Here is a 115,343-nt window from a genome sequence, read left to right as displayed (position 1 = left end):
ATGAATCATCTCCACTGTCGTATGCATATAGCGAAGTGGAAGCGAGATCAATGCCGATGGTACGCCTCCGTTAGAATATGCAAAAGCATCTGTATCGGTACCTGTGAAGCGTGATGATGCTTGTCTTTGTAATGGAATATTGTGCTCTTTGGCTACTTCGATAAGCATTTTATTCAAATTGATTTGTACTGCAGGCGCATAGGATACGACCGGGCCTTTGCCGCAAGCCAATTCACCTTGTGTAATCTTATTAATCATTGGCGTTGTGGTATCGTGGGTCACGTCGGTCACAATAGCCACATTTGGTTTGATGTAATCTGCGATCATCTCCGCACCTTTGAGACCGATTTCTTCTTGTACAGAGTTAACAATGTACAAACCAAATGGCAGTGTTTTCTTGTTCTCTTTCAACAAACGCGCAACTTCAGCGATCATAAGTCCGCCGGCACGATTATCTAGCGCACGCCCAACGTAATAACGATCGTTGAGTACCATAAACTCGTCTTCGTATGTCACCACGCTACCTACGTGAATACCTAAAGCTTCTACTTCGTCTTTCGAGGTACAGCCACAATCGAGAAATATATTTTTTAAACTCGGTGCGTCCTCTTTTTCGCCCGAGCGTGTGTGGATAGCTGGCCAACCAAATACAGCTTTGACAACACCGTTATCAGTATGGATATTGACTCTTTTTGAAGGTGCGATTTGGTGATCTGAACCACCATTGCGGATTACATAAATCAATCCATCAGAAGTGATGTAATTGACAAACCAGGAAATCTCGTCGGCATGTGCTTCGATCACCACTTTGTAGGGTGCATCTGGATTGATAATACCTACAGCAGTACCATAATTGTCGATGTACGTATCATCAACATAGGGTTTTAGGTAATCCAGCCAAAGACGTTGTCCTTTCCATTCAAAACCAGTTGGAGAGGGATTATTTATATAGCTTTCGAAAAAGGCCAATGACTTTTCATTGACCACTTCGATGTGTTTATTCTCTTTAGAATTCTTCTTACTCATAATGCTTAATTTGTGCTACGCAAAATAAGTATTTCAAATAGATATGACAAAAACTAAGCGAGTAAACCTTATCTTTACACCATAATTTGACTCCATGAAAACTACTTTGGCGCACATCGTTTGGAATATCGAACCCGAAATATTTACTATAGGATCCTTCGGTCTGCGATATTATTCGTTGTGTTGGCTGTTGGCCTTTGCCTCTTCGTATTTTTTCATGCTGAAGGTTTTTAAACGCGAAGGCAAATCACAAGAATTGCTAGACAAATTGACGATTTATATTTTTGTAGGTACGCTGTTGGGTGCGCGCTTAGGGCATTGCCTATTCTATGATTTTGCTTATTACAAAGACCATCTTTTGGAGATGTTCATTCCATTTCAGCAAGTTAATGGACAATGGCAAATGACTGGCTTTACTGGATTGGCTAGCCATGGCGGTGCCATCGGGATCTTGACGGCATTATGGTTGTTTGCTAGAAATACAAAGATAAACTTTATCTGGATTACTGATCGTCTGGTTCTTGTCGTGCCGATAGCTTGTTTTTTTATTCGCTTAGGTAACTTCTTCAATTCCGAAATGATTGGCCATCCTACCGATTTGCCATGGGCGATCATCTTTCAGCAAATAGATAATATACCAAGGCATCCGGCACAGCTTTATGAAGCGATTGCTTATTTGATTTCATTTGGAATCATGTGGTTTCTATATCAGAAAAACCAGAATCCAAAACCCGGAAAGCTGTTCGGAACGTTACTTATCCTATTATTTGGAGCGCGACTCGCTTTAGAGCATTTCAAGATCGATCAAGTAGCATTTGAGCAAGGCATGGCGCTCAATATGGGGCAGCTTCTCAGCATTCCTTTTATACTAGTAGGGTTATACTTATTACTGCGAAAAACCACACCGGTAACGCGCTAAATAAAGAAGCCCTTCAATTGCCAAGAAGGGCTTTTTACTTTTCTCTTTTTCAATACACTACCACTATATGAATTTTAATTCTCTTTCCAAGTCAAGACGTTTTGCTATCTTACTTATACTAGGACTGCTTTCTGCGATTGGGCCTTTTTCAATTGATATGTACCTACCGGCTTTCGATACGATCGCTTCGGACTTTGATTCGCCCATCGAAAAGATACAACTTTCCTTAACTGCCTTCTTTGTTGGAATTGCCATCGGGCAGATCATCTACGGGCCGCTATTAGATAAATTTGGACGCAAAAAACCACTTTTTGTTGGCCTAGTGATTTACATACTTGCATCTATCATGTGTGCCTTCACTGAAGATGCTGATCATTTGATCGTATTTCGCTTTTTGCAAGCGCTGGGAAGTTGCTCTGGTATGGTCGCATCACGTGCCATGGTTCGTGATTATTTTGATCCTCGCGAAGGAGCTAAGGTTTTCAGTATGTTGATGCTGGTCATTGGTATTTCGCCGATTATTGCTCCGAGTGTTGGTGCATTTGTCTTGTCGCATTTTGATTGGCATATTATATTTTTGATTTTGACCGCCTTGGCCACCTTAATTTTGTTAGCCGTGATTTTTATCTTGCCAGAATCTTACAAAGGCAATCGGCAGATGTCTTTGTATCCGAAAGACATTGTAGAAGGTTATTGGTCAGTATTCAAAACGCCCGTTTTTCTCCTTTATGCATTGGTAGGTGGTTTTGCCGCGAGCGGCTTGTATGCTTACCTCTCAGGATCGCCTTTCGTATTGCAATCGCTACATGGTCTCAGCGAATCACAATACGGCATCGCCTTTGCGATGGTCGCATCATGCTTAATCATCGCTACGCAACTGAATCGGATTTTGTTGAATAAGCTTACTAGTGAAGTGATTTCTAAAAGAGCTAGCTTTTTTCAAGTTAGTGCAGGTGTACTACTCGTAATCTTTGCAGCAACGGGATTATTGAACTTAATTACTTTGTTGGCTCTTATATGTCTGTACTTGTGCGCACAGGGATTTATCTTCCCGAATACGTCTGCCATGGCTTTAGCACCTTTTGACCGCTTGGCAGGTAGTGCTTCTGCGCTATTGGGTTGCATACAAATGGCGTTAGGCGCTGCTTCTTCTGCGTTGGTGAGTCATTTTCACAATGGCACGCAACTGCCGATGGTAGCAGTTATGTGCGGCGGAGCCTTAATCAGTTTTCTGATCTATATTTTACTACCGCGATTTAATAATCGCAAAATGGAAGTTTAATGTTGTCTCTTAAGATAACATTAAACTTAAAATTCCCAGGCGATAGCTATTCAAGCCGAACCCCAAAATTACTCCCTTACATTGCGCAGAAAGATACGAGTGATGTCTGAATTCTTCTCGCTGGTGCACGTTAGAAATATGCACTTCAATGACCGGAGTAGTCACAGCCGCTATCGCATCTGCGATAGCAACGGACGTGTGCGTGTACGCGCCGGCATTCAATACGACGCCGTCCCATTCAAATCCAACTCTATGAATTTCGTCGATTATTGCACCTTCGCTATTCGCTTGAAAATAGCTTAGATCCACATCCGGAAACTCATCTTTCAATTCCGAAAAGAAGGATACAAAATCCTGATCTCCATATATGCTCTTCTCTCGCACGCCCAGTAAGTTGAGATTAGGGCCGTTTAGTACTAATATTTTCTTCATAAATAATTTTATAGATAGTAATATTGAGATGCCAAATAGCAGTTCAGCAAACTTATATATCTCCGTAAAATGGTCGAAAAGTAGATCTCAGACCGATAGATACCACGCCAGTACGGATCGATGGCCTATCGGCAATGTTTTGCTGACGATGTGTGTATCCTACTTCAAAACGAAGATTATACGTCGGGTTGAGCACATAAGATGCACGTGCATCTGCAAAATATAAATCATTGCGTATGCCTTGACCAATACTGTTTCCGTGGCGATTAGGATAATTCTCATACGATTCAAAAATATCACCACCAAAGCTTGTACCATCACCCGGATCGGTACCATACAGGCTATACATACCTTGCAAAGCAAAGTGAAAACGCTTCCAAGAATAATTGGCAATAGCTACGACCTCTCGAAAATTGGCTCCGCGCGGATGCGCCAATGGCTCGGCATTATTGCTATAGTTAGAGATCGATACAAAATGCTGGTAGGTGTAAGGACGCGCAAGATTATATTCAGCAAGGAGGCTCAAGTTGCGTAGGCCAAACATATGATATCCACGAGCACCTAATTGTGCCGCCCACTTATTATGTATATAGCCATTCCCTGCAAAAAATTCTTTACCGGTGAACTCACCTAACAAAAACTGACTATACAAGGTGATGTTTTGCCAAGTTTTATATTTTGCATTCAAACCTAAAAACATCTTATCAGGAGAAGATGAATTGTTAGATTCGATTGGACGAAGGAAATTAACCGGAATCGCATAATTCCAATCAAACCCTCTACTACCAGCCTGATTTCTATTCGCCCAGATCACCGCCTGAAAAAAACCAACAGACAATCGATTAGAAATATTGTAATCCAGATATTGGAATGCACCCCATTTCTTACCATCTCCAAATTGCGCACCACTATTCAGCGAGTCAATACGATCAGTTTTGGGATCATTCATATATGCCCATACAGATGTATAGCGCACATTGCCAATCGTGCCTGTAAGCCGAAGTTGCGCATAATTAGAAGAAAAATCGGATAAAAGTACCGAGCGATAACCATCACCAATATGATTACGATCATAACCGATTGAAGCCTGAAAATAGTCGCCCACAGCATAGGTTGCATTAGCAGTCGCAAAAAGCCACGATTGGCGATCCCCATTGCTATTACGTACTAAGCCTTGCCCAGGTACGACTTCATTAGAATTGATGTAGTCGGTCAAGTAATTAGCAAATACAGCTCGATTGTCAATTAAATTACCGTAAAAAACAAACTTATCTTTGTAAGTGAAACCCGCCTGTACTCCTTTAGAGCCTAACCAAACGTTTTTTCTATCGGCGTCACGCAGATCCGAACCGATCATTAGGTCAGGTATGACATCGGCATAGAAGCGATAATTTTCATCATTTGCTTCTACTAAATGTTCATTAAAAAGTTTTCTAGCAAACCAATTATCCGAGGAAGTCCTATGCAGTGTAGTAATCGAATCATGAGCAGCAAACAGCCGCTTCTTTAACAACAAAGGTTTTACAGTAGTAAACTCACGACTATCCGCACCGTACAATACTTCTCCATACTGCTGATACAGTGAATAGGAATAAGGTAAATAATCTATTTGCGCACGCGCAGACTGTGCAAGCACCAAGCAACCTAACATCAGGATCAAACCGTGATAAATCTTCATAACCACGAAATTAGACAAAATTTTTAATGCTGGACGCAATTTTTGTACCTAAATAGCATCTTTCACGAAATGCATTTATCAAAGTGAACTAAAATAAAGTCACTCTATTGGCTAAAACGTTTTTTTGATGTTATTATACAGAAATTATGTATATTGGAGCTCACAATAATAAACTAAAACACCTATAATATACATAAGCATGAAGCGTAGAACCTTTATTCAGAACTCCGCTCTTTTGGGCGCAGGCGTGTTGGCCAGTAAGTTTTCACTAGCTGCTGACGGGTACTCCAACTTCCCAGTAGTGAGAGTCGCTGAGAAAGACAGACACTTTAAGAGTAAAGTGGTCGAGAATGTTATCAAAGAATTTCAAAGCAAGGTGGCCGACAAAGAATTAGGCTGGTTATTCCACAACTGTTTTCCGAATACGCTAGACACCACCATATATGATGAATCTACGGCTACCCAAAAATTGACGTATGTAATCACAGGCGACATTGACGCGATGTGGTTACGCGATAGTAGTGCACAAGTATGGCCGTATTTGCCATTTATGAAAAAGGATAAAAATCTACAAAATCTTATCGTCGGATTAATCAATAAGCAGGCAAAATGCATCAATATCGATCCATATGCTAATGCATTTTATAATGACCCGACCAAAGAAGGCGAATGGTTTTCCGATCATACTGAGATGAAAGCAGGTATCCATGAGCGTAAGTGGGAAATCGATTCACTATGTTATCCGGTACGTTTGGCACATGCATATTGGCAGGAAACTAACGATACCACTCCTTTTGATACGGAGTGGGTACAAGCACAGGAAAACATATATAAAACCTTTGTAGAGCAACAACGCAAAGAAAGCTTAGGGCCTTACAATTTCATGCGCACGACACCTCGTGGTACAGATACCTTACAGGTGGATGGCTGGGGATATCCTGTCAAACCAGTTGGTTTGATCTGTTCTAGTTTTCGCCCTTCGGACGACTGTACAATGTTGCCATTCCTGATCCCTTCTAACTTATTTGCGATCGTTAGTTTAAGACAATCGGCAGAAATATTAAGAAAAGTGAAAAACAATACGGATTTAGCGCAGAAAATGGAGGCTTTAGCTAATGAAGTAGAAACTGCGGTAAACCAATATGGCATTATAGATCATCCAACACACGGACGTGTTTACGCTTTTGAAGTAGACGGATATGGTAGTTATATGATGATGGATGATGCCAACGTACCCAGCCTTTTGTCGCTTCCGTACTTAGGTGCTGTCGATAAGAATGACGAGGTGTATCAGCGTACTCGTAAGTTTATACTTTCAGAAGAAAACCCGTTCTTCTTCAAAGGAACTGCGGCAGAGGGTATTGGTGGTCCACACATAGGGCGCGATATGATCTGGCCTATGGCAATTATCATGCGTGCAATGACTTCTTCTGACGATAATGAAATCAGAACTTGCATTCAAACATTAAAGAAAACACATGGTGATACTGGTTTTATGCACGAGTCATTTCACAAAGACGATCCAAAAAACTTCACCCGTCACTGGTTCGCGTGGACCAATACGCTATTTGGTGAATTACTTTGGAAAACATACCAAGAGAAACCAAGCTTATTAGTATAACAAAGAAAAGCCAATACTGTTAAGTAACAAAGAGCCCCCGAAATCCGGGGGCTCTTTGTTTTTTCATGGCAACCTACTTTACCTGTTCAAGTACCATTGAAAAATACGGCATACATACTCACCGATCATTACATCTCGTCAGGATGCTTTATAAAACAAAAGTCCTGATAGATAAATGTACCTATCAGGACTTACAATATGCATTTTTCTATATACTGAAAACTATCTTAGTACACTATTAAATTACAATTTACGTTTAACCTCAACTTGTTCGTAGGCCTCAACAATATCACCAACTTCAATATCATTAAAACGATCAATGTTCAGACCACATTCGTAACCGAATGCTACCTCTTTAACATCATCTTTAAAACGTTTCAAGGAAGCTAATTTACCTGCATGAATTACGACACCATCACGAATCACACGGATATCATGGTTTCTATTGATCTTACCTTCCAAGACCATACATCCTGCAATGGTACCGACTTTAGAGATCTTAAAGGTTTCGCGGATTTCGACGTTAGCCACGATTTTCTCTTCAAATTTCGGCGCCAACATACCTTCCATCGCAGACTTGATCTCATCGATCGCATCGTAAATGATGGAGTACAACCGAATATCGATTTGCTCTTGCTCTGCCAATCTACGTGAGCCTTGTGTAGGACGTACTTGGAAACCAATGATGATCGCATCTGATGCAGATGCTAATAACACGTCTGATTCAGAGATAGCTCCTACCGATTTGTGAATAATATTAACTTGAATCTCGTCGGTAGACAATTTCAATAATGAATCGGATAATGCCTCGATTGATCCATCCACGTCACCTTTCACGATCAAGTTAAGCTCCTTGAAGTTACCGATTGCCAAACGACGACCGATCTCATCCAAGGTAATATGCTTGGTAGCACGCATGCCTTGTTCACGTTGTAGTTGCAGACGTTTATTGGCCACTTGTCTTGCTTCAGGCTCGCTTTCCATTGCGTAGAACTTATCTCCCGCTGTAGGTGCGCCACCCATACCCAAGATTTGTACTGGCGTAGCTGGTCCTGCTTCTTTCACACGCTCGCCACGTTCGTTGGTTAAAGCCTTCACTTTACCAGAGTGTGAACCTGCTAAAATCGCATCTCCGACACGTAATGTACCGCCTTGGATCAATACGGTAGTCACAATACCGCGACCTTTATCTAATGCTGCTTCAATTACAGAACCTACTGCCCGTTTCTTAGGATCGGCTTTCAGGTCTAATAATTCAGCTTCTAATAATACTTTTTCTAACAATAAGTCGACGTTATCACCTGTTTTGGCTGAGATTTCTTGAGCTTGGTATTTTCCACCCCACTCTTCGACCAAGATATTCATGGCAGAGAGCTGCTCGCGAATTCTATCTGGGTTAGATCCTGCTTTATCTACTTTTGTGAAGGCAAAAACAATCGGTACTCCAGCCGCTTGCGCGTGGTTAATAGCCTCTTTTGTTTGTGGCATCACGGCATCATCCGCCGCGATCACGATGATAACAATATCGGTCACTTTAGCACCACGTGCACGCATTGCCGTAAAGGCTTCGTGTCCCGGTGTATCTAAGAACGTCATACGGCGGCCATCCTCCAGTTTCACAGCATAAGCACCAATGTGCTGCGTGATACCACCGGCTTCACCACTTGTTACATTTGCTTTCCGAATATAATCCAGCAATGAAGTTTTACCGTGGTCAACGTGCCCCATCACAGTTACGATAGGCGCTCTAGAAATCAGGTTCGCCTCCGAATCAACCTGTTCCAAATCACTGGTTTCTTCATCTTCTGGTTTAATAAATTCAATCTCATAACCAAATTCATCAGCAACAATCGTTAAGGTTTCAGCATCAAGCCTTTGGTTAATCGACACAAACATACCTAGACTCATACAGGTTGAAATTACCTGTGTGACCGATACATCCATTAAATTCGCTAGCTCATTCGCCGTCACAAATTCGGTAACACGAAGAATTCTAGATTGTGCTTCTTGCTCCATTGCTGCTTCTTCAGCAGACAATGCTACATCGTCTCGTTTTTGACGACGTAATTTAGCCCGTTGTGCAAACTTACCAGATTTACCAGCACCGCTCAAGCGCGCTAATGTTGCTTTGATTTGATCCTGAATATCTTTTTCAGAAGGTTCTTCCTTCGGAGTTTGTGGTCCTGTGCCTCTTCCGCGATTATCGTGGCGGCCTCTATTACCTGGATGATTACGATCTCCCGGACGACCAGGCCCTCCTGTTCTGTTACGATCGTTTGGACCGCCGCCTGGGCGATTTTGCTGATCGCCAGTATTGCCTCCAGTAGTTTGCCCAGGTTTATTAGGCGTACTAGTGCGTTTACGTTTGCGTCTATTATCATTATTCGCAGCATCTGATGAAGATGCTACAGGTTTATTAGATTTGAAAACAGGAAGATCAATCTTGCCAATAACCTTAGGCCCCGACAATGTTGTTGATCTAGCGCGGATAACATCATTGCTACCTTCTGGTGTTTTTGTTGTTTCCTCTTTCTTCTCTGCAACTTGTTCTTTCGGAGTTTCAGTAGGTTTTGCTTCCTCTTTTTTGGTATCCGCTGCTTCCACAGGTTTTTCTACTGGTTTCTGTTCCACTTTTGGCTCAGGTGCTGTTTCTTGTTTCGGAGTTTCTGCTTGAGGTTTAGTTTCTACAGGTTCTTCTTTCTTTACCTCTTCTACTACTGGTGGTGTTATCACCGGCTCAGCCTTAGGCTCCTCCTTTACAGGTTGTTCGGCTTTTGGAGCTGGCTTGCCTTTTTTCAGGCTATCCAAGTCAATTTTGCCAACTACTTTCAATGGGCTTTTTTCTTCCACACTGGTCTCTTGCTGTGTTTCAACAGCAGGCTCTGCCGGTACTTGCTTCGCAGCAGGTTCCGGAGTGGACTCTACTTTATTTTCGCGATCATCAGTAGCGTCGACAGTAGTTTCAGGCTGATTGGCAACAGGAGCTTCATCACGGCGAATCTTTCCGATTACGATTTGTTTTGCTTCGTCTTTTACTATTTTATCTCCCTGAAACTCTTTCAAAAGAACCGCATACATATCTGGTCCCAGCTTCGTATTTGGCTTCGACTCTACGTCAAACCCTTTCTTCACCAAGAAGTCTACGGCTGTACCGATTCCTATGTTTAGTTCTTTTGCTGCTTTCAGCAAATTAATGCTCTTACCTTCTGTCATCTAACTTATACTCGCTATAAAATATGATACTACAAAAATATGTTTTTTTTACACCTATTTAACATTTTAATGAAAAATAGTCTTGCCGTTTTTGTTATGCATATTATTCAAATTCTGCTTGCAGAATTCGCACAATCTCCTGGATAGTATCTTCCTCCAGGTCGTACGGCGTACCAATTCTTCTTGAGACAGTGACAATACTGATTTGGCGGTATCAAGACCGACGCGTTTTAGTTCGTCGATGATCCAGCTATCGATCTCGTCAGAGAATTCTTCGATATCCACATCCTCATCTATTTCGTCATTCTCTCTGTATACATCGATCTCATATCCTGTCAACTTTCCGGCCAACTTGATATTGTGACCTCCACGACCGATCGCCAAAGACACTTGATCTGGCTTTAAGTATACGGCTGCTGTAGCATCCTCATCACTTAATTTGATTGAGCTGATGCGTGCCGGACTCAAAGCACGGGTGATATATAATGAACTATTGGTCGTAAAATTGATCACATCAATATTTTCATTGCGCAATTCACGTACTATACCGTGAATACGTGATCCTTTCATCCCCACACATGCTCCTACTGGATCTATACGGTCATCATAAGATTCTACCGCTACCTTAGCACGTTCTCCTGGTTCGCGCACGATTTTCTTAATGGTAATCAATCCATCAAAGATTTCCGGAACTTCTAGTTCAAAAAGACGTTGTAAAAACTCGGGCGCTGTACGAGAAATAATAATTTTGGGATTATTATTCATCATATCTACCTTATGTACTACAGCACGTACGTTATCACCTTTTTTGAAATAATCGGCTGGAATCTGCTCGGTTTTTGGCATGATTAATTCATTACCATCCTCATCTAGTACTAGGATTTCTTTCTTCCAGATTTGGTAAACCTCTCCAATAACCAGCTCGCCTTCGCGATCTTTATATTTTTTAAACACTTCATCTTTCTCTAGCTCCAACACTTTGGATACTAATGTCTGACGAGCGGCCAAGATGGCTCTACGACCAAAGCTTTCTAACGTGATTTGTTCAATATAATCGTCGCCTACTTCTAAATCAGGATCGTAGGTATGCGCTTCTTTCAATTCGATCTCCAGATCATCATCTTCCGAAAAACCATCTTCCATTACCGTACGAGTACGCCAGATCTCTAAATCTCCATTATCTGGATTGACAATAACATCGACATTTTCGTCCGTGCCAAAGCGCTTACGAATCATACTACGGAATACTTCTTCCAATACGGTAATGACCGTCGGACGATCTATATTCTTGAAATCTTTAAACTCCTGAAACGAGTCAATTAAATTAATATCGCTGCTCATTTTTATTTAAATGAAATTAACACCTTAGTCTCCTTTATATCTGTAAACGGAATCTCACGCTCTTCATCTCGCGCCTTTTTCCCTTTTTCTTTCACCTTTTCTGTTAGCTGCACTGCTGTATCGGAGGCTGCCAACAAAGTCCCTTCATGTTTAGAACCATCTTGCAATGTAACTCGCACTTGGCGACCCACATTTTTATGGTATTGTCGCAATAGTTCTAAAGGATAATCAATCCCCGGAGAAGATACCTCTAAACGGTACGCTTGATCCAGCACATTCTCCTCCTCCAAATGATAACCTACGTGGCGGCTAATCTGTGCGCAATCTTCGATTGCTAAACCTTGATCTCCATCTACTAAGATAGACAAAACACCATTGCTTTGCATCTTAATCCGAACAATAAATAAGTCTTCCCGATCGGCGATTTTTTCTTCCACCAGCTCTCGTACCCGTTGCTCTACCTGCATAAATGATTCACAATTTGAATTAAAAAAAGGGGGCAAATAATGCCCCCTTCTTCTCAGATGTACAAAGATACTAATATTATTTGAAATACAAACTAATGCTATAAAGATTAGTGAAGGTGCTTACCGAAGAACCCCATCATCGCTTTATAAAATTGAATTTGATTTTCTTCTTTAGCAAAACCATGTCCCTCATCGTACTTGACCATATAGGGTACATCTACTCCTTTTTCACGTAACGCTTGAACGATCTGATCTGCCTCTGCGATCTTCACACGTGGATCATTTGCTCCTTGTACTACAAATAGCGGCGCTTTGATCTTATCTATATGGAAAATCGGGCTTACTTCTGTCGCAATTGCGGCTTCTTTTTCGTCATCCAAATTGTACCAAATCTCGTACAACATGTCTTTATATGGTTTCCAATATTCCGGAATAGAACTCATCAGGGTGAAGATATTAGATACGCCTACGTAATCCACCCCCGCTTTGTATAGCTCTGGCGTTTTGGTTAGGCCGCGTAAAACAGCATAACCACCATGGCTGCCACCATAAATTGCAATGTTGTCTTTATCTACCCAGCCTTGCTCAATCGCATATTGAATTCCATCTTCTACATCGTCCATCGCTTTGCGACCAACTTGCTTGAATCCAGCACGCAAAAATTCTTTGCCATAACCACCAGAAACTCGGAAATTCACTTGCAATGTGGCATATCCACGACTCGCAAACAATTGTGTTTCTGGATTAAAACCCCAGCTATCGCGTACGCCTTGTGGGCCACCGTGCGGGTTGACGATCAGAGGCACTTTTTGTCCATCAACTGCGGCTTTTGGAAGTGTAATATAGCCGTGAATGGTCAATCCATCTCTCGAAATGAACTGAATCGGACGAACTTCTGCCATGTCTGCTTCCTTGAGCTGCGGCATCAAATCGACTAATAGCGTAGATTTTCCAGAGGCCGTATCATAATGATAATATTTGCCATATAGCTTATCACTTTGTACGATAATCAGCAATTGATCTTCCTCATCTGTTTTGCCTACGACTCTAAATTCGTAACCCGAAAATTGCTTTTCAAGGTTGGCATATATCTTTTTAAAGGTTTCGCTGACGGGCTTGATCTCTACTTTCTCCCCTTCAAAACCGACATAATCTACCTCCCAATTGCGCTTTCTTGATAACGATATCAGATCAGCATCAAACTGATCATGTGCAAATATTTCGCGAATTTCTTTGTTCTCATTCAGGTCATACAGCACAATACGTGCACGATCTGAGGTCAGATTAGAGATTACATATGCTTCATCCTTATTATCAGATGCGTAGTTGAAGGAAACAATGCTGAAAGAATCGTCCCATCTGCCGGTATGTTTTTTGACGAAATCTTGCGCACCGGCAGCTTTATAATAATATTCAGTCTGTGTGCCATTCAGCATTTTTGCATATCCGCGCAAAGTACCTTCTTTATCAAAATCATATCCTACAATCGCATTGGCAGGATCATCATTTGTAAAGAGTTTCTCTAGCTCGCCAGTATTGATATTTACTTTGTATGGCTCAAAAACTTGTTTATTATCCTTATTCATCTGCACGATGATGAAGTCTTTTTGCTCTTTCAGCATATTCAGAATGCTGGCTTGTACACCGTCAAATGGTGTTAGGTCGATACTATTTGTACCATCAATGTTGATCGCGAACAGGTGATAGTTTTCGTTGCCACCCTCATCCATTACATAAATCAATCGATCATCGTTGACCCATCCTGTGCCACGAATCAGTTCGTCTTGCTCTTCTATTGCGCGCATCACATTGCCTGTCCCCACTTCTTTGATCATCACATGACGCTTATTAGCAGCATCTTTCTCACGGTACAACAGGTATTTCCCGTTAGGCGACAATTGGAAGCCAGAAGTGACTGGCTTAGCAAAGTAGTCTTTTACTTGATACGCGAAATCACCCTTATCCAGCGCGATTAACGCGTCGATATCTTCCGGACTAGAAACTAAAGACGGATCTCCGGGTTTGGTAATTGTGGTTTTTTCTAACACTAATGGCAAATCCATGCCACCTTGAGAGAATGTTCCACTGATCTTTCCTCCCTCCAGCGTACCAGAATATTTCATCCCGGCTTGCTCTAAAGACACGGACAAAGTGTTGTTTTCGAATGTGGCTGGAGACAGTGGCAATCCGCTTGCTCCTTGCATCGGAATGTCTAATGTGGCGGAAATACCGTCAGGTGTTTGCGAAATATGGAAAATTAGTTCTAAAACTGTGCCCTGAACGTCTAATTTCCCCTTCCAATCACCTGCGATTTGCGCAAATGTATTACTCATACCCAAAAGTACAAATACGAGTGTAAAAAGGTTTGTTTTCATCTGTAAAAATGGTTTTTATCATAATTAGTAGCTCCAAGCTGCCATTTGTTACATTTAATTACAAAAAAACTTTTTTGCCCCGCAGCGGTTTTATGATAACATAGAAAAGTTTACATCCCATGAATCAACTAACAACCTTATCCATACTACTTATCGCTTCAATAACTACAATTTTCAGTTGCCAAAGTATAGAACAGAATCGCGAAAACAATACTGCGGACAGCATAGACATCATGACGGAAAACATGCAGGCACGATCCTTACAGATGTGCCATTTGCGATCGCACATAATTATTTTGTATTGAATGATGCGAAAATACCGGAAAACCCGAAGATAACGACTCAAGTAGAATTCGACAGCGTCTTTGGTAATGCCACATCGATGGGCGAAGACGGAAAACCAACACCGATCGATTTCGACCAACAATTTGTGATCGCTATCGTGCTGGATCAATCTGATTTCGCAACAAAAATAGAGCCCATGGATTTGAGAAAATTGGATGCTGAAAACATTCAATTTCGTTATACCGTGACGGTAGGTGAGCGCCAGCAGTTCATCTCGCAACCCGCCTTGGTTTTGGTCGTTGATAGAAAACACGAAGCAAACGTGATCCTGAAACGGACGGATGACGCCCAATAAACAAGAATTGCGTGACTGTCTGCTGATTATTTGTGACACATGCCACTAAATTATTCTCATAAAATCTCCGCACATCATAGCTTCAGGCTATGATGTCCGGAGAAAGAAAACGATATTAAATACAATTATTGATTTTCTACATTTGGCGGGATCAATTTATAGATTACTGGCGTAACCACACGCGATAGCAAAGTCGAACTAATCAAACCACCGATCATCACGATAGCTAACGGCGAAATCAAGGGATTGGAAGACCATGCAATCGGCATCAATCCGCCAATAGCAGTCAATGATGTAAGAATAATCGGCAAGAAACGGATTTCTCCAGCTTTCTCAATAGCTTCATTCAAAGCCATCCCCTCTCTTCGCAATTGATTGGTAAAATCCACCAATAAGATGGTATTCTTCACTTCAATTCCAGCCAAGGCCACGATACCAATCGTCGCTACAAAAGATAGGGTGTTGCCGGTAATTAGTAAAGCTAATACTGCTCCAACAATACCAAGCGGTATCACCGATAAGACAATCAACGTACTTTTAAACGTTTTGAACTCTAATACCAACACGGCAATAAACATAAATACAGTAATGATTATAATGGTAGAAAATCCACCAAAGGCTGCTTCGCGACTTTCTACCTCACCGCCCATAAAATAACTATAGCCGTCAGGAAAATCAAAATTATCCATCTGCTGGATAACGGAAGAAATAACCGCATCATTACTATAACCTTTCTGCACAAAGGAGTTGACTGAAACTGTACGCTCTTTATTACGATGAAATATACTGGACGGAGAAGACTCGAGTTCGAAAGTGGCTAATTGGTTCAATGGAATGGATTGACCTTCGATATTTTGCACTAATACGCCTTCCAATGTATTCAAATCAGCATACGGACCACGTGGTACAGTGATCAATACTTCAAAGTCGTTTTCATCCGCATGTGGATCGGAGAAGGTGCCCGCTGGATATCCTGCTAAAGCTACGCGAACGGTTTGATCGATCGTACTGCTTGGTACGCCTAACGCCATCGCTTTCTCTCGATTTACATGTACACGAATATCGGATTTATTGCTTTTGATCGGATTGTTGACATATTCTGTACCTGCAGTATTTTTTAGCAGCGTCTCCACCTTAGCGGCCAATCTTTGCAAGGTATCTAAGTTCTCGCCTTCCAAGCGAACTTCCACAGGAGAGATGACGGGCACACCTTGTTCGAAATCGCGAACCTCTACCTTCGCCCCTAGATACGGCGACCACCGTTTGCGTAGTTGCTCGATCAATTCAATTTTGTGCTTGGATTTCACATCATCATGTAGCTGCACAAAGATTTCTGCGTAAGCGGGGTTTTCATTGGCTTGCTGCATATTGTAATATACGCGCGGATTCCCTTTACCCACATTGCTGGTGTAATATTTAACATCGGCAATTTCGCTAAGCTCTTGTTCGATCTGGCGCGTGATGCTATCGGTAGTGGCTATGTTGGCTTGCTGAGAAGCAGTCACATGCACCATGAATTGTGGTTTTTCGGACGGCGGGAACAAACTAAAGCCAACCACTGGAATGAGTGCTAATGATGCCACAAAAACGACAGCAGCGACCAACGTCGTGATCATCGGATGTTTTAAGGCTTTATCTAGGAGCTTACCGTAAGTTTGGTGAATTGCACTTTGCATTGTACGGAGAATGATATTACCGCCTTCGTGCTCATGCGGTTTTAGCAGCTTACTCGCCAAAAAAGGCACAACAAATAGTGCAACAAGCATAGAACCTACAACCGAAGCGATCACCGCAGTCGGCATGCTCCGAATGAATTCACCTGCCATTTCGGGCATGAACATTAATGGCATGAAAGCAATCACCAACGTAACGGTACAACCGACTACCGCCAAGGCAATTTGCTGCGTACCTTTAATAGCGGCATCCAATCGCGAGTAGCCATCACGCATCCAACGCTCAATATTTTCAACCACGACAATACTATCATCTACCACCAAACCGAGTGCTACTACAAAACCAACGATGCTTAGTTGATTCAAAGAATAACCCGCAACATTCATCGTGATTAAGCCTAAGCCAAGTGACAGTGGAATAGCAATCATAACGACAACCGACGCACGCGTGCCTAATGGCAATAATGTAATCAGCACTAAAGTAATCGCAATCAAAAAATCGATCCCCAGGCCACTCAGCCGCTGATTGACATTATTCCCTTGATCGAATGACAAAATCAGATCTACATTAGCAGGCAACTTTTCTTTAAAAGCAGAAAGTGTTGCTAGGTAAGCTTTTTGCGTTTGTGCAATATTTTCACCTTCTTTTTGCGCAGCATTAATCAGCAGACATTGGTATCCGTTGAGCCTCGTTATGTGCGTATTCGCGCCAAAACTAGGATACACATCGGCAATGTCTTCCAAAAACACGTTGCGCCCTTCGGCGCTAGCTACGACGGTACGCCTAATTTGGGCAATATCTTGATAACTTCCGCTAGTTGTTACGCTAAAGTGGCGTGTACCGGCATCTACGCTCCCACCCGGTATATTTTGTGTTTCGCTACGTACAATTTGTATTACACGATCCAATGGTATTTTTTGTTCGCGCATCTTGTCCATATGCAGATCAACTCTGATCTGCTGGGGAGGCAGGCCTGAAATACGTACCTCTTTTAGCGCTTTAACTTTTTCTAATTCACTTTTTAGGTTTTCCGACAAACCCTTCATGACCGTTCTTGATGCATTCTCTGACACCAGAGCCGCTTGTATAACACTTACATTGTTTGGATCCACTTTGAGGACTTGCATGCTATAAATGTTTTCCGGCAATTCGCTTCTGGCAGCATTGAGTTCGCGTACCAGCTCTTGGTATTTACTTTCGTAATCGGTCTTAAATTCATACTCTACAAAGATGAATGCCAAACCATTATTGATAGTGGTCTTTATCGTTTTAATATTGTCTAATCCATAAAAACGAGATTCCAAGGGCTTAACCACTAGGTTCTCCATATCTTTTGGACTGGTACCTGGATAGACCACTACCACAGGAAAGTTTGGCGCTTTCATCTCAGGATCTTCTGCGCGAGGCATCGTCAAGAGTGTACTGATTGCCACAACCATGACCATCACTACCATGATGATCGTGAATTGGTAGTTCTTTATTGGATATTTTATAAGACTCATAGTGATATTTTCAAAGTACGGAAAGCTATGGTTTCACACGTATTTTCGATCCTTCGGTGAGATATGGACTGCCCGCCACAATCACTCCTTGTACGTGTTCTAATCCAGACAAGACAGTCACGGAGTGCTGACCAATCTCACCTAATTGTACCGCTTGCTTAGTAGCTGTCTTACCATCGCGGGTAACGAAAACATAAGCTTGCTTGCTATGCGCATCTACCAAGGCTTCGTAGGGAATCTCCCAACTAATTTGCGGCGTTGCTGTGTTGGTTGGTTGTGCGACGGTTATACGCGATTTGCCAAAAACACCTGCCGCAAGTTTGCTATTTACGGGCGTTTTCACATCTAGATAAATACTAAAAGTTCCGGATTTAGGATCCATAGCTTCCAATTTCTTTGATACGACAGCTTGTAGTTTCTGGTCAGGAAGGGCGTCAGTCTCGATCTCGGCCAAATCTCCTTTCTGAATTCTGGCCCATTGACGATCACTTACACCTACTTTCAACATCCAGGAGTGCGTTCCAGCACCGTTCACTTGCAGCACTGGCGTGCCTGGACCGACAACTTGCCCTTGATTGGCCAATCGCGCAAGTACAAATCCCGAAACCGGCGCGATAATGTGTAATTGCTGTTGATTGTATTGGACCGCTTCTATGTCGCGCTTGGCCAATTCCCACGCAGAACGCGCATTTTGTAGCTGTTCTAAAGTAGCAACGCTATCACGATAAAGTTTTTGCGCACGCTGATAATCGCGCTCCGCTTTCTCCAGACCGATGTTAGCTTGACCGACTTTTGCATCGATTTCCGTAGCCTGCACAGAAGCTAGCCGCTGGCCTTTACGAATCGGATCGCCCTCCTTTACATAGATTTGCTGGATGACACCGCCATTTTTAAATCCCAATAGCGTTTCATCATCTGTGGTAAAAACACCAGTAGCTTCGATAGTTTCTTCCGCGTCGAGCTGCTGCAGAGACAATATCGTTACGGGAATCGTATCTTCTACCTGAATGGCTTCCTCGCGTTGAGTATGGCCGCAAGATGATATTGCAGCGATCAGGAGTAGCGATAAACTGTGGTATAATGTTTTCATGATAAGATTTAGTCTAGTATGTAACTTGCTGTTTCTCGTTCTAATTTGGCTACTGCGATCATCCACTTATACAAAGCGAGATTCTCGGCCAATTGTGCATTCGTATATTGCGTACGCGCATCAATAGTTTCGATGTAGGTGTTTACGCCTTCATTGAACCCTCGTTGTATGAGGCGCTGATAAGTACCTGCGGCTTCTAGTTGCTTTTTAGCATTTTGATAATTACGAATGGTGCTGGTCACTTCATTATTGGCGACACGAGCTGCTGTCTCTAGCTGCTGCTGCACACGAAGACGGTGTTGTTGTGCTTCTGCTACGGCTACCTGACTTTCTCGGATCTTTAGTTTGTTGCGCCCACCTTCGAAGATGGGCACAGAAAGCTGCGCACCGATCATTACATATTGCGACTCGCGGTTGAAGCGCATGTTCTCGGCTTGTGATCCGACATCCACGAATGCATTTAACTTTGGTACGAACACCTGTTTGTTCATCTTCACCATTGTTTCCTGTACATTGATTTGATTATTCAATGCTTCCAGCTCTTCCCTTCCCTCAATTAGTAAATCGGCATACTGCTGTCCTAGATCCTGCGCAGTGGTTGGCTGCTGCTTGATTGGTTGTTCTGCATCTCTATTGAGCAGCATATTGAAATAATAGCGCGCGTTGGCCATTTGTTGCTCGGCTTCTACCAACTTGGATTCTGCTTGGGCAATTTCAGCATCTGCTCGTACTACATATGCTGGCAGTCCATTACCCGCTTCTAGCAGCTTTTCGTTTACGCGTTTTCCTTCTTTTGCAAGATTTAACGCATTCTGATGAACTTTCACACCATCTTCTGCACTCCAATAATTGTAGTAGGCGATCTTAATATCTCGAACCAATTCTCGTTGATAGATTTCTACCTCATGTTCGCGCATTTGTACGGCTTGTTCGTTTATACGCTTATTGTGTTTTATATCGGTGTTGATAATCGGAATACCCGCACGTACTTTGGCATCATAGTAGTTGCGTGGCAAAAAGTTGATACGCTCATTATTGATCATCGGAAAGGCTTGTGATTGCGTAAGTTGATTGAGCGTCTGATAGACTGGATTTAAAAGATCGCCTACCGGCAACTCGATCATACGACCGCCATTGGCAGTGGAATATAGCGCGTCGAAAGATACGGTAGGCAAATACATGCTTCGTGCGATATCCAGATTCAACATGGCTTTATCTAAAGATAGATTCTTTTCCGCTATCGTTAGGTTGTTTTTCAGTCCTAGGGCAATGTAATCGTCTAGCACGGTTTGCCCACGTGCAGATTGGAAAAACAACAAGTTGGACAATACATACACAGTAATAAATACGAATCTCATGATTAACAGTGTTTATACAATTATTTAATGGTTTCCAGCATGCTGACATATAATTGAAATGTACGCTCCAAAAATTCGGCTTTTGAGGCTTCTGAAAACAATAAATTATTAAGCTTTTCAAGATGACCAGATAAAAACAAAGAGGCAATACCGTGCACTGTACTCCAAGCCTGTAAGGATAAAGTTTGTGTATCCATACCGACAAAAAAGCCTTCCTGCTGGCAATCCTTGATTGTCGCAATCAACATTTCAAAGACGCGATCTCCCTCTTCCCAAACACTACCTTCACCACGATCGGCCAAGAATTGCATAGGTTCTTTCATCACAAAAAGTAATTCGTAATACCCTGATTCATTCACCGCAAAAGACAAATACGCCTTACCAATAGCTTTCAGCCGCTCAAAAGGATGGTCAACGTGCATTAATGCTTGCATCTGTGTACGCAATAAAGAGCAGCCCTCCAAATGCAACGCATATACGATGTCCTGCTTGTCTTTATAATAGAGGTAAATGGTGGTCGGACTGATTCCAACTTCCTTTGCAATTTTACGAATCGAGGTTGCTTCGATTCCTTCTTCAACAAATAGCTTTTTTGCCGCAGAAAGTATCTTGATGCGAAAATCCTCTTTATGTTTCAATTTTTTATCTTGAACACTCATACTGCAGCAAAGATAATTAACACTGTTAATATTTTTAAATTTTCACACAAACTTACGATAGCGTGACGATCTTCAATACGGAAATTTAGGCAGACACCCCTAAGTAATCAAGACATTTTGTCTTTAATAAATAATTATAACTGACATAATTTCAGCAAGTTAACCTACAAACCGACTAGGCATACGATTTGATAAAGCATCTGTACAAAACGACACAGCTATGAATTTTAACAACTATACTATTAAAGCGCAGGAAGCCATCCAGAAAGCTTCTGAGATTGCTGTTGGAAATCAGCAGCAGGCTATAGAGCCAGCACATATATTAAAGGGGTTGATGACGGTAGATGAAAATGTGATCAGTCATTTACTCAAAAAACTACAAGTCAATATCAACCATACGACTGCTGAATTAGATCAGTACATTGCTGCTTTACCAAAAGTATCTGGAAGCAATATTTATCTAAGCAACAACAGCAACAGTGTTCTACAAAAGGCTCAAACTTATTTAAAAGAGTTTGGCGACGAGTTCATTTCGGTAGAACATCTTTTGCTGGCCTTATTGAGCAGTAGCGATAAAGCAGCCACATTATTAAAAGATCAAGGTGCAACCGAGAAAGATCTGAAATTGGCCATTAAGGAACTGCGCGGCAATAATCGGGTAACCGACCAAAATGCCGAAGCTACCTATAATGCTTTAGGAAAATATGCGCGTAACTTGAATGAATATGCAGAATCTGGCAAATTGGATCCAGTAATCGGCCGCGATGAAGAAATTCGACGTGTAATGCAAATCCTATCGCGCCGCACCAAGAACAATCCTATTTTGGTGGGCGAACCGGGCGTCGGTAAGACAGCTATTGCCGAAGGTATTGCACACCGCATCATCAAAGGTGATGTGCCTGAAAACTTAAAAACAAAAACAGTTTTTTCGTTAGATATGGGCGCTTTGATAGCGGGAGCAAAATACAAAGGCGAATTTGAGGAACGGTTAAAAGCTGTCGTCAAAGAAGTGTCGGATAGCGATGGGGAAATCATTCTGTTTATCGATGAAATCCACACCTTGGTAGGTGCTGGCGGTGGCGAAGGCGCGATGGATGCGGCAAACATATTGAAGCCAGCTTTAGCGCGTGGCGAACTGCGCGCGATCGGTGCCACGACTTTAAACGAGTTTCAAAAGTTCTTCGAGAAAGACAAAGCCTTAGAAAGACGTTTTCAAAAAGTGATGGTCGACGAACCGGATACGCAGGACGCCATATCGATTCTGCGCGGATTGAAAGAGCGCTATGAGACACACCACAAGGTGCGTATCTTGGACGAATCGATTATTGCGGCCGTAGAGCTTTCTCAGCGCTACATTACGGATCGTTTCTTGCCAGATAAAGCGATCGATCTGATCGACGAAGCCGCTTCTAAATTGCGCTTAGAGATGGATTCTGTACCCGAGGTGGTGGATGAATTGAACCGTCGAATCATGCAATTAGAGATTGAGCGTGAGGCCATTAAACGGGAACAGGATTCGCGTAAAGTCGATGAGCTTTCGGAAAGTATTGCTAACCTATCCAACGAGCGCGACTCGTTGAAAGCAGCTTGGCAGTCGGAAAAAGATTTGGTAGATCGGGTGAATCAGGAGATTCAACATATCGAAGATTACAAACTAGAAGCAGAACAAGCCGAACGCGCGGGTGATTACGGCAAAGTAGCCGAATTACGCTACGGTAAAATCAAAGAAGCGCAGGATAACACCGAGAAGCTTAAGCTGGAATTGGCTGAAAAGCAACAAAACAGCCGCATGCTGAAAGAGGAAGTTACTTCGGAAGATATTGCGGATGTGGTATCTCGGTGGACAGGTATTCCAGTGAACAAAATGGTGCAATCTGAACGCGAGAAATTACTCAACTTGGAGGAAGAATTGCATAAACGCGTGGCCGGACAAGAGGAAGCCATTGAAGCCATATCTGATGCCATCCGCCGTTCCAGAGCAGGATTGAGCGATGCCAAAAGACCGATTGGTTCTTTTATTTTCTTAGGAACTACCGGTGTGGGTAAAACAGAATTAGCCAAATCCTTGGCTGAGTTTCTATTTGATGATGAGCAAGCGTTGGTACGTATCGATATGTCTGAATATCAAGAAAGACATGCCGTTTCTCGCTTGATCGGAGCGCCTCCAGGATACGTGGGTTACGAAGAAGGCGGTCAGTTGACGGAAGCCGTACGTCGTCGTCCGTACTCGGTCGTATTATTGGATGAGATTGAAAAAGCACATCCAGATGTATTCAACATCTTGTTGCAAGTGCTGGATGATGGGCATCTGACCGACAATAAAGGTCGTGTGGTCAATTTTAAAAATACGATCATCATCATGACCTCAAATACGGGTTCACATCTGATTCAGCAGAATTTCTCAACCTTGAATGAGGAGAACAAAGAAAGCGTGGTCGCCAAAACGAAAGATGAGGTGTTTGAACTATTGCAACAAAGCATTCGTCCAGAATTTTTAAACCGTATCGATGAGATCATCATGTTTACACCACTTGGTCGCAATGAGATTGGAGATATCGTTAGGATGCAGTTCTCTCGCGTGCAGAAGCAATTGGCCGAGCAAAACATATTCATCGAAGCTACAGAAGAAGCATTAGATTGGTTGGCACAATTGGGGTACGATCCGGTGTACGGTGCTCGCCCATTGAAACGCGTCATACAGAAACGCATTCTCAACGAGCTTTCTAAAGCCATCTTAGCGGATAAAGTGAGAAAAGATTCGATCATTAAAATCGATAGCTTCGACGGACAGTTTGTCTTTGTCGAAAAGGAGGAACATCCTGCTAAATAAAAATTCTAGATTCCGAGTATCGAATGACAATCGATACTCGGATTTTTTGTTTCTAGTCCAATAGCTAATCCTTCCTGTGCGCTAGCCGTGCATTCGTACATCTCGAAAAACCTTATCTGTAACCGACCTATTAGGAAGATTTTTTGCTGGTTTTTTTGACGCAGTTCGGAACGGTTTTCCCGTCCTTCTTTTTCGTTCCTTCTTGCTTATAATCCGACCAACATGGGTCTTTTTGATCCTTCTTTTTCATCGCAGTTTCTTTTGATTAAGAAACGCTTGTTTACTCATATTGTTTATCAAACAATCTTGTGGTTTCATGGTTCATTCCATAATGATCTGCTAAAAAAATGCTAATTACTGTATAAACCACACGCTTCGTCTGCAATATGAAAATATTACTTACCGGCGCCACCGGATATATTGGCAAGCGAATGTTGCCTGTTTTACTGCAGGCTGGATATGAAGTAATTTGCCTGGTAAGAGATGCAAGCCGCATCTCATTCCCATCCAACACGAATACAAAACTATCGATTGTAGAGGCAGATCTGACAGACGCTACTACGCTAGATCAAATTCCTAAAGATATTGATGTCGCTTATTACCTTGTTCATTCTATGGGCAGTGCCGGTACCGATTTTAGTAAGACCGAACGCATATCTGCGGAAAATTTTGTGGAAGCAATTCAAAAGACTGAGACACGTCAAATCATTTACCTCGGCGGCATCGTCAATAGCCAAACACTCAGTACTCATTTGGCCAGTCGCAAATTGGTAGAAGATGTACTGCGCAATGGCGCTATTCCCGTAACTGCATTGAGAGCTGGAATTATCATTGGCTCGGGTAGCGCGTCCTTTGAAATCATACGTGATTTGGTAGAAAAACTTCCTATAATGGTTGCACCAAAATGGCTCAAAAGCAGGTGCCAACCAATAGCGATCCGTAATGTGATTGATTTCCTAATTGGTGTTTTACTGAAGGAAGAATTGTACGGCAAGCACATAGACATTTATGGGCCAGATCTTCTAACTTACCAGCAGATGTTACAAAATTTTGCCGATGTTCGGAATCTTAAACGCCAGATATTTATTGTACCGGTACTTACCCCACGGCTATCTTCTTATTGGCTTTATTTAATTACGTCTACCTCTTTTGGCCTCGCGCGCCATCTAGTAGACAGCATGCGAATTGATGTCATACCAGTAAAAAACGACTGGGCAAATCGATTGGGCATATCACTCATTCCTTACCGCGAAGCCATAAGGCTTGCATTCGGAAAAATAGAACAGAATCTGGTATCGTCGACATGGAAAGATGCAGGTAGCAGACGCGCTTTACAAAAATGGTCTACTTATATGGAAGTTCCCACATTTGGCGTATTGACAGATCGACAAGTCAGAAAAGTACAAGATCCCAACGAAACAGCGCATAGAATATTTGCCATTGGAGGGCGAACGGGTTGGTATTATGCTGATTGGCTATGGCGGTTCAGAGGCTTTCTTGATCGGCTATTTGGTGGAGTTGGACTAAGGCGTGGACGGCGAAATGCATCGGATACTTCAGCCGGTGAAGTGTTGGATTTTTGGCGTGTGCTACATGCTAGTAAACAGGAAAAACGACTATTACTATATGCGGAAATGCGAATTCCTGGCGAAGCATGGTTAGAATTTCGGATTAATGACAAAGGCGAATTAGTACAGACCGCTACTTTTCGTCCTCATGGAATTGCCGGACGACTCTATTGGTAAGCTATGCTTCCTTTTCATTATTACCTATTCAAAGGGATGATCAGAAATATTGCGCAGTAAAACAACAATAAATTTGCTCCTAACATTATTGATTTAAATCTGTTACACCTGTACAAACAGCGCATTATGTGGTTTTTATGGGCAATGCTAGCCGCTGTATCAGCAGCTTTAGTCATCGTGTTAACAAAGGCAGGCTTGAAAAATGTAGATTCAAGTTTGGCTTTTGCGATTCAATCTATTCTAATTGTAAGCATCACTTGGTCGGTCGTATTTTACCAAGGCAATTTGGATATGTTAAAGGATATCGACAAGCCAGCTTGGATATTTCTACTCGCGGCAGGTGTTTTTACCACCTTATCCACCTTATTTTCATACAAAGCATTATCGATCGGACCAGCATCATACGTCGTGACAGTAGAACGCACTTCGCTGGTGATTGCCATCGTACTTTCGGTAATTTTTCTCAAAGAAAAACTTACTTGGCAACTGATCGTTGGCGCTACAGTAATGGTGGCAGGTGCTATACTCATCGCCTTATCGGATCGTTCGGAATAGCGAATTGTCTATAAAATATCGAGTACAATTTGTGATCGTTGCTGAAAGCTAAATTCTTCGTCTATCGCCTTACCAAGTAACAACTTGCCTATAGGCGACTGTAGCGATACGACAAAAACGGTTTGATCCTCACAAACCACTTTCCCTATTCCAACAGAAAGTAAATAAAAACCGAGATCAGTCTTCACCAAACTGCCCAAGCGCACTCTTTTTTCATGCTGCGGCGGTAGCGAGGAGATGGATTGTAAGATTTGGTAATCTTTCTGCGCCTCACTAAGCTGCCGCTGTAGGCGATCAAGATCTTGTTGTATCATCTCACGAGATGTCTCGTACTTATCTCCAGCGCTACTTTTTGTATCGCTTACCAACGCATCTTGCGACAGATTAAGTGAAGTTTGGATCTGTCGGATTTTATCTTCGATGATAATAGTACATCGTGCTAAAAGCGCTTTTTGGAAAGTAAGAGTCATATATTCGCGTATAGTAAGGAGACAAATATACTGTATATTTGGCATCTTAAACTTATACGCGTTGCCTAACGCTATCGCGAGTAAGCGGGCATATTTTTAGTTAAAATATGGTATATACTATCAAATATATTTTCTACCTTTGCACTTCCGTGTATACGGAAAGGATTTAATTAACATAATATATTAAACAAATGCAACAGTACGAATCTGTCATTATTCTTACCCCGTTGCTTTCAGAAGATGTAGCGAAAGAAGTCATCGCTAAATTCAAAAACATTCTTACTGAGGGCGGAGCCGAAATTGTCGCTGAAGACAATTGGGGTTTGAGAAAATTAGCGTATCCAATCCAGAAAAAAACAACTGGATTTTATCACTTAACTGAATTCAAGGCTCCGAGTGAATTAATTCAAAAACTAGAACTTGAGTACAAACGTGATGAGCGCGTGATGCGTTTCCTTACTATCTCATTGGATAAGCATGCACTTGCTTACAACGAGAAGAAACGTAGCGGAGCATTCAACAAGAAAACGGAAACCAAAACTGAGGAGGTAGCAAACTAATGGCAAACGAAAATATCCAATACGTAACTGCCCCTAAAGTAGAGGACAACCGTAAAAAATACTGTCGTTTCAAAAAGAACGGTATCAAGTATATCGACTACAAAGATGGCAACTTCCTATTGAAGTTTGTAAACGATCAAGGTAAAATCTTACCTCGCCGTCTTACTGGAACATCATTGAAATTTCAACGTAAAGTAGCTCAAGCCGTTAAACGTGCGCGTATTATCGGACTATTGCCTTACGTAACTGATTCACTTAAATAGAGAGGGATACGATAATGGAAGTTATATTAAGACAAGATGTTAAACACCTTGGAGAGAAAGACGATGTCGTAGTAGTAAAGCCAGGTTATGGCCGTAACTACCTAATCCCGCAAGGATTTGCTGCGTTGGCAACAACATCAGCAAAGAAAGTATTGGCTGAGAACATCAAACAAGCTCAGTTCAAACAAGAGAAAATTCAGAAAGATGCAACTGCATTAGCTTCTAAATTAGAAGCTGTGAAATTGACTATCGGAGCTAAAGCTGGCGAAAGCGGCAAAATCTTCGGTAAAGTTAATAGCTTGCAAATTGCTGAAGCATTAAAAGCACAAGGTTATGAGGTGGATCGTCGCCGCATCACTTTCGAGGAAGAGCCTAAAAACTTAGGTGAATACGTTGCTAACCTTAACTTACACAAAGAAGTAAAGGTACAAGTTCCTTTCGAAGTAGTAGCTGAATAAGCATTCATACTGAAAATAATGAAAATGGGATATCGTAAGATATCCCATTTTTTTTTACATTTATCTCAAACAACCTCATAATCTTATGAATTTTAAAAGCGTTATATCGGCCATAATACTTGCAGCGGTCATTATTGTGCTATTCAATAACCGCGAAGAAGCACCTTTTTGGTTGTTTGGCACGATCTATACTTCTAAGCTGCTTATTCTAGGTATATTCTTCCTTTTAGGCATGATTGCTGGCGGTTTTTTATTCCGCAAACGAAAAAAAGTTCCAAAAGAATATACAGCGAGCAACCAGTATGACCCATCCACAACCACTCCAGAAAGTCCCCTATCTAATCTATCAGACGAAGATCGCAATTACTTACGTAATGATTAATCTAGCAAACATCGACGAAAAACAAAGTTTATCTCTTGGTCAGTAATTGTAACTGCTGAACCAACTTTGCCGTACGCTCTTGTGAGGTAAAAATCATATTCTCATTCATGCTTTGAATAGAAGTATTTAGATGTTGCACACTGGATTTTTCTACTATTTTGGCAGAACTGTGTATGCTGTAAGCGTTGGTATATTTCAGGATTTCTACAATATTATGTTCATCTACCCCTGCACCAGGCATGATTTCAATTCTACCTGCGGCTTGCGAGATCAATTCTCGAAGTAGAGCTTTGCCCTCCAAAGCTGTTTCTTGCTGACCAGAAGTCAAAATACGATCGCAGCCCAACTCAATAATTGATTCTAGTGCTTTCCTCGGCTCAGCACACAAATCAAACGCGCGGTGAAAAACGACCTGCATGGGGCGAGCTACTTGCACAAGCTTCGTCATACGTGGCATATCTACCTTGCCGTCGCGATCTAAAATTCCTACCACAACACCATCACAACCAACCTCTTTACAGAATTCAATATCTCCTATCATTTCCTGAACTTCCACATCTGAATACACAAAATTGCCCGATCGTGGCCGGATTAATACAAATATCCCGATCGATAATTGCGCTCGCGTCAGTCGGATTTGCGTAGGCGATGGTGTAATACCACCACTTTCCAAGCTTTGGCAAAGCTCTACTCTGCTCGCTCCTCCTCGTTGTGCTGCTATGGCAGAAGTTGGTGAACTACTGCAGATTTCTAATATATAATTTCCTATTTTATTTTGCGTCCCCATAATCTGTGACAAATATACAGAAAGGTGCACAAAGAGTCTTTAGCACATACTGATCTACTTGAGATCGTTTTTTATCTACAAAAAGAAAAAATCAGGCATACACATCCGTACAGCGGCTCTCGATAAAGCAGCTTTATCTCTATATTGGTTTCTAAATGAGCTTAATCGTAATTACGCCACTCCGATGTTTAGATACTTCGTAAATCATGTGATCTTTCAGCTAAAAAATAAAATGAAAGGTCTACATATCCAACATTAAGATAGAATCAGCAGGTAATATGCTAATCGCAAGGATAATGAAACATCGACATACATATAATGATAAAGGCGAAGCAATCTGCTGCGGCCATAATGACGAGTTAGTTACTAATACCCAAACAAATGCACTATTATCCACGGAATCGTTAGCAGCAAACTGGTCAAAAAAAAATCAATATACATATCCTAATGATACTAGAAATCATCATCATACTGGAGATAGCTCCTGGACCTTATTTCTGGAACCGACCTTTGCGATAATTCTGCTGCTATTAGCCATTGCCTTTGACAACAATTGGATTAAAACAGCTTGGTTCGGCGAAATCAACCGAATTATTTGGTACGCCGGGGCATATCTTATAGTTGGTGTGCCTGTTTTAAAAAATGCGATACGAGCCGTGTCGAAAGCTAAAATATGCTCCGAATCTTTTTTAGTAACTATTGCAACTATGGGAGTATTCTACCTAGGCAACTACGCGGAAGGAGTGGCTGTGATGGTTTTGTACACAATAGGCACCATATTTCATTCATCAGCAACCTCTAGAGCCAAAAGTAATATAAAAGCGATCTCGGATCAGCAACCAACGCAGGTGACAATAGTAGAACACGACAAACTGAAAAATACACAAGTAAATTTGGTTCAGATTGATGATATCATCCAATTGAAACAAGGAGAAAAACTGGAGTTGGACGGACAGCTACTATCCGATCAAGCTGCCTTCAACACCGCAGCGCTTACAGGAAAAAGTAAATCGGATATCAAAACCAAAGGCGATCGTGTATTGGCAGGAATGATAAATACCGATAAGATGGCACTAGTACGAGTAACAAGAGCCTACAAAAATAATAAGCGCGACAAAATCGTAAAGTTAGCGCAAGACAACAATTTACAAAAAACTCCAACCGAAACCTTTATCCGCAAATGGGCAAAAGTATACACATTAATTACAGTGTCACTAGCAATGACGATCATAATAGTGCCCTACTTAATGGCTGGAAACTACGAGTTTGAAACGTGGCTATATCGTGCATTGGTTTTTTTAGTGATCTCCTGTCCTTACGTTTTTATAATCTTTATCCCTTTGGGCTATTACAGCAGTATTGTAGCCGCCAGTCGTATTGGTATATACTTTAGAGGAAGCCACTTTTTAGATTTAGTAGCGAATGTAAAACACATCGCACTAGATAAGACAGGTATCCTGACAGAAGGTATATTTAAAGTGCGAAAAGTAAACTTTAATACGGAATTCGACAGAATGCACATGCTACAATTAGTAAATGCTATTGAAAGTATTAGTAAACACCCTGTAGCCAAAGCCATCCATGAATACGTGGGAACAGTAGATCCGACAATTACATTAGAAAATGTTCAAGAGATACCGGGATACGGGTTGCGGGCAATTGTAGATTCTAAAGAATTACTCGTAGGTAATTTTAAATTATTAAAAAAATTTGAGGTAGCACATCAAATTGAGGTATCTTCCAAGCTGCTCACGCTAATAGCAGTTGCATACGGCGGTAGATTTGTAGGATACATCACTATCGCAGATAGCTTGAAAGAGACTGCAGCACACAGCATACATCAGCTAGAACAATTGAATGTAAGATGTACTATGCTAAGCAGTGATCGTGAGTGTGTGATCCAGCATATTGCCAAGCAATTAAAAATACCATATGCTTGCGGTAATCTGCTGCAACAGGAAAAAATCAAAAAAGTAAATCAGCTCAAAGCAAAGAAGGAGTTGGTAGCCTTCGTTAGCAATGGTGATAATGATGCAGAAGTAGCAGCTAGTAGCGATGTGCATATAGCTATGGGCGGATTAGAAAGCGATAATGCGACCGAAAGATCTGATGTAATTATTCAGGGTGATAATCCGCTCAAAATTATCGCGGCTATTCGTATTGGCCAACAGACAAAACAAATTATTTGGCAGAATATCACTATAGCGCTCTTCGTGAAAATGATAGTTCTGATGTTGGCCGTATGTGGACTGGCAAATATGTGGGAAGCCATATTTGTAGATATCGGTATCTCTTTGATCGCAATTATGAATGCTATTAGAATACTGCGAGTCAATTACGATGTACAATAAGTATAACGAGCACGATAATAAGGAAATAACGAAAGCAGGAAGATTGTGTTGGCTCCATAACACCCCTCCTGCTCTCTTCATTAACTGCTAAACTCCCCGGTCGAACGCTATAATTGGTAAAGTTAATGTTAAACTAAAAGCTGTACCTCAAACCGAACTGCATCTGCCAACGAGACGCAAAAAAATCCCGTGAATAGTTCGTCACATCGTCTTGATTGAAGGTATACAGAGGATAAGTAGTCGCAGATCCCGCTGCAACAGGTGTGAGCCCAACACTCGATGTAGAATTAAATGTATTGGGAGAAAAATATTGAATCCCCCAATTTCTGTATAGCAAATTCGTTAAGTTGATAATATCGTACGTGAATGATATGGTTCGTGTCTTACGACCCTCACGTACGATATTAAAATCTTGTGTAAATCGAAAGTCTGCCTGGAAGTTCCAAGGAGTTCTAGCTCCATTGCGCTCCGTAAAATTGCCGCGGCGACCGCTCAAATAACTATCGCTGTCGATGTACGCGTCAAACGCAGCAGCTTGTGCTCTTCCTTCGTCCGTTGGCGCAAAAAACATGGAGGTTTCTCCCAGACGAGGTATATACGCCAATCCGATGTTTTGCGCCGTGCCGTTGATCGTACGATTTACAAATCCCAAGGTATAAGGCAATCCAGATTGTGCATTGAAAAAGATTGAAAAATTAGAAACATATTTACCCGTATGATTCCAGTCTGTGCGGTAATTCATCGTACTTACTATGCGATGCCGAATATCAAAATTAGAATAAGCAAGCTGGGGATCATTGGGGTTGAGTGCCTGATTCATCTGCCAATTAGACTCCATAGAATTACGAATACCATTCGTAATATCTTTGGACAATCCATAGGTGTAGGCAGCCATTACATCAAAACCCATTAAGAAACTTTTAGTAACCTGACCTGTAATGCTATATCGATACCCTTGGCTCGTGTTAGACAATAAATACGCATTCGTATAAAGCGGATTGATCGCTTGCGTACCTTCGCTCGGCCGATAAATCGGTTGCTGACGATCGGTATCGTATGGCATATAGATCGGATTATCCCTAAGGTTGATGTACGTAAATTGCAAATCATTAATAACTGCAGTATAAATTCCCTCAAGGGTAAACTTCCAACGATCTGCCGTTAAGTAATCAAATGCTAAATTGCTACGCCAAGCTTGTGGCATTTTAAAGTTGTTGTCAATTAAGTCAACTTGTGTAGCACCCAGTGCATTGTTAGGGTCAACACCTTGTCCTCGTACAAAACCAGCCGCTCCTTCTCCTGTCATCGAATCAAATATGGGATCAGATCCAGCAGCTGGTACGTTAGGATTTTCACCGGTGTAAGTATATCGCCGATCGAAAGCACCATAGCTATCTCCATTGTTGTAATAAGCATAGCCCAACCATGCAAACGGTATTCGACCAGTGAAAATGCCCGTCCCACCACGCATAATCAATTGCTGCGTACCCAACACGTCATAATTAAATCCTAACCTTGGCGAAACTTGGATTTGCCCAAGAAATTGATTGCGGATATCACGAGGTTGTGTATAGGTAAATGTCGTTCCATATTGTGGATCTACCGGAGATTCTAGGGTTTTAAAACTGAGTGATGGCTTATCCGGCATTTGAGCTAAATCGAATCGGATACCCGGTGATAATCTTAATCGCTGACCAATTTGCATTTCGTCTTGCGCGTACAAACTATAAAGGTTGACTCTAAATTGGGCTGGAGGATTAGCAATGATATGATCTCGGGTATTGTCAGCATAATTAAAATTAGTTCTAACGCGGTTAGGTCTGTTGTTGAGAAAATCTTCAATACTCCCATAATTAACACGGCCATTCCATGAGTTTACAAATCCATAATTGATATTGTAAAATTCATTATGAGTACCGAAGGTAAAATGATGATTATCCTTAATCCACGTAAAGTTGTTCGTCAGTTCGAAGGTGCGTTGTCTCAAATCAAAAATACTCGCTTCACGATCTGTCCCCAAAAATATGGTACCACCACCCGAAGAAATCTCAATCTGAGGCATGGCTGGGTCGGCAGACGGTCTGCGATAATCCGTTATGTTTGAATAGCCGACTAATAAACTGTTGGACATCGTACTATTAAAATGACTTTTCAGTTCTGCTACAGTGGAGTTCTGATTATTCACCTGTCTAAAATCGATGCTGCTGAATCGAAAGTTCTGTTGGTCGCGTTCCATATTTGTGGCCTGCGATAGAATGGTATTATTTCGTACGGACAAATTATGTTTTTCGTTGATAATCCAATCCAAACGATTGAAGAACTTATTAGATCGTGAAAACGTATTGTAATCGCCATATTCTCCAGCATCTAGATTGTACCGACTAGCCAAATAGTCGCTTATTTGTCGTGCCTGATCCAAATTGATGATGGGCATATCTTCCGAACCCGCACCCAAAATCACCGGATCTTGTCTTCGCGTAATCTCTTGATTGGTAAAGAAAAATAACTTATTGCGGATAATCGGAAATCCTAATCGAAATCCAGTTTGATACTCGTAAAACGAAGACGGCATTCTTGAATTATCTCCAGCCCGATTACGTCCCGTAATCGTAGCGTTTCTCCCGAACCCATAAACCGAGCCATTCACTTCATTAGATCCACTACGTGTGACAGCATTAATACTTCCACCTAAGAAATTACCAATCTTCACGTCAAAAGGCGCTAAATACACTTGAATATCTTGAATGGCATCTAAAGAAACAGGATTGGTACGTGTACTACTTCCGGGCTGACCTGACGTATTTCCTTGACCGCCCAACGAAGGGCTAAAGCCAATTGCATCGTTATTAATTGCACCGTCTAACGTTACATTGTTATAGCGAAAATTGGTTCCCATAAAAGAGTTATTTGAACTCTGCGGTGTAGTACGCGTAAAATCTTGCAAACTTCTACTAATAGATGGCATGGTTTTAATCTGTTTTTCACCGATTCGAGTACCTCCTTTTATATTTTGACTGCTACGCCCGTGTACGACGATATCTTCGATCACAGCAGATTCTTGCTGGAGTATGAAATGGTAACTTGAAAACCCTAAAATTAATTGAGCATCATCGATGATGTCGGCTGCAAAACCTATGTAAGAAGCTTGCAATGTATACGGCCCTCCAGGGTTAAGATTTGCGATTGTATATCTGCCATCTGCATTGGTGCTGGTGCTGTAGTTAGCTCCTGTACCTTTGTTTGTGATCGTAATCGTGACGTCCGATAAGGGTTTCCGATTTTGATCCGTCGCACGCCCTGATATAGTCGAACTCGTTATCTGTGCATTGCCGACGAAAAGAACACTCATACAAAGTATAGTGAAAATTAATTTAATCCTCATATTTGCTATTTTTTTTAATAGTCAAATATCAAGCTATAATATTATCTAATTGTTAACTAAATTTTAAAATATATACCTTAAGTAAATTATTATAACCATAAAGAAAGTAAATAGTTTTAGTACCAAAAAATTCAACTAATCCTTGATAAACCATGTGATCGATATTATCGATTATTTTGATATATTTGAATGGCTTTAGGGGTATTCTACGGAATTGAGACAGTCCCTTTGAACCTGATTCGGATCATACCGACGTAGGGAAAAGCGCAGCAGATCTGCTAAGATCTGTTTCCATTTTTTCCTTAGGTATTTCGTTTCATTATTTTTTTCTTGACTTCGGATATACTAAAATGAAAAAAAAGAGAGTCCCCACTATTCTAAGTATTGCTGGCTTCGATGGCAGTGGCGGCGCTGGTATACAGGCAGATACAAAAACAATTTCTGCGCTAGGTGGCTATGCGATGAACGTGCTGACAGCATTGCCAGTACAAAATACACAAGGTGTTCGTCAAATTTACAACATTCCGACGCAGGCGGTGACCGATCAGCTCAAAGCAATTTTTGACGATATATATCCCGATAGCATTAAGATCGGCATGGTGCACTCGGTCGATCTTGTTCGTAGCATTTACGCTGAATTACGTCACTATGCAGGGCGTATAGTTTTCGACCCAGTTATGGTTTCTACCAGTGGCCATCAGCTTATTCAACAAGACACGATTGCTGCTTGCGTAGAATTACTATTTCCGATAAGCACCATCATAACACCAAATATGGATGAAATGAGTGTCTTAGTTAACAAAGATGTTCAATCGGTATCGGATATGGAGCGTGCTGCCAATCAGCTGATGCATACTGGCGTACGAGCTGTGTTAGCGAAGGGCGGACATTTGAAAGGACCACAGCTTACCAGTTTGCTAATACAAAAAGATAGCAGCGTAAAGTACTACGATTCTGCACGAATAGATACCCACAATACACATGGATCCGGATGCACACTTTCTAGTGCGATCGCCACTTTTTTAGCTATGGGAGATCCGCTAGAAAGTGCGGTTTCTAAGGCACTAAATTATGTATATCAAGCGCTCCTTGGTAGTAAAGATTTACAAATCGGAAAAGGATCTGGCCCATTAAATCATTTTCACAACCCTCAAAAACTACACATTTATGCGTTGGAGCAAACAAGCATGGAGTAATATTTCCTCTTTGTACGAGCACATCATTGGTATGCCTTTTATTCAGGAATTAAAGGATGGTACATTGCCTTTAGAAAAATTTCAGTTTTACATGCAGCAAGATGCCCGTTATTTAGAGCATTTTGGGCGAGTTCTTGCGTATATTGGAAGTAAAAGTAATGCTAATGATCAGGCAATTCAATTTTTCGACTTTGGCAAAAATGCACTCATTGTTGAAAAAGCATTGCATGAAACCTATTTTAAGCAGTTTAAGGTAATAGATGCGCATGAAGATAGTGCGATGCAGCCCATTTGCCATCACTATGTTCATTACTTGAAAAGCACCGCGGCATTCGATCCCTTAGAAGTGGCTATTGCCGCAGTACTGCCTTGCTTTTGGATTTATAAGGAAGTTGGTGATTATATTTTAGCAGGTGCTAAATCAAATAATCGTTACCAAGCTTGGATAGACACTTACAGTGGCGACGATTTTGCCGAAGGCGTCGAAAAAGCCATCGGATATACTGATAAAATGGCCGATAATACGACCGAGGAAATCCGAGTTCGGATGTGGCAGGCATTCGAAAAAGCGACCCAATTAGAATATCAATTCTGGGATGCCGCTTACCATACCATACGATGGAAGGAGTAATTATAAGAAATTAATTTTCTTTAATAGAAATATTAAAGCGATATTTATCTCATCAATATCGCTCCATATGCACAAAAGATTGATCTTATTTTTAGGGTTGATGATCTGTATTTTATGCTCGTCCTGGGGATTTTTTGCACATCGTTTGATTAATGAAACAGCTGTATTCACACTTCCTACAGAGTTAGCTGGATTTTTCAAATTACACATTAAAACTATTACTGAACGAGCAATAGATCCTGATAAACGACGCTATATTGACTCTGCAGAATCTGTTCGGCATTATATTGATCTGGATCAGTACAGTGAAATACCGGATTCGATACCGATACATTGGTCGAAGGCCAAAGAGAAATATCAGGAGCGAGTGATGAATGCACGTGGCATTGTGCCTTGGCAAATTGATCGGTCTTATCGCAAGTTGGTTGCTGCATTTTCAGAAAAAGACTTTTCGGGAATAATCCGACATGCGGCAGATTTAGGACATTATATTGCTGATGCGCACGTGCCACTGCATACAACCGCAAATTATAACGGCCAATTTACAGATCAGATTGGAATCCATGCCTTTTGGGAAACCCGGCTTCCGGAAATGTTTTCGGACGAATACGATCTGCTAGTTGGGAAAGCCAACTACATTGCCGATCCGTTAGAAACGGCGTGGGACATTGTAAAATATAGCCACGAGTTGGTGGATTCTGTACTTTCGGTAGAAAAGGAACTTGCTCAAACAGTACCTGCAAACCTGCAGCGCTCCTATCTCATGCGAAATAATGTGCTTGGATTACATTATTCCGATCATTACGCTAGATCGTATCACACGGCGTTAAATGGGATGGTGGAGCGACGGCTCCGATCTTCCATTCATCTGGTTGGCTCGTACTGGTATTCAGCTTGGGTTGATGCTGGGCAGCCGGTTCTCCAAAATTTGTCAACTCGAATACCTGCTGCCCCGCAGGATACATTGCCTTTCTCTCCATCTTCAAAATCGCTAGGAAGGCAAGAATGGCATTAACTTACCTTCTGGTATATCTCAAACCGATTGTTTGCCATCGACCCGGCATCGGTACAGCTCCAGCTTCTACATACGTGACATCCCATAAGTTTTGTAAATCTGCAAATAACGTAAAGGAACCAATATGATACGCTGCGCGAAGATCCGAAATCACATAGGATGATGTCGATGCGCGTTCTATAAATCGGTTTGTAGTGGAGAAAGTCCATTCCCCCATACCTAAAGATATCGTATTATTAAGTTGGTGTTTTAGATTTTCGATGCGATATCTAGATAGTACACCATCGGTAGTCGCTTCTACTCGCGGATGCAGATAGTTATATCCAACACGTATTTTCAACTCGGCGTGCGCGCCTAAGCGTGAAATATATTCAGCAGATAAATGCAGTCCGCGCATACGATTGTTATCCACATTTGTAGCTTGGTAAGGTTCATCAATACTATTGCGCTGCCAGTCAATAAATTGAGCAACGTTCCGATAAAAATATCCCGCTTGCGCAATAAGATTACCGTCTTGAAAACGGACACTTCCCTCGGCTTGCCACGCATTCTCCGATCGCAAATTTGCATTACCAATATTTCCAGGACGCTGGTCGAGATATAGATCGGTAAAAGATGGGATACGTTGACTGGAACCAACATTGGCCGCTGCACGCCATTTCGGAAGAAAATTATAAGCTATATCGACCCCAGGAAATGCCTGCCAACCATATTGCGAATTGTAGTTTACATATGTTCCGATGTTGAGCAATACATCTTGAATATACTCGGTTCTAAACTCGGCGTAATAACCGTGATTCTGTCGTCGATGATTACCAATATTTGTACTTTCGATACGCTCCCATCGAGATTCTGCTCCTAGCCCCACATCACCAACGTTAGTGTGGTACCGCGCATTTAACTCGGCTGCCCACACATCTGTTTCGTGCTCACTACGCGCACGAGACAAATCGTTTCGGAAATAGCGATAATCATCGGTATTATTCCGATAACTTAATCGTGGACTGATACGCAAACGGTCATTGAGATCGTGCCGCGAGCCAATCGATGCAATAGCGGTACGCACGACCTCCTCCGACTCTACATCGCCTGGCGCTGCATAAAAACCATTCGCACCAAATTTATTATCAATATAACCTGCCATAACCTGCATTTCGTCTTGCGAACTCCAGCGAATTTTGTTTTCATAAAATGCTCGAAACGCTTCAGAAGCGGTGTTATAGCGCTGGCCATTACTTTTTTCGGTTGTGAGATAGAGTTGATGTTGGTGTTTGTCTTTCACCAGTTGGCCGCCTAACTGATGCCCCATTCCATAATAAATCCCTGATCGCCCAGCTTCATCTTCTACCGGCTTGAAAGACGAACCTACATAAGATTGAGCAAAAATCTCGCTTGATGAAGCTTTGCGTGTAACGATGTTTACAGACCCAGTAAGTCCATTAATCCCATAAATACGCGAGGTTGGGCCACGTACTACCTCAATTCTTTCAATTGCCTCCAAAGGTATAGGAAGATTGAGACTATGATGGCCAGTTTGCGGATCGCTCATTTTTATACCGTTCACTAGAATTAGTGTTTGCTCAAAACTGCCGCCATCAATTCCAATATCGGCCTGAGCGCCAAAAGGACCTCGCTGTCGGAGATCCACCCCATTGATATGTGTGAGGACTTCGTTGATTGTACGTACAGGCATTCTTCGAATTTCCTCGTAGGTAATGATCTCAATATGGCGGCTATTTTTATTAAAGGGCACTTGTAACCTATTTTCTTCGATGATTACTTCAGAAATCTGAGCGGTATCTCGCTCACTTACCTGTCCGAATACTACGGAGGGATGTGATAGGGCGATTATCAGTATAATCTGTATGCATTTAAACGAAGAATGGTTTAGTAGCTTCATAGTAGATAGTGTGTATTAAAATTAATGTGGCGCAAAAGTAGTATATTGCCGGACCATAATAATGTACCACTTTTTAAATAATGACTAGTCCGGTTACGAATTCCGTCCTTGGCATGTTATCGATCGACCGGACTGCTTCGAAGGATATATATTTACAAATAGTCGATCAGATCGCTAATGCGATTCAGCGAGGGATGTTGCGTGAAGGCAGCAAATTGCCGGGATCACGAAGTATGAGTGGGCAATTGTGCGTACATCGGCAAACCATTGTAGCTGCATTCCGCGAATTGGAAGCACAAGGTTGGATTCATATTTCTCCGAATCGTGGTGTATTTGTACTAAGTAATAGAAGCACTACTGTTGCAGGCACAGATACGATAACCGGTGAATTGGCCGAGATGGGCTATTCTGCTCGAGCGGGATTCAGCTTTAAAAAATCGAATATTTTGGATAATCCTTGGTCGCACGTTAATAGCGAATTTGCTCTAGACGACGGTATTCCCGATATTCGGCTTACGCAGATCAATCAGTTATCCACGTTTTACTCTGCTAATCTTAAAAGAAAAAGCAACAGGAAAAAGCTGGATCGCTACACTAACGAAGGAAGTGAGTATTTCAAAGAACAGTTAAGTAACTACTTACATCAATCCCGCGGGTTACGAATCAGCGAACAGAATATTTTGGTGACTAGAAGCACGGAAATGAGTCTGTACATCATCTCCAAAGTCATGCTTTCTCCTCAAGATGTCGTAGTAGTCGGATCGCTGAGCTACTTCGCGACCAATATGATTTTTCAGGAATCTGGTGCTCGAATGAAAACCGTCTTGGTGGATGAACATGGCTTGAACACCGATAGTATTCGCGAGTTATGTCGCCAAGAAAAAGTACGCATGGTGTATGTGACCTCTCATCATCATTATCCTACCACAGTAGCGCTGAGTGCGCAACGCAGAGTCGAGTTACTGGCCTTAGCTCAAGAATATGGGTTTGCGATTGTAGAAGATGATTATGATTATGAATTTCGCTACGATCAGCAGCCAATCTTACCTATGGCTAGCGCGGATAGCCATGGTATGGTGATTTATGTGGGCTCATTTGGTAAAACACTAGCGCCCGGCTTTCGAACAGGCTTTACGGTGGCGCCGAAAGATCTTATAATAGAAATGCGTAAATATTTGAGCATCATAGACCGGCAAGGTGACATTGCGATGGAGTTGGCTCTGGGAGAAATGATCGCCGAAGGTGAGATTGATCGATATGCGCGGAAATCCTTAAAAATTTATGAACAAAGGCGTACGCATTTGGCTAACTTACTTAAGAGCAAGCTTTCTGAGCACCTGCAATTCGAACCGCCACGTGGTGGCCTCGCTATATGGACGCTCTGGAAGCCAGGCATCAACCTATCGCAGCTAGCCTCTCGTTGTGAAAAAAATGGCCTTCATATTCCAAGAAATATGCTCTATCAGCACAAAAATATGTCGGGCATGCGGATAGGATTTGGACGAATGGATACAAACGAAATGACGATGTGCGTGGATAAAATTCAATCCGTCTTGGCACAATTATAAACCAAACAAAATCCATATTGCAATAGCAGACAAATACCTTTACATTTGCTTCCGCAATTTGGAAGATAGTTGCTCTTGTTTCTTTTTCTAAAATCATACTACAGAGGGTTCCACCACATGTTTAAAAAGAGTTTGATATCGTTAGCTTTCGGTTCATTTGCGATCGGAATGACTGAATTTACAATCATGGGCATCTTGCAAGATATTGCCGTGGATCAACATATTAGTATCCCTACTGCCGCGCATCTCATCGCAATCTATGCTTTAGGCGTCGTGGTTGGTGCACCAACTTTGGTATTATTTACCAGTAAATATCAACCAAAAAACGTACTACTATTTTTGATGCTACTTTTTGTCGTATTCAACAGCATGTTTGCCCTAATGCCAGACTACAATTCGTTAATGATAACACGATTTTTGGCCGGATTGCCGCATGGTGCATTTTTCGGCGTAGGATCAGTCGTTGCAACTCAGCTAGCGACCGAAGGCAAGGAAGCACAAGCCATCTCAATCATGTTTACAGGTATGACTTTAGCCAATCTCTTTGGTGTACCATTGGGCACATATATCGGTCATAATTATTCTTGGCGTTGGACTTATGGTATTATCAGTTTGTGCGGACTAGCGACAATGACGACTGTTTTTCTGTGGCTTCCAAAGGTTGCTAATTATCAGGCCGAAAACATGTACAAGCAAATCAAGTATTTTGCGACAAAGAAGCTTGGATCTTGATCGCGATGATATCTATCGGAACCGGCGGTCTGTTCGCATGGATGTCGTACATTTCGCCATTGATGACCAAAGTGGCAGATCTTCCCGAAGAACATGTAAGTTATATTATGGCATTAGTCGGATTGGGTATGGTGGTCGGAAATTTTTTAGGAGGACGCCTTTCTGACAGTATCGGATCAGTACGCGCGTCTATTGTCTGCTTTACGGCAATGGCAGCCTGTTTACTTCTTGTGTATTGTACAATCCATATCAGTCATTTGGCCTACTTTTTGGCTTTTCTTACCGGAATGATCTCCTTTACTATTGGCTCTCCATTGCAAGTTACACTGATAAACTCTGCACGCGGTGCTGAAACTCTGGCAGCAGCTGGCGGACAAGCTGCCTTTAACATGGGAAACACCTTAGGTGCTTACCTAGGCGGAATTCCATTGCTTTTTGGTATGGCCTACAACTCACCGCTATTAGTAGGTATCGGAATGGCAACTATTGGCGCGCTAATCGCATTTTATTATAAATTATTAAGCGGCAAAACAAAAGGGATCGCTACCGCTTAAAACATTTTTAGCGGCGCACTTGTTATCTTTGATAAAATCAAAGGCACATGAAAAAACTGTTTTTCGGTTTCCTCAATAGATTAAATAAAGCTGTACTACCAAGTTATAGCCAATTAGATCCTGCAAGATTGACCAAATTACAGCAGGCCATTGTCGCATTTCGTTATTACGTGCTTATTCAGTCAAAAGATTAGTCGCGCATTTTGGGGCGGTTTCTTCGTGTAGAAATATTACTTTTATGCGATGATATACTTGGATAATAATGCTACTACTCGTATAAATGATGATGTGTTAGCAGCAATGCTACCCTATTTCAGCGAATCGTACGGCAATGCATCCAGCATTCAACACCGATTTGGCAGAAATGCTAGCGAGGCAATCGCGCGTGCTCGTCAGCAAATATCGAAGGCACTTTGTATACAAAACGCAGATGAATTGATCTTCACAAGTGGCGCAACTGAAGCGATCAATCTTGCTATAAAAGGAGTGGTTGCTCGATACAGCGCTATCGGAAACCATATCATCACCTGCCAAACCGAACACAAAGCCGTGCTGGAAACGTGCTTGCAGATGGAAAGCAAAGGTAGTCGCCTCACCTACTTACCCGTCTTAGACAACGGACAGATCGATACAGATCAATTGGCTCGAGCAATTACTCCAGAAACAATTTTGGTATGCATCATGGCTGCAAACAATGAAACAGGTGTGGTGCATCCTATTGCTGAAATTGCCAAAATATGCCAGCAGAATGGTGTGTTATTTTTTTGCGATGCTACGCAGTATATTGGTAAACAGCACGCATTGGATCTCGCACAAATACCAATAGACATGCTTTGCCTAAGTGCCCACAAATTTCACGGACCGAAAGGTATTGGTGCTTTATACATACGGCGCCATAAAAATAAACCTACTCAGATAGAACCATTAATCGTCGGTGGAAATCAAGAAGGAGCACTTCGCGGTGGCACCTACAATGTACCTGCCATAGTTGGATTTGGGGAAGCGATTCAACGCATGGATACAGATGAATGGAAAGAAATAGCCAAACTCCGCGATCACTTTGAAAATGCAATAGTAGCAAGAATACCACATATTTTCATCAATGGAGCAAATGCTCCGCGCTTGGCCAATACGATAAACCTAAGTATAAAGCACGTACCTGCTGCTGAATTAATTGGCAGATTACCAGAAATCGTCTTTTCTACAGGTTCTGCCTGCGTAACAGGCAGTCGAGCACCATCGCATGTGCTGATCGCAATGGGCCTGTCTGAAGAGCTCGCACGATGTACGCTACGCATATCTATTAGTAAATATACGACGTTGGAAGAACTAGATATTACAGTGAATCAACTAACCGAGGCCGTCAGTAAAGTACGGGAACAATCTCCTATATGGATGCTGTTCAAACAAGGTTTGATCGATTGAAGTCATTAGCGTAGTGGGCAGCCAGCTTAAATGCCTTCAGGATATAGATAGGATATCTCGTACAGCAATCTGGTTCTCTAAATGGGTTTTCAATTTTGCACCATCACCGTGTATAGTCCATATTTCAGAAGGTTTCACCAAAGCAATATAATGCAATAGATCTGTCCAATCAACATGATCCGAAATGTATAAGGAGAGATCGTTATGTTGCTGCAACCTAGCCCAGCCCGATGCAAATACTCGGGTAACGTTGGTGGCTCGAAAGTAACTATTAAACGTCAGTGGTGGCACCAAATAAACCTTATTAGTAGCTCCCTCCTTCATATCTTTACGCCCGTACACTTTATAACGTAACGTTACAGGGCTATAATCATCGTACAACCGATGTGCCATCGTCATACGATGATGCAGTAATACGGTTTTATCTGGACAATAAGTATTCAGCAGATAGGTGATGCGTTGCGCTTTTCCAAGCGTATAGCAGCCTAACAAAATATTGTTATTAATCGTGTTTAGTTGCTGGATTTCGGCCACAGGATCGGGATGTTTTACAGCAGGATCGGCAAAGGTCGTTTCGGTAATTAATACATCGGCCTGCACTAATTGAATGGATTCGCATGTTGGATCTTCCTGTAATTTATAATCACCCGTGTACAGATAGCGTACACCTTGATATTCCATGAGGATCTGAGCCGAACCTAAAATATGCCCTGCCGGGAGCAGGGTAATGCGTATGCCGTTAAGTTCCCAAGAAGTATCGAAAGGAACTATATGGTACGCCTCCCGCGGATATTTAGGAAACCGGTGTTGCATAAATGCAACGGTAAAAGGCGTAGCGTACGTATCTAGGTGACCGGGGCTTGCATGATCGCCGTGCGCGTGAGAGATAATCGCAGTCTTAACGGGATACAAGGCATCGATATAAAAGTCACCGTAGCGACAATAATAGGCATCTCCTTTTTTTACCAAGAAATCGGAGAGAATCGTCTTATCTTTCATCATTAATTAAACGCTCGTGTAAGGTCATCACTTGTGCGATTAGCGATTCTACGCCATCATTAGTGATAATTGCATCGGCCATAATAGTTTTTTTAGTATCAGGCCATTGCTTCTCCATTCTTGCGCGTACTTGTTCTTCTGTGACGTTATCGCGCTTCATGACGCGTTGTATACGAATTGTTTCATTTGCTGTGACCATAATGGTAAAATCCAGCTTTTTATAAGAACCACTCTCAAATAACAATGCAGCTTCTTTTAATGAGTAAGGACCAGTCTGTGCCTGTGCCCAAAGCTCACCAGCACGAATCACCGCAGGGTGGACAATACTATTGAGCAAGTTTAACTGTTCTTCATCATTAAATACTCGATCTGACAAATATGCACGATCTAATTCGCCCGATGTCTTATAAACTTGGTCACCGAAAGCTGCCTTAAGTGAACCTATAACCGACGCATCCGTCACCATGATATTTTTAGCCTCTTTATCAGCATCATATACAGGAATTCCCAACACCTGGAAAAGCTTACAAACGATGCTTTTGCCAGCGCCAATCCCACCAGTAATCCCTACTCTGATTCCCATAATTATAAACGTACAAAAAAGTCAATGTTTTGTGGCTCGATTCGTAATACCTGGCAATAAGGCGGTATTTTGGTTATTTGTATAGGCAAACTCGTAGCACGTCCACGCGTCCAATCCTCTACATCGGCTACCGCTTCAAAATCTCGGGTAGTCCATTTGCCATAATCTAAAAGTGAAACTAATAACGTGACCTTAACTTTACCTGGCATAGTACGTACCGAAGTATACGATTCGGCGTTTTGAATCCGTATCGGTAATTCAACTATTTTTTCTGTCATCTCACCTATAGGAATGAACACTTCTGCAAATGTAGGATAGATGGCAATATTTGTCTTGTTTTTGCGATTAAGGTAGCTAACCGTTCTTACGTCACTATCTAATAGTTCACCTTTGATACTGTCTGTCTCGATGTAGGCAATTTCGTCTACATCTTCGGCTGGGCCAGTAATTGTTACAAAGCTTGGGTTAGTACGTATTTCTCCAACAATACCATATTGCTTGCGGTACGTAATACCATAAACAGGCTTAACGGGTACACGTTTTTGTATTTGTTTCGAAAAATCGAAAAACAACGTGTCTGGTAAGACGGAGACGGCTTGTTTGTTAAGGGGAAATTGCTTGTTGACAAAACCGATTTGGTTGCTAAAGGCAATAAAGTTTCTGGTTTTTAGTCCGCCAAGGTCTACCTCAAGGCGAGCGGTATCAGGTTTAAAAGTTTTGACCAATATATCCCATCCGCTCATACGCAAGCGAACTTGTACCATCTCCGATTGTAGCGGGTGAAACGCCCTTTCTTCGGGAAGATTCACATAGCTAATTCGCGCCATTTGTAGAAAATCGTAGCTACTTGAAATGGCAAATAAAGACCACGCGACAAAGGATACAGCCAGACAACGTAGAAAAACATTGATCTTTCGTTTCTGAATTTTGGAAAATCGACGTGTTGGCATAACTACGAATTTAGCATAAACCCATTAAAATTCCACCACTTTTAAAAACAAGAAAGCCATTCTCTGTAAAGTAGAATGGCTTTCCAATGATTATCAGCAAAACACTTACGCGTCTTTCTTTTCAACTTTTTCTACGTTAAGCGCTTTAGACGCATCCAAAGATACGGCAGATTTATCAAAACGTATTTTTACGCCTGAGCCGACATCTACCAAGAAAGAGGTTTCACCAACTTCTACGATGCGACCGTGAATACCGGCAGTAGTTACGATTTTAGCATTTACACCTAATTCTTGAATATATTTTTTGTGATCTTTTTGTTTCTTCATTTGTGGTCTGATCATGAAAAAATAGAAAACCACGAAAATCAAAATCATCGGAAGGAACATACCTAGTCCACCTCCTTGAGCTTGTAATAAAATTGTTGATAGCATTATATTAAGTATTAGATTTATTTTAGATAGTAACGAAGTCGCTTAACTTACTTCGCCTTTGAGTTGAATCGTTTGAATATTATTTTTAGCATTAGAAACGACGGTGATGATCTTCTGCTGTTTTCCGGATTGTCCGTGGCTATCAAAACGCACTTTTACTTCACCATCTTTGTTTGGCGCTACTGGTGTAGCGGTATATTCTGGTGTAGTACAACCACATGATGTAGATACGCGTGATACAATGACGGGCTCTGTACCTGTATTTGTAAACTTAAATGTATGCTCAACAACTTCACCATCAGTGATTTGACCGAAATCATACACTTCATCAACAAATGAAATCTCGCCATTGCCCGTTGTAGCCTTAGCTACCTCAGCAACAGCTGTTGAATCCGAATTTTGCTCATCGGATGTATTACCTGCATTATTACAGGCAAATAGCAGCAGTAATGTTAAACCTGCAGCTATGTTTTTTAGATGCTTCATAGCCTTATTTGTTCTGATATGTTAATCTTGTAATCCTCGGCCTTCTTTGCGAATTCTTCCTTTTTGCTTCAAGTCCGACAAAATTTTATCTAAGATACCATTTATAAAGGTACTACTTTTCGCCGTACTGTAATCTTTTGATATCTCGATGTATTCGTTCATCGTAACCTTCACCGGGATCGTCGGAAAATGCAATAACTCTGTAATGGCCATTTGCATTAGCAAGCTATCCATCAATGCGATACGGTCAGATTCCCAGTTTTTAGTTTTATCGCCCACTAGTACAGCATATTCTTGTTGATAGCGTATTGATTTTGATAACAGATCTTGTACGTAATCTTGATCTTCAGCCCAATTTGGTGTGAGATCTGCTAACTTATTTTTCGCCGGATCGTCATTAGAGAAATTCTTGAAAGTTTTAGCTATCATCGCTTGCAATACTTCCTTATCAACCGACCAATCAATAAAACGTGCCTCAAGCGCTTGTTCTATGTTAGGTGTTTTAAGGATGATTTTCTTGAATATAAATTTTATGATATCCTTCTCTTTTGCAATAGAACGATCTTCTTCTTGCAAGTAAGCGGTATACGTATCAGAGGCGGTGAGCTGTGCATATACAGAACGTACGATCTCTGGATCGAAGCTCCAGTCAACTTTGTATTTTTTCACCTTCTCGACGTACTCTCTGTTTTGACGTAAGCTGTCGATAAAAGCATTATTATTCAACTTCGTCGAAGACAAAAACTTGTCTTGATCAGATGGCAACCATTTTTTTCCACGCCCTTCCGAGTCAATTACCACGTATTCAGCCACTTCATCCAACAGATTTAAGGTCCATATGTACATATGATCTACCTCTTCTATGCTTCTGAATAAAGCTTTTTCAAAATCTTTGATACTTTTATCCTCAGTAAGGGAATACGCATAAAGCGCCTGCATAACTTTTACGCGGAGATGTCTTCTGTTTAACATTTTTAAAGAACGAGTGTGTATATAAGAACGAACAATTATGATATTTAAATAAGAAATAAGCCTTCAGTACGCTTATTTCAATTTTCGAAGGTCAAAGATACGTTTTTCTGCCAATTGTTTGGCAGCTTCGTAAGTAGACACATGATCCTCATTGGCCTTTTGGATAACATGACGTGTGGCAGTATAGATATGACGGATAAGATATTCAGTGCGCTCAGCACCGTATCCTTCCAGTTCAGAATAGCAACTAATCAATGCTCCTGAATTGATCAAAAAGTCTGGTGCGTACAGTATATTGTGATCTTTCAATAATTGAATAGTTCGCTCCTCTTCTTTCAGCTGATTGTTGGCAGAGCCAGCAATTACTTTGCAACGCATACGCGGTACCGATTCAGGATTTACCGTTCCGCCTAATGCACAAGGTGCATAAACGTCGATATCATGCTCAAAGCTAGTCGCATATGTCAATGGTTCGGCTTTATATTTGGCGGCGATCTTCATCTTGCGTTCTTCGGTCATATCAGTCACATACACGCGTGCATTTTCTCCACGCAGGAGCGCTACCAAATGCTCGCCAACGCTTCCAACGCCTTCTACCGCAATCTTACGTCCGGCTAGGTTATCATCTCCATACAATTCTTTAATGGCCGCTTTGATTCCATAAAAAACACCTTTGGCAGCAAATACGGTTGTATCGCCAGCACCATTTAATGAAGCCGGCAAACCAGCCACATAATCTGTCTCGGCATGAATATGTTCTAAGTCGATTTGCGAAGTGCCCACATCTGTACTGGCGATAAAATTACCATTTAATCCTTCTACAAAACGTCCAAAACGGCGCATCAATAGTTCTGTTTTCTCGGTGCGGTGATTTCCAAGAATAATAGCACTACCGCCTCCCAGGTTTAGTCCAGCCAGTGAAGCTTTGTAGGTAATTGCTTTTGATAAACGCAATGCATCTTCGATAGCATCATCAAAAGACTCGTAAGGCAACATCCGCACGCCGCCAATCGCTGGCCCCAAAGTGGTATCGTGAATCGCTACGATAGCCTGCAATCCTACATCAGGATCTTGACAGAAAAATAAATTTTGGTGATCTGATGCTTTCATCAAATCAAACAAAGATTGGCCTTGTTGCTGACTCATGGTATTTATCTATTGAATTGTGCTCCGCAAAATTAGAAATAATATTTCATGTGTAGAATTTAATTATATCAAATGCAAAACTGTCGTAAACTCATTATATGCTCAGAAAAATTAGAAATCAGATCGGAGATATTTGCGTACTTTTGTAGCACATGAAAGAGCTTTCCTACCTCAATAAATATTTCTACAAATACCGCTGGCATGTCATCCCAGGTATACTCTTTGTCATCATATCTAACTATTTCGGTATTTTACCTGCGCAAGTGATCCGCGAAGCATTTGATTTGGTGCAAGAAAACATCGATATGTATCGATTGTACGATGGCTTTGAACGTCAGAACATAATTTATACCGTATTTGGCACCAGTTTATTATTCTTCGGTGCGGTGGTTCTGATCTTATCTTTGATTAGGGGAATATTTTTATTTTTAATGCGCCAAACCTTGATTTTGACATCTAGAAGGATCGAGTACGACATCAAAAATGAAATCTACGAACATTATCAGGCATTGGATTTCAGTTTTTATCGGCGCAATAAAACTGGAGATTTGATGAGCCGCGTCACGGAAGACGTTAATCAGGTTCGTAATTATCTTGGCCCTGCGGTAATGTATGCGATTAATACAGTGGTCTTGTCAATCATGATTATCTACGCGATGTATAGTGTAAATGCTACGCTGGCTACCTATTCTTTATTACCCATTCCAATTTTAGCTGCTGTTATTTTGGTTGTCAACAAAATGATTAATCAGCGCAGTACGCTAATCCAATCGAAGCTATCTAAGCTATCTTCATTTGTGCAGGAAACTTTCTCAGGTATTCGAGTAGTCAAAACATATACGAAAGAACAACAAAAGTTGGGAATGTTCGTCATTGAAAGCAATGAATATAAGGATCGCATGCTCGACCTGGTTCGTGTACAGGCTTATTTTTTTCCTTTAATAATTCTTTTGATCGGAATGAGCACCATCATTACCGTATATGTGGGTGGCTTGGAGTTGAGCAAAGGTACAATCACCGCCGGTAATATCGCAGAATTCATCATTTATGTCAATCAGCTTACATTCCCTGCAATGTCCTTGGCTTGGGTAACCTCACTGATCCAGCGAGCTGCGGCTTCGCAAAAGCGAATAAATGAATTTCTACAAACGCCGTCTGACATTCCAAATGGAAGTGCAAGCGAAGAATTGAAAGGAAGGATACGTATAGAAAATGTATCGTATACATATGAAAGTACAGGTATTCAGGCATTAAAAAATATTGATTTAGATATTGCACCGGGAACGACCGTTGCATTGATCGGTCGTACAGGATCTGGTAAAACGACACTAGCCAATATGCTATTAAGGATGTACGACACGGATCAAGGACGCATTCTGTATGACGAGCACGATATAAGAGATCTGCAAACCGCCAATTTGCGAAGCCAAATCGGTTTCGTACCGCAGCAGGTATTTCTTTTTTCGGATACGATAGCTCGAAACATTGCTTTTGGCCTTGATGTGCAGGACGACGAGAAGATACAACAAGCCGCTAAAGACGCTGCCGTTTATGATAATATCATACGATTCGAAGAAGGCTTTGAAACTTATATAGGCGAGCGTGGAGTGACATTATCTGGCGGGCAAAAGCAACGATTATCTATCGCTCGCGCGTTGGTAAAAGATCCGCAAATTCTCATCTTTGATGATTGCCTATCTGCTGTGGATACGAAGACGGAAGAAGAGATCTTGCACAACTTATCACGTATCATGAAAGGTAAAACGAGCATTTTTATCGCGCATCGTATCTCGACGATCAAAAATGCCGATCTAATTGTGGTAATGGACAAGGGTGAAATTGTAGAACGTGGTACGCACGAATCGCTACTTCAACAGCAAGGCGAGTATGCCAACTTGTATGAAATGCAGTTGTTGGAAAGTGCTGAATAACGGTTGATTTTTGTATCGAATTTGTTTTGTTATTATACCTTTAATAGTATATTTGCATGCAAATAAAACCTATGGGGGTTTAGCTCAGCTGGCTAGAGCGTTTGGCTGGCAGCCAAAAGGTCATCGGTTCGACTCCGATAATCTCCACTACAGAAAAGCGACGAATTTTCGTCGCTTTTCTGTTTTTAAGTAGCTTGCTTACATTGCCGCGAACTATCTCTCACTCATCCTAAGAACCTAAGGAGTGCTACGTGATAAAGCTGTTTGCCCATTCTTTTCGCTTAATACCTCACACGCGCTGTTGCCCGTTTACATAATTAATAGGATAAAATATCTCCTTAGCTCGATTGGACGTTAAAAAGTGCCGAATGCTCAACAGAATTCACAGCGGCTCAAGTGGGAATCAAAAAATTGCGGAATCTATAATGTTATTTCCGATTACATAGTTGCTGATTTGCACCGCGTAATGTATATTTGTCTTATTATTTATATTTAATCTAAATAAATATAAATCCTACAAGTACATTATCTCTTCTCAATAAATGTCGTAGTCTCCCAAGCTACGGCATTTTTGTTTATTACGGTCGGTACTTTCATCTTTGAAGTAGATAAAATATAAAAGGCGAAGCCCGATTGGCTTCGCCTTTTATAGATGCAGATTAAGATCTGCGAAGGAAAATCTCTTTTGAAGCTTACAATTGCTTATCTAATTTTTCAGTTAATACCGATTTAGGTACTGCACCTACTTGTTTGTCGACGATTTCTCCATTCTTGAAAAATAACAAAGCAGGGATGTTGCGAATACCGTAACGAACGGAGATATCTGGATTGTTATCTACGTTAACTTTACCAATAACAGCTCTGCCATCATAATCTTTCGCGATCTCGTCTACAACGGGACCAACCATGCGGCAAGGGCCACACCATTCTGCCCAGAAATCTATTAAAACTGGTTTATCTGATTTCAAAACCACTTCGTCGAAGTTGCTATCTGTAATTTCTAATGCCATAATATTATTCCTATTAATTTATCTCTGATAACAAATATAGCTATTCATTTGTTAGTGCCGTGTCCAAAAAATGTAATTAATAACTTCTTACTTAGGATCAGTTCAATTTATATTTGACATATTCGAGTTCTTCGAGACGTTCTAAAAACTCGTTGGTAAGGTTAATCTTGATCTTTTTTGCAGGCATTTCAACCGCTAACTCATCCTGCATATCTAGGATTTTGAATTTGAGCTGACAGTTTGCTTGCTGGTCTTCAACTACGGTAAGATCAATCAAATCTTCTAAATGCTGTACAAATTCGTCGTTCAATGATTGTAAAGGCACTTGTATGGTGAATGATTTAGCCATCTTATCGCGCAAGTCCGAAAGTAATTGAATGCTTCGTAGTTCAAAGCCCCAGTTACCGACCTGCTTGAAGCGCTCTTGTACAATACCACGTACCTGAATGAAATAGCCTTCTTGCAAATAACCTTTAAACTTGACATAGTCTTCACCAAAGGCCATAATCTCAAAAGAATCCGAATAGTCTTCGATTACAAAAGAGCCGAAAGGTTTCCCATTCTTCTGTGATACCCGGTGCGACGCTGCCGCTACGATACCTCCAATTACTATTTCCCGGTTCTTTATTTTAGCAAATTGCTGGGTTATTTCTTCATCTACTTCCGATGCTTTTGCTTGATTGATAAGCTGAAGATCAGACACCTTATTCGCACAAAAGTGATTCATTTCAAACTTATAACTATCTAGCGGGTGATTGGTAAGATAAATACCGATTACATCTTTTTCGTATTTCAGTTTTTCTACCAAGCCCCAAGGTGCACAGGGTGTCAACACGGGCTCCGGTAGCTCCGCAGCGCCACCGCCGCCAAACAAGCTGGCTTGTGCAGAACTTTCATTTTCTTTGAAACGCTGTCCGAATCGAATCGCCTTCTCCAAACCAGTAGTCTGATCGCCATCTTTGTTAAAGTACTGTGCGCGATGTGTATCGGTAAAGCTATCAAAGCCTCCGGCGTACGTGAGGCTTTCAAAGGCTTTCTTATTTGCGGCGCGCAAATCAATACGCTTGGCCATATCAAATATGGATTTGTACAAGCCTTTGTCACGATTTTGTACAATGGTATCGACGGCACCGGCTCCTACACCTTTCACGGCTCCCATTCCAAAACGGATCGCACCTTCGTCGTTTACTGTAAATTTATAATGCGATTCATTGACATCTGGCCCTAGTACCACTAAGCCCATACGTCGACATTCTTCCATAAAAAATGTGACCTGCTTGATATCGTTCATATTATTGGAAAGTACTGCAGCCATGTATTCGGCCGGATAGTGCGCTTTCAAATAAGCGGTTTGGTATGCGATCCAAGCATAACAGGTGGAGTGCGATTTGTTGAATGCATAACTAGCAAAGGCTTCCCAATCGGTCCAGATTTTTTCGAGCGTTTTGGGATTATGTCCTTTTGCTGCCGCTTGATCCACAAACTTTGGCTTCATCTTATCCAATACAGCTTTCTGCTTCTTACCCATCGCTTTACGTAGTACGTCAGCATCACCTTTTGAAAATCCAGCCAGCTTTTGCGACAGCAACATCACCTGCTCTTGGTATACGGTGATGCCATAGGTTTCTTGCAGATATTCCTCGCAGGCATCCAAGTCGTACGTGATCGGCTCGATACCGTGTTTACGTTTTACGAAGGAAGGAATGTATTCCATCGGACCGGGGCGGTACAAGGCATTCATCGCAATCAAATCGGCAAAAACCGTCGGCTTCAGTTCTTTCATGTATTTCTGCATGCCAGGCGACTCGTACTGGAATACACCGACTGTTTCTCCACGCTGAAACAATTCGTACGTCAGCCGATCGTCGATCGGGAACAAATCAGGATCGAGCTCTACATGGTGGCGTAGGCGTACGTTTACTACTGTATCTTTGATCAGCGTCAGTGTCTTCAGCCCCAAAAAGTCCATCTTCAATAATCCAGCACTTTCGACCACCGAGTTATCGAATTGCGTAACGTACAGATCCGAATCTTTGGCAACGGACACCGGTACGAAATTGGTAATATCATCTGGCGTAATGATGACACCACAGGCGTGAATACCGGTATTGCGCATGGATCCTTCTAGTACGCGCGCTTGCTTAATAGTTTCTGCTTCCAATCCAGCGCCATCAGCAATATCTTTCAATCGCTTCACGGCCTCCAACTCGTCGCCACGCAGGGCATCTTTTAACGCTTTCTCTTCTAACTGGAAGATTTTACTAAGTTTTAAATTGGGGATCAGTTTGGCAATTTCGTTGGCGTCGGATAGCGGCAAGTCCAATACACGAGCGGTATCTTTGATAGATGATTTGGCCGCCATGGTACCGTAGGTAATGATCTGCGCGACTTGCGACGCGCCATATTTATCGATCACGTATTGCATGACGCGGCTTCGACCTTCGTCATCAAAGTCAATATCGATATCGGGCATGGAAACACGATCTGGATTCAGAAAACGCTCGAACAGTAGATCGTACGCAATCGGATCAATATTGGTAATGCCTAGACAATAGGCTACAGCGGATCCGGCAGCGGATCCCCTTCCCGGCCCTACCGACACGCCCATTTTTCGTGCCTCTGCAATAAAATCTTGTACAATCAAGAAATAACCTGGATAACCCGTGTTTTCGATGGTTGCCAGTTCAAAATCTAATCGTTCTCGAATTTCTGGCGTCAGCTCAGGATATCTTTTCTCCGCTCCTACATACGTGAGGTGACGTAAAAATGCATTTTCCCCACGCTTACCTCCATCTACAAGATCCTCTTCAGATTGGAATTGTTCGGGAATGATAAATTTGGGAAGTAATACATCGCGATGCAGCGAATATGCCTCAACTTTATCGATCACTTCCTGAATATTCAGAATCGCCTGCGGCAGATCGGCAAATGCTTTTTTCATCTCCGCATCGGATTTGAAGTAATATTCCTGATTAGGAAAACCAAATCGGTAGCCGCGTCCTCGACCTTTGGGCGTAGATAGCTTTTCGCCGTCTTTCACACAGAGTAGAATATCGTGCGCGTGCGCGTCGGCTTTACTGACGTAATAGGTATTATTGGTGGCTATTAGCTTGACGTCGTGCTTCTCGGAAAATTGGATCAACGTTTCGTTGACACGCGACTCATCTTCCTGCCCGTGGCGCATGATTTCTAGATACAAATCTGCTCCAAACTGCTCCTTCCACCAGAGCAACGCTTCTTCTGCTTGGCTTTCACCGATGTTGAGTACTTTTGATGGAATCTCGCCATATAGGTTGCCAGAGAGCACGATTAGATGTTCTTTGTATTTTTCAACGGTAGTTTTATCTATACGAGGTACATAATAGAATCCTTCGGTATAGGCCACCGACGACATTTTGGCAAGATTGTGATAACCTTGTTTATTTTTAGCTAAAAAGACGACCTGATATCCATTGTCTTTACGTGTCTTATCTGTACGATCCTCGCAGACGTAAAATTCGCAACCTACAATTGGTTTTATCGTTTGTCCATCGTAGTGTTCGCCGCTTTCCTCGGCCTCTTTTCGCTTACCCTCGACAGATTTGTTATGATCGAAGATCTTGCTTACAAATTTAAAGGCACCCATCATGTTGCCATGATCGGTAAGTGCGACTGCCTGATGTCCTTGTTTGATCGCGGCGTCTACTAAACCATCCACCGAAATAGTAGATTGCAGTACAGAGAATTGTGAATGATTGTGCAGGTGTGCAAAGGGCGCATGCTCGAGATCGGCCAACAAACTTTTGTCGACAACGACCCTACTGGCATCGTCCGACTGCTCAGCGCGCAGCGCTTGCGATGCTGCTTTGAGGTTCACATGTTGCAGACCTACAGTTGGAATGGTCTGCGGATTGTGCGTTTTAAAATCTACAAAGTAGCCTGTATCGGTTTGCAGATCTTCGGCCGTAAATACTTCCTGACGTACCAGCTCAAAAAAGCAACGCGTCGTGGCTTCCACATCGGCGGTAGCATTGTGCGCTTCTGCGAATGGTACACCAAAGAGATATTGGTGTAATTCCGTTAAGTTCGGCAACTTAAATCGACCGCCTCGTCCTCCCGGAATTTTGAGCAAATTGGCTGTAACCTCGGTACAGGTATCCAATAAGGGCATCGTTGCCATAGCTGAATCGATTCCGAATCGATAAAACTCGCAGCCCATGATATTGATGTCAAAACCAACATTCTGACCGACCACAAATTTGGCTTTGCCTAGCGCCTCATTAAACTTATGCAACGCATCGAGAATGGAAATACCTTCCTCTGCCGCTAATTCGGTAGATATTCCGTGTATCTTCTCGGCATCGTAAGGAATATTGAAGCCATCCGGACGAATCAAAAAATCCTGATGCTCGATCAGATTCCCCATTTCATCATGCAGTTGCCAAGCAATCTGGATACACCTCGGCCAATTATCTGTATCGGTAATCGGCGCATCCCAACGTTTTGGTAAGCCAGTGGTTTCGGTATCGAATATAATATACATGGACTATAAACCTGATTTATTTATAACGACAAAAGCAGCACATGATATATGCTGCTCTTTATTTTTTTATATAGATTTGGCAGACAGCCTTTTAGTCGAGGATCACGATCTCGACTCTTCTATTTTTCTGACGACCTTCTGGCGTTTTATTATCTCCAACTGGCGATGTTTGCCCATGGCCTTTTGTACTAACGCGAGAGCCATACACACCGGCTGATTCCAAGTACGCTTTTACTGAGGCTGCACGCTTCTCGGAAAGCCATTGATTATAGCCAGCTTCACCCGTAGAATCGGTATGGCCATCTACACGAATTTTTTTATTGCGATCGGCATTTAATAAATCAGATAATTTATCTAATTCTGCCTTTGCTGCATTCGTTAGGTAGGAAGAATTGCTAGGAAACAATAGATCGGAAGATAAGGTAAATTTAATGCCTTCTTTTGTACGTGAAGCGTCTTTAAATTCTCCTTTAACATTGTTGAGACCATCATCAGTGCCATCTTTGGAAATAACTGCTCCTGGGTTTACCATGATATTCTTGGACTTACAAGAATAGAAAGACAGTGCTGCTGCGATGCCAACAGTGAGAAGATTGATCCTTTTTATCATGACTGGTAACGTTTATTCGTTTTTTGTAAATATAGCAAATCTAATTCAAACTGCTTTGGACAAATATCTTTTCTTGTACAGCCTTGATTTCGGGCACTTCTTTGTAGAGCTTCCAGATCAGTCCGGTACGTGCATTCTCAATCATGATGGCTACCGAAGCTTGGTTTAGCGATAAATATTCGTCTGATACATCATGATTTTTTAAGTCTATCCAGGCACGGAATCCATATTCGGTGAGTAAAATTTCACCATACTCATTATAGAGGGACAACAGGGCTTGTAATCCTTTATCAAAGTCTACTGCCACGGATGATACGCTGATGGCTGGATTGATATGTGAATTGGCTTTTGGATCTATTTCTGACTGATAACCCCATAATGCTGTATTGCGCGCACCGCGCCCTGCTTCATTATCTCTTCTTTTCACGTAATTAGTATAGCGTTTCAATATGTCGGCAAATGCAAAATCCTTGGTGTTTGCAATGGTCGGATCTATGGTTAGAAATGGTGTGTACATCGACAGCAGATTGCGCTGTGTAAGTTCACCAAATGGTACGCGCACACCATACATAACCGTATCTCGCAATATGTTTTGTCGCTGCAAAGCCTGATCAAGATCACTCATATCCGATTCTAGAGTAGCGTTGAGCTGTTGCTGATTTTGTACTAAATACTCAGCTTCCAACTCATCCAAACTATCAGTAAACAACGTGTTTGAGGTCTGGTAATCGTATGGCAGATTGTTGATAAAACCATCAGGCGAAATACCGCTTTTGGTAGATGCCGCAGCTAATATATAGGTATTCATACTTTCATTGAATCCGCCCAAAGGCTTGATCTCTGTAAGTTCTTCCAATACGCCAACATCTGCTCTGAGCACATCTTCTGTATCGGCCATTACTAGTGCGGGCCAGTTGATGTTTTCCCACAGTTTATTAATCTTACCTCGTATATAAACTTCATCTTCTCCCTCACCACTAAGATATTGTCGCACGATCAACAACGATTGCAAGATGGTCGTGGTGGAGGGCACGCTATAATTTGGACGCGCATCCATATAAATGGGCTCTTTCTTTCTGCCATCGTAGAAAGATGCAAACACGCCATGCCGCTCCGGAACTGCTTCCAAAAAATCAACGACTCGTTTTACGCGATGAGTAAATGTATTTTTGGATACGTACCCTCGCTCTACGCCAACGATTAATGCTAATAGCGCCAGTCCAGTTTCATTCGTCGAAACTACCGCTCTACCCTGTTGACGAAATGGAGTATGCATACCACTATTGATATCATAATTATCAACGAAATAGTTGACGTGCGAGCGTTGAATTAGATCAAACACTTGTTGATCAGCTAGTTTTACCGGTTTTACTTCTTGAATAGCTGAGTATGGCGATTCTTTGTAATCGTAATCTACCCAAGCAATTTTATAATAATAAGTCTTGTCCAAAGCAGGCACATAATCCAAACCTCCCTGCATGCTGATCGGGCGGATAGCGACCGGTTCGAAGATTTTTTTATCTTCCGAACGATAAATCTTGACGTACCGTATGCTCGGCGTCAATGGTAATTGCCATTGCAAATGGATGTTCTTATCATATGGTGTTACTTTAGACAGCACCGCTGGCGATGTAAGTCGTACTTTGGAATAATTTGCCGGTAAAAACTCAACTTGATCAACATACATATGATGTGAGCCTCCGCCTTGCTGATGTAATACGACTGCTTTGATAGCGCTTTCGACATCGACTCCCCTAATTTTAGATATTGGAATACGTACATCTAACCAAGTATTGACATTATAATCTTCAATAAAATTTGCAAGATTGACACGTTCACTATCGTTATCTTTCTGCCGTATCGACAGAGACGGCAGTTGCTTACTTGTCGTTTTGTCCGAATGCACGTACAATTTCAACACTAACATGTCTTTATGAGATATTCGATAATGATATTTTTGACGACTGTACTTGATAGCGGCCTCCCAATAACCGCCTTCAGCACTTTCGTATCGCAACGAAAGGGAGTTGCCTGGTGTGAAAAAAATGCTATCGGAAACGGGTAAATGCTTATCAACATTCTCGATCCAACTTCCTCCTTCACAACGAATTTCGCTTTTGGCGTAAACACCTTTTATAAGACTATTATCAAAAATCACTTCTGGATAGGTGTCTGCCTGCGCCTTGATCCCTATCAAAAATCCTATCGTTATAAGTAGATGTACTATTTTCATACGTTCGATTTAATCCATTATTCTGTGACATCCTTTACAAAAATCAAACCAGTAAATATTGTATAGCGATAGCGTCAGTACTATAGCCCGGTAGTACTTCACGAATAAAAATAATTGGCGCATTATTAGGCGATTAGTCCGTATAAGTCGCCTTAGAAGCACAAAAAATTTTTGCATATGCTTTTTCTACCTATATTTGCAACACCATTAGCGAAAGTAGCTCAGTTGGTAGAGCACGACCTTGCCAAGGTCGGGGTCGCGAGTTCGAATCTCGTCTTTCGCTCATAGCTTGCCTAGGTGGTGAAACTGGTAGACACGCAGGACTTAAAATCCTGTTCCTGTTAAAGGAGTGCGGGTTCGATTCCCGCCCTAGGTACAAAAGCCTTTATATCAATGCGATATAAAGGCTTTTTTTATTTCCAAATCACACTACGGAACTGAACCTTTAGAGCCTTTTATGATGAGTTCTACTCCACTTTTTCAATTGGTGGCCTTACGTAAAATTTATAATTTCAGATCTTTTTATTAAACACGAATACCTAAATTTAAAATACATCATTGTTGATAAAGTAAATACTTAAAAAGAGGAAAACTATGTTTACAGCAGAGCAATTACAGACAGCGCATAGCAAGGTAAAATCTGGCGCAGATTTCCCAGCTTATATGCAAGCTATTAAAAAGTTGGGGGTTACGCATTACGAAGCATATGTTAGTGATGGCCGTGTTGACTATCATGGGAAAGACGATTATACGGTTCAAACACCTGCGCATTACGCTCCTATCGTTATAGCGGATCAGGCAAATATCGCCGTATTTCAGGCACAACTATTAGCCCATCAGCAAGGTAAAACAGATTATACGACTTTCTTGCACATGTGCGCAGAAAACGGCATAGAAAAATGGAAAATACATGTCGAAAATATGACTTGCACCTATTATGATCTGGCGCAAAACGAAGTACTAACCGAAAAAATTCCGCACTAAAAATCGGACTGCAAGCATGGCTAATACATTTATTGACAAAGTTGCTTGGATCTGTATTGCAGACAAACGGGTGCTGAGCACTCGATCTAAAAATAGAACAGTATACTATTTTCCGGGAGGAAAAAGAGAACAACAGGAGTCTGACGTGCGATGCTTAGAACGCGAAGTAAAAGAAGAGCTGAATGTAGATATTATCCGCTCATCAATTCGTTTCCTTGATGTGTTTGAGGCACAAGCAGATCAAAGCAAGGCCGGTGTAGTGGTTCGCATGCGATGTTACTTTGCAGATTTTGAAGGTTCGCTTCGCCCTTCTAATGAAGTTGAATGCTTTGAATGGCTACAGCACCGTGATAAATACAAAACTTCTGCTGTCGATCAAGTGATTATGGATCATTTAAAGGCGATGGGCAGCATCGACTGAGGTGAAATTTGATGAGATCTTCTACATTATATACTTGATACTACTTACTTAAAGCAATTAAATATTTGTCGATATAAAGTTGTTTTTCGCGCGATTTGTATTGCTGAATAAAGCGCGGATGATCCACCGTGATCAACCGATCAAAAAGATTTGCCTCTTGATTGAGCTTCTGGATAAATTTTGCATTCTTTTTACCTAGTATTATTACTTCGGAAGTATCTAACCCCAAACTAATATGCTTCTGAAGTGACCTAATCATGAAACCTTTCACCATATCGAAAAGCTGCTTATCATCATAATAGTTGGCATTAACCCACTTCCCATTTTGAAAGCGAATAAGCGCTAATGGAAACGGCGAGTTGATATAGTATTTTCGATAAAAAGTGTCGGGACCGCCATACGCTGCGATTACATCGTACATAAAAACCGATGAAATCTCGTGCGTGTGTGCCGATTTCATCGGTATTCTACAAATACTTTCTAATCGCTTAGTATCCGTAAAAGGAACACCCGTGACCCCAGCGCCATGGCGACTGGGGTTTATGCCGATGAGAAATTTGCGCTGTTCTTGGTCGCTATAATACTTCTCATAAAATTGCCGCATTACTTCCATCGTTTCGGGATTGTCTAGGTATGGGTTGAGCACTCCAAATCCTTCAGGAAGCTCGCCATCATAGACAAGTTGCTTATTAAAATCAATTACTCTTTCTGCAAAAGTTGTGATTACTGCCATAAGGTTTTTCGCTATAAATGCTATCGTCAATCAGTATCCTTAACTAAGTAAATAGGATTAATGTTTTTGGTAGCACGTGTCCAAATCGCTTCACTTTTGTTCAAGCGAAAACGTTATCGTGCTGATATTGAGACGATTTAACTATTTATTGAGACAGATTGTAAATTTTATCATCGGTACAATAGTCAATTTTGACTTCATAAATAATGTCTAACCAACATATAAACTTAAAAAATAGTAAAGCGTATTGCCTAACAGGATTATTCAAGAACATAGCTTAATCCAATTTTATGCATTTGTAACATCAAAACAGCTATAGGAAATGGGTCATAACCAATTCAACTAACTCGGTTGTCATCCATTACACTAAACAACAGCCCGGACTTGCCATGGCAAGAACGTTTAAGAACGTATTTGTCAATTAGGCATCCACACCACCTATCTAATAGCAATAAAAGCGGCTCCAATGAGCCGCTTTTATTATTGTCGGAAATACGTGTTATGCTAATTACTGCTTAGCGATCTTTTCTTCCAACATTTTGATAAAATATCCGCCTACTACAGACCGAGCCTTGAAACCTCTGCGCACCGGTTTATCCGTAAATACCCAATCCGACATCGGTGTACGCGTCGTACAGTTATTCATAAAGTGATGCACTGGTTTTACGAATTGCTCGAAAGTAGCTTTGTCGTTGGCCATGGTGGCCGTCCAACAGATCCAATCTGTTTTCGTATACGTTTCTCGGTTATCGAGCGGAAGACCATATTCGTTTTGCTTTGTTAGGTAATAGGCGATTTCTGTATCAATGATGTCCTTGTCGAAAAAGCCCATATCAAACAGTTTATCCCACACCATATTGTATTTTTGGCTCCATGTACCCGATTTATCAAAGGTCAAGCGGTAATGATCACCATCATTGGCCATATTTTTCCATTTGGCGGCCATGTCTTTCGCAATCGCTTCATACTTCGCGGCCACATCTTTCTTGCCCAACATGCCGGCCAATTTTGCATAAGAACCAATCCCTACAATTGCTTTAATGGATAGATTCGCATTATGTGCAAAATGTCCTGCAAAATCATCGGTACATAGTTGATTATCGGGGTCCAAACCATTTTCTACCAGATAATCAGTCCATGTGGTCAATACATCCCAATGTTTTTCAGCGTACTTAGCATGTTGCTCCATACGCGCTATGGCATACGTCAGGATTAGCATATTGCCCGATTCTTCAATAGGCATATCGCCACCATAGGTCTGTCCATTGGCCAATGGATACGTGCCGATATCATGAGCAGCAAAAGGTTTTGTCCATTTTCCACTTTCACTATAAGCAAATATGAAATTTAACAATGCTTTGGCCAGTTCAGGATTGTAATACAAATACAGTGGCGCAGAGGGATACGTGACATCCACGGTACCAATCGATCCATTGCTATCATTTTCTTTCGATAATAGCATCAAATCGCCATTCGGCGCTTCCACCAATTTGTGTGCGGCTATCGATTGGCGATAAGCCAGTGCACATAATTCCGCATATTCCTTACCACCTGTAGCCGTGTATTGACGCATAAAATCCGCATCAAAGGCATCCGCTCGCTTGCGTAACATCTTATATTGTTGATCTGCTTTAGCAAATACCGCTTCGATGGTATTTTTTCCATCCACATTCCAATAACCGCGCAAGTTTTCGCCAAAATATTGAATAGAATATACATCATCATAGCCCACCATGATATGATCGTTGTGCGTTCCGTTTACACGAAATGATTTTGTGTATGCTATATTTTGATGTCCATCGGATCCAACTCCGCTCACCGCAGCAATATCATTGCCTGCGGCAAATGCTTTGCGCAAGGACTGACTACCACCAGTACCTACGCTACCATTTTGGTCACTTCCTGCGAGATAAAAATAGCCCCAATCTATATTAATATGATCTCCGCTACGTTGCAAAATTGGCTGTTGGGCACTACCTGTTTTGGCAAATAATAGATTTCCTTGTTTACTGGTCGACGAAGTTGACGCTTGCGAAGGCACATTTAAAGCCCAATTAGGCGCCGCTTCTAGATAAATCGACATCTCGCGAGGTTGATCGCTCTTGATCTCGTACGAGATATAGTTTACTGGACGCGCAACTAGATTTAAATCATCCAGAAATAAAGGCGCCGTAAACGTAATTTTAAGATCCACATCGCCACATCGAAAGGTATAATGCGTTTGCATCGCTTGTACATCGACCGAGATCTGTTGTGCGGTTTTCTCAAATGATCGCGGCGTATCTTTCTCGACTACCACACCTACATCAAAGAAACCATTCCCGCCGGTATTGTGACAGTACCCTGCGATTAGGTGCTCGCCTTTGGTAGCTTTGCTGTTTGTTCGGGAGATAATTTAACACGTTTATTTTTGCCAGTTGCAGGTCCGCTGTTCACCACCTCTACCCCATTCAGATAAAGTACCACATCATCATCATGCGAGTACTCGAGATAAACTGTTTTACCTGTCAGATCCTGATCTAATGTGAATGGGCGGCGCACCCATATTTTCTCTTCATTCCATGCTGTTTTAGAAGCTTTCTCACTGTCGGGCGTTCCAAAAGCTCCTTTTCCCGTCTGCCAGCCATTCGCATTGTATTTTGGAGAAAACCAATCACCGGCAGGTTTTTTCGTTGTGTATTTCCCTTCCCAAGCCGTATCTTCTCCCATGGACAGCAAAGCATATACCTCCACTTCTTCCGTTCCCATAAATCGGTATGTGTCATCGCCCACTTTTAGTACGCCTAACAAAGGAAATGGACGCTCTGTCCAGTGCTTCATGGTGGATCCGTACAATTCATCGGTGTACGACCAAGCACTGGTATTAGGATCGATCGTGATTAATGGATACGCCGGAGCCCGCAAATCACTTTTAGTAGATTGTGCCGTAGCAGACAAGGTGAGCGCGACCATCACCACGCCCGTCAGAAATTGTTTTATCATAGTATTTAAACATTTCGAGAAGCATCAAACTAATTGATTAGCAGATCTATCCCTGGATTACAATAGGTTATTTTTTGAAATAAGGTGCGGCTTGCGGCGCAAAGCTAGCGGTATCCCCAGCTACAGTCGGCCAATCGTCCTGCCAACGAATCGGGTCCAACATCAGCACGCGTCTTGATGTACCACTTTCCACGCGATCATTTTGCGTATCGATACCATGGTACAGCATCCAATCTTGATCTTTATCATCGGAGATGATACGCGAATTGTGACCTGTACCGACAAATCTAGAATTACCTTTGAGTAATAAGGTACCATTGCCGCGCTCGGCGATATCCTTTCCATTTTTATCGAGATAAGGACCTTGCAGCGTACGCGAACGACCGACTAACACGCGGTACGTACTTTTCCTGCCCTCGCAACAACTGCCTTTCGATCCAATGAAGTAGTAATAATCTTTTCTTTTGTGGATAATGACCGCTTCAAAATCGCCCGCTGCAACTTTAAATTTTTGCGCATTCGGAGCGATTGCTAAACCATCGTCTGTCAGTTCAATGCCAAAATTACCTTGCGTTGGCGCGTCGCTGAAGCTGCCCCAAAACAAATACTTTTTTCCCTTATCTTCGTAGTAAAAGGGATCAATGGAGTTGGGCACATCGATGCTTTTACTGTCAAATACTTTTCCCTGATCAGTAAATGGCCCTTCGGGTGATTGACCGATCGCCAACCCAATACCGGGATTGGCATCACCCCATGTCGAATAAGCATAATACAAATGATATTGGTCTTTAACATTCACAACATCCGGAGCCCAGATTCCACCTTTCGATTTCCAAGTTGGTTTTTCGCGCAGCGCATTTCCAATCAAATTCCAATGTACCAAATCGGTCGACTTTAAGATTGGTACCAACCGACTTCCGTGTCCATCACCCCAATTATCCTGTGTACCGTAGGCATAGAACTCTCCGCTATCCGAATCGCGATAAACAGATGGATCTGCCAAGATCGGTTCGAAAACTGGATTGGCATAAGTTAGTAGGGAATCGGCAGATTGAATAGCGTTGGAATCGTTAAGCGTAGAATTAGCGAAACCAAATAACAACAAAGCCCCCGTTGCAATGGGGAAAGAAATTTTAGAAAACTTCAAAAACATCTGTACAAGAATTAGTTCAATTTACAATGGTTACAATGCCGACACAGGTAGCATATCGGCATTGTGGATTAGTTGTAGACAATAATCTATAACGAATTTAGACATTAATGCTTGTAGCAATCTATCAATTTAGTTCATAAACTATCCAAATTGTATCATAAAAGGTTTTAGCAATTGAACATACAGCCAAAAAAGACAGCAAATCCAGAGTGATTAGCGGCGCAAAATCTTCTTGCGAAATACGACGTACGCATGCCAGGTAGTACATAAGACGAAGATGCCGTGCAGTACGTGAAGAATTATTAAGCCATTCATAATGATCATTTTTTCAAATTTTCTGCATCAATATAGGTGCCAATATTGATTATATCTTACTAGCTACCAACGCATACAACATCGGAATCTTATTATCCAGATGTTTGATCCGAAACTTGCCGGGTTCAAATTCTACTGTATGACTAAAACAATCGTAAGGCGAGTAATCATATTCTTCAAAATGAGTTAGCTGCATGCCATTGGCTAATAAACTTCCCATCACCTCGCCCAAATCATGATTCCACATCACATAATCCTGATTAATAGCCGCCTCTTTGTCCGCGTAAGTACCATTTTCATTTTCCATGATAGCACCCGCATTGAAATAGTTGTACTCTACCTTTGTAAAGTCTTCATCAAACATCCATACAACAGGATGAAATTCTACAAAAACCAGTTTGCCACCAGGTTTGAGGTAACGTCGAATAATTTTGGCCCAGCGATCCAGATCAGGCAACCAGCCAATCACACCATAGCTGGTAAATACAATATCATACTGCTCATCCAAATGTGCTGGTAAATCATACACATCGCTGCAAATGAATTTTGCAGAAGAATTGGTTTGCCGAGCAATATCTATCGCGCTATCGATTGCTTTATTAGATAGATCAACACCAGTCACCGCTGCGCCCAAGCGGCTCAAGGAAATAGAATCTTGTCCAAAATGACATTGCAGATGCAGGATGGATTTGCCACGCACATCACCCAACAATTGAAGTTCAATATCTTTCAAAGAACTTTTGCCCTCTAAAAAGCCGGGCATATCATAAAAAGATGATTTGATGTGCGCATCCGTTCTATTGTTCCACGATGCCCGATTAATCGCCAAATAATCGTCTTGTGCTTTCATATTATTCAGGTTGTATAGTCAAATATAGATAATTCAATTAGGTACGCGTTAATTCTGCATCGATTAGCCGCTGCAAAACTTTAGCAGACGACAAAATCCTTTATCTTTGCAAACATTTCAACAGCAAATAACGTGATCAGTATCAACAATATTTCGGTATCCTTTGGCGGCACCACCCTCTTTAGCGACGTATCTTTCTCCATCAATGAAAATGACAAAATTGCCCTTATGGGTAAGAACGGCGCTGGCAAATCCACCTTATTAAAAATCATAGCCGGAGCAGGAAAGCCGAGTACAGGCAATATTTCAGCGCCAAAAGAAGCCGTCATCGCATATTTACCACAGCATCTTCTAACCCAAGATAATGTGAGCGTGTTTGAGGAAACTTCGAAGGCCTTTGACGAAGTATATCAGATGCAAGCGAAATTAGAAGAGCTAAACGAACAGCTCACGGTACGTACAGATTACGAAAGTGATTCGTACATGGAGCTCATCGAGCAAGTTTCGGAGTTGAGCGAACGCTTTTATTCGTTGGAAGAAACCAATTACGATGCCGAAGTAGAAAAGGTATTGAAAGGTTTAGGCTTTGATCGGACAGATTTCACACGACCGACCTCCGAATTTTCGGGAGGATGGCGTATGCGGATTGAGCTAGCCAAAATTCTATTAAAAAAACCTGATCTAATTTTGCTCGATGAACCTACTAACCATATGGATATTGAAAGTATACAATGGTTGGAAGATTTCTTGATTAATTCTGCGAAAGCGGTCGTAGTGATCTCGCACGACCGGGCCTTTGTCGATAACATTACCAACCGTACCATTGAGGTAACAATGGGCCGTATATATGATTACAAAGCCACGTACAGTCACTATCTAGAACTACGTAAAGAACGTCGCCAACATCAGCTCAAAGCCTACGAAGAGCAGCAACGATTCATTGCCGACAATCAGGAGTTTATTGACCGCTTTAGAGGTACATACTCGAAAACATTGCAAGTGCAATCGCGTGTCAAAATGTTAGAAAAACTGGAAGTTATCGAAGTAGATGAAGTGGACACATCGGCGCTACGACTAAAATTTCCACCTGCCCCGCGCTCGGGCAAATACCCGGTCATGGTCGAAGAATTAACCAAACGATACGGCGATCACACGGTGTTTGAGAAAGCATCGATGGTGATCGAGCAGGGCGAAAAAGTGGCTTTCGTCGGCAAAAACGGAGAAGGAAAATCGACTATGATCAAAGCGATCATGGGCGAGATTGATTTCGATGGCGAGCTTAAGGTCGGGCATAACGTGAAGATTGGCTACTTCGCGCAGAATCAGGCAGCATTGCTCGATCAGGAAATGACCGTTTTTGAAACCATCGATCAGATTGCCGTGGGTGATGTGCGCGTAAAAATAAAGGATTTATTAGGAGCCTTTATGTTTAGCGGCGATGATACAACAAAGAAGGTGAAAGTTCTTTCTGGTGGTGAAAAAACCCGGTTGGCCATGATCAAGCTGTTGCTTGAGCCGGTAAATGTATTGATTTTGGATGAGCCAACTAACCATCTTGATATGAAAACCAAAGACATTATCAAAGATGCTTTACAAGATTTTGATGGCACACTAATCCTCGTCTCTCACGATCGTGACTTCTTGGATGGCTTGGCTCAAAAAGTGTTTGAATTTGGCAACAAACGAGTCCGCGAACATTTCGAAGATATCAAAGGATTCTTGGAGTATAAAAAAATGACCAGCCTAAAAGAGATCGAAAAATAGGTACGCATGTACGACTAGCACATACCATGATATTGCCCGTTGGACAGCAACATACTATAATACTGTGACAAAGCATATCTAACGGAAAAATGTATTTTTGCATATAACAATTTATTAACTATATCACCTATAGTCTATGCTCAAATACTTTTCTATGCGAAAGATGTTGGTTACAGCCATTCTTTGGCTTCCTGCCGCACTTTCTGCACAAGAAGCCTTGTGGCTTCGCTATCCAACTATTTCGCCCGATGGCAGATCCATTGTTTTTGGATATCAAGGCAATATTTATAAAGTTGCTGCGACCGGCGGAGATGCAACGCCACTTACTGTTGGCGAATCGCATAGCATGATGCCAATCTGGAGTCGTGATGGTCAATCGATTGCTTTCGCCAACAATCGCCATGGCAACTTCGATGTCTTTGTGATGCCGGCAAATGGTGGGCAAGCCACACGCCTAACGTACAACAGCGCCGACGATTATCCATACGATTTTACGACAGATAATAGTGCAGTTTATTTCGGTAGTGCACGTCAAGCTCCCGCAGCCAGCGTACGTTTTCCGAGCATGCGTTTGTTCCAGAATGTGTATCAAGTTCCTGTCACAGGTGGCCGTGCCCAATTGATCTCTGCTGCCGGAATGGATCACGCCAAACTAAGCCCGAATGGCAAGCAATTGGTTTTCCAAGATCGTAAAGGATATGAAGATGCCTGGCGCAAGCACCATACCTCGTCGGTAACGCGCGATATCTGGATATACGATTTAGAAAAAAAGAATTATTTGGCACTAACCAATGAGGAGATTGAGCACCGTGAACCCGTATTTGCACAAGATGGCCAATCGGTATTTTTCCTTTCGGAGAAAGATGGCACGCTCAACGTATATCGAAAAGAATTGCAAGGCGCCGCCACCGCTATGCAACTAACAAAGTTTACCAAAAATCCGGTGCGTCACCTGAGTATTTCGCAAAACAACACCTTAGCTTTCACGCAAGATGGCGCTATTTATACTCTTACGACCGATGGTACGCCAACGAGATTGAGCATTCGCATCAATACCGATTCTGGTCTACCAGATGTGAAAAATCTCCCATTGAGTGGCGATACAAGAGAATTTAAATTGAGTCCAGATGGTAAGCAGATTGCTTATATCACCCGAGGCGAATTGTTTGTCACTAGTGTAGAAGGTGATTTCACTAAACGAATTACCGAAACGGCCGGGCAGGAACGTATGCTCGACTGGGCACCCGACAGCAAAACACTCATCTACGCGGCAGAAAGAGATAGCACAGGCTGGGGAATCTATAAGACAGAAATTGCTACCGCAAATGAATCATATTTCTTCAACGCCAGCTTATTGAAAGAATCTCCAGTACTGGTTAACAGCCACAACAATTTTGCACCAAAATATTCGCCGGATGGCAAATCCATTGCCTTCATCGAAGACCGCAACATCTTAAAAGTGATGCCTACGGCCGGTGGAAAAGCAATTACATTGCTTCCCGAAGGACGCAATCACTCCTATGCCGATGGCGATTGGGGATTTGAGTGGAGTCCAGATAGCCGCTGGTTATTCGTAGACGATCAACGTGGCTTCTTTTTGAGTGGCAATACCGCTTTGGTGAAAGCAGATGGTAGCGGCGAATTGCGTCATCCTATCCTAAGTGGTTTTGGTGATGGTGGAGCCAAATGGTCGCAAGACGGCAAAATCATGACTTGGGAAAGCAGTCGCTATGGCCGCAAATCCTTGGCTTATCAAGGTAGTCGGGAAGTGGATGTATTCGCGGCCTTTTTTGATCAGGAAGCTTATGATCGCTTTCAGCTGAATAAGGATGAATTCAAATTGTTGGAAGAAAGAGAGAAACAGGACTCGACGAAGAAAAAAACAGCAGCACCAGAATTCGTCCCGAACATCGAAAACCTCCGCGACAGAACGGTACGCCTTACGATCAACAGTTCATCGATCAGCGATTACGTGATGAACAAAGATCTTAGCAAGCTATTCTATTTGGCAGCCTTCGAAAAAGGCTACGATCTTTGGGTCACCGAACCGCGCACACGTGAAACAAAGATCTTGGCCAAATTGGGCGGATCACCGAGCGGATTAGAAATTAGCAAAGACGGCAAAAGCTTGTTCATGACTAACCGCGGTAGCTTGGTAAAAGTAGATGCCGAAAGCGGCAAGGTTACCCCGATCAGCAGCAAAAGTGAAATCAGCCTTGATGCTGCGGCAGAGCGGGAATACATCTTTCACCATGCTTGGTTACAAGTGGAAAAGAAATTCTATGATCCAAAGCTGCATGGCATCGATTGGAAAGGTTATAAAAACACCTACGCTCGTTTCTTACCCCATATCAACAACAATTACGATTTTCAAGAATTGTTGAGCGAATTGTTGGGCGAATTGAATGCCTCGCATACAGGTGGTCGCTACTCTCCGCGCCCAACTAATCCGGACATCACGCCGAGCTTAGGTTTGTTGTACGATGAGCTGTATAGCGGCGATGGATTGCGCGTAGCAGAGGTACTTCAAAGCGGTCCGCTAAATAAAGCGAATAGCAAAATTGACAAAGGTAGTACGATCACAGAGATTGATGGCAAACCATTGAATGCTAATGAAGATTGGGCAAAATTGCTGAATCGGAAAGCTGGACAATATGTTCATATCAGTGGAAAAACAGCTGGCGGAAATGCTTTCTCGGAAACCGTAAAACCTATCTCGCAAGGCGAAGAAAACAGCTTGATGTACAAACGTTGGGTAAAAAGTAGAAAAGAATACGTAAACAAAATAAGTAACGGGCAGATCGGATACGTACATATTGAAGGTATGAACGACGGTAGCTTCCGCGAATTGTACGAGCGTGCCATGGGCGAAAATGCCGATAAAAAAGCATTGGTAGTTGATACGCGCTTTAATGGTGGTGGTTGGTTGCACGATGATCTCAACACATTTTTAAGTGGAAAGCAGTATCTTCAATTTGCTCCGCAAGGCAACATTGTAAAAGGTGGTGAACCGGCTTCTCGTTGGAACAAACCTTCTATCGTGGTGATGAGCGAAGGTAATTATAGCGATGCACACATTTTCCCGTACATCTACAAACAGAATGGTTTGGGTAAATTGGTCGGTATGCCAGTACCAGGAACTGGGACAGCCGTTTGGTGGGAAACGCAAATCGATCCGACCATCGTATTCGGTATCCCAATGATCGGAACAATCGGGAAAGAAGGCCGCACAACAGAAAATATGCAAGTAGAGCCAGATATTCGTGTACCGCTTCCTTATGAAGCATTCTTAAATGGCGAAGATCCGCAGCTGAAAACTGCTGTGGAAGAAATGCTTAAAGAAGTTAAATAACCTTTTTGGTTAACTTTAAAGCTACAAAAGCCCCGACCAAAGTTGGGCTTTTGTAGTTAACTATTTTACGAGCTTGGTATTTTTCGAATCGTCTATAATACCTCCACGACCACGCCATCTTCAATAGGATGTGAAGTACAGATCAAACAACGACCGTTTTCTACTTCTCGATCGGTCAGTACTTCATTGTACGTCATGCGCACCGAGCCAGCTTGTACCTGGGATATACAGGTACTACACATACCCGATTTGCAGGAATACGGTAGCTTGATTTTTTGTTCAAGTCCAACGTCCAATATGGTTTTATTGTACGGAATCGCCAGGTTATATCTTTCACCTTGAAACTTCAATACCACTTGATAGGTATTCTTATCGACTTCTTCCTCTTCATGCTCATCGTCGTCTGCTTCTTCTTCTGGGAAGAAAAAGGTTTCTTTATGAATATCTTCGTCCGGAAACCCCATGCCCAACAGGGTAAAACGACAAAGATCCATGTAAAATACGGGGCCGCACAGGAAAATTGTAGTTTGCTTTGCCGGCTCACTCAATTGTTGGACCAAGCGAATAATATATTCTCGATTCAGCCGCGCAGTCATCAAATTCTTAGAATTCGAAAAAATCCATTCTACGTGTAGGCGGTCCGGATATTTGGCCTGCCACTCGCGTAGTTCTTGCAAGAAAAGCGTTTTTTCGGGCGAACTGTTGCTGTACACCAACACCACCTTCGTGTCTGGCTCAGCCACCAATGCGGTTTTCAAAATAGAAAAAAGCGGCGTAACGCCTACTCCTGCCGCGAACAAGAAAAGCGTTTTGGGTATATCTGCTTGCGGCGTGTAAGCTAATAAACCTTGTGCGGGCATTACCTCAATTATATCGCCTACCGAAGTGCGGTGATGCAATAATCTTGAAATTTCACCATTATCCACTCGCTTCACCGTGATGGCAATAGGTTCATCCACAACTGGCGAGCTACTGAAGGAATACGAACGTCGAACTTGTCGTCCATTAAAATCAAATACCAGCGTCAGAAATTGCCCTGCCAAGTAAGGTGGAAAATCCCTATTGACGTCATCGAAATTTATCGTGATATTATCGTTGGGCTGCCGGATGATTTGTGCGATTTGAAATTTATGCATGTAGTGCTTCGAGTCGTTATAGAGTATGTGTACAAATTTAAGGTATAATTATCTAAATACCTGACAGCAGAAAGCTAGCAAAAGAAGATTAGAAACCATACATAGGGCGCAGAAGCGCTTTCAATAAACGCGATTTGTAAGTTCAGAAATTCCAATGAGCAAACTAGTGGATTTCGAGAATTATGTGTAACTATGCAAAAGATGAATCAGGGACCTATTGGAATTTTTGACTCTGGATTTGGCGGATTAACTGTCTTTAAATCCATTTGTGAGCGTTTGCCGCAATATGATTATATCTATTTGGGTGACAATGCGCGTGTGCCTTATGGCAACCGATCTTTTGAGACCGTGTACCAATACACGAAGGAGTGTGTGTTCAAGCTCTTTGAAATGGGCTGTCCAATCGTCATTGTGGCTTGCAACACCGCGTCGGCCAAAGCATTGCGCAGCATTCAGCAAAATGATCTTCCGCCCGGCAAAAAAGTGCTCGGTGTCATTCGTCCGACCACGGAGATCATCGACCAATATACGCAGACAGGTCATGTCGGTATTTTAGCGACACAAGGAACGGTACGGTCAGAATCTTACAAAATCGAAATTCAGCGCTTTCATCCGCAAATTGTGGTACATCAGCACGCTTGTCCGGTATGGGTTCCATTGGTGGAAAACAATGATTTGGATAGTGAAGGAACGCATTTCTTCGTGAAAGAGGATGTTGAGGCTTTATTAAGCCAGTCGCCCAAGATCGACACCATCTTGTTGGCCTGCACGCATTATCCTTTATTGCTCCCTACGATCAAAGCGCACACACCAAAACATATCAAACTGGTTCCTCAAGGTGATTTAGTGGCCGATAGCCTCGTAAATTATCTGGAAAGGCATCCCGAAGTTGAGTCGCAATGCCAACGCGGCAGTACCTATACTTTTTATACCACAGATGATGCGGCGGACTTTGGAGAAAAAGCCAAATTATTCTTTGGACAAGAAGTAATCGCCTTTCATACCATCGTAGATGCCGTCGATTAAACGATCGAATCGCGCACCTCGACCCGGGTCCAATACTTCGAGAATTTTTCGGCAGCAGCTAAATGATCGGGATGTTTTTCGTAGATATTGACTTCGTCCATAGAAGGAAATACGGCTATCCAGTGATAAGAAAACGAATTATCGACCACTTCACGAGGCGTAGTGGGAGCTGGCGTAGCTACACGGCAGGCAGTAAAGCCTGGAACTTTCTTTAACGCTTCAAAAAATTGTGGAAATTCTTCTTTTTCCTGATCCGTAAGATCGGTACGCAACCAGAAATATACCGAATGTACGATCGTACCTTCGCCCCACTCTACCGAACCTTCAGAAGATTTTTCTGCTGGAGAACCACAAGCGGCTAATACTGCGCCCGTCAATACAGTGGCGCTGACGCCTTTTAAAAAAGATTTTCTTTCCATAATTAGTAGATGCTTTCTCGAATGTACTATTATTTCATCTGTAATGCAACAGCATATAGCTTCATTTGCTTTACCATGGCCAGCAAACCATTAGCTCTTGTCGGAGAAAGATGATCTTTCAGCCCGATTTGATCGATGAAATATAAATCGGCATCCGCAATCTCTTTTGGTGTATGCCCCGACAGCACTTTTACCATTAAGCTTACCAAACCTTTAGTGATAATGGCATCACTATCAGCGGCAAAATCTACTTTGCTTGATCATTCATGTCGGGATGCAGCCAAACTTTGGATTGGCAACCTTTGATGATGTAATCTTCGGTCTTATATTTTTCGTCGATAAGCGGAAGCTCCTTGCCGAGCTGGATGATGTATTCGTATTTTTCCATCCAATCTTCATAGAAAGCAAAGTCTTCTATCAATTCATCTTGTTTTTCGTTGATCGTCATGTTGTAATCTTATCGTAACATATTTGCGGCGCGTGTCACACCTTTCACTAATGCATCGACATCCTCTTTGCTATTGTAAAGAGCAAAGCTGGCGCGAATGGTACCCGGAATACCGTAAAAATCCATAATCGGTTGTGCACAGTGATGTCCAGTACGCACGGCAATACCCATTTTGTCTAATAACACGCCCACATCATAAGGATGCGTTCCATCAATTAAGAAAGAAACCACAGAACTTTTTGCCTTGGCAGTACCAATAAATCGCATGCCTTCTATCTTGCTTAATTCGGCAGTAGCGTATTCCACCAATTCTTCCTCATGCGCTCGAATAGCATCAAGACCGATTTCGCTAATGTAATCAATTGCGTGCGCCAGGCAGATTCCAGCTTCGATATTCGGTGTACCCGCTTCGAATTTAAACGGCAATTCGTTGTAGGTTGTTTTTTCGAGCGTCACCTCTTTGATCATGTCGCCACCACCTTGATATGGAGGCATGGCATTCAACAAATCTTCTCTGCCGTACAATACGCCTACGCCCGTTGGTCCATACATTTTGTGTCCAGAAAAAACCAAGAAATCTACATCCAAATCCTGTACATCAATGGCAATATGCTGAATGGCTTGCGCAGCGTCAACAAGTACGACAGCGCCATAACGATGCGCTTCAACAATCATTTCCTTTACTGGATTAATGGTTCCCAGCGCGTTGGACACGTAGTTAAATGTTACTAATTTGGTGCGCTCGCTCAATAATTCATGGTATGCATCCAGATCCAGTTCTCCATTTTCCAACATCGGAATCACTTTGAGGACCGCTTTTTTCTCTTCGCACAGCATTTGCCAAGGCACAATGTTGGAATGATGTTCCATCGCCGTAATGATGATTTCATCGCCCTCGTTTACAAATGCTTTACCATAACAGTTCGACACCATATTGATGCTTTCGGTGGTGCCTTTAGTGATGATGATTTCATAATCATGTGCCGCATGAATGAATGCTTGTACTTTTCTACGCGTTACTTCAAATGCATCTGTGGATATCTGACTTAGATGATGTACTCCACGATGTACATTGCTATTCATGTTCGAATAGTAATCGGTAATCGCTTGGATTACTTGTTTTGGCTTTTGGGTAGTCGCGCCGTTATCCAAATACACCAAAGGTTTATTATGCACCTGTGTACTTAGTATCGGAAAATCTGCACGAATTGTATCTATATGAAATGGTTTCAACTGTTCCTCTCTTTCTAATCTCTAACAAAGTTACGATATCTACTCAGAAATCTCCGCCCAACTGCTCCCGTTTTATCGAAAGCATGACGATTCTATGAGATAACAATCCGATTTATTGGCCTTTATAAACTCAACATGTAGTGAGCACGCATTTACAAACATCGGCACCGGAATAATAGTGTAATTAATACACAATACTTCCAACAAACACAAAACATTTATTTACAGATAGATACACCAAACAATATCGCGTTTTATGATGTATACTATATAATAATTCATTTTTATTTATCGAAATGAGATAATTAGTCGGATATTTGCAGAAAAATCATTGTTAAGGTTTACATTTCATCGAAATTAATATGTTGCTAAATCGATCTGAGAGAAAATTCCCAAGAGTCATCGTTATCGGAGGTGGCTTCGGCGGTATAGAAGTAGCGCGTCGCTTAAAAGACAAAGAAGTTGAAGTTTTATTGATCGATCGCAACAATTTCCATACGTTCCAGCCACTACTTTATCAAGTAGCTACAGGTACATTAGCATCCGATTCAATTGCGTTTCCACTACGTAAGATGTTCAAGTCCCAATCGAATTTCAGATTTCGTATGGCCGAAGTACTTCGCATCGATAAAGATACTAAGGTGGTACATACTTCGGTAGGTGAGTTCGATTACGATTACCTAGTGGTAGCTAGTGGTGCCACTTCTAACTTTTTTGGAAATGCCGACGTAGAGAAATATTCTCTAGGTATGAAAAGCATCCAAGAAGCACAAAATATTCGCAGTTATGTATTGCAAAACCTCGAAGAAGCCGTGTTGCGCAAAAACGCAGACGACCGCGAGCGTTTCATGAACTTTGTAGTTGTTGGTGGCGGGCCAACCGGTGTCGAGCTTTCGGGTGCGATTGCAGAAATTCAGTTGCACATGCTGAAGAAAGATTACCCCGAATTGTCCAAGCACGAAATGAATGTGTACCTAGTAGAAGGATTGGGCGAAGTGCTAGCAGCACTTTCTGACAAATCTTCGCGCGATGCGAAGCGCTATTTAGAGGAATTGGGAGTTAAAGTAATCTTAAACACCGTAGTAAAAGAATACGACGGCATGACGGTTACATTGTCCAACGGTGATCAGATCCCAACAAAAACGGTAATTTGGGGCGCTGGTGTAAAAGGACAATTCCCAGAAGGAATCAATCCCGACTTAGTACAACGCGGCAATAGAATAAAAACAAACGGACAATGCCAGATCATCGATATGCCAGGTGTATATGCGATTGGTGACGTAGCTGCTACGGTGACCGAAAAAAACGCCGAATGGATTGCCAGGAGTAGCACCAGTTGCGCAGCAACAAGGTAAGTACGTGGCTGATCATATTTTGAGCATCTTGAAGAACGAAAACAATACAGAAGATTTCAAATACTTTGATAAAGGATCTATGGCAACCGTAGGACGCAATCGTGCAGTTGTAGATATGGGTAAAATACATTTGAAAGGATTTATCGCGTGGTGTACTTGGATGTTTGTCCACTTGCTGTCCATTGCTGGCTTCCGCAATCAATTGGTAACCTTCATCAACTGGACGGTTAAGTTTTTCACTAAAAACTCTGGAATTCGACTGATTATTCACAAATATCATCGTCCGGATCCCTTAATGAAAGTAACGGAAGATACCGAGCAAGTATAATCTATACTATTACTGTTGTTTACCATATAGTTTAAAATAAAAGGGGCGTATGCCCCTTTTATCTTTTATGCCCTTACGCATGTGAAACGCATTTTGGAATGCGCATATTTCGCTATCTTTGATATTCACAAACTTAAAGAAACACCCTATTACTATGGATAATAAAAGCGTTGCCAAGGTTTTCAAACTATATGGTCAGTTGATGGAACTACTCAACGAAAATCCATTTCGAACCAAAGCCATCAGCAGTGCCGCTTTTAAGATCGACAAGCTTCCTTTTGCAGCCGAGAAGGCCACCATGGAAGAATTAAGTCAGCAACCAGGAATAGGCAACAGCACGACCGAAAAAATCAAACTAATCATCCAATCGGGAACATTGCCTGAATTGGATAAACTCAAGGAACAAGTGCCCGAAGGAGTCTTAGAAATGCTTCATATCAAAGGCTTAGGACCCAAGAAGATTCAAATCGTTTGGAAAAATCTAAACATTGAAAGCATCGGTGAGCTGTATTATGCCTGCAATGAAAATCGATTGGTAGAAGCCAAAGGATTTGGGCTTAAAACACAGGAAGAAATCAAGAAAAATATCGAGTTTTCTATCGCCAACAAAGGTTGGGTATTGTATGCCAGAGCTACCCATTTTGCGGAAGCCGTGTTGGACGCTTTACAACAAAATTTCCCAGACAATCAGATCGTTTTTACGGGTGATTACCGCCGTAAGGCCGAGGTGTTGCAATACATTGATTTATTGATCGATCTTCCACAGCACGTGTTGGTCTCCACTTTAGAAAGCAAAGATTATGTCTTGCAAATCGATGCCGACCGCGAAGCCGTACATTTCAAAGACGATAATAATATTGCGTACCGCATTTTCACCACCGCGACAGATTCTTTTGCCAAAAACTGGCTATTGACTACAGGATCCAGTGAACATATCGATTTATTGACGGCAAGAAACAAAGAAATCCCTAACCTAGCCACCGAAGCTGCTATTTACGAAGCGCTCGGCTTGGCGTTTATAGAGCCAGAATTGCGCGAAGGATTTAATGAAATTGATTTAGCGGCGGATAATGCTTTGCCAACTTTAATTCGCAATGAAGATATCTTAGGCACATTGCACAATCACTCCACTTATTCGGATGGTGTTCACAGCCTGGAGCAAATGGCGACGTATTGTAAAGAGAAAATGGGCTTGCAATATCTAGGCATTTGTGATCACTCCAAAACTGCCGTTTATGCGAATGGCTTATCCATAGAGCGCATTGAGCAGCAATGGCAAGAAATTGACCAGCTTAATCAGAAACTAGCGCCGTTTAAAATATTCAAAGGGATCGAATCAGACATTTTAGGCGATGGTTCATTGGATTATCCGGATGAAATTTTAGCGAAATTCGATTTTGTGGTCGCTTCGGTGCACAGCAATTTGGGTATGACGGAAGAAAAAGCGACAGAACGATTAATCAAAGCCATTGAAAACCCGTATACCACGATATTAGGTCACCCGACGGGTCGATTATTGCTTTCGAGAGCGGGTTATCCGATCGATTATAAAAAAGTCATCGACGCTTGTGCAAGCAATCATGTGGTTATTGAAATTAATGCTAATCCTCTTCGCTTGGATCTCGATTGGCGTTGGCATCGCTATGCGCTACAAAAGGGCGTATTATTATCCATCAACCCAGATGCGCATCGCATGGAAGGATTTCACGATATGCAATACGGCGTATTGGTTGGGCGCAAAGGCGGCCTTTCGGCCGACAAATGTTTGAATGCCTTTAATCTAGAAGCAATTCAGGGCTTTTTTGACCAGCGGAAGGCTGAGAAAGCTTAGCGTTTAGAAATTTCACGCATTATGCCATAATTTACCCAATTATTTACTGATAATAGCACAATACCCAAAGATTTACCGATCCAATGCGATTTTTTGTAGATTTACTACAAAACACATTCTTCCATGATTCAAAAGTTTGCCGCGATACTACTTTTCAGCGTTCTGACCGCCCCATTTTATGCATCAGCGCAGCTGATGAAAGCCAAACAGCTATTTACCAAAGCGGATTCGCTACGTGGTGAGCTAACTCCTTACAGAACCTGCTATGATATCAAATATTATCACTTGGACGTGACCGTCGATATCGAAAATAAGCATATTGCGGGAACCAATTTATTTCGTTTTGAGGCAGTAAATGATTTCGACACCTTGCAGTTCGATTTATTTGAGAATCTTTCGGTGGATAAAGTGGTCTACAAAGGCAAAGAATTAGATTTTGACCGCGAATACAATGCTGTTTTTGTCGCTTTTCCAAATACAATACCAAAAGGCAAACTTGATTCTTTTGTAGTACATTATTCTGGCAATCCTATTCAAGCGACGCGCGCGCCTTGGGATGGTGGATTTGACTGGAAGCAAGATAGCAATGGTAAACCTTGGGTAGCAACAGCTTGTCAAGGTTTGGGTGCGAGCGTGTGGTGGCCCAATAAAGATCATCAGTCGGACGAAGTAGATAGCATGCTCATTTCTGTCGCCGTACCTCAAGGTGTGATGAATGTGTCGAATGGTCGATTGGTGAAAACCGAAAAACTAAAAAACAAATACACCAAATACCACTGGAAAGTGGTCAATCCAATCAACAATTATAACGTTGCACTCAATATCGGAGATTATGTACACCTAAGCAAGAGTTATGACGGTGAAAAAGGACCATTAACATTAGATTATTATGTACTGCGTGAAGATGCAGATAAAATGCAACATCTAGAAAAGAATACGCAAGATATGCTGGAAGCTTTTGAGCACTGGTTTGGGCCATATCCATTTTACGAAGATGGATATAAAATTGTGCAAACAGCACATTTGGGCATGGAGCATCAAAGTGCGATTGCTTACGGCAACCGCTTTGGCAATGGCTACTTGGGAAGAGATAATTCCGGCACGGGATGGGGCTTGAAATGGGATTTTATCGTTATACACGAATCTGGACATGAATGGTTTGGTAACAATATTACTTCCAAGGATCTTGCCGACATGTGGATTCACGAAAGTTTTACCAACTACTCCGAGGCGCTATTTATCGATTATTTTTATGGTAAGGAAGCAAGCGGAGCATACGTACATGGCAATCGTAGAGGAATATCGAACGACGCTCCTATTCAAGGCCCTTACAACGTAAACAAAGAAGGCTCTGGCGATATGTATCCCAAAGGAGGAGTTATGCTTCATATGATTCGAACGATTATCGATAACGATGATAAATGGAGGGAAATTCTCCGCGGACTCAATAGTACGTTTTATCATAAGACGGTGAACTATGACGATATCGTACAGTATATCAACAAAACATCTGGAATCAATTTTTCAAAAACATTTGAACAGTATGTGCAACACGCAAGTGTACCAACTTTGGAAATCAACCGTATGCCTGACAACCAAATCGCCTATCGGTGGATCGCCGAAGCAAAAGACTTTGATATGCCAGTGGATATTATGGTCGGCCATGAGAAAAGAATACGCTTGAAACCCACTAATAAGTTCAAAGTCATGAAGCTGTCAGGCAGCGAAGACCAGCAGATCACAGCCGATATTTTTAATTATTATATAGGAACCGCTATACAATAAAACAGCGTCTTTTTCGTTGCGCGACAAGGCTTATTAAATAAGTTTTTGAGGCAGAGTGTACTCTTTATTTTTTATGACGGAGTATAGCCAAAGAAAAGATTTTTTTCAGTAGGTTTGCATTTAAAATAAAACTTAGAAATTTCGCGCTAGATGGGTCTTTTTAATTGGTTTACGCAAGAAATTGCGATTGACTTGGGTACGGCGAATACCCTTATCATACATAATGACAAAGTAGTAGTGGACGAGCCTTCTATTGTCGCATTTGACCGCACAACTAACAAAGTTATTGCAATTGGTCGGCATGCGATGCAAATGGAAGGTAAAACGCACGACAATATAAAAACTGTACGCCCTCTTCGCGATGGGGTTATTGCAGATTTTACCGCAGCGGAACATTTAATCCGCGGAATGGTAAAATTGGTTAATAATGGCAAGAGCTGGTTTTTTCCTTCCTTACGAATGGTGGTTTGTATTCCATCTGGTATTACTGAAGTGGAGAAACGTGCCGTACGCGATTCTGCAGAAATTGCAGGTGCAAAAGAAGTATACCTAATCCACGAACCAATGGCCGCTGCTGTCGGTATCGGTATCGATGTGGAAGAGCCGGTAGGAAATATGATTATTGATATCGGTGGTGGTACTACTGAGATTGCCGTTATAGCCTTATCAGGAATTGTTTGTGATCAATCTATCCGCGTGGCAGGGGATAATTTCGATTCGGATATCGTCCAGTATATTCGTCGCCAACACAATATTATGATTGGTGAGCGTACCGCTGAGAAAATCAAAATCGAAGTTGGTTCAGCATTGCCCGAACTGCAAGATGCTCCAGATGATTTTCCGGTACAGGGTCGCGATTTAATGACTGGTATTCCAAAGCAAATCACGGTATCATATACGGAGATTGCACATTGCCTAGACAAATCAATCTCTAAAATCGAGGAGGCTATTTTAAAGGCGTTGGAGATTACTCCTCCAGAGTTATCTGCTGACATTTATCAAACTGGGATTTACCTAACTGGCGGCGGAGCATTACTTCGAGGTTTGGACAAAAGAGTTCAAGCAAAAACTAAACTACCAGTTCATATTGCGGAAGATCCACTTCGTGCAGTAGTGCGTGGTACAGGCATTGCTTTGAAGAATATCGGCAGATTTAAATTTTTGATGCAGTAATTCATCTCTTCTACATAGAAGAATTTAATAAGACACGTTTACGGGTAAGCTATATTCCTGATCCGTAAACGTGTCCAATAATTTTAGGTAAAATGTTATGCGTGGATAACTCCAGCATATAACTAACCATTAGGGTAAAGCAGAAAAACTAAACAACAGGATGAAAAACCTTTGGCTTTTCTTTATTCGTTATAATGCCTTTTTCTGGTTTTTGCTTTTCTTTACAGCAGCCGTTATACTATCCATTCGCCATAATTCGTTTCAAAGATCATCCTTCGTTAGTTCTTCAAACATAGTTGTAGGCTCTTTCTACGATAAGTTAAATTCTTGGAAAAGCTATCTTGATTTAAGTACAACTAATGATGATTTGGCAAGAGAAAATGCATCACTACGGCAGAAACTACAGCAATATATCCTTCGCGATACATTGGATAGTATTCCACTGACGGATTCGATTGACGAAAGCCGGTATGAATTTATTGTAGCTGAAGTCGTTAATAATAGTATTCATCAAAAGAGCAATTACCTGACCTTGGGTAAAGGAACCAACGCCGGTATCGAGAAAGGAATGGGTGTTATTACATCCAATGGCGTGGTTGGCATTGTACTGGATGTATCCACCAACTTTGCTACTGTACGCTCGCTACTTCACCCAGATTCTCGCGTATCTGTCACTTTAGATAGCACGGAAGCGTTTGGCTCACTCGTGTGGGGTAACAACATTGATCCGAAACTGGCCATGCTTCGCGATATTCCAAATCATATTAAAGCCGAAAAAGGACAAGTTATCCGAACGTCAGGATTTTCATTGTTTCCCAAAGGGATAAAGGTGGGTGAAGTGGATGAAACAGGTATTACATCTGGCGAGAGCTTCTTAGATATTAGAGTTCGCTTAAGCACCAACTTTTACAACTTGCATCACGTGTACGTAGTAAAAGACAATCTGGAGGAAGAAAAACAAATGCTCGAAGCAGAAAGGGACGATAATGGCTAGAATCATGTTTTACAATATCGTTCGTTTTTTAGCGCTAATTACTATACAAGTTGTGCTGTTCAAAAATATCGGTTTTTATAACTTAGCCACATTTTTTCCGTACATCTTAATTATTATGCTGTTGCCTCTTGGCATATCCAATTTCTTTGTATACGTGCTGGCCTTTGCTACCGGATTAGCTATTGACGCTTTTTACGATTCGCTAGGGATCCACGCTGCAGCTTGTGTAGCACTAGCATGGTTTAGAATTGTATTTATTAGAATTACTTTGGAGATTGATGTTCGGCAATCATCAGACAGTCCATCTTGGGGCGAATTAGGTTCAAAGTGGTATTTATCGTACATTTTCTTAGGTACGCTGATACATCATTTTACTTTGTTAGTGATCGAAGTCTTTTCGTTCACCAACTTCTTAACCACAAGCCTAAGCATCTTGCTTAGCAGTTTGAGTACATTCGCCATCATTTTGTTAATAAGCCTTCTATTTTACAAAAGGAAGTCGAGGGTGGGGATATAATTATAAACAATCAACGCGTTTATGAACAATAGCTTCTTTACACGCAAATACATTATTCAGGGTATATTCATTACGACTGCATTATTGATCGTAATCAGATTGTTTTATATCCAGATTATTGATGATAGCTATATCCTATCCGCTAATAATAATGTATTGCGTAAGGTAATAGTATATCCTGCTCGAGGCGCCATCTTGGACAGAAATGGAGAGATTTTGGTGCAAAACGAACCAATATATGACTTACTGGTCACACCTCGCGAAGCCAAAGATATTGATACGCTATTGTTGTGTGAATTAATCGGTATAGATAAGAAAGGTTATATTCAACGTATAGAAAAAGCCAAAGCGCACTCCCCATATCGGGCATCACAGTTCGAAAAACAGCTTTCTTCGACTACCTATGCTCGTTTGCAAGAACATCTGTACAAATTTAGAGGATTTTATGTTCAAAATCGTACCGTCAGAAGTTATCCTGACAGTATTGCAGCTCAGTTTTTAGGATACATTCAAGAGGTCAATCAACGAGATATTGACAGATCGGATGGCTTCTATCGACCGGGTGATTACATCGGAGCTACCGGCGTAGAGCGCGCGTATGAAGACTTGTTGCGCGGAAAACGTGGCATCAAAAACCAAATGGTAGATGCCCTCAATAGACCGCAAGGTTCGTTTATGGATGGAAAGTATGATACGCTAGCTGTTACAGGCGATGGAATGATATCATCCCTCGATAAAAACTTACAGATTTTGGCTGAACGCCTCATGAAAAATAAGTTGGGTTCCGTCGTCGCCATTGAACCTTCTACCGGCGAAATATTGACCATGGTGAGCAGCCCTACCTACGACCCAAACTTAATGGTGGGTCGTGAATTGGGTAACAATTACATGGATTTGCTGAACAACGAAAACAAACCGATGTTCATTCGGCCAATACAAGCTTCTTATCCACCTGGCTCCATTTTTAAAGTCGTAGCAGCACTGACAGCGCAACAAGCCGGCATGATCGATGCGCAAACACGTTTTACCTGTAACGGTGGATACCGCTACGGTGGCGGACGAGGACTGATGCGCTGTACTGGAGTGCATGGCACTATTGATCTGGCAAGGTCAATTCAAGTTTCTTGTAATCCCTATTACGCCAATGTATTTGCACGCATGATCGATTCGCGTGGCATGTCGGGCCCACAAGCGTACGATTTGTGGCGCGAGGCATTGATGAAATTTGGTTTAGGTAGTACATTAGGTATAGATTTGCCGGGCGAAAAACCTGGGCTCGTACCAACTTCTAGTTATTACACCAAAATTTACGGTAGCGGAAAATGGCGATCATCATTTAACATTTCTTTGTCTATCGGGCAGGGAGAGCTAGGAATCACACCTTTGCAAATGGCAAATATCACTGCTATTGTTGCCAATAGAGGGTTCTATTATCGGCCACATCTTATCAAAGGTATAGGCGATCAAAAGATCGTGAAGCCAGAGTTCACGGAGAAAATTTCGGCAGGTGTAGACGCCAAATATTATGAAGCCGTGATCGAAGGCATGAGTCGAGTAGTAAATCAGGGTGGCTCGGGGCGTGCAGTAGCAATTGAGGGTATAGAAATGTGTGGAAAGACCGGAACGGTTCAAAATCCGCACGGTGAAAATCACGCCGTATTTTTTGCTTTCGCACCACGGGAAAATCCAAAGATTGCAATTGCTGTTTTTGTCGAAAATGCAGGATACGGTGGTACTTGGGCAGCGCCAATAGCCAGTATGTTGGTCGAAAAGTATATTCGTGATACGATTTCTCTGCCGAAATATTTGCAAGACCGTATTTACAATGGCGATCTACGACCAAAGCCGAAAAAGCCTGCTGCGCCAGCTAATTCCGCGTTGAACAAGCCAGTAGATAGCCAAACACAGCAGCAAGAGCCAGCGGCTTTGTTGGTACACCACAGTCAAAGGCCGCGTAGATCGTAATCAATAACATACATGCAATACTACAAATAGCAAGATCGTACAGATATGAATAGTTTACAAAAAAAGAGCTTTTTCGGACAGATCGACTGGTGGACGATTTGCTTGTGGTTCATGCTTTGTATGATCGGTTGGTTCAACATACATGCAGCCGTATACGACCCGGATCAGTCGAGCCTTTTTAATCTCAACACGAATTATGGTAAGCAATCGATCTTCATCGGTACAGCTCTCATAATTGGGTTTAGTATACTTATAATAGATGCAAACTTTTTCATATCGTCAGCTCCCTTCGTTTATTTTATAGTCATTCTATTACTTATTGCTGTATTGGTTGTAGGACGTAATGTAGGGGGAAATCAAGCTTGGATTCCTTTAGGCAGTTTTCGGCTGCAACCTTCAGAATTCGGAAAGCTCGCCACTTGCCTGCTTCTGGCCTTTTATCTTAGCAATCAAATCACAAAACATCCGAACCTAAAGACATTATTTTTTGGTGCTTCGATTGTACTATTTCCCGTGATGTTGGTGATGTTACAACCAGATACAGGATCGGCACTAGCCTTCTTTGCACTCATCTTTGTCTTTTACCGCGAAGGCTACGTAGGTACACAAGTACTGGTGATCGGAGGGTTAGCGATTATCCTATTTCTTCTTGCACTATTATTTAACCAGTGGATATTAATTGGAGTGCTGGCAACAGCAGCCGGGATATTTATGTATTTGCTGCGCAGAAAACGGAAAAATTTGATCAATATAGCGGTATTATTCTTAGCCTCTTCCATGTATATTTTGTGTGTGGACTTCGCTTACGACCATATTCTGCAAACTCACCAACGCAATAGGATAGATATTATTCTTGGAAAGATCGATGATCCACGTGGACAGGGATACAATCTAAATCAATCGATGATTGCTATCGGCTCAGGACAGCTTTTTGGAAAGGGTTATTTACAAGGTACACAAACAAAGTACAATTTTGTACCAGAACAAAGCACCGATTTTATTTTCTGTACCGTAGGCGAAGAATGGGGTTTTGTGGGGAGCTTTCTTCTTATTGCCGTGTACTTAGCTTTATTAATTCGATTAGTGAATATTGCTGAAAGACAACGCTTCGCCTTTGGTCGTATTTACGGTTATGGGGTGGTTTCCATCATCTTCTTTCACTTCTTTATTAATATCGGCATGACGATCGGAATTGTGCCAGTCATTGGCATACCACTACCATTTATCAGCTATGGAGGCTCTTCTTTATGGTCATTCACCATATTACTGTTCATATTACTGAAGTTTGATTCATCACGTAAGGGACTGTCAAACATCAGCTAGCATAGGAAGATCTAAAAGACGTCAACCTCAAATCTGGAACCGGAATAGCCAGAAGTCTTTCTAGCTGAAAAAGTAGCTGGTTTTTTTAAAACTTAGATGGCTTGCGCAATGGCGTAGCCAGATGCCCAAGCCCATTGGAAATTGTATCCGCCCAACCAGCCTGTAACGTCGACTGCCTCACCGCCAAAGTAAAGTCCTTTCACCAGATTAGATTCGAGCGTTTTGGCATTCAGTTCGTCAGTTGCTACGCCGCCCGACATCACCTCTGCTTTGTCGTAGCCTTTATCTCCTGCCGGCTTTACTTGAAAGCGATGGATCGTATCTTGCATGCGTTGCGCATCTGCTTTGCTTAGCGAAGCGATCTTTAGCGTTAATGGTAGCATATCTGCCATAGCATCAACCAATTTCTTAGAAAAATGATCTTGTAATAATTGTGCTACCGTACGCTTGCCGCCTAGCTGACGTTCGACCTTTATCAGCTGATCCAGTCGATGTGTGGGAAGCAGATCAATGGAAAACGTCTCGCCCGCGCGCCAATACGATGAAATCTGCAAAATAGCAGGCCCGCTCAATCCCCAATGTGTAAATAGAATGTTTTCTTCGAAAGAGATGCGTTCATTCCAAACGCGTGCAAATACAGAATTACCTGCCAATGCTGCATACCAAGCAGCATCTTTGCCCGTAATCGTCAGCGGTACCAATGCAGGAGCAGTACGCACGATGCGATGTCCAAAATCACGAGCCACACGAATCGCAAAGTCCGACGCGCCCATTTTTTGCACGGGCAAACCGCCAGAAGCCATCACGACTTTTTTAGTATTTAGCTTTTGCACAACACCGTTTCGCTCTACCGTGATTTCAAAGCCTTTGTCTGTTTGTAGAACGCCTTTCACCAAGCTATCCAACCACAGCTCCTGCCCTGTTTGGTTCATCAAACGAAGAAATACGTCGACAATATCTTTGGCTTTGTTGGACGTGGGAAATAACTGACCGAGCGTCTTTTCTGCACCTTGGATAGGCCCGTAGCCTTCGAAGAAGGAAATCGTGTCGTCTACCGTCCACTGGCTGAAAGCGGAATATAAGAAATTCGGATTTTCGGTCACGAAATTATCAATCGAAGTATGTAAATTGGTATAATTGCAACGGCCGCCACCGGAGATCAGGATCTTCGCACCCGGTTTACTGTTGCGTTCTAGTACCAGTACACGCTTGCCGAGTAAACCTGCTTGTGCGGCACACATCAAGCCACAGGCGCCAGCACCAATGACGATCGCATCATATTTAATCATACGCAATGAGTTCTCCTGCTAAAGAGATGACCGTTTTTTCGTTCCAAGATTGCTCACATAGCTCCAATATACGAATCACATCGCGTGCTTGCTCTGGCTGTACAGCGATTGTATTTTCCCCTTGCAATACATCGACCACATTCGCATAGAAATCTTGTCCAGATCCGCGCTCACTGACCACTTTTTGAGTTGTTTCTACTTGATCTGCATCGACAATGGCAAGCGTTCCATAAGTCGACTCGGGTTCTAATCCCCAATCAGCAGTCAGGTGCGGCAAACTGCCACCGCGAAGCAAATCTTCCTGCGGATCCGTTCCCGGTTTTACAAAACAACCAACCGTGCCGTATAGCGCATAGCGTGGTGTGGGCAATTTGGCCAACATTTGTCCTTTCAGAGAAACTTTTAACGTGGGATACGAAAGAATGATTTCAAAATCATCTACCGCCGCTGCACCATCTCGCTGTACGCGAAGATCCGCAAAAACTGAAGTTGGTGCACCGAACAGTTGCAACGCTTGATCAATTAAATGTGCGCCCAAATCATAGTGAATACCAGAACCGGGCAAATTCTGCTCACGCCAAGCGCCTTCACGCAAATAATTGCGAAAACGATCGTATCGCGCCTCGTAATTGGTCAACCTTCCGACAGCCTTTTCTTCAATGAGCTTGCGAACGGTCTTAAAATCCGAATGAAAACGTGCATTGTGATGTACGGTGAGCAACAAATTCTTTTTTGCCGCCAATGCGATGAGTTCATCAGCTTCTGCACTTGTATTGGTAAATGGTTTTTCGACCACGACATGCTTACCCGCAAGCAAAGCTGCTTTGGCAAAATCGAAGTGCACATCATTGGAAGTTGCCACAATGACGATATCAACAGCAGGATCATCAAAGATATCCGCAGCAGATTGTACGGCAATCGCTTCGGGATAGCGTTCGGCAAGCAACGCTTGCTGTTCGGCTTTGCGCGCTGTGACTTTGTAGAGTTGCAATGCAGGGTTTCCCGCGATAAAAGGCGCGTGGAAAACCTGACCACCGATAGAAAAACCAATTAAACCAACTTTATACATCAACGACAATTACATACTTTCCGGAACCGTGATTCCCATTAAATTCATACATCTAGCAATCACCGAGGCCGTAGCAGCAGATAGTTTTAAGCGAAATGCTTTAATGTGCTCTTCTTCTACTTTGAGAATGCTCAACTCGTGGTAAAACTTGTTATAAAGCTTAGCCAATTCGTACACATAATTGGCGATCTGCGCTGGACTGAAATCTTTGGCTGCCGCTTCGACTGTTTGTGGGTAGTTGGATAATGCTTGAATCAAATCACGTTCGTACTCCGTAATCGTATCTACAGACTGATCCGAGCTCACCTCACCTGCTTTGCGTAATACCGATTTGATACGCGCGTGGGTATATTGAATAAACGGACCAGTATGACCTTGAAAATCGACCGACTCGTTTGGATCGAATAATAAACGTTTTTTTAGGATCTACTTTCAATAAGAAATATTTCAAAGCGCCCATACCGATCGTACGATACAATTCTTTCTTTTCTTCTTCTGAAAATCCTTCGGTTTTACCTAGCTCCTCGGTACGCGCTTGCGCCGTTTCGACCATTTCTGCCATCAAATCATCGGCATCCACGACTGTTCCTTCACGAGATTTCATTTTGCCAGATGGCAAGTCAACCATTCCATACGAAAGGTGGAAAAGTCCGTCAGCCCAAGCTTTGCCTAATTTTTTAAGAATCAGGAATAGTACTTTGAAGTGGTAATCTTGTTCGTTGCCGACGACATAAATGGATTCTTCCATACCAAACTCATCATATTTTAATTGAGCGGTGCCCAAATCCTGTGTGATGTACACCGAAGTACCATCGCCGCGCAGCACCAATTTTTCATCCAAACCATCTTCTGTCAGATCTATCCAGACAGAGCCGTCCTCTTTTTTGAAGAATACTCCTTTATCCAGTCCTTCCTGAATAATATCTTTCCCTAATAAATAGGTATCCGACTCGTAGTAGAATTTATCGAAAGAAACGCCCAAAGAATCGTAGGTAACACCAAAACCAGCGTACACCCATTCGTTCATGGTTTTCCATAATTGGATGACGGCTTCGTCGCCCGCTTCCCATTGCTGCAACATATGCTGCGCTTCTTTGATCAAGGGCGCATTTTTCTTAGCTTCTTCTTCGGTTTGTCCCTGCGATTTGAGGTCTTCGATTTCGACTTTGTATGCTTTGTCAAAAGCGACATAATATTTACCCACCAGATGATCGCCTTTCAATCCAGATGTTTCTGGCGTTTCGCCAGCACCAAATTTCTGCCAAGCCAACATCGATTTACAGATATGGATACCACGATCATTAATCAGATTAGCTTTTACCACATCATAACCATATGCTTTCCAGATCTCTGCGACAGAGAAACCTAAAAGATTGTTGCGAATATGACCTAAGTGTAAAGGTTTATTGGTGTTTGGCGATGAATATTCGACCATAATGCGCTTACCTGTTGGCTGAAACACACCAAAGTCAGCCGCTGAAATTGAATCACTCAATAAGTTGATCCAATACGCATCAGAAAGCACAATATTTAAAAATCCTTTGATGACATTATAGGATACCACTTCGGCAATTTGCTGCTGAAGTAGCTCACCAATTTCCTGACCTGTCTGTTCTGGCGATTTCTTGGAAAAGCGGGTAACAGGGAAAATTACAATCGTGAACTGCCCTTCAAACTCTTTTCGGGTTTCTTGCAAACTAATTTGAGTATCAGGAATATCCGCTTGATAAAGCGATTTTACCGCGCTCACGGTCTCGGCAACGAGTCTTTGTTGAATGGATGAATCCGCCATATAAATGTAAGAATGTTATAAAGCTTCTGATAATGAGGGTGAAAAATTACCGTGTTTGTAATAGGTATTCATTACGAAAGCATATCTTTGCCAAAAATAACAAAAAATGCAGAGCTATCAGGAATTTCTTGACTTAAGTGTCGGTTTCCCGCAAGACGGATTCGACATCATCGATGACGAATTATACTTCCACGATCTAAACCTGATGGAGATGATCGAAACGTATGGTACTCCCTTGCGTTTTACCTATCTCCCGATCATCAGTAAAAAGATTCAGCAGGCGAAAATCCTTTTTCAAACGGCGATCTTAAAGCATAATTATCGTGGCTCGTACATGTATTGCTACTGCACCAAATCTTCGCATTTTAAGCACATCGTCGAAGAAGCTTTGAAGAATGATATTCACTTAGAAACCTCTTCTGCTTTCGATATGCCGATGATTGATGCTTTGGAGCGCCAAGGTGCTGTCACCAAAGACATCACTGTGATATGTAACGGTTTCAAAACTTATCAATACAAACAATACATCGTGGATATGCTTCACGATGGTTTCAGAAACATCATTCCGGTATTGGACAACAAGGAAGAGTTCAATATGTATGATGATGAGGTGGAGTTAGATGCACCTTGTAACTTAGGCATCCGGATTGCGGCAGAAGAGCAGCCTGACTCTCAATTCTACACTTCTCGTCTTGGAATCCGTATGGAAGATGTGATCGATTTCTACAATTCTAAAATTGCCGAAAATCCGCATTTCAAAGTGAAGCTGTTGCATTTCTTCATCAACTCGGGTATCTCAGATACGCCCTATTACTGGAATGAATTGGAGAAATACGTGACGTTGTATTGCAAATTCAAGAAAATCAATCCAGATCTTGACACCTTAGATATTGGCGGTGGTATGCCTTTTAAAGATTCTTTGGTACATGATTTCGATTTCGAATACATGGTCAATGAGATCGTGAACCGCATCAAACAAATCTGTGCGCACCACGAAGTGTTGGAGCCAGATATTATTACCGAGTTTGGAAAATACACCGTGGCTGAAGCTTCAGGTATTCTATACAAAGTACTGGGCCGTAAACAACAGAATGACCGTGAAAAATGGTTGATGCTGGATGGTTCATTTATCACGAATTTGCCGGATGTATGGGCGCTAAACCAAAAATACATTTTGCTTCCGATCAATAACTGGGATTCGGAGTACGAACGTGTTAATTTAGGTGGTATCACGTGCGATGGTCAAGATTATTACAATCAAGAAGCCCATATGAACTCGGTATTTATGCCCAAAACACGTAAAGTGCAGTACTTAGGATTCTTCCATACGGGTGCTTATCAAGAAGTATTGAGCGGTTATGGTGGTATTCACCACTGTTTGCTGCCTTCTCCGAAGCACGTATTGATTCGCAGAAACCGTGATGAGACATTCAACTACGAAGTGTTTGGCGAAGAACAAAACTCCAAACAAGTGATGAAATTATTGGGTTATCAATAACTTATCGTACATTTAATAGAAACCAATCTTTGAAACGTTTTATGTGGATCATTCTTACGTTACTGGTAATTATAGCTTTGGCATTTTACCTATTTAGTAAACAAGATAAGATTGGCTATTATGCAAAAGGTGAACGCTTGCGACGTATGGAGGCGGCACCTAATTTTAAAAATGGTGTGTTTGATAACCTTGAAAACACGCCAAGCTTGGCCGAAGGCGAAACGATGTTGACCGTGATGCGCAAATGGCTTTTCACGAGCAACCCGAACAAGCAACCATTGTCCGAACTACCACATATACAAACAGATCTTAATGCGCTGCCGTTAGATAGCAATGTATTAGTCTGGTTTGGTCACTCGTCTTACTACTTACAATTGGATGGCAAACGGATTTTAGTTGATCCTGTTTTTAGTGGCAATGCATCTCCAATTAATAATATCAAAGCATTCTTAGGCACAAATACATTCGGCGTAGCCGAAATGCCCGAAATAGATCTCCTCATTATCAGTCATGATCATTGGGATCACCTAGATTACGCAACAATCCGCGCTTTAGAGCCCAAAGTAAAACGCGTATTGACTGGACTTGGTGTCGGCGCACATTTTGAAGGTTGGGGCTATCCAGCAACCAAAATAACGGAATTGTATTGGGGAGAAACGGCGGATATCGACGGCCTACATTTCACCAGTTGTACGGCGCGTCATTTCTCAGGGCGCTGGCTCACACGCAATACTAGTTTGTGGTCTTCTTTTGCCGTTCGTTCTAGCAACCTCAACTTATATTTGGGTGGAGATAGCGGTTATGGCAAGCATTTTAAAGAAATTGGTGAGAAATTGGGACCATTCGATTGGGCTGTTCTAGAAAATGGACAATACAACACTTCTTGGCGTTACATACATATGCTGCCAGATGAGGTGGTACAAGCAAGCCAAGATTTGCGTGCAGAGAAATTCATTCCGGTACATTCGGCCAAGTTTGTATTATCCATCCACGATTGGGACGAGCCTTTGAAAGAAGTGACTCAATATGCCAAAAATAAGTCGGCGCTAGCCGCCACGCCCAAAATTGGCGAGGTGGTATATTTGAACCAAAAGCAGTCTTTCGACGCTTGGTGGGAAAATATTTAGTAATTGCTTAGCACCGCTTTAACATGGGCTTAATATAGCCCTAGTACCTTCGAGAGCAGAAGAGAACTTACATACCAACCAAACTTCTAGGTATTCGTTACATCAATAAGTAGCTGATTTTTGCTTTTAGCATTGCTTTTGGTTAAATTTGGAATTCTCTACCAGAAGATCTCAGTCTTTCATTGAAGAGTACATGACGAACCCAACTGTTGACAATAAAATCTACCTGCACGACATGGCTCATTTCCAGTCTATGTACCGTGATTTTTTTGCACCCCTGTGTCTCTTCGCCTCCAAGTTTGTTACTGATAATGAAAAGGATCTTGTTAATTCCCTTTTTGCTAAACTTTGGCAACGTAAGATCGTATTTGATAGCTACGAACATTGTCGTAATTATCTTTACAAAGCCGTTCAACATGCCTGCTTAGATGAATTGAACCTTCGAAAGAATAGTAAGATACGTGAGGAAAAATACGTTAAGTCCTTTCCACTGCAGGATGAGGCTGTAGATCAGCTCATCATAGAGAATGAATATTGGGCTACGATCTTTCGAGAACTAACAAAGCTACCCACGCCCTACAACAATGTACTGAGCATGAGTTACGTGGAAGGATTGAAAAATCATGAAATCGCAGAAGAGCTTAACTTATCCATGCAAACCGTGAAAAATCAGAAATCAAAAGGACTGAAATTACTGCGCTCTCTGCTTCTGAAACACGCCTCACTCCCTACCCTTTTAGCGTGGCTACTCCGCTGAGAAAAAAAATTCTTTTTTTAGGTACGTATTGTTAGGCTAGCCGTATATAGAATATATGACTACCAAGTATCGAATTATTGAATTACTCCGCAAAGAGCGAAATAATGCATTGACCGTGGATGAACAACAGGAGCTCACGAATTGGTTGTCGATCCCGCAGAATGCTTCTCTCTACCAGCAAATTAAAAATAACCTTTCGGAAAATGAGGCTTTAGATCGCTTAAAAGCTTATGACACCGAAACCGAGCTCGCACGAATGCTAGCGAGCTTAACACCGCAACAACCGAAGAAAAGTACCTACGCAATTTGGCTCAAATTCGTCGCAGTGAGTGCAGCATGTATTGCCATAGCTTATGTGCTCATTACTCCTTTGCAACAATCCAAAGATGAAGTTAGCACCACGATTACAGCTGGTACAGACAGGGCACTACTAACCTTGGAAGATGGCACTACAGTAGATTTATCAACGTTGGAAGCTCGTCTGAACGATCCATCTGCAGCAATGCGCGTTTATGAAGATGCGCAAGGGCGTCCGGTGTACGAATACACGGGTTCTGAGGAAAACGCACAGGGCTGGCACACGATTTCAACGCCAAAAGGTGGACAATATACCGTCAAATTACCTGACGGCTCCACTATTTGGCTCAACGCAGAATCCAAACTTCGCTATCCGCTTAACTTTTTAGCCAATAGAAAGGTCTTTTTAGAAGGCGAAGGTTATTTTGATATACGTAAGATGCCTAACGATAAAGGCGATTTGGCAAGGTTCACGGTAGAATTACCTGGCCATCAGGTAAACGTACTCGGTACCCAATTCAATATCAATGCCTACAAAGAAAATACACACGCACAAACGACCTTAATCGAAGGCAAAGTACACATCAGCGTGGAGAATGAAACTAGAGAACTACGCCCTGGACAGCAAGCTATGGTCTCCGCTACACAACCTAATAGCATCGAGATACGCAAGGTGGATACACGCTCATTTGCCGATTGGAAAGAAGGTTATTTCTTTTTTGACGCCTTATCCATTGAGGAAGTAATGCAAAAAATAGCGAAATGGTATGATATCCAAGTGGTATACAGTGGCGCTATTCCTAACGATAAATTTGGCGGGGAGATCTCGCGCTTCGAAAATCTGAATGAGATCCTAGATCTCTTGGAGTTGACAGAAAAAGTACATTTCAAAGTAGAAGGAAGGAGGGTCACCGTTATGCCATAGTAGGATGTGAAAAAAAATGTCACCCTAGAGAATATAACAGGACATTGTTGCAGCAATGCCCTGTCAAATATAGGGTCGACAGCTATCTAATCGTGAAAATCGTAGTTTTCTAACCCTTAATCAAATATATGAAATTATCAAAAGCCAAAGGTATCCTTATGCGCTTAAATTTAATCGTTGCCCTACTGCTCACCTGTGCAATCGGCACCTATGCAACAAACAGCTTTGCTCAACGCATTACATTGAGCAAAAAGGAAGCCAAGTTGAAGGATGTTTTCTCGGATATCCGAAAGCAAACGTCCTATAGCTTTATCTACACACAGGAATTACTAGAGCGATCTAGCCCTGTCAATATCGAAGTAATGGACATGCTTCTAACGGATGTATTGGAGCTATGCCTTAAAGATCAACCGCTTACTTACAAATTATCTGGAAAAAGCATTATCCTAAAAGAAAAAGCACAACCTGCAATACAACAAAAAGCGACCGCTGCAATTCAACAAGAATCATTTTCGCTTCGCGGAACGGTATACATACGTACCGAAGACGGCACCACAACCGTGGCAGGAGCTAGCGTACGCCATACTACAAAATCTGTGGGTACAGCAGCAGACGGTGTATTCACCTTATCAGTGAAGCGCGGTGATCGACTAACTGTAGCTATGATGGGCTACATAAGCCAGACTATCGTTGTAGGAACAAGCAGAGATATCGAGGTAATACTGGAGCCAGCTATCAACGAAATGGATGACGTAGTCATTACCGGATATATGAAACAGGAAAAACGTTCGATAACCGGAGCTATGTCTTCCATCAAAGCCGATGTCCTTGAAAATGTACCTGTTCAAAGTATCGATCGCGCCATGCAGGGACAGCTATCAGGCGTAAATATTATGGCAGCCAATGGTGTACCTGGCGGACCTGTAAACATCAATATTCGTGGTATGGGATCAATTACTGCCGGCAATGAACCCTTGATTATTGTGGATGGTGTGCAGCTCAATATGTCTACCACGTCTGGACAAACAGCTAGCAATCCGCTTGCCTTCCTCAACAACAATGATGTGGAAAGCATCGAAGTATTGAAAGATGGTGCAGCGGCCTCCATTTATGGTGCGCAAGCCGCAAACGGTGTTGTTCTCATCACCACCAAACGGGGTAAAGCAGGTAAGACAAAAGTCGGACTTAACTATTACAATGGTATCACCGCACCAATGCCAGAGGTCGCGATGATGTCTACTCAACAATATTTTACATCACGATTCGAAGCAAGAAACAATAGGTACCCGACGCGTACATTGGAACGCAATCGTGGAGATATACTTAGCGCAGTGGGTTTACCAGCCGATCTTACAGATGAGGATATTGCAGCACTGCCAACGTACAATTGGCAAGAGGCCGCATTCCGCACTGGCCGCACCAACAATGTGGATCTTTCTACCAGTGGTGGAAATGAAAAAACACAATTCTTCGTATCGGCATCCTACAATAAGACAGATGGTAATGTGGTCGCTATTGACTTTGAACGTGCTACTGCCAAAATCAATTTGAGACACGAGATCTCAAAGCGCTTATCCTTTGACCTCAATACCAACTTAAGTAGCATTGTACAAAATGGCACATCGGGTAGCAATGGTTCTACCGGCGCATACGCAGCACCGCAATATGCTGCACCAACCATATTGCCATTTATCCCTATTTACAATCCTGATGGCTCAATGAATGCTCCAATCGAAGGATTTCCTGGCTCAGCCAATAGAAATCCAATTCAGGAAAGTTTGTTAGGCACACTACAAAGCCGTACCAAAGCATTAGTTACCAATATAAGTGCGACCTACAAAATCATGGATAACCTATCCTTTAAATCATTTTACGGACTAGATTTTCGTTTAATCGATGATGAACGCTATGTCGATCCGCGTACTAGAAGTGGATTTGCAGCACAAGGTTCGTTGACCGTGGGGGCGCGACAAAACCGCAACTTCATCACCAACCAAACCTTGCAATATAATACTAGCTGGAATGATCAGCACAACCTATCGGCTTTGCTTGGTTTTGAATACCGTGATGACAGTCGCGAGATGAATTCTATCTCAGCGAGCGGTTTTACCACACACCAGTTTCGTACGCTACAATCTGCCGCAGTGATTGGTAGCGCTTCTGGTAGTTGGACTGGGTTTAAACGAGCAGGTCTGTTTACACAAGTGAATTACGATTTCCAAAAGAAATATCTTTTAAGCGGAGTTTTGCGCTATGATGGATCTTCGCGATTTGGTGCCAACAATTTATTCGGATGGTTTCCAGGCATCTCTGCAGGATGGAATATCACCGAAGAGTCCTTTATGGAAGATCAACCTTGGATTAATCAGTTGAAATTACGTGCTGGTTATGGTGAAACAGGAAATGATGCCATCGGAAATTTTGATGCGAGAGCACTTTATGGAAGTTCCAGCTCATCCAACTATTATCAGGAACCCGGTCTTCGTCCTTCAGGATTAGCGAACACAGATTTGAAATGGGAAAGAAACTTAACCTCAAATATAGGTTTGGATTACGGTTTCTTCAATAACCGTTTAGCGGGATCGATAGAAGTATTCAGGCGCGTAAGTAGCGATTTACTTTTAGACCGTCCACTACCCTATTTAAGTGGTTTTTCGAACGTAACGAGTAACATTGGTCGCGTCAAAAACGAAGGTATCGAATTTGATATTCGTACGACAAATGTCAAAGCTGGGCATTTCACCTGGACTACCAACTTTAATATTACTTTCTTGCGCAATCGGGTACTCCAACTATTGGGCGACGATCAAGTCCTACCGGGCGATCAATCGGTACGCGTAGGGCATTCTCTACGCACCAATGTAATGTTGGAGTACGCGGGTGTCAATTCGGCCACTGGACGTCCGATGTGGTTCGATGCCAATGGCGACGTAACGTATACCCCAAGCAGTCCAACCGATCTGAAAATATTTGGCAACCAGATGAGCGATTTTTTTGGTGGTTTCACCAATACGTTTAGCTACAAAGGACTGTCGATGAGTGCTTTTTTCCATTACGATTATGGCAGAGAACTGAGCAATGCCGGTATGCACAGCCGTTGGTTCTTAAATGGTGGAGATAACCGAAATACATTGGAACGCATATTCTTGAACCGATGGACCACGCCAGGCCAAGTTACCACCGTACCGCGGCCATTCGACGCCAATACAGAAGTAGGCAGTATATCGCACGCTAGCACAAGTAGCCGATTTTTAGAGGATGCTTCCTTCATTCGCTTGAAAAACGTTACCGTATCTTATCAATTGCCTTCCAACATTGCGCAGCGTCTTCGGATGACCAATTTGAAAGTATACGCGCAGGGAGAAAACCTAGCGACCTTTACTAAATGGACAGGTTATGATCCAGAGCTGATGATTGGTTTCGGAGAGTTTTCGTCTACTCAAGGTACAATACCGCAGACAAAAGTTTATACGCTCGGAGTACAAGTTGGATTTTAATATTAGCAAACTACAATGAAAAGAATACTATATATAACCGCAATAGCTTGTACTACCCTGCTATTTAGCGGGTGCGAAAAAATGCTGGAAGTAAACCCACGGCAATCTATCGATGCCGCAAGTGCATTAACCAGCAAAGAATCTATAACTGCAGCGACCAATGGTGTATACGCACGACTCAGAGAAGTAAGTCTGTATGGCCGAGATATGATTGCGCTGCCTGATGTACTTGCTGATAACACGATCAATACCTTGGCGGGAAATCGCCTAGTACGCGAATGGAATAATCAGATCGGCTCGCACATGAGTAATTGGCAACAATCGTACTACGGCATCAATCAAATCAATTTGATCCTAGCCGCTTTAGAAGAATTCGATACCGATCAAGATTACAAAAATGGCATCCGCGGTCAGAATTTATTTTTACGCGCGCTGTATTACCACAACTTGATGCGTGCTTATGCTTATGATCCGACCGCTATCGTAGACGCACAAAATAGAGGTGGCGTACCGATCATGGAACGTGGAGCTATCGCTGTGGAAGAAATTGTATACGGTGCGAGAGCAACGATCGAAGAAACGTATGCATTTATCTACCGGGATTTGGAAGAAGCTTACGAACTTATTCCTGTAGCTAATAACAGTAGAGGCCCTTTCTTTGCTACTAAAGGCGCTGTTGCTGCTCTATTTTCCCGTGTGGCGCTGTACAACGGAGATTATGAGCGAGTAGTAGCAGAATCGCAGAAAGCAATAAATAGCGGTATAGCTTCGTTCCCAAATGCAGAACAGCTTGAAGCGTCTTGGCGCAGTGAACGGCACCCAGAGTCATTTTTCGAGATTCCCTTTGCCACACCAGATAATGTTGGCAGCAATGAATCTTTACGCGCAACTTTCATGACCAGAACTACCGTGGAATCTACCGCTACTGCCTCACATGGTAATGTGGTGCTGAGCGAAGATTTGCTCGCTCAGTTTAGCGAAACTGATGGTCGCCGAGCATTTATCCAAAGTGGATTAGGCGCCAACCGTGCTTTCTTCGAAATCAACAAATTTGCCAGTAAAAATGGCGTACCTAATCTAGACAATGTGCCCGTTATCCGCTATGCGGAAGTATTGCTTAATCGTGCTGAAGCCCACGCCGCATTGAATCAGACTGCCGCTGCAAATGCCGAATTGAATAAGATAAGAACGCGCGCGAATCTCGCGGCAGTAAACTTACAGGGCGATGCATTGAAAGCCGAAATATTGCAACAACGGCGCTTAGAATTTGCTTTCGAAGGACATCGCTTTTTTGACCTAAAGCGATTGGGAATGCCCATAGTTAAAGAGTCAGAAACAATCGCATTTGAAGACTTACGCATACTAAGCAGAATCCCAGTCCGCGAGGTCGAAATCAATACTAATCTGAAACAGAATTTTGGATATTAAACCAACTAAAAACATGAAAAACAGTATAATTATCATCATGTGTTTTCTTTTGACCTCCTGTTTCAAAGACTATGAAGAAAACCTCATTTTTAAAGACTTAATGGTTGAATTTCAGGATGCCGTAGTCGTGAATAACGCCGTCGGTAAAACCTATCCCATTATTACCGCTCGCTCTGGCGAACACAAACTACAGGTAAATCTCTTAGGTGGAGTGTCTCAAACTGCACAAACCATCCGAGCAACGGTGATAGCAAGCGAAACGACTGCTGTAGCAGGGCAACACTATGTATGGAATGATGAGGGACAAATTCAATTCCCGGCCGGCACTCCAATCAGTTCGTTAGACTTTGCTGTTCCAAACTTAGCTCCGCAAACTGATGTGATCTTGGTAGTGGAGCTACAAGCTAATGATCAGGTCAAGACGAGTACAAACTACAAAACAGTAGGTATTCGCATTAGAAACTAAATTACAATTAGATGCAAAAGTCTGATGAGGCCGCTAAACCTCATCAGACTTTCATAAACTGACGCAATATGATGAAGAACCTGATATTGATCGTGGCACTAACACAATCAATATGCTACGGCAAAGACAAGAGCATTTCCAATATCAACCCTATTTTGAACATCACGGATAGCATTCAAGAATTGCCGCACATTTTTTTTGATGGTAATGATACACTCATTAGATGGATCAATCATGGCTCACTACAGGAGCTATCTAGCGCAAAATCGACAGATTTTGCTCACGCAACAAAAAAGCTCGCAATCTCATTGAACCTACCCATTGTGGAGGCTTTAGAATCAAGTAAATCGTATCCGAGCACCGATTATACGTTCCACAACATCGATCATTGGTTGGCCATCAGTGATATTCACGGTCAATATTCACTTTTTGTCGACTTATTACAAAGACATGGCGTAATAGACAGTGCCAACAACTGGATATTTGGCAAAGCACATCTAATCATCAATGGCGACATATTTGACAGAGGTACCGGCGTGACCGAAGCATTATGGCTGGTTTACAAATTACAACAACAAGCTCAATCTGCTGGTGGAAAAGTGCATTATTTGATGGGCAACCATGAACTAATGGTTCTAGATAACGACGTTCGATATGTGCATACTAAATACCAAGGAATCGCCAAAATACTGGGCAAAACTTACGAGGAGCAATTTGGACGAGAGTCCTTTTTTGGCCAGTGGATTAGAAAACAGCCCATCACGATTAAGATTAATGACACATGGTTTGTACATGCCGGTATATCGCCAGCAATCATACAGGAAAACCTTCATCCTGCGCAAATTAACGCCTTATTCAGAGATAGCATCTTTGTGCAGAAAAGAGCCGACTATCGTGCAAATCCAGTTTTGAACTTACTTGCCACTTCAAATGGTCCTTTGTGGTACAGAGGATATTTTAAAGACGACTTAGTACAATCGGCCGATATCACAAACATCCTTCAACATTGGAATGCTAAAAACATGGTCATCGGTCATACTTCTCAAAAAGAAATTACTCCCCTATTTAATAATCAAGTATTGGTGATAGACTCTAGCATCAAAAACGGAAAAAATGGCGAAGTACTAATTTACAACAATGGACAGCTTTTTAGAGGTTTGTTAGATGGTCAGCAGATCGCGCTATAAACCATTTTAATAGCTTCTACACCGATAGTAATAGGCAGCGTGAAAGCATTCTAAAAGATTCACAAAACATCGTGTCGGATTTTCTCGATCGCCGTCTTCATATTTGAATTGAAATGTTCCTTTTCTAATCGAATAGGTGGAGCCTGTCGTTCCTCACAATCTGCTATACTACACGATTCGCAGGTAACGCCAACATTAATGGTTTTGAGACTTGGTGATTTGACGAATCTGATTTTTTTAATGGTCTGCGCATTGAGCAATATGCCGAGGCAATAGCTTCTATTACTACCATCGGAGAATGGATTTTTTTGAGAAGTAGAAATCACCAGATAACTAATACCCAAATCTTTATAATGTGAGATTTGCGCAGCAGTCAACGCTTCATTCTCCCTCAAGTGTGCCAAATTTTTAACAGCTATCCATCTACTACAATAATGCTCATTAGTAGCATTCGCATGCGGTGCCTGTTGATGATTGAGGTGTAGCTCTTTAAGAATCTGAATTTTCGAAGAATTTTCTTTCTTGACCAGACACAAATAAAAAAAGATCTTTGATACCTAACTCCGCAGAAAGCACATTTGTAGATCGATAATAAAAGGTTTCGGGCGAATGCGTAAATGTCTGTAGCAAATTCTCAAATTCAGTAGGCTCCCAACTGTTTCGTTCGAAAAAATGGCTAATCCCCTCACGAATAGCTTCCTTAGAAATGAGTAATGCTCCAGCAAAATAGGAAGCATAAAAATTATTCAGAATTTCCTCAAAATTTCCAAAATGAAGCCATGAGTACGTCGTCGGGCGAACGCTAAGTTCCAACACATTAAAACCTATCTCCTTTGCTAGTACAAATGTTTTTTTATCATCTCCAAGCTTTTTATTAAGCAATAAAAGTTTCTTCTCAGGAATATACAACGAGCGAAGATTATCCAGCGCTCCATAGGATTCGAAATCGCTCGACTCGATCACATAGCCATATTTCTCCACTAAAATACTTTGCAGGAGATCAGTCTTAATATGCCTATTAATCGACAGTTGATTTTCAGCAGCAAAATCAACAACTTTATCCTCGATATCCGGAAAATGATTATCGTACAGCTCCTGAAACGAACGAAGTACCGCAAAGTAAAAGCGCTCCTTACCCAGATTGTAATTTTGCGCAATTTCGATCAATGCATTAATAAAAGCTGTCACTTTCTTTGGCGCATCACTTATAATACTGATCAGCGTATTTCTATTGATACCGAAAAGGTCCAGCGGAATTTCTTTAAAAAAATCTGACTGCAAAATCTCATTAAATGGCGCTAAACTTTTATCTAATTTAGTGGATACCAGATCATCAAATGTACACGATAGCGAATCTGCCAATTGAATAATTCGTACATGCTTAGGATATTTCTTACCATTTTCAATCTCATTGAGATAAGATTTAGATAAGCCCGTTTTTACCGCCAAATCCTGCAACGACCAATTTGCCGTTGTTGCTTCAGCTTTAAGCCAAAAATAGTTTTTATAAAATCACTTTCAGATGTCATAAACCAAACATATGGATTTATAAACATTTATCCACAAAGAAATTTTTTAATAAATTTAGCGAACGTTCGCTAAATTTATTAAATCTTTATTTATATTTGTTTATCAAAACAATAAATCGATGAGCCATGAGTAACAAAAACTTATTTACAATAAAGAACAGTGAGCAGTACAACAACTTATTTACTAAAGAATTAAAGAAATTTCTAACAGTACTACATCAAGCTTTCAACGCTCAACGCTTGCAACTATTAGCGCAGCGGAAGGTAAAACAAAAAGAATTTGATGATGGGATACTACCCAAATTTTTAGAAGAAACCGAAGATATTCGCCAAGAAGATTGGGTTTGCGCCACATTACCACAAGATTTGCAAGACCGTCGCGTGGAAATCACAGGTCCAGTAGATAGAAAGATGATCATCAATGCGTTGAACTCTGGCGCATCTACTTTTATGGCGGATTTTGAAGATAGCAATTCACCGACTTGGCATAATTGTATGCAGGGACAGATCAATCTTTCAGATGCAATCAACCGACAAATCGATTTCACAAACAAAGAAGGCAAAGCTTATCAATTAAAAGAACACACTGCTGTTCTTATTGTACGGCCAAGAGGATTGCATTTGGCCGAACGGCATGTGGAGATCAATGGTGAAGAAGCGTCGGCATCACTAATCGACTTTGGAATTTATTTCTTCAGAAATATTGAGCAACTAATTAAAAACGGAAGTAGCACGTACTTCTATCTGCCCAAGCTGGAACATTATAAAGAAGCACGTTGGTGGAACGATGTATTTGTATTTGCTCAAGAATACCTCAACATCCCACAAGGCACCATCAAAGCGACCGTACTAATTGAGACGATTACGGCATCCTTTCAGATAGATGAGATTCTTTATGAATTGAAAGAACACAGTGCTGGACTTAACTGCGGACGCTGGGATTATATTTTTTCATACATCAAAAAATTTAGAAATATACCACAGTTTATTGTGCCTGATCGCGATCAGGTCACGATGACCTCTCCGTTTATGAGCGCTTACTCTAAGCGAGTTATTGAAATTTGCCACAAAAGAAACGTACACGCCATCGGCGGCATGGCTGCTCAAATACCGATCAAAGGAGATGAAAAGGCGAACGAACTCGCTTATGAGAAAGTAAGTAATGACAAAAAACGAGAAGCACAAAACGGACACGATGGTACATGGGTAGCCCACCCCGCCTTGGTGGCCGTAGCAAAAGAGATCTTCGATGAGCATATGCCTGCTGCGAATCAAATCGACAAAAAATTTGATTATAAAATCAATGAAAGAGATCTACTTGAGATACCACTCGGAGAAATTACCGAAGAAGGTGTTCGTAAAAATATTAACGTTGGCATCCTGTATATCGAAAGTTGGCTGATGGGAAATGGAGCAGCAGCCATTTATCATTTGATGGAAGATGCCGCGACCGCAGAAATATCAAGAACTCAGATCTGGCAATGGCTAAAAAATGAGGCCGTACTGAATGACGACCGCACGCTAACTAAGCAACTTATCATGGACTGGGAGACAGAAGAATTGATCAAAATCGAAAAATACGTCGGCGAAGAGCGCTTTAAGACCGGAAAGTTTGATCAAGCTACCAAATTGCTCAACGAGCTCATCTTTAGCGAAGAGTTTGAAGAATTTTTAACACTCAAAGCTTATCCATTCCTCGACTCAGAAGAAGAAAATCACTAACAAATAATGGAAACTTTAACAATGGAATCATGAAAACACAGCAAGAAAAAATTCAGGCGATTGAAAATGATTGGAACACCAATCCAAGGTGGAACGGTATAGTTAGAACCTACACGGCGGCAGACGTTTTAAAATTAAGAGGCTCTTACACCCAACAATTTACCATTGCCACTGAGATGTCGAAAATATTTTGGCACAAACTAAATAGCCAAGAATATATTGCAGGGCTAGGAGCACTCACTGGCAATCAGGCGGTGCAGGAAGTAGATGCGGGATTAGAAGCCATTTATCTTTCAGGTTGGCAGGTAGCAGCAGATGCAAATCTATCCGGAGAGATGTACCCCGATCAATCATTATATCCAGCGAACTCCGTTCCTTCAGTAGTCAAAAAAATCAACAATGCGCTACTTAGAGCCGATCAAATACAATCTGTAAATGGCGGTGGCAATAAGGAATATTTAGTTCCTATTATCGCGGATGCGGAGGCAGGCTTTGGCGGCAATCTGAATGCGTACGAATTGATGAAGCAAATGATCGAAGCAGGAGCTGCAGGAGTACATTTTGAAGATCAACTGTCATCAGCCAAAAAATGTGGTCATCTGGGCGGCAAAGTATTGGTACCAACACAAGAAGCAATAAACAAATTAATCTCGGCACGTTTAGCCGCTGACGTGTTGGGTGTACCAACCCTCATCATCGCCAGAACAGATGCCGATGCAGCAGATTTACTCACTTCGGATATCGACGATCGTGATAAGAAATTTGTCACTGGCGAAAGAACTTCTGAGGGATTCTATTACGTAAATAATGGTGTCGCACAAGGTATAGATCGAGGTTTATCGTATGCGCCTTATGCTGATTTGCTTTGGATGGAAACCTCCAACCCAGATCTAGAGCAAGCCAGACAATTTGCGGAAGGCATCCACGCTAAATTCCCAGGCAAACTGTTAGCATACAACTGCTCACCGTCATTTAATTGGGCGGCGAAGCTAACGGTGGACGAGATGGCTAATTTTAGGCAAGAACTAGCTAAACTGGGTTATAAGTTCCAATTTATCACCCTAGCTGGTTTCCACGCCTTGAATACGTCGATGTTCGAATTAGCATTATCATATAAAGAAAGAGGTATGGCAGGGTATTCTGAACTGCAAGAACGTGAATTTGCACTGCAGCAAAAAGGATTTAGAGCTGTAAAACATCAGTCATTTGTGGGCACAGGCTTTTTTGATGAAATACAAAATATCGTAACCAATGGTGCTTCTACCACCGTTGCCATGAAAGACTCTACAGAGACGGCACAGTTTCATTAAGTCGCTTAATATCTTATTTTACCTTGCCGAAGCTGGACATCACACACTGCGGCATGCCTATAGTAATCGTTAAAGGTGTTGTCATAGCATGAAGGGACGATCAATTGCAATAATTGACCGTCCCTTCATGTGCAAAAAAAAATTATCCGCTGCTAATGCGAATGATCAATAGCCTTCGCGTCCTTTCCTGCTGATTTACCTGTATTGGCCTTTTTTATTATCGTTGTACCAAATATATGATCCCAAAAATAAGAACTAACGCCAAATCCTTTTTCAGGATCTGAATAATGGTGTAACATATGATGATCCTTTATTTTTTTGAGAAAGCCCGACTTAAAATTGGCATGATGTATCGCATAGTGACACTCATCATAAATTAAGTATCCAAATAGAAAGCCAGCAAAGAAAGCTGCTAAATAGAATGTAGAAAAAAATAAACTAAACAACAGATAAATAACAAGTGCCATCGGAATACTCGCCGATAATGGCATCACCAAGCGCATACGATCTCTAGGATAATCGTGATGCACACCATGAAATATAAAATGAATACGCTTGCCCAATTTGCCTGGAGGTTCGTAATGAAATACCCAACGGTGCAACACATATTCAGCTAAAGTCCAGAAGCCCAAGCCATATCCAAAATACAAAGCAGTATCTCCCGCCCCAATATCTCCTTGCGAATAAGCTCTCCAAAGAAAGAAAATGATGACTGGAATCCAGAATATCAAGGGTACGGAATAATGTACCTTAGTGAGCGAGTTCAGAAAATCGTTTTTAAACATACGAATTGACTCACCCGAGTTCGAAACATAATGTTTTTTAGCCATACATAGAGTGATAAGTGACTACCGTGAAAAATACCGTGTGATACAAAAGTACGCAGACAATTGGAATAAACGGTTAAAAACACGAAGCTTTTGACTAAAAACTTACAATGGTCAGTAATTATAATAGCTAACTACAAATGAATCAGCTAGTATAAATAATGTAACCAACTTCGGTGGGATGATCCATAATTCTGACACCCGATTTGATCCTTCGCATGCTGTATACAATCATTACATCGCCAATAGCAGAAACCGTAAAAAAGACTCCAAACAGCAGAAAAAACCAGTTGCCCGATATCCAGGCATAGATTGTTGGCGCAATACCGAGCACGACTAATGGAGTTAACGCGCCAATGATGTAGTGTTTCACACTTAACGGTTCGCCACAATGACAGTAAGGTATATAATGCGGTCGAAGTAAACCAAAACGAATGGAGGCCCAACCTTTACTAGCAAATATTGCCCAAGGCACACCGTGTAACAATTCATGCAGGATAATACCGAGTACAATCGTTAATATCGCAACCATGGGATAAAGCACAGGAGGCAAAATATCCAAATAGCCATGTACGAAAAAATGAGTAGATAGCGATTCTTTCCAAATCAAAAAGTAAGGCAAAAAATAAGCTAACAATACAGGAAATATAATTGAACCTCCCACACGACTTGCTGTCTGCACATCAATAATATGTTCTTTTCTTTGGTGTGGTGCCACGTACAATGATTTGGTAGCTAATACGCATCATTAGAATATCAATCCAACGAATGCGACAAGATACACAATAACACGGCAATGTGTAGAATACAAGCGCTATTTCGTAAACACATCATCTCAGGAACTGTCGATAATTTTACCAACTTCGCACATTCGCAGCGTATAAAATAGATATCTTTGCATCAGGAAAAGCAGAGAAGAAACTATGAATAAAGTAAAAGTTGGTGTCGTGCAGATGTCTTGCGTGCGCGACAAACAAGAAAACTTAGATAAAGCCATTACTAAAGTACGCGAAGCAGCAGCCAAAGGCGCGCAGATCGTATGTCTTCAAGAACTATTCACGTCCTTATATTTCTGTGACGTTGAAGATTACGACAACTTTGATTTGGCGGAAGCTATTCCAGGCCCATCAACTGACGCCTTATCTGTCGTAGCGGCAGAATTGGGAGTAGTTATTATCGCTTCTTTATTTGAGAAGCGGACGCAAGGATTGTATCACAACACCACCGCGGTATTAGATGCAGACGGTGCATACTTAGGCAAATACCGAAAAATGCACATCCCAGATGATCCTGCATTTTATGAAAAATTCTATTTCACCCCTGGCGACTTGGGATACAAAGTTTTCCCGACCAAATTTGGTAAGATTGGGATTTTAATCTGTTGGGATCAGTGGTATCCCGAAGCATCACGTATTACCGCGTTGATGGGTGCAGAAATGTTATTCTATCCTACTGCCATCGGTTGGGCAACGGATCAAGACGAGGAAACGAACAAAGACCAGTATAACGCATGGCAAACGATCCAACGATCTCATGCCGTAGCTAATGGCTTACCAGTTATTTCGGTGAATCGTGTGGGTTATGAACAAGATGGCGCAATGAAATTTTGGGGTGGTAGCTTTGTCACCAATGCACAAGGTCGCCTACTCTACCTCGCATCGCACGATCAGGAAGAAGTAGAAGTAGTCGAAGTAAACCTGCAAGAAACCGATTTTTTCCGCAAACATTGGCCTTTCTTACGGGATCGTCGTATTGATTCGTATGGACAGATCACTAAACGATTTATAGACGAAGACTAAAAGTTTTAATCAAATTTTTACCAGGAAGTGTTCTATACTTCCTAGCAATTATTATACAATGGTAGAACAAAGTTCGGACATGGACTGGAAACAAGATTTTTTGACCACTCCCAAAGATTTAGGTTTTACATTTCCCGCGGAGTGGGAAGCCCAAGATGCGCTGTGGTTAAGTTGGCCGCATAAGGAAGCTTCATGGCCAGGCAAAATCGACAAAATCTATGCCCCTTATTGCGTATTTATAAAGGCGGTATCTACGCATCAAAAAGTACGTATCAATGTAGAAAATGAAGCAATGCGCGACTTTGCTGTACAGCACTTAGAAAATGCAGGCGTAGCAACGGAAGAAATCGAATTCTATTTCCACGCTACCAACGATGCGTGGTGCCGTGATCATGGCCCGGCATTTGTTATCAACCGCGAAACGGGCGAAAAAGCTGTCGTGGACTGGGGATATAATGCATGGGGTGGCAAATATCCGCCCTATGATCTAGACGATGTAATTCCTACACGTATTGCCAATCATTTTGGCCATCGCTTATTTACACCTTCTATTGTAATGGAGGGTGGGTCTGTCGAATTCAATGGGGCGGGTACCGTTTTGACTACAACGGCCTGTTTGCTCAATGAAAATCGCAACCCGCACCTTACCAAAGAGCAAATCGAACGTTATTTGGTGGAATTTTATGGCCAAAAGCAAGTGCTTTGGCTTGGTGATGGGATTGTTGGCGATGATACCGACGGCCATATTGATGATATTACTCGGTTTGTCAATGAGGATACGGTACTTACTGTGGTCGAGTATAATCCAAGCGACGAGAATTACTCAATTTTGCAAGAAAACTTGCAAATGCTACGTGCAATGCGTTTGCCGGATGGCAGACCGCTAAATATTGTGGAGTTGCCGATGCCAAAGCCAGTGGTTTACGACGATCAACGCCTTCCAGCTTCTTATGCTAATTTTTATATCGGCAATAAAGTAGTCGTTGTTCCTACTTTTCAGGATGAGAATGATGAGAAAGCCTTAGCAATTATCCGACGTTACTTCCCAGATCGAGAAGTTATTGGCATTGATTCGGTAGATCTTATCTGGGGATTAGGCAGTTTTCACTGCTTGAGCCAGCAGGAACCAAGCGTGCAGCCTCGATAACCTAAATATCAACCTCAAGAAAAGGGTATATAACAAAAACAGACTTTGATTAATCAAAGTCTGTTTTTGTTATATACCGATAATGCCGTACCCAGGAGCAGATTCGAACTGCCACGCCCTGTTCGAGCGCCACCCCCTCAAGATGGTGCGTCTACCAATTTCGCCACCTGGGTTTGAAGTGCTACAAAAATAGCGGTTTTTATGATACTTGCAACAGATATCGTTTACAATTTTTCCTTGTTTCTGTCGATTAATGTTTGGATAATACCATCCGCTAACCCCACTCGAGGAGCAACAATATTTTTTAAACGCCCAAACTTCATCACCGTTAGAAAGATTTCTGCAGCTGGTATAATCACGTCAGCTCGATCGTTTTTGAGGCCCAATACATTGATACGATCCTTGAGCGAATACGAGCTTAGGTACAAATAGATTGCTTTTAATTTGGCATAAGAAATAGGCTGGTCGGCCTTTTCACTCGAGAGGCGTGCTAGTTTATTGATGTTTCCGCCTGTACCAATACCATAGATTACTTTATGTGACTTGGTCAGTTCTTTTAGCCACAACTTCATTTCTTCCCACGTTTCGGATCTATCTTGGTTATCTAGAATTCGTATTGTACCAAGATTAAATGATTTTGAGTCAATCAGACGTCCGTTTGCAAACAAAGAAATCTCGGTACTACCGCCACCAACATCAACAAAAAGATACACCCGATTCTTATCTAATTTTGCACCTAAGTAACTATTATAGATTATGAGTGCTTCGGTACTTCCATCAATAATTTCAATGTCTACGCCTACTTCTTTACAAGCCTTCACGACGTCAGCGCCATTGGCAGCGTCGCGCATCGCAGAGGTAGCGCAGGCCATATAATCCGTCACCTTATACACATCCATCAAATCCCTAAAAGACCGCATCGTCTTTACCATGTTTTCGAACTTGGGCGCAGAAATGTAATGCTGAATAAATGCATCGTCTCCCAGCCGAAGTGGCACACGCAATAAGGTGTTTTTGTTGAAGGAGATCTCCTGATCTTTAACAATGATATCGGCAATTAACAACCGAACGGCATTTGATCCAATATCGATGGCAGCGTATCTCATAAAGTGAATAGAATATAGTATACAACCTCGGGCAGAAGTCTGCAAGTTGCTTAGCGCAATGTTACAGAATCAAGATTATTTAATTGTTAACAAATAATTAATTAACCTTATTTTCTTTTTGCAGGTGCTAAGATCTCAAGCTGCCAACGTATTTGATCCGGTGTCACGTAATACGGAGCTCCATGCCTAATGCTCTCGTAAACATGTCGGAAAACTTCTTCGTATTGGCCTTTTGCGGATGGAACGATCAGTCGATCTAATCCGCCATCGCCATTATTGATCGTCAAAACGCCATCGACATCTGTTGCTTCCACTCCATATGATGCATCGTAGGGTTTAATACCCGATAGCAACTGTGCTTCTTGCACATCAGTCCGATGCTTCACAAAGGAACCGTTCGTACCATGCAAAACAAAGGCTGCTTGCGGATCGGCAACGAGCAAACTGGTCGTGATAAACACATTTAAGCCGCTAACGTAGCTGAGAATAATAGTACCATAATCGTCTACTTCGGAACCAACACGATAGGCTCCTGCGATTTTGGTCATCGACTTCGGTTTACCAAATAAAGACAACGCTTGATCCAGCAAGTGCGATCCCAAATCGTACATAACTCCGGCTGCCGGCCTTTTAGTTTCTTTAAATACCTTAGGACCAATCGCGTTTTGTAACGATCAAAACGCAGATGCAATTCTATCGGCTGGCCAACAAACTTCTTTTCCAGCACGTACTTTAGTGATAGAAAGTCCGAATCAAAGCGCCTATTATGGTAAGCGAATACATGCTTGCGGTACTTCTCCCCCAAAGCAAAGAGCTCGTTGGCTTCTTCCAGTGTAGGCGCGAAAGGCTTTTCGATCAAGACATGCTTACCATATTCAATGGCTCGTTTAGCGAATTCGAAATGGGTATCATTAGGTGTATTAACGATCACAAGCTCGATCTGCGGATCTCGCAAAAGATCGTCTATAGAATCATAACTAACAATACCTGGGTAGTCAGCGTACGCATTTTTCTTTGTTCTTTCCACTACTGCCCGTAGATCGAACAAATCATTACCGCATAAAAAAGGCGCATGGAATACCTTACCAGACATTCCATACGCCAAAAGACCTGTTGTTATTTTGCCTTGCTTATTCAAATAAACTGAAAATTAGTGGTGCCCGCCAGCTTCTTCCTTTCCACCAGCCTCTTTGTATAAGGCATTTAGGGATTCCAATTTCGAAGCAGCGTAATCTCTCAATTCCTTGTTAGTATTTCTACTTAACCGGCTAAATTGCTCTTTAATAGCAGCTACTTCGTGCTGCACGTGGTGCGCATAATGCGCATCAGATACGTCACTATGTGTTTCTGCAGGGCTCGTTACGGTCGAATCACTAGCTAGTACTGCCGAATGATTTTGCTGCTCTGCCTCAAACTGCTTGGCTCCACGAATAGGAAAGTTTACTTTGTAGCGTGTAGCCAAGGTATCGATATCCGCAATCATACCTCCTAATGTAGTTCTTACTTTTGCTGCAAGCGTACGATTTTCACCTACTGAGCTATTATTTTCCACATAAGAGGCATAGTCTGTCTCGTAAGGAATCTTTTTACCGACGGTCTGAAGAGCCCGGTAAGCATCGCCATCTACCTGTGTAGTGTGGGTATACTTCAACTGCCGCTCTTTCATGGAAGGCTGACAAGATGTGGTAAATAGCACACCTGCGAAGGCTCCAGCGACCAAAATAGTATTTATCTTCATTATGATTCGATTTTGACAACAAAAATAACAAAATATCCCTTATTACGCCACAAAGCGTGTGATTGAAAAAAGATTTATGCTAAATTTCGTCCAGCATTGACCACGCCATATACCGTACGAGCAATTAACTTCTCATATACAGATCTTTTCTCCTCACTGATCTTACCCTCATTTAACACTCTGATTGCGTAGTGCTGAATAGTGAGTAAAGGCAAAATAATCTTTTCGCGTTCTAAGATCGACAAACGCTCCACTGGATAGTTTTCCATCAAATGTTGGGCGCCGGTGAGCTTAAGTACATATTCTTTAGTTCGGCAGTATTCTTCATACAGGCCTTTCCAAAATTCACCGAAAGTCTTGTCATGTTGCACATATGACGTAATATCAAAATTAGATTTTGTCATTGACATCATGCAGTTGTCGATGATCGTACTAAACATTCCCGAGGTAGCGTATAAGTTTTGTACGGTAGACCATAGATTATTGTCTTCCGCCCATTTCAATGCGGTACCCACGCCGTAAAAACCTGGAATATTTTGTTTTAGTTGGCTCCACGATGTTACAAAACTGATCGCTCTCAAATCTTCCAAACGGAGTTCACGATCGGAGTTACGTTTCACAGGACGACTACTAATATTTATCGAAGACAACATTTTCAATGGACTGAGTACTTCTAAGTACTTCAAGAATAATGGATCGTGGCGCAAGTTCAGGAATTTCTGGTGGCTTTCGTGAGCTAACTGATCAATCACACGTTTTTGTTGCTCAGTCAGTGTATCACCTTCGCGCTG

Annotated in this window: 93 protein-coding genes, 4 tRNA genes, 2 pseudogenes and 1 riboswitch (2 of these 100 cut by a window edge); of the genes and pseudogenes, 50 read left to right on the top strand and 49 right to left on the bottom strand. The window is 42.0% G+C overall.

Translation table 11 applies throughout. The features are described 5' to 3' along the window. Positions 1-1,026, bottom strand: the 5' portion of a protein-coding gene (locus tag A0125_RS00710; protein WP_066750565.1) for a M42 family metallopeptidase. The gene continues 90 nt to the left of window position 1, outside the view; the window shows 1,026 of its 1,116 coding nt (coding positions 1-1,026); the start codon lies at positions 1,024-1,026; its stop codon lies off the left edge, out of view. Positions 1,027-1,120: 94 nt separating this feature from the next. On the opposite strand from A0125_RS00710, the gene lgt reads away from it, so the two are divergent. Both lgt and A0125_RS00700 read left to right on the top strand, forming a co-directional pair. After that, positions 1,121-1,945, top strand: coding sequence for a prolipoprotein diacylglyceryl transferase (lgt, locus tag A0125_RS00705; RefSeq protein ID WP_066750562.1), 825 nt, complete (start codon positions 1,121-1,123; stop codon positions 1,943-1,945). A gap of 67 nt (positions 1,946-2,012) precedes the next feature. Further along, complete coding sequence (locus tag A0125_RS00700) at positions 2,013-3,227, top strand: multidrug effflux MFS transporter (RefSeq protein ID WP_066750558.1); 1,215 nt, start codon at positions 2,013-2,015, stop codon at positions 3,225-3,227. Positions 3,228-3,236: 9 nt separating this feature from the next. Here A0125_RS00700 and aroQ read toward each other — a convergent pair whose 3' ends face one another. Further along, the gene (gene aroQ / locus A0125_RS00695; RefSeq protein WP_066750555.1) at positions 3,237-3,659 is read right to left on the bottom strand and encodes a type II 3-dehydroquinate dehydratase; all 423 of its coding nucleotides are present in this window, start codon (positions 3,657-3,659) and stop codon (positions 3,237-3,239) included. A gap of 52 nt (positions 3,660-3,711) precedes the next feature. Beyond that, positions 3,712-5,337: a gliding motility protein RemB gene (locus tag A0125_RS00690; protein WP_066750552.1), complete on the bottom strand. Its 1,626-nt coding sequence runs from the start codon at positions 5,335-5,337 to the stop codon at positions 3,712-3,714. A 199-nt stretch (positions 5,338-5,536) separates the two neighbouring features. Here A0125_RS00690 and A0125_RS00685 point away from each other — a divergent pair, with 199 nt between their 5' ends. Beyond that, positions 5,537-6,958: a glycoside hydrolase family 125 protein gene (locus tag A0125_RS00685; RefSeq protein WP_066750549.1), complete on the top strand. Its 1,422-nt coding sequence runs from the start codon at positions 5,537-5,539 to the stop codon at positions 6,956-6,958. A 243-nt stretch (positions 6,959-7,201) separates the two neighbouring features. Here the strand turns inward: A0125_RS00685 and infB are convergent, their stop codons facing one another. From infB to A0125_RS00665, 4 genes and pseudogenes are all read right to left on the bottom strand, one after another. Continuing rightward, positions 7,202-10,171 carry a translation initiation factor IF-2 gene (gene infB, locus A0125_RS00680; RefSeq protein WP_066750546.1) on the bottom strand — a complete coding sequence of 990 codons (2,970 nt, stop codon included), beginning with the start codon at positions 10,169-10,171 and terminating at the stop codon, positions 7,202-7,204. A 103-nt stretch (positions 10,172-10,274) separates the two neighbouring features. Next, positions 10,275-11,512 (bottom strand): annotated as a pseudogene (gene nusA / locus A0125_RS00675) (transcription termination factor NusA). A 2-nt stretch (positions 11,513-11,514) separates the two neighbouring features. Then, positions 11,515-11,979 (bottom strand): ribosome assembly cofactor RimP, encoded by a 465-nt coding sequence (rimP, locus tag A0125_RS00670; RefSeq protein WP_066750543.1) that lies wholly within the window; start codon positions 11,977-11,979, stop codon positions 11,515-11,517. Positions 11,980-12,086: 107 nt separating this feature from the next. Further along, entirely contained in the window at positions 12,087-14,312 is a 2,226-nt protein-coding gene (locus A0125_RS00665; protein WP_156472408.1) for an alpha/beta hydrolase family protein, read from the bottom strand. Positions 14,313-14,532: 220 nt separating this feature from the next. Between A0125_RS00665 and A0125_RS00660 the strand changes: the two genes are divergently transcribed. Further along, positions 14,533-14,994 carry a hypothetical protein gene (locus tag A0125_RS00660; protein WP_066750539.1) on the top strand — a complete coding sequence of 154 codons (462 nt, stop codon included), beginning with the start codon at positions 14,533-14,535 and terminating at the stop codon, positions 14,992-14,994. 125 nt (positions 14,995-15,119) lie between these two features. Here the strand turns inward: A0125_RS00660 and A0125_RS00655 are convergent, their stop codons facing one another. Genes A0125_RS00655 through A0125_RS00640 form a run of 4 tightly spaced genes read right to left on the bottom strand, consistent with a single transcriptional unit; the run spans position 15,120 to position 21,277 of the window. Next, positions 15,120-18,170 (bottom strand): efflux RND transporter permease subunit, encoded by a 3,051-nt coding sequence (locus tag A0125_RS00655; protein ID WP_066750537.1) that lies wholly within the window; start codon positions 18,168-18,170, stop codon positions 15,120-15,122. Between the two features lie 25 nt (positions 18,171-18,195). After that, positions 18,196-19,260: an efflux RND transporter periplasmic adaptor subunit gene (locus tag A0125_RS00650; protein ID WP_066750536.1), complete on the bottom strand. Its 1,065-nt coding sequence runs from the start codon at positions 19,258-19,260 to the stop codon at positions 18,196-18,198. A gap of 8 nt (positions 19,261-19,268) precedes the next feature. After that, positions 19,269-20,618, bottom strand: a complete 1,350-nt coding sequence (locus A0125_RS00645; protein ID WP_066750533.1) for a TolC family protein — start codon at positions 20,616-20,618, stop codon at positions 19,269-19,271. 20 nt (positions 20,619-20,638) lie between these two features. Next, positions 20,639-21,277 (bottom strand): TetR/AcrR family transcriptional regulator, encoded by a 639-nt coding sequence (locus A0125_RS00640; protein WP_066750530.1) that lies wholly within the window; start codon positions 21,275-21,277, stop codon positions 20,639-20,641. 220 nt (positions 21,278-21,497) lie between these two features. Here A0125_RS00640 and clpB point away from each other — a divergent pair, with 220 nt between their 5' ends. From clpB to A0125_RS00625, 3 genes are all read left to right on the top strand, one after another. Beyond that, positions 21,498-24,107, top strand: coding sequence for an ATP-dependent chaperone ClpB (gene clpB, locus A0125_RS00635; RefSeq protein WP_066750527.1), 2,610 nt, complete (start codon positions 21,498-21,500; stop codon positions 24,105-24,107). Positions 24,108-24,493: 386 nt separating this feature from the next. Further along, the gene (locus A0125_RS00630; protein ID WP_066750524.1) at positions 24,494-25,852 is read left to right on the top strand and encodes a DUF2867 domain-containing protein; all 1,359 of its coding nucleotides are present in this window, start codon (positions 24,494-24,496) and stop codon (positions 25,850-25,852) included. Positions 25,853-25,978: 126 nt separating this feature from the next. Next, positions 25,979-26,407, top strand: a complete 429-nt coding sequence (locus A0125_RS00625; RefSeq protein ID WP_066750521.1) for an EamA family transporter — start codon at positions 25,979-25,981, stop codon at positions 26,405-26,407. 8 nt (positions 26,408-26,415) lie between these two features. On the opposite strand, the gene A0125_RS00620 is transcribed toward A0125_RS00625, so the two are convergent. Next, a complete protein-coding gene (locus A0125_RS00620; RefSeq protein ID WP_066750518.1) occupies positions 26,416-26,877 on the bottom strand; it encodes a hypothetical protein in 462 nt (153 codons plus the stop codon). A gap of 191 nt (positions 26,878-27,068) precedes the next feature. Between A0125_RS00620 and rpsF the strand changes: the two genes are divergently transcribed. The 4 genes from rpsF to A0125_RS00600 all read left to right on the top strand — a co-directional run bounded on the left by rpsF (position 27,069) and on the right by A0125_RS00600 (position 28,540). Continuing rightward, positions 27,069-27,437, top strand: a complete 369-nt coding sequence (gene rpsF, locus A0125_RS00615) for a 30S ribosomal protein S6 (protein ID WP_066750515.1) — start codon at positions 27,069-27,071, stop codon at positions 27,435-27,437. Then, complete coding sequence (gene rpsR, locus A0125_RS00610) at positions 27,437-27,700, top strand: 30S ribosomal protein S18 (protein WP_066750513.1); 264 nt, start codon at positions 27,437-27,439, stop codon at positions 27,698-27,700. Before rpsF ends, rpsR begins: the two co-directional genes overlap by 1 nt. 14 nt (positions 27,701-27,714) lie before the next feature. Continuing rightward, entirely contained in the window at positions 27,715-28,158 is a 444-nt protein-coding gene (rplI, locus tag A0125_RS00605; RefSeq protein WP_066750512.1) for a 50S ribosomal protein L9, read from the top strand. Positions 28,159-28,243: 85 nt separating this feature from the next. Continuing rightward, positions 28,244-28,540, top strand: coding sequence for a hypothetical protein (locus A0125_RS00600; protein ID WP_066750510.1), 297 nt, complete (start codon positions 28,244-28,246; stop codon positions 28,538-28,540). A 28-nt stretch (positions 28,541-28,568) separates the two neighbouring features. Here A0125_RS00600 and A0125_RS00595 read toward each other — a convergent pair whose 3' ends face one another. Further along, complete coding sequence (locus A0125_RS00595) at positions 28,569-29,327, bottom strand: copper homeostasis protein CutC (protein WP_231863064.1); 759 nt, start codon at positions 29,325-29,327, stop codon at positions 28,569-28,571. 296 nt (positions 29,328-29,623) lie between these two features. Here A0125_RS00595 and A0125_RS00590 point away from each other — a divergent pair, with 296 nt between their 5' ends. Continuing rightward, on the top strand, positions 29,624-31,678 hold the full coding sequence (locus tag A0125_RS00590; RefSeq protein WP_066750508.1) for a heavy metal translocating P-type ATPase: 2,055 nt from the start codon (positions 29,624-29,626) through the stop codon (positions 31,676-31,678). Between the two features lie 133 nt (positions 31,679-31,811). Here the strand turns inward: A0125_RS00590 and A0125_RS00585 are convergent, their stop codons facing one another. Further along, positions 31,812-35,027 (bottom strand): TonB-dependent receptor, encoded by a 3,216-nt coding sequence (locus A0125_RS00585; RefSeq protein ID WP_231863063.1) that lies wholly within the window; start codon positions 35,025-35,027, stop codon positions 31,812-31,814. 220 nt (positions 35,028-35,247) lie between these two features. Then, positions 35,248-35,338, top strand: a riboswitch (TPP riboswitch). Between the two features lie 72 nt (positions 35,339-35,410). Between A0125_RS00585 and thiD the strand changes: the two genes are divergently transcribed. The 3 genes from thiD (at position 35,411) to A0125_RS00570 (ending at position 37,902) form a co-directional block, all read left to right on the top strand. Continuing rightward, positions 35,411-36,256 carry a bifunctional hydroxymethylpyrimidine kinase/phosphomethylpyrimidine kinase gene (thiD, locus tag A0125_RS00580; protein WP_066750501.1) on the top strand — a complete coding sequence of 282 codons (846 nt, stop codon included), beginning with the start codon at positions 35,411-35,413 and terminating at the stop codon, positions 36,254-36,256. Beyond that, positions 36,228-36,887 carry a thiaminase II gene (gene tenA, locus A0125_RS00575; protein WP_066750498.1) on the top strand — a complete coding sequence of 220 codons (660 nt, stop codon included), beginning with the start codon at positions 36,228-36,230 and terminating at the stop codon, positions 36,885-36,887. Before thiD ends, tenA begins: the two co-directional genes overlap by 29 nt. A gap of 67 nt (positions 36,888-36,954) precedes the next feature. Continuing rightward, on the top strand, positions 36,955-37,902 hold the full coding sequence (locus A0125_RS00570) for a zinc dependent phospholipase C family protein (RefSeq protein ID WP_066750495.1): 948 nt from the start codon (positions 36,955-36,957) through the stop codon (positions 37,900-37,902). Between the two features lies 1 nt (position 37,903). Here A0125_RS00570 and A0125_RS00565 read toward each other — a convergent pair whose 3' ends face one another. After that, complete coding sequence (locus A0125_RS00565) at positions 37,904-39,802, bottom strand: TonB-dependent receptor plug domain-containing protein (RefSeq protein ID WP_066750493.1); 1,899 nt, start codon at positions 39,800-39,802, stop codon at positions 37,904-37,906. Positions 39,803-39,915: 113 nt separating this feature from the next. On the opposite strand from A0125_RS00565, the gene A0125_RS00560 reads away from it, so the two are divergent. From A0125_RS00560 to A0125_RS00550, 5 genes are all read left to right on the top strand, one after another. After that, positions 39,916-41,370, top strand: coding sequence for an aminotransferase-like domain-containing protein (locus A0125_RS00560; RefSeq protein WP_231863062.1), 1,455 nt, complete (start codon positions 39,916-39,918; stop codon positions 41,368-41,370). Positions 41,371-41,487: 117 nt separating this feature from the next. Next, complete coding sequence (locus A0125_RS16290; protein ID WP_262507256.1) at positions 41,488-42,102, top strand: MFS transporter; 615 nt, start codon at positions 41,488-41,490, stop codon at positions 42,100-42,102. Between the two features lie 5 nt (positions 42,103-42,107). Next, on the top strand, positions 42,108-42,656 hold the full coding sequence (locus tag A0125_RS16285; RefSeq protein WP_262507255.1) for an MFS transporter: 549 nt from the start codon (positions 42,108-42,110) through the stop codon (positions 42,654-42,656). 47 nt (positions 42,657-42,703) lie between these two features. After that, positions 42,704-42,850: a hypothetical protein gene (locus tag A0125_RS15700; protein WP_197464710.1), complete on the top strand. Its 147-nt coding sequence runs from the start codon at positions 42,704-42,706 to the stop codon at positions 42,848-42,850. A 49-nt stretch (positions 42,851-42,899) separates the two neighbouring features. Next, positions 42,900-44,081, top strand: coding sequence for a cysteine desulfurase family protein (locus tag A0125_RS00550; protein ID WP_066750490.1), 1,182 nt, complete (start codon positions 42,900-42,902; stop codon positions 44,079-44,081). Positions 44,082-44,117: 36 nt separating this feature from the next. Here the strand turns inward: A0125_RS00550 and A0125_RS00545 are convergent, their stop codons facing one another. The 7 genes from A0125_RS00545 to A0125_RS00515 all read right to left on the bottom strand — a co-directional run bounded on the left by A0125_RS00545 (position 44,118) and on the right by A0125_RS00515 (position 49,649). Continuing rightward, positions 44,118-45,083 (bottom strand): MBL fold metallo-hydrolase, encoded by a 966-nt coding sequence (locus tag A0125_RS00545; protein ID WP_317038789.1) that lies wholly within the window; start codon positions 45,081-45,083, stop codon positions 44,118-44,120. Next, on the bottom strand, positions 45,070-45,663 hold the full coding sequence (gene coaE / locus A0125_RS00540; RefSeq protein WP_066750489.1) for a dephospho-CoA kinase: 594 nt from the start codon (positions 45,661-45,663) through the stop codon (positions 45,070-45,072). Before coaE ends, A0125_RS00545 begins: the two co-directional genes overlap by 14 nt. A 2-nt stretch (positions 45,664-45,665) precedes the next feature. Beyond that, positions 45,666-46,613: a CdaR family protein gene (locus A0125_RS00535; protein ID WP_066750487.1), complete on the bottom strand. Its 948-nt coding sequence runs from the start codon at positions 46,611-46,613 to the stop codon at positions 45,666-45,668. A 105-nt stretch (positions 46,614-46,718) separates the two neighbouring features. Next, entirely contained in the window at positions 46,719-47,045 is a 327-nt protein-coding gene (gene yajC, locus A0125_RS00530) for a preprotein translocase subunit YajC (protein ID WP_066750485.1), read from the bottom strand. Positions 47,046-47,087: 42 nt separating this feature from the next. Further along, on the bottom strand, positions 47,088-47,531 hold the full coding sequence (locus tag A0125_RS00525; RefSeq protein ID WP_066750482.1) for a DUF1573 domain-containing protein: 444 nt from the start codon (positions 47,529-47,531) through the stop codon (positions 47,088-47,090). Between the two features lie 21 nt (positions 47,532-47,552). After that, positions 47,553-48,503, bottom strand: a complete 951-nt coding sequence (gene nusB / locus A0125_RS00520) for a transcription antitermination factor NusB (protein ID WP_066750479.1) — start codon at positions 48,501-48,503, stop codon at positions 47,553-47,555. Positions 48,504-48,575: 72 nt separating this feature from the next. After that, positions 48,576-49,649 carry a Glu/Leu/Phe/Val family dehydrogenase gene (locus A0125_RS00515; RefSeq protein ID WP_066750476.1) on the bottom strand — a complete coding sequence of 358 codons (1,074 nt, stop codon included), beginning with the start codon at positions 49,647-49,649 and terminating at the stop codon, positions 48,576-48,578. A 152-nt stretch (positions 49,650-49,801) separates the two neighbouring features. On the opposite strand from A0125_RS00515, the gene A0125_RS00510 reads away from it, so the two are divergent. After that, entirely contained in the window at positions 49,802-51,580 is a 1,779-nt protein-coding gene (locus A0125_RS00510; RefSeq protein WP_066750470.1) for an ABC transporter ATP-binding protein, read from the top strand. A gap of 73 nt (positions 51,581-51,653) precedes the next feature. Further along, a tRNA-Ala gene (locus A0125_RS00505) sits at positions 51,654-51,727 on the top strand. A gap of 545 nt (positions 51,728-52,272) precedes the next feature. On the opposite strand, the gene trxA is transcribed toward A0125_RS00505, so the two are convergent. The 4 genes from trxA to A0125_RS00485 form a co-directional block, all read right to left on the bottom strand. Beyond that, positions 52,273-52,590 (bottom strand): thioredoxin, encoded by a 318-nt coding sequence (gene trxA, locus A0125_RS00500; RefSeq protein ID WP_066750467.1) that lies wholly within the window; start codon positions 52,588-52,590, stop codon positions 52,273-52,275. Between the two features lie 97 nt (positions 52,591-52,687). Beyond that, the gene (gene dnaE / locus A0125_RS00495; protein WP_066750463.1) at positions 52,688-57,112 is read right to left on the bottom strand and encodes a DNA polymerase III subunit alpha; all 4,425 of its coding nucleotides are present in this window, start codon (positions 57,110-57,112) and stop codon (positions 52,688-52,690) included. Positions 57,113-57,203: 91 nt separating this feature from the next. Continuing rightward, positions 57,204-57,722, bottom strand: a complete 519-nt coding sequence (locus A0125_RS00490; RefSeq protein WP_231863061.1) for an OmpA family protein — start codon at positions 57,720-57,722, stop codon at positions 57,204-57,206. Between the two features lie 40 nt (positions 57,723-57,762). Then, complete coding sequence (locus A0125_RS00485) at positions 57,763-59,955, bottom strand: glucoamylase family protein (protein WP_066750460.1); 2,193 nt, start codon at positions 59,953-59,955, stop codon at positions 57,763-57,765. 210 nt (positions 59,956-60,165) lie between these two features. Between A0125_RS00485 and A0125_RS00480 the strand changes: the two genes are divergently transcribed. The 4 genes from A0125_RS00480 (at position 60,166) to A0125_RS00465 (ending at position 61,360) form a co-directional block, all read left to right on the top strand. Beyond that, positions 60,166-60,238, top strand: a tRNA-Gly gene (locus tag A0125_RS00480). 8 nt (positions 60,239-60,246) lie between these two features. Beyond that, positions 60,247-60,331, top strand: a tRNA-Leu gene (locus tag A0125_RS00475). Between the two features lie 218 nt (positions 60,332-60,549). After that, the gene (locus A0125_RS00470) at positions 60,550-60,939 is read left to right on the top strand and encodes a DUF1398 domain-containing protein (protein ID WP_066750457.1); all 390 of its coding nucleotides are present in this window, start codon (positions 60,550-60,552) and stop codon (positions 60,937-60,939) included. 16 nt (positions 60,940-60,955) lie between these two features. After that, on the top strand, positions 60,956-61,360 hold the full coding sequence (locus A0125_RS00465) for an NUDIX hydrolase (protein WP_066750455.1): 405 nt from the start codon (positions 60,956-60,958) through the stop codon (positions 61,358-61,360). 40 nt (positions 61,361-61,400) lie between these two features. Here the strand turns inward: A0125_RS00465 and A0125_RS00460 are convergent, their stop codons facing one another. From A0125_RS00460 to A0125_RS00445, 5 genes are all read right to left on the bottom strand, one after another. Beyond that, positions 61,401-62,093, bottom strand: a complete 693-nt coding sequence (locus A0125_RS00460) for an SMUG2 DNA glycosylase family protein (RefSeq protein WP_231863060.1) — start codon at positions 62,091-62,093, stop codon at positions 61,401-61,403. A 508-nt stretch (positions 62,094-62,601) separates the two neighbouring features. Continuing rightward, positions 62,602-64,392: a glutaminase domain-containing protein gene (locus A0125_RS00455; RefSeq protein ID WP_197464709.1), complete on the bottom strand. Its 1,791-nt coding sequence runs from the start codon at positions 64,390-64,392 to the stop codon at positions 62,602-62,604. Positions 64,393-64,442: 50 nt separating this feature from the next. Further along, the gene (locus tag A0125_RS15695) at positions 64,443-65,075 is read right to left on the bottom strand and encodes a DUF4964 domain-containing protein (protein WP_197464708.1); all 633 of its coding nucleotides are present in this window, start codon (positions 65,073-65,075) and stop codon (positions 64,443-64,445) included. Positions 65,076-65,142: 67 nt separating this feature from the next. Next, positions 65,143-66,228: a family 43 glycosylhydrolase gene (locus tag A0125_RS00450; RefSeq protein ID WP_082784826.1), complete on the bottom strand. Its 1,086-nt coding sequence runs from the start codon at positions 66,226-66,228 to the stop codon at positions 65,143-65,145. Positions 66,229-66,592: 364 nt separating this feature from the next. After that, positions 66,593-67,393: a class I SAM-dependent methyltransferase gene (locus tag A0125_RS00445; protein WP_066750452.1), complete on the bottom strand. Its 801-nt coding sequence runs from the start codon at positions 67,391-67,393 to the stop codon at positions 66,593-66,595. Positions 67,394-67,525: 132 nt separating this feature from the next. Here A0125_RS00445 and A0125_RS00440 point away from each other — a divergent pair, with 132 nt between their 5' ends. Together A0125_RS00440 and A0125_RS00435 are read left to right on the top strand one after the other, a co-directional pair. Beyond that, a complete protein-coding gene (locus A0125_RS00440) occupies positions 67,526-69,157 on the top strand; it encodes an ABC-F family ATP-binding cassette domain-containing protein (protein ID WP_066750449.1) in 1,632 nt (543 codons plus the stop codon). 154 nt (positions 69,158-69,311) lie between these two features. Beyond that, on the top strand, positions 69,312-72,509 hold the full coding sequence (locus A0125_RS00435; RefSeq protein WP_066752585.1) for a S41 family peptidase: 3,198 nt from the start codon (positions 69,312-69,314) through the stop codon (positions 72,507-72,509). A 92-nt stretch (positions 72,510-72,601) separates the two neighbouring features. On the opposite strand, the gene A0125_RS00430 is transcribed toward A0125_RS00435, so the two are convergent. Continuing rightward, positions 72,602-73,645: a ferredoxin--NADP reductase gene (locus tag A0125_RS00430; protein ID WP_066750447.1), complete on the bottom strand. Its 1,044-nt coding sequence runs from the start codon at positions 73,643-73,645 to the stop codon at positions 72,602-72,604. Positions 73,646-73,846: 201 nt separating this feature from the next. Here A0125_RS00430 and murI point away from each other — a divergent pair, with 201 nt between their 5' ends. Continuing rightward, entirely contained in the window at positions 73,847-74,671 is an 825-nt protein-coding gene (murI, locus tag A0125_RS00425; RefSeq protein ID WP_197464779.1) for a glutamate racemase, read from the top strand. Here murI and A0125_RS00420 read toward each other — a convergent pair. The 4 genes from A0125_RS00420 to A0125_RS00410 are packed head-to-tail and all read right to left on the bottom strand — an operon-like array spanning position 74,668 to position 76,771. Further along, complete coding sequence (locus A0125_RS00420) at positions 74,668-75,090, bottom strand: Dabb family protein (protein WP_066750443.1); 423 nt, start codon at positions 75,088-75,090, stop codon at positions 74,668-74,670. The genes murI and A0125_RS00420 overlap by 4 nt on opposite strands. Before the next feature lie 29 nt (positions 75,091-75,119). Continuing rightward, positions 75,120-75,287 carry a SufE family protein gene (locus A0125_RS16280; protein ID WP_262507254.1) on the bottom strand — a complete coding sequence of 56 codons (168 nt, stop codon included), beginning with the start codon at positions 75,285-75,287 and terminating at the stop codon, positions 75,120-75,122. Between the two features lie 50 nt (positions 75,288-75,337). Then, a complete protein-coding gene (locus A0125_RS16275; RefSeq protein ID WP_262507253.1) occupies positions 75,338-75,538 on the bottom strand; it encodes a SufE family protein in 201 nt (66 codons plus the stop codon). Positions 75,539-75,547: 9 nt separating this feature from the next. Then, positions 75,548-76,771, bottom strand: coding sequence for an aminotransferase class V-fold PLP-dependent enzyme (locus tag A0125_RS00410; protein ID WP_066750440.1), 1,224 nt, complete (start codon positions 76,769-76,771; stop codon positions 75,548-75,550). Positions 76,772-77,133: 362 nt separating this feature from the next. On the opposite strand from A0125_RS00410, the gene A0125_RS00405 reads away from it, so the two are divergent. The 9 genes from A0125_RS00405 to rodA all read left to right on the top strand — a co-directional run bounded on the left by A0125_RS00405 (position 77,134) and on the right by rodA (position 88,042). Beyond that, positions 77,134-78,126 carry an NAD(P)/FAD-dependent oxidoreductase gene (locus A0125_RS00405; RefSeq protein WP_317038788.1) on the top strand — a complete coding sequence of 331 codons (993 nt, stop codon included), beginning with the start codon at positions 77,134-77,136 and terminating at the stop codon, positions 78,124-78,126. Next, on the top strand, positions 78,089-78,454 hold the full coding sequence (locus A0125_RS16465) for an NAD(P)/FAD-dependent oxidoreductase (protein ID WP_317038797.1): 366 nt from the start codon (positions 78,089-78,091) through the stop codon (positions 78,452-78,454). Before A0125_RS00405 ends, A0125_RS16465 begins: the two co-directional genes overlap by 38 nt. Positions 78,455-78,608: 154 nt before the next feature. Further along, the gene (locus tag A0125_RS00400; protein ID WP_066750439.1) at positions 78,609-80,285 is read left to right on the top strand and encodes a DNA polymerase/3'-5' exonuclease PolX; all 1,677 of its coding nucleotides are present in this window, start codon (positions 78,609-78,611) and stop codon (positions 80,283-80,285) included. A 123-nt stretch (positions 80,286-80,408) separates the two neighbouring features. Next, positions 80,409-82,070: a M1 family metallopeptidase gene (locus A0125_RS00395; protein WP_066750437.1), complete on the top strand. Its 1,662-nt coding sequence runs from the start codon at positions 80,409-80,411 to the stop codon at positions 82,068-82,070. A gap of 150 nt (positions 82,071-82,220) precedes the next feature. Continuing rightward, positions 82,221-83,243 carry a rod shape-determining protein gene (locus A0125_RS00390; protein WP_066750435.1) on the top strand — a complete coding sequence of 341 codons (1,023 nt, stop codon included), beginning with the start codon at positions 82,221-82,223 and terminating at the stop codon, positions 83,241-83,243. A gap of 160 nt (positions 83,244-83,403) precedes the next feature. Beyond that, positions 83,404-84,237: a rod shape-determining protein MreC gene (gene mreC, locus A0125_RS00385; RefSeq protein ID WP_066750432.1), complete on the top strand. Its 834-nt coding sequence runs from the start codon at positions 83,404-83,406 to the stop codon at positions 84,235-84,237. Continuing rightward, a complete protein-coding gene (locus tag A0125_RS00380) occupies positions 84,230-84,754 on the top strand; it encodes a rod shape-determining protein MreD (protein ID WP_066750429.1) in 525 nt (174 codons plus the stop codon). Before mreC ends, A0125_RS00380 begins: the two co-directional genes overlap by 8 nt. A gap of 21 nt (positions 84,755-84,775) precedes the next feature. Further along, positions 84,776-86,719, top strand: coding sequence for a penicillin-binding protein 2 (gene mrdA / locus A0125_RS00375; RefSeq protein WP_066750426.1), 1,944 nt, complete (start codon positions 84,776-84,778; stop codon positions 86,717-86,719). A gap of 45 nt (positions 86,720-86,764) precedes the next feature. Continuing rightward, on the top strand, positions 86,765-88,042 hold the full coding sequence (gene rodA, locus A0125_RS00370; protein WP_066750424.1) for a rod shape-determining protein RodA: 1,278 nt from the start codon (positions 86,765-86,767) through the stop codon (positions 88,040-88,042). Between the two features lie 92 nt (positions 88,043-88,134). Here rodA and A0125_RS00365 read toward each other — a convergent pair whose 3' ends face one another. From A0125_RS00365 to argS, 3 genes and pseudogenes are all read right to left on the bottom strand, one after another. Further along, on the bottom strand, positions 88,135-89,328 hold the full coding sequence (locus A0125_RS00365) for a BaiN/RdsA family NAD(P)/FAD-dependent oxidoreductase (RefSeq protein ID WP_066752583.1): 1,194 nt from the start codon (positions 89,326-89,328) through the stop codon (positions 88,135-88,137). Further along, the gene (locus A0125_RS00360) at positions 89,324-90,400 is read right to left on the bottom strand and encodes a Gfo/Idh/MocA family oxidoreductase (RefSeq protein ID WP_066750422.1); all 1,077 of its coding nucleotides are present in this window, start codon (positions 90,398-90,400) and stop codon (positions 89,324-89,326) included. The genes A0125_RS00365 and A0125_RS00360 overlap by 5 nt, the downstream gene beginning before the upstream one ends. Before the next feature lie 9 nt (positions 90,401-90,409). Next, positions 90,410-92,192: pseudogene (gene argS, locus A0125_RS00355) on the bottom strand (arginine--tRNA ligase). A gap of 106 nt (positions 92,193-92,298) precedes the next feature. On the opposite strand from argS, the gene A0125_RS00350 reads away from it, so the two are divergent. From A0125_RS00350 to A0125_RS00315, 8 genes are all read left to right on the top strand, one after another. Then, positions 92,299-93,690, top strand: coding sequence for an arginine decarboxylase (locus A0125_RS00350; RefSeq protein WP_066750420.1), 1,392 nt, complete (start codon positions 92,299-92,301; stop codon positions 93,688-93,690). A 77-nt stretch (positions 93,691-93,767) separates the two neighbouring features. After that, entirely contained in the window at positions 93,768-94,817 is a 1,050-nt protein-coding gene (locus tag A0125_RS00345; RefSeq protein ID WP_231863059.1) for an MBL fold metallo-hydrolase, read from the top strand. Between the two features lie 193 nt (positions 94,818-95,010). Further along, positions 95,011-95,574 carry a sigma-70 family RNA polymerase sigma factor gene (locus tag A0125_RS00340; RefSeq protein ID WP_156472368.1) on the top strand — a complete coding sequence of 188 codons (564 nt, stop codon included), beginning with the start codon at positions 95,011-95,013 and terminating at the stop codon, positions 95,572-95,574. 55 nt (positions 95,575-95,629) lie between these two features. Next, positions 95,630-96,796, top strand: coding sequence for a FecR family protein (locus tag A0125_RS00335; protein ID WP_066750415.1), 1,167 nt, complete (start codon positions 95,630-95,632; stop codon positions 96,794-96,796). Between the two features lie 128 nt (positions 96,797-96,924). Further along, positions 96,925-100,293: a SusC/RagA family TonB-linked outer membrane protein gene (locus A0125_RS00330; protein ID WP_066750413.1), complete on the top strand. Its 3,369-nt coding sequence runs from the start codon at positions 96,925-96,927 to the stop codon at positions 100,291-100,293. A gap of 15 nt (positions 100,294-100,308) precedes the next feature. Next, positions 100,309-101,721, top strand: a complete 1,413-nt coding sequence (locus A0125_RS00325; protein ID WP_066750410.1) for a RagB/SusD family nutrient uptake outer membrane protein — start codon at positions 100,309-100,311, stop codon at positions 101,719-101,721. A 13-nt stretch (positions 101,722-101,734) separates the two neighbouring features. Beyond that, positions 101,735-102,187, top strand: a complete 453-nt coding sequence (locus A0125_RS00320) for a DUF4843 domain-containing protein (RefSeq protein WP_066750408.1) — start codon at positions 101,735-101,737, stop codon at positions 102,185-102,187. A gap of 68 nt (positions 102,188-102,255) precedes the next feature. Continuing rightward, positions 102,256-103,374 carry a metallophosphoesterase gene (locus tag A0125_RS00315; RefSeq protein ID WP_082784823.1) on the top strand — a complete coding sequence of 373 codons (1,119 nt, stop codon included), beginning with the start codon at positions 102,256-102,258 and terminating at the stop codon, positions 103,372-103,374. A 59-nt stretch (positions 103,375-103,433) separates the two neighbouring features. Here the strand turns inward: A0125_RS00315 and A0125_RS15690 are convergent, their stop codons facing one another. Continuing rightward, positions 103,434-103,910, bottom strand: coding sequence for a short-chain fatty acyl-CoA regulator family protein (locus tag A0125_RS15690; protein WP_197464707.1), 477 nt, complete (start codon positions 103,908-103,910; stop codon positions 103,434-103,436). After that, a complete protein-coding gene (locus tag A0125_RS15685) occupies positions 103,864-104,832 on the bottom strand; it encodes a helix-turn-helix domain-containing protein (protein ID WP_262507251.1) in 969 nt (322 codons plus the stop codon). Before A0125_RS15685 ends, A0125_RS15690 begins: the two co-directional genes overlap by 47 nt. Positions 104,833-105,029: 197 nt before the next feature. On the opposite strand from A0125_RS15685, the gene aceB reads away from it, so the two are divergent. Then, the gene (gene aceB / locus A0125_RS00305) at positions 105,030-106,625 is read left to right on the top strand and encodes a malate synthase A (RefSeq protein WP_066750404.1); all 1,596 of its coding nucleotides are present in this window, start codon (positions 105,030-105,032) and stop codon (positions 106,623-106,625) included. 29 nt (positions 106,626-106,654) lie between these two features. After that, positions 106,655-107,935 (top strand): isocitrate lyase, encoded by a 1,281-nt coding sequence (aceA, locus tag A0125_RS00300; RefSeq protein WP_066750402.1) that lies wholly within the window; start codon positions 106,655-106,657, stop codon positions 107,933-107,935. Positions 107,936-108,087: 152 nt separating this feature from the next. On the opposite strand, the gene A0125_RS00295 is transcribed toward aceA, so the two are convergent. Both A0125_RS00295 and A0125_RS00290 read right to left on the bottom strand, forming a co-directional pair. Continuing rightward, entirely contained in the window at positions 108,088-108,765 is a 678-nt protein-coding gene (locus tag A0125_RS00295; protein WP_231863057.1) for a sterol desaturase family protein, read from the bottom strand. Between the two features lie 142 nt (positions 108,766-108,907). Further along, positions 108,908-109,480 carry a DUF3267 domain-containing protein gene (locus A0125_RS00290; RefSeq protein WP_066750399.1) on the bottom strand — a complete coding sequence of 191 codons (573 nt, stop codon included), beginning with the start codon at positions 109,478-109,480 and terminating at the stop codon, positions 108,908-108,910. A 205-nt stretch (positions 109,481-109,685) separates the two neighbouring features. Here A0125_RS00290 and A0125_RS00285 point away from each other — a divergent pair, with 205 nt between their 5' ends. Further along, positions 109,686-110,561 (top strand): carbon-nitrogen hydrolase, encoded by an 876-nt coding sequence (locus A0125_RS00285; RefSeq protein WP_066750396.1) that lies wholly within the window; start codon positions 109,686-109,688, stop codon positions 110,559-110,561. A 58-nt stretch (positions 110,562-110,619) separates the two neighbouring features. Then, entirely contained in the window at positions 110,620-111,708 is a 1,089-nt protein-coding gene (locus A0125_RS00280) for an agmatine deiminase family protein (protein WP_231863056.1), read from the top strand. A gap of 88 nt (positions 111,709-111,796) precedes the next feature. Here A0125_RS00280 and A0125_RS00275 read toward each other — a convergent pair. The 6 genes from A0125_RS00275 to A0125_RS00255 all read right to left on the bottom strand — a co-directional run. Then, positions 111,797-111,881 (bottom strand) — tRNA-Leu (locus tag A0125_RS00275). Between the two features lie 51 nt (positions 111,882-111,932). Next, the gene (locus A0125_RS00270) at positions 111,933-112,814 is read right to left on the bottom strand and encodes a Ppx/GppA phosphatase family protein (protein ID WP_066750394.1); all 882 of its coding nucleotides are present in this window, start codon (positions 112,812-112,814) and stop codon (positions 111,933-111,935) included. 107 nt (positions 112,815-112,921) lie between these two features. Continuing rightward, a complete protein-coding gene (locus A0125_RS16460; protein ID WP_317038787.1) occupies positions 112,922-113,425 on the bottom strand; it encodes a Gfo/Idh/MocA family protein in 504 nt (167 codons plus the stop codon). After that, the gene (locus A0125_RS16455) at positions 113,359-113,952 is read right to left on the bottom strand and encodes a Gfo/Idh/MocA family oxidoreductase (protein WP_317038786.1); all 594 of its coding nucleotides are present in this window, start codon (positions 113,950-113,952) and stop codon (positions 113,359-113,361) included. The genes A0125_RS16460 and A0125_RS16455 overlap by 67 nt, the downstream gene beginning before the upstream one ends. Before the next feature lie 12 nt (positions 113,953-113,964). Then, on the bottom strand, positions 113,965-114,552 hold the full coding sequence (locus tag A0125_RS00260) for a hypothetical protein (RefSeq protein WP_066750393.1): 588 nt from the start codon (positions 114,550-114,552) through the stop codon (positions 113,965-113,967). Positions 114,553-114,626: 74 nt separating this feature from the next. Beyond that, positions 114,627-115,343 carry the 3' end of a phosphoenolpyruvate carboxylase gene (locus A0125_RS00255; RefSeq protein WP_066750391.1) on the bottom strand. 1,860 nt of this gene lie beyond the right edge of the window, so the window shows 717 of its 2,577 coding nt (coding positions 1,861-2,577); its start codon lies off the right edge, out of view; it ends in the stop codon at positions 114,627-114,629.

The sequence above is a fragment of the Sphingobacterium populi genome (assembly GCF_001586775.1).
GTDB lineage: Bacteria > Bacteroidota > Bacteroidia > Sphingobacteriales > Sphingobacteriaceae > Sphingobacterium > Sphingobacterium populi.
This window is presented reverse-complemented; position numbering and strand designations above follow the sequence as displayed.

Excerpts from the sequence above, each read along its gene's own strand:
- A0125_RS00325 (WP_066750410.1), top strand. The coding sequence starts at position 100,309 with ATGAAAAGAATACTATATATAACCGCAATAGCTTGTACTACCCTGCTA.
- clpB (WP_066750527.1), top strand. The coding sequence starts at position 21,498 with ATGAATTTTAACAACTATACTATTAAAGCGCAGGAAGCCATCCAGAAA.
- A0125_RS00280 (WP_231863056.1), top strand. The coding sequence starts at position 110,620 with ATGGTAGAACAAAGTTCGGACATGGACTGGAAACAAGATTTTTTGACC.
- mrdA (WP_066750426.1), top strand. The coding sequence starts at position 84,776 with ATGAACAATAGCTTCTTTACACGCAAATACATTATTCAGGGTATATTC.
- rpsF (WP_066750515.1), top strand. The coding sequence starts at position 27,069 with ATGCAACAGTACGAATCTGTCATTATTCTTACCCCGTTGCTTTCAGAA.
- A0125_RS00535 (WP_066750487.1), bottom strand. The coding sequence starts at position 46,613 with ATGCCAACACGTCGATTTTCCAAAATTCAGAAACGAAAGATCAATGTT.
- A0125_RS00420 (WP_066750443.1), bottom strand. The coding sequence starts at position 75,090 with ATGGAAAGAAAATCTTTTTTAAAAGGCGTCAGCGCCACTGTATTGACG.
- A0125_RS00430 (WP_066750447.1), bottom strand. The coding sequence starts at position 73,645 with ATGCATAAATTTCAAATCGCACAAATCATCCGGCAGCCCAACGATAAT.
- A0125_RS00565 (WP_066750493.1), bottom strand. The coding sequence starts at position 39,802 with ATGAAGCTACTAAACCATTCTTCGTTTAAATGCATACAGATTATACTG.
- A0125_RS00570 (WP_066750495.1), top strand. The coding sequence starts at position 36,955 with ATGCACAAAAGATTGATCTTATTTTTAGGGTTGATGATCTGTATTTTA.
- A0125_RS00640 (WP_066750530.1), bottom strand. The coding sequence starts at position 21,277 with ATGAGTGTTCAAGATAAAAAATTGAAACATAAAGAGGATTTTCGCATC.
- A0125_RS00390 (WP_066750435.1), top strand. The coding sequence starts at position 82,221 with ATGGGTCTTTTTAATTGGTTTACGCAAGAAATTGCGATTGACTTGGGT.
- A0125_RS00550 (WP_066750490.1), top strand. The coding sequence starts at position 42,900 with ATGATATACTTGGATAATAATGCTACTACTCGTATAAATGATGATGTG.
- A0125_RS00595 (WP_231863064.1), bottom strand. The coding sequence starts at position 29,327 with ATGGGGACGCAAAATAAAATAGGAAATTATATATTAGAAATCTGCAGT.
- A0125_RS00490 (WP_231863061.1), bottom strand. The coding sequence starts at position 57,722 with ATGATAAAAAGGATCAATCTTCTCACTGTTGGCATCGCAGCAGCACTG.
- A0125_RS00360 (WP_066750422.1), bottom strand. The coding sequence starts at position 90,400 with ATGTATAAAGTTGGTTTAATTGGTTTTTCTATCGGTGGTCAGGTTTTC.
- A0125_RS00590 (WP_066750508.1), top strand. The coding sequence starts at position 29,624 with ATGAAACATCGACATACATATAATGATAAAGGCGAAGCAATCTGCTGC.
- A0125_RS00625 (WP_066750521.1), top strand. The coding sequence starts at position 25,979 with ATGTGGTTTTTATGGGCAATGCTAGCCGCTGTATCAGCAGCTTTAGTC.
- A0125_RS00450 (WP_082784826.1), bottom strand. The coding sequence starts at position 66,228 with ATGTTTTTGAAGTTTTCTAAAATTTCTTTCCCCATTGCAACGGGGGCT.
- A0125_RS00655 (WP_066750537.1), bottom strand. The coding sequence starts at position 18,170 with ATGAGTCTTATAAAATATCCAATAAAGAACTACCAATTCACGATCATC.
- tenA (WP_066750498.1), top strand. The coding sequence starts at position 36,228 with ATGCGTTGGAGCAAACAAGCATGGAGTAATATTTCCTCTTTGTACGAG.
- A0125_RS00285 (WP_066750396.1), top strand. The coding sequence starts at position 109,686 with ATGAATAAAGTAAAAGTTGGTGTCGTGCAGATGTCTTGCGTGCGCGAC.
- A0125_RS00460 (WP_231863060.1), bottom strand. The coding sequence starts at position 62,093 with ATGGCAGTAATCACAACTTTTGCAGAAAGAGTAATTGATTTTAATAAG.
- A0125_RS00690 (WP_066750552.1), bottom strand. The coding sequence starts at position 5,337 with ATGAAGATTTATCACGGTTTGATCCTGATGTTAGGTTGCTTGGTGCTT.
- aroQ (WP_066750555.1), bottom strand. The coding sequence starts at position 3,659 with ATGAAGAAAATATTAGTACTAAACGGCCCTAATCTCAACTTACTGGGC.
- rplI (WP_066750512.1), top strand. The coding sequence starts at position 27,715 with ATGGAAGTTATATTAAGACAAGATGTTAAACACCTTGGAGAGAAAGAC.
- trxA (WP_066750467.1), bottom strand. The coding sequence starts at position 52,590 with ATGGCATTAGAAATTACAGATAGCAACTTCGACGAAGTGGTTTTGAAA.
- rodA (WP_066750424.1), top strand. The coding sequence starts at position 86,765 with ATGAATAGTTTACAAAAAAAGAGCTTTTTCGGACAGATCGACTGGTGG.
- A0125_RS00330 (WP_066750413.1), top strand. The coding sequence starts at position 96,925 with ATGAAATTATCAAAAGCCAAAGGTATCCTTATGCGCTTAAATTTAATC.
- rimP (WP_066750543.1), bottom strand. The coding sequence starts at position 11,979 with ATGCAGGTAGAGCAACGGGTACGAGAGCTGGTGGAAGAAAAAATCGCC.
- A0125_RS00700 (WP_066750558.1), top strand. The coding sequence starts at position 2,013 with ATGAATTTTAATTCTCTTTCCAAGTCAAGACGTTTTGCTATCTTACTT.
- A0125_RS16280 (WP_262507254.1), bottom strand. The coding sequence starts at position 75,287 with ATGGTAAAAGTGCTGTCGGGGCATACACCAAAAGAGATTGCGGATGCC.
- dnaE (WP_066750463.1), bottom strand. The coding sequence starts at position 57,112 with ATGTATATTATATTCGATACCGAAACCACTGGCTTACCAAAACGTTGG.
- A0125_RS00340 (WP_156472368.1), top strand. The coding sequence starts at position 95,011 with ATGACGAACCCAACTGTTGACAATAAAATCTACCTGCACGACATGGCT.
- murI (WP_197464779.1), top strand. The coding sequence starts at position 73,847 with ATGAATCAGGGACCTATTGGAATTTTTGACTCTGGATTTGGCGGATTA.
- A0125_RS00470 (WP_066750457.1), top strand. The coding sequence starts at position 60,550 with ATGTTTACAGCAGAGCAATTACAGACAGCGCATAGCAAGGTAAAATCT.
- A0125_RS00405 (WP_317038788.1), top strand. The coding sequence starts at position 77,134 with ATGTTGCTAAATCGATCTGAGAGAAAATTCCCAAGAGTCATCGTTATC.
- A0125_RS00445 (WP_066750452.1), bottom strand. The coding sequence starts at position 67,393 with ATGAAAGCACAAGACGATTATTTGGCGATTAATCGGGCATCGTGGAAC.
- A0125_RS00295 (WP_231863057.1), bottom strand. The coding sequence starts at position 108,765 with ATGGCTAAAAAACATTATGTTTCGAACTCGGGTGAGTCAATTCGTATG.
- rpsR (WP_066750513.1), top strand. The coding sequence starts at position 27,437 with ATGGCAAACGAAAATATCCAATACGTAACTGCCCCTAAAGTAGAGGAC.
- lgt (WP_066750562.1), top strand. The coding sequence starts at position 1,121 with ATGAAAACTACTTTGGCGCACATCGTTTGGAATATCGAACCCGAAATA.
- A0125_RS00525 (WP_066750482.1), bottom strand. The coding sequence starts at position 47,531 with ATGAAGCATCTAAAAAACATAGCTGCAGGTTTAACATTACTGCTGCTA.
- infB (WP_066750546.1), bottom strand. The coding sequence starts at position 10,171 with ATGACAGAAGGTAAGAGCATTAATTTGCTGAAAGCAGCAAAAGAACTA.
- A0125_RS00270 (WP_066750394.1), bottom strand. The coding sequence starts at position 112,814 with ATGAGATACGCTGCCATCGATATTGGATCAAATGCCGTTCGGTTGTTA.
- A0125_RS00315 (WP_082784823.1), top strand. The coding sequence starts at position 102,256 with ATGATGAAGAACCTGATATTGATCGTGGCACTAACACAATCAATATGC.
- A0125_RS00395 (WP_066750437.1), top strand. The coding sequence starts at position 80,409 with ATGATTCAAAAGTTTGCCGCGATACTACTTTTCAGCGTTCTGACCGCC.
- A0125_RS00380 (WP_066750429.1), top strand. The coding sequence starts at position 84,230 with ATGGCTAGAATCATGTTTTACAATATCGTTCGTTTTTTAGCGCTAATT.
- A0125_RS00600 (WP_066750510.1), top strand. The coding sequence starts at position 28,244 with ATGAATTTTAAAAGCGTTATATCGGCCATAATACTTGCAGCGGTCATT.
- A0125_RS16460 (WP_317038787.1), bottom strand. The coding sequence starts at position 113,425 with ATGTACGATTTGGGATCGCACTTGCTGGATCAAGCGTTGTCTTTATTT.
- A0125_RS00665 (WP_156472408.1), bottom strand. The coding sequence starts at position 14,312 with ATGAGTAATACATTTGCGCAAATCGCAGGTGATTGGAAGGGGAAATTA.
- A0125_RS00465 (WP_066750455.1), top strand. The coding sequence starts at position 60,956 with ATGGCTAATACATTTATTGACAAAGTTGCTTGGATCTGTATTGCAGAC.
- A0125_RS00510 (WP_066750470.1), top strand. The coding sequence starts at position 49,802 with ATGAAAGAGCTTTCCTACCTCAATAAATATTTCTACAAATACCGCTGG.
- A0125_RS00630 (WP_066750524.1), top strand. The coding sequence starts at position 24,494 with ATGAAAATATTACTTACCGGCGCCACCGGATATATTGGCAAGCGAATG.
- A0125_RS16285 (WP_262507255.1), top strand. The coding sequence starts at position 42,108 with ATGATATCTATCGGAACCGGCGGTCTGTTCGCATGGATGTCGTACATT.
- A0125_RS00620 (WP_066750518.1), bottom strand. The coding sequence starts at position 26,877 with ATGACTCTTACTTTCCAAAAAGCGCTTTTAGCACGATGTACTATTATC.
- A0125_RS00260 (WP_066750393.1), bottom strand. The coding sequence starts at position 114,552 with ATGAAGATAAATACTATTTTGGTCGCTGGAGCCTTCGCAGGTGTGCTA.
- A0125_RS00320 (WP_066750408.1), top strand. The coding sequence starts at position 101,735 with ATGAAAAACAGTATAATTATCATCATGTGTTTTCTTTTGACCTCCTGT.
- A0125_RS00435 (WP_066752585.1), top strand. The coding sequence starts at position 69,312 with ATGCGAAAGATGTTGGTTACAGCCATTCTTTGGCTTCCTGCCGCACTT.
- thiD (WP_066750501.1), top strand. The coding sequence starts at position 35,411 with ATGAAAAAAAAGAGAGTCCCCACTATTCTAAGTATTGCTGGCTTCGAT.
- A0125_RS16275 (WP_262507253.1), bottom strand. The coding sequence starts at position 75,538 with ATGACGATCAACGAAAAACAAGATGAATTGATAGAAGACTTTGCTTTC.
- yajC (WP_066750485.1), bottom strand. The coding sequence starts at position 47,045 with ATGCTATCAACAATTTTATTACAAGCTCAAGGAGGTGGACTAGGTATG.
- aceA (WP_066750402.1), top strand. The coding sequence starts at position 106,655 with ATGAAAACACAGCAAGAAAAAATTCAGGCGATTGAAAATGATTGGAAC.
- A0125_RS00485 (WP_066750460.1), bottom strand. The coding sequence starts at position 59,955 with ATGAAAATAGTACATCTACTTATAACGATAGGATTTTTGATAGGGATC.
- A0125_RS16290 (WP_262507256.1), top strand. The coding sequence starts at position 41,488 with ATGTTTAAAAAGAGTTTGATATCGTTAGCTTTCGGTTCATTTGCGATC.
- A0125_RS00645 (WP_066750533.1), bottom strand. The coding sequence starts at position 20,618 with ATGAGATTCGTATTTATTACTGTGTATGTATTGTCCAACTTGTTGTTT.
- aceB (WP_066750404.1), top strand. The coding sequence starts at position 105,030 with ATGAGTAACAAAAACTTATTTACAATAAAGAACAGTGAGCAGTACAAC.
- A0125_RS00400 (WP_066750439.1), top strand. The coding sequence starts at position 78,609 with ATGGATAATAAAAGCGTTGCCAAGGTTTTCAAACTATATGGTCAGTTG.
- A0125_RS15695 (WP_197464708.1), bottom strand. The coding sequence starts at position 65,075 with ATGATAAAACAATTTCTGACGGGCGTGGTGATGGTCGCGCTCACCTTG.
- A0125_RS00650 (WP_066750536.1), bottom strand. The coding sequence starts at position 19,260 with ATGAAAACATTATACCACAGTTTATCGCTACTCCTGATCGCTGCAATA.
- coaE (WP_066750489.1), bottom strand. The coding sequence starts at position 45,663 with ATGGGAATCAGAGTAGGGATTACTGGTGGGATTGGCGCTGGCAAAAGC.
- A0125_RS00350 (WP_066750420.1), top strand. The coding sequence starts at position 92,299 with ATGCAGAGCTATCAGGAATTTCTTGACTTAAGTGTCGGTTTCCCGCAA.
- A0125_RS00515 (WP_066750476.1), bottom strand. The coding sequence starts at position 49,649 with ATGAGTCAGCAACAAGGCCAATCTTTGTTTGATTTGATGAAAGCATCA.
- nusB (WP_066750479.1), bottom strand. The coding sequence starts at position 48,503 with ATGTTAAACAGAAGACATCTCCGCGTAAAAGTTATGCAGGCGCTTTAT.
- A0125_RS00560 (WP_231863062.1), top strand. The coding sequence starts at position 39,916 with ATGTTATCGATCGACCGGACTGCTTCGAAGGATATATATTTACAAATA.
- A0125_RS00545 (WP_317038789.1), bottom strand. The coding sequence starts at position 45,083 with ATGATGAAAGATAAGACGATTCTCTCCGATTTCTTGGTAAAAAAAGGA.
- A0125_RS00335 (WP_066750415.1), top strand. The coding sequence starts at position 95,630 with ATGACTACCAAGTATCGAATTATTGAATTACTCCGCAAAGAGCGAAAT.
- A0125_RS00685 (WP_066750549.1), top strand. The coding sequence starts at position 5,537 with ATGAAGCGTAGAACCTTTATTCAGAACTCCGCTCTTTTGGGCGCAGGC.
- mreC (WP_066750432.1), top strand. The coding sequence starts at position 83,404 with ATGAAAAACCTTTGGCTTTTCTTTATTCGTTATAATGCCTTTTTCTGG.
- A0125_RS00585 (WP_231863063.1), bottom strand. The coding sequence starts at position 35,027 with ATGAGTGTTCTTTTCGTCGGCAATGCACAGATAACGAGTTCGACTATA.
- A0125_RS15700 (WP_197464710.1), top strand. The coding sequence starts at position 42,704 with ATGAAAAAACTGTTTTTCGGTTTCCTCAATAGATTAAATAAAGCTGTA.